This is a genomic window from Streptomyces sp. GL_148 (genome assembly GCF_057834205.1).
In genome coordinates this window covers 5,035,649-5,147,382 of sequence record NZ_CM174396.1, presented here as the reverse complement: position 1 = coordinate 5,147,382, position 111,734 = coordinate 5,035,649, and the positions used below count along the sequence as shown (strand labels likewise).

The following is a 111,734-nucleotide window of genomic DNA, read 5'->3' as shown; positions in this document are numbered from 1 at the left end:
CGGGATGCCCTCGCGCAGGTCGGTGCCGGGGGTCTTGCCGGACTCGTGCGAGTCGGAGGCGATGTCGAGGACGTCGTCGGCGAGCTGGAAGGCGGTGCCGAGCCGCTCGCCGTACTGGGTCAGGATGTCGACGACCGACTCGTCGGCGCCGGCCATCATCGCGCCGAAGCGGCCGGAGACCGCGATCAGCGAGCCGGTCTTGCCGGCGATGACGTCGAGGTAGTGCTCGACCGGGTCGCGGCCGTCGCGCGGGCCGGCCGTTTCCAGGATCTGACCCGTCACCAGCCGCTCGAACGCCTCGGCCTGGACCCGTACGGCCTCGGGGCCGAGGTCCGCCAGGATGTGCGAGGCGCGGGCGAACAGGAAGTCACCCGTCAGGACGGCCACGGAGTTGCCCCAGCGGGCGTTGGAGCTCTCCACACCGCGGCGCACGTCCGCCTCGTCCATGACGTCGTCGTGGTAGAGCGTCGCCAGGTGGGTGAGCTCCACGACCACGGCGGAGGGGACGATCCCGGGCGCGTAGGGATCGCCGAACCGGGAGGCGAGCATCACCAGCAGCGGCCGGAAGCGCTTGCCGCCGGCGCGGACCAGGTGCTGTGCGGCCTCGGTGATGAAGGGGACTTCGCTCTTGGTGGCTTCCAGCAGACCCGCCTCGACGGCGGCCAGTCCGGCCTGGACATCGGTCTCAAGAGCCTGGTCCCGCACGCTCAGTCCGAACGGCCCGACGACGGTCACGAGGGGTACTCCTGTCTGCTGACGATCACCTTGACGATCACACGGATTGTCGATGTGTCGCTGCCATCACTCAAGCCAGCGTATCCGGTCTGTTTTCGATCACCCAGGGCGCCTGTCCGGCCACGCGCCGCGTACTGGCCGGGCGGCGCCCCATGCGCCCCGGTATGTTCTAGACCAGCCGAAACAACCGGAGAATGCGTTTTGTCCAGAACCGCTACCGATATAGGCGATTCCTCCGGCCCGGAGGCCGACCAGCCGCCGCCCGGCGACGACCACGCCTTCCTCGGGCACCCCAGGGGCCTGGCCACGCTCTCCGGACTGGAGGTCTGGGAGCGCTTCTCGTTCCTGGGCATGCAGGCCATCCTCGTCCTCTACTTCGCGGACACGGTGGCCAACGGCGGCCTGGGGATGGACCCGGGCACCGCGGCCTCCGTCTCGGCGGCCTACGGGACCATGGTCTACCTCGTCTCCGTCGCCGGCGGGTGGCTCGCCGACCGGATCCTCGGTTCATACCGCGCCGTGCTCTGGGGCGGCATCCTGATCGCCTGCGGCCATTACGCCATGGCCGTGCCGACCGGCGCCATGACCTGGGTGGGCCTCGGCCTGATCAGCGCCGGCACCGGCCTGCTGAAGCCGAACGTGGCCAGCATGGTGGGCAAGCTGTACACGACGGACGACGACCGGCGCGACGCCGGCTTCGCCCTCTACTACATGGGCATCAACATCGGCGCCTTCGCCGGTCCCCTGATCACCGCCTGGCTCGGCGAGCACAAGGGCTGGCACTGGGGCTTCTCGGCCGCCGCCATCGGGATGACCGCGGGCCTGATCCAGTACGTCGCCGGGCGCCGCCACCTGGCTGGACGCAAGCATTCCGCCGAGTTCGCGCTGGCGCCGGACGCGATGCGCTCGGCTGTGATGAAGATCATCGGCGGAATCCTGCTCTTCGCCGCGCTCGCCACCCTTCTGGCCCTGCTGGGCTGGCTGACGATGGACCGTTTCGTCGACCTGCTCACCCTCGTCTCGGTGATCGCACCGATCGTGTACTTCGCGATCATGTTCCGCAGCGACCGGGTGACGCGCGCCGAACGGGGCCGCCTGCGCCCGTACGTGGTCCTCTTCCTGGCCTCGGTGGCCTTCAACTTCATCCTCTTCCAGGCGTACTCGACGATGATGCTGCTCGCCTCGACGAACGCCCGCACCGAGATCCTCGGCTTCACCTTCCCGGCCGGCTGGTACGCCTCCGCGCTCGGCGCGTTCGAGGTGCTCCTGGCCCCGGTCGTCGCCGCCCTGTGGGTCCGGATGGGCCACAACCAGCCGCACGCCTCCAACAAGATCGCCATCGGCGTGATCCTGGGCGGCCTGTCCTTCCTCCTGATGGTCATCCCGACCTCGGGGCACAGCGGCGACACGTACAAGATGGCCGCCTGGTGGATCATCGGCTCCTACCTGCTGCTCGGACTCGGCGACGTCCTGCTGGAGACCTCCGGCATGTCGGCCACCACGAAGCTCGCCCCGAAGGCGTTCGCCAGCCAGACGATGGCCCTGTGGTTCCTCTCCCTGGCCCTGGCCAACGGCATCCAGGCCCAGGTCGTCAAGCTCTACGGCCAGGTCTCCAACCCCGCCTACTTCGGCGTCAACGGCGCCCTCGCCGTCGCGGTGGGACTGGCCGTGATCGCGCTCGCACCGTGGCTCAAGCGCACGATGCACCCGGTCCACTGACCCGTTCGACGATGACCCTCCCGAGGAGATGGGCGAGAGAACTCCGATGATCATCCGTACCGATTTCCCCTACGGGACCACCCACGAGGACGTCCGGATCCCGATGCGGGACGGCACCCACCTCTACGCCCGCATCTGGCGGCCGGTCACCGACGAGCCCGTCCCGGCGCTGCTGGAGTACCTCCCGTACCGCCTCACCGACTGGACCGCCCCGCGCGACTGGCAGCGCCACCCCTGGTACGCGGGCCACGGCTACGCCTCCGTACGGGTCGACGTGCGCGGCCACGGCAACAGCGGCGGCGACCCGGGCGACGAGTACGACGCGCAGGAGCTGGCCGACGGGGTCGCGGTGGTGGAGTGGCTGGCGGCCCAGCCCTGGTGCACGGGGTCCGTGGGCATGTTCGGGATCTCCTGGGGCGGCTTCAACAGCCTCCAGATCGCGGCGCTCGCCCCGGAACCCCTCAAGGCCGTCGTCACCGTCTGCTCCACGGACGACCGCTTCGACAACGACGTCCACTACATGGGCGGTTCCCTCCTCGCCGTGGACATGCACGCGTGGGCGGCGACCATGCTCGCCTTCGCCTCCCGCCCCCCGGACCCCCTCTACGCGGGCGAGGGCTGGCGCGACCAGTGGCTGTCACGCCTCGGCGCGGTCGAACCCCTCCTCCACACCTGGCTCTCCCACCAGACCCGCGACGCGTACTGGCGCCACGGCAGCGTCTGCGAGGACTACGGCGCGATCGGCGCGGCCGTCCTGGCGGTCGGCGGCTGGCACGACCCGTACCGCGACACGGTGCTCCGCCTGGTCTCGGCCCTGCCCGCCGACCGGGTCCGTGGCCTGATCGGCCCGTGGTCGCACCAGTACCCCGACCGGGGACTGCCCCCGGGCCCCGCGATCGGCTTCCTCCAGGAGACCCTGCGCTGGTGGGACCACTGGCTCAAGGGCAAGGACACCGGCGTCATGTCCGAACCCCTCCTCCGCTCCTGGATCTCCGAGTCGCACCCGCCGGCGACCACCTACCCGACCCTGCCGGGCCGCTGGGTCGGCGACCCGTCCTGGCCCTCGCCGCACGTGGACCCCGTCACCTACGCCTTCCAGGGCGCGCCGGTCGCTGTCCGCTCCCCCCAGCACACGGGCCTGGACGCGGGCCGCTTCTTCCCCTTCGGCAACGACGCCGACCTGCCGCCGGACCAGCGCGAGGAGGACGCGAAGTCGGCCTGCTTCGAGTTCCCGGTGGGTGACGGCTCCGGCCCGGTGGAGATCCTGGGCCGCCCGGTGGTCCGGCTCCGCCTGCGCATGGACGTCCCCTACGGGCAGGTCGTGGCCCGCCTCTGCGACGTCGCCCCGGACGGCTCCTCGACCCTGGTCACCCGGGGCGCGCTCAACCTCTCCGAGCGGCAGGGCCGGGACAAGGCGGTGCCGTGGCCGGTGGGCTCGTACGAGGACGTGGTCTTCGAGCTCAACGGCATCGGCCACTCCTTCCCACCGGGACACCGCATCCGCGTCGCCCTCTCCTCCGCCTACTGGCCGTGGATCTGGCCGCGGGCCGGCTCGGAGGCGGGCTGGACCCTGGACCCGGCGGGCAGCGCGGTGGAACTCCCGATCCGCGACCCGTCCTCCGACGAGGAGCCGATCCTCTTCGAAGCTCCCGAGCAGTCGGAGGGGCTGGGCGTCTCCTACCCGGCGACCCTGGACGCCCCTCGCCCGGAACGGCTGGTCGTACGGGACGTCGCGCGCGGGGTGTGGCGCCTGGAGGTCGACCCGCGCTACGGCGGAACCCGGGTGTACCCGGACGGCCTCGAATTCAGCGAGGACGCGCTGGAGGTCTACGAGATCCAGGAGGCGGACCCCCTATCCGCCCGCACCCACTCCACCTGGACGGTGCGCCTGCACCGCCCGGAACTGGGCTGGGACGTGTCGGTGGTGACCCGCTCGGAGATCACGTGCGACGAGGGCGGCTTCCTCACGTCGAACGAGGTGGTGTGCCGAGAGGGTGACGAGGTCCTGTTCCACCGCACGTGGGAGCGAAGGCTGCCGCGGGCGGCGGTATAGCCGGGCTCCGGGCCCCGGGCGGCTACCCGGGGCCCGGCGGAGGGTCAGACGGCCTTGAGGCCGTCGACGAAGGCCGCGAACGCGGTGGCGGAGACGTCCAGCACCGGGCTCGCCGAGAGCTTGGAGTCGCGGACCGGCACGACGCCGCGCGACGCAACGAGGTTGGTGGCCACCTCGACGCACTGACCGCCGTTTTCGCTGTACGAGGACGTGAACCAGCAGGGAGATTCGGTCGTCACGAGGTGCCCTTTCGTAGCTGATCGATCATGGCCACAGAGACCGCCTGCGAGTGCGCTCCGGCCTGAAGCTGATGGTAGGCCGTCAGCATCGGCACCACCGAGTTGTTCTCCCGCTCCAGATGGCCCCGTTGGGCTGATTCCGAGTAGGACATGATCGAGCGATCAGGCAGCGTCAGCACGGTGACTGGCAGGCTGAGCGGACGACGCTCCCCCATCTCGAAGGGGGCGACCTGGAGCACGGTGTTCGGCAGCTCAGCGAATTCGAGTAGCCGCGCGAACTGATCCCTCATGAGGTCTGGTCCACCAATGGGACGAAGCAAACAGCTCTCGTCCAGCACCACGAAGACCAGCGGCGGAGGAGTACGCAGCAATGCGGCCTGCCTCTCCACAACGATGCCGATCCGCTCGCTCGCGTGCTCCGCAGTGATGGCACCTCGCTTGACGGTGCTCTCAGTGACCACCGTCGCGTAGTCCGGGGTCTGGAGCAGACCCGGTATGACGCCCACCTCGTAGAGCCGGATCTCCACCGCGCGGCTCTCGTAGCCGAGGAACTCGGGGAAGCCCTCCAGCAGGACCCCGTGCCGGATCTCGCGCCACTGGCGTTCGAACGTGTCCTCGGTTCCCGCGATACCGAACACCACATCCGCACTACGCGCGAAACGCAGAGTCGAAATCTTGCGCCCGGTTTCCACCGCCGAGATGTGCGTGGCGGAGAAGCCCATCCGTTCCCCGAGACCTTCCTGCGTCCAGCCGCGTTCCTCCCGCGAGCTGCGCAGACGCGCCCCGAACGCCGCTTCGGGACCTTCCTCGGGGTTCAACTCCTTGCGATTCACAGCCGCGTGACCAACTTTCCGTTCCGAACTGGCAAGTTGAACTGTCCCCACGGCCGCGCCACGCTGAACTCACCGAGTAGTGAATCCACTACGGAGAGGAACGGCCATGTGTGGAATGCCCATTCCCCCTACCCCCGCCCCCGGAACCCTCGTGGTGGACACCAGCCGCGACGACTTGGTCGGGGAGTTCCGGGGGCTCGCCGGCCCGTACTGGGCCCTGCGGCCCGTGCGCGGCGGGCCCGAGTGGGAGGCGGAGCCTCGCTGCGTCCGGCCCGCCGACCCGATGGAGCGGCTCCGCGCGGAGACCGCCCGGCGCAACGCGCGGAGCGCGGAGGGGCTGCTGTGAGCGAGAGCCCGCTCGCGGAGCTGCGACGGATCGAGTCGGACCCCGCCTACCGGGCCCGGTTCCGCGAGCTGCTGGACGCAGCGCTGGTACGGCGGGCCGTCGCAGACGCCGTACGGGCCCTGCGGGGGCTGCTGGAGGCCCGTACATCGGAGGAGGCCGCAGCCGTAGCCGTAACGCTCGGGGCGGTCGCCTGGACCGGCTGCCTGGCCTTCGCCGCGGCCCTGGGCGGGATCACGTGACCCGCGTGTGCGGCGCCTCCGGCGCACTGTCCGCCGTACACCTGGACGCGCTCGCGCGGCTGCCGGCACTCCGCCAGGTACTCGACGCCGGACCGGAGCTGCGGTGCTCCCTGGGGCAGCACATCGGTCCCCACATGGACGTCCTCCACGAGGGCCCGGCCCGGGGAAGCGCGATATGGGCCCGCTGGCCCGAGGACGCGGTCCTCCCCCTCCCCGACTGCCCGGCGACCGGCGCAGGCGAGGGCTGCGGGCAGTACCTGTCCCATCCCGGCGGCCACACCTGGCAGGCCTGGGACGCCGCCCGCTGAGCTCTTGCCCCGAGGCCCTCGGTCAGTGCGCGACGTCGCTGCGTACGTAGGTGAGCCGTGGGCCGGAGGTCAGGTTGCCCTCATGGGCGACCGTGAAGTCGAAGCTGCACGTTTGCGCCCGCTCAGCGCCCTGGAGTTCCACGAACACCATCCGAGGATCATCGGCGTCACCGAAGGTCCACGTCGCCTTCGCCGCCTGACCCTCGGGCCACATCAGCAGACCGCACTCCCTGATCTGCGCCTCCTTCGAAACCTCCACCGACCCGTCCGCGCGTATGAGAAGGCGGGCTCCGGTGCCGTCCTCGGAGGTCCACGCCCCTTCCACGTCGGCCACGCGAAGGGGGGTCTTGTCCCCACCGCCGACGATCCCGTAGACGGAGCTCGCGAGCACCGCGACGACGGCCACCCCCACGAGGCCCGCCACCAACAGCGGCGTGCGCGTTCTGTCGTCCATGAGGGGGTCCCTCGTACGTCGGGAGGCCGGTCGATCGGCGCGAGGTGATCATCCGGATGGGGAGACATCGTGACCCCGCCGTTCGGAACGTGTCCAGCGCCGGGCGCCGAATCAGCCAGCCACGCTGGGCGGAACCCCAACCGGTGAATCAGGCAAGGGGCCTTGTCAGTGGAGTGCGCTTTCCTGTCCGTCATGGACCTCACGCAACCGATGCTCAGCGACCTCCTGGACCGGATCGGCGCCCCGGGTGGATCTCTGCACCTGTCGCTGGACATCGACCCGCACCTGCTCGTGGACAGGCTGGCCGACCGTTACGGGGCGCCACGGACCCTGGTCCTGGACGGGTTCACGGACCCGACCGTGGACGAGTCCCGTGGCGCGGCTCTCCTCGCCGTCCTCGAAGGCCGGGGCGAGACGATTCGGGCCTGGGCGTACGGAGGTCAGTGGATCGGCGCCGGGACCGCCCGGGACGCGCAGGGCGTCGTCCGGCCGGTGCTGGCGGCCGCGCCGCGGCGTGTGGTGGATGCAGAGGTTCCGGCTCCAGAGGGGGACAGCCGGGACGAGGAGGAAGACTGGGTCGAGCGGCTGGTGGCCATCACCGCCTGGACCTCGCCCCCGCAGCGGCCGGACGTCGACTGGGCGCGGATCGAGGCAGAGGTGGGCACGCGCCTTCCCGGCGACTACAAGCGCATGGTGGAGATATTCGGAGAAGGCGCCTTCGACGGATTCCTCGCTCTGAACCAGGAGCCGTGGACCCACCTCCGCGAGGAAGGCCTGCTCATCTGGGCCGGCACCGAGCACGAGAACCTGTACTGCTGGCAGACCGACGACGGCACCGACCCGGACCGCTGGTCCGTCGCCATCCGGACCTTCGACGACGACTTGGCCGTCTTCGACTGCTCGGCGGCGGAGTTCATCTGCCGCATCCTCCTCGACCCGCACCATCCGTTCACGATGGCCCACTACTTCGACACCCACTGGTTCATGAACTACCGCGGCACAGAGTGACCTGACGTGCCGCCGTCGGTGACGTGGGCCGGGTCGCCGTCGTCAGGCGAACAGCCGCTCCAGGACCACCGCGATGCCGTCCGCCTCGTTCGAGAGGGTGACCTCGTCCGCGACGGCCAAGAGCTCCCGGTGGGCGCCCGCCATCGCGACCCCGTGCGCCGCCCACGCGAACATCGGGATGTCGTTCGGCATGTCGCCGAAGGCGATCGTCGACGAGCCGGTGACGTCCAGGAGCTCCGCCGCCACCGCCAGACCGCTCGCCTTGTCGATGCCCGGGGGCTGGAGTTCGACCGTGTGCTCCCCCGCCATCGTGACGTTGACCAGGTCCCCGACCACGCCCCGGGCGATCTCCGTCAGCTCGTCGTCCGAGAGGCCGGGGTGCTGGAGGAGCACCTTGTTGATCGGGGAGCTCCAGAGGTCCGCGCGCCGGGCCACCGACACCGTCGGCAGGTGCGGGTGCCACATCCGGTAGCCCGGCCCCATCAGCATCTCCGCGTCGACGCCCTCCTGGTTGACCGCCGCGTAGACCTCCCCCACCTCCGCTTCGATCTTCCCGAGGGCGACTTCGGCCAGCTCCCGATCCATGGCCACGGAGTGCAGGAGCAGCCCGGCCGCCGCGTCGTAGACCTGCGCTCCCTGCCCGCACACCGCGAGTCCCGTGTAGCCGAGGCCGTCCAGGACGTGTCGGACCTGCGGGACGGGGCGGCCCGTCACGATGATGTGCAGGGCGCCGGCCGCGCGGGCGGCGGCGAGGGCCGTGTGGGAGCGGGCCGAGACGGTGTCTCCGGCGCGCAGCAGAGTCCCGTCCAGGTCGGTGGCCACAAGTGCATAGGGGAGGGCGGAAGTCACGCGTCCAGGATACGGACCTCCTCGGACAAGTCCTACAAATAGTGCCTGAATCCGGCCTCCCGCATGCCCCACCAGCCCCTTAACCTGTCAAGCAGCTCCCGGGACACCCCCGGGCCGCGTCGAAAGCGAGGCAGCACCCCATGCCCCAGCAGAGCCCCCTCGATGTGCCCGAGGGCGACCCGTTCGGGCCGCACAACCTCCCCTACGGCGTGTTCTCCACCGCCGGCGGCGGGGAGGAGCGGCGCCGCATCGGTGTCCGCATCGGCGGGTACGTGCTCGACGCCGGGGCGGCCGCGGCCGCGCTCGGGTCCCCGTACGCCGGACTGCTCGGGCAGCCCTCGCTCAATCCGCTGCTCGCCGCGGGCCGTACCACCTGGAAGGACGTGCGCCGCGCGCTGACCGCCTGGGTCACCGACCCCGGCCACCGGCCTTCCGTGGAGCCGCACCTGCTGCCGCTGGAGGAGGTCGTCCTACACCTCCCGTACGAGGTCGCCGACTACGTCGACTTCTACGCGAGCGAGCACCACGCGACGAACGTCGGCAAGATCTTCCGGCCGGACGGGGACGCACTGACCCCCAACTGGAAGCACCTGCCCATCGGTTACCACGGCCGCGCCGGGACGATCGTCGTGTCCGGGACAGACGTCGTACGGCCCTCCGGCCAGCGCAAGACCCCCGCCGACCCGGCGCCCGTCTTCGGGCCCTCCGTGAAGCTCGACATCGAGGCCGAGGTCGGCTTCGTCGTCGGCACCCCCTCGGAGCAGGGCCGCCCCGTGGCCCTCGGCGACTTCGAGGAGCACGTCTTCGGGCTGTTCCTGCTCAACGACTGGTCCGCGCGCGACATCCAGGCCTGGGAGTACGTGCCGCTCGGCCCCTTCCTCGGCAAGTCCTTCGCCACCTCCGTCTCCGCCTGGGTCACCCCGCTGGAAGCCCTGGACGCGGCCCGGGTCGCCCCGCCGGCCCGGGACTTCCCGCTCCTGCCCTACCTGGAGGACTCCGGCGCCGACCGCCCCGGCGGCTTCGACCTGCGCATCACCGTCTCCATCAACGGGCAGGAGGTGGCCCAGCCGCCGTTCGCCTCGATGTACTGGACCGCCGCCCAGCAGCTCGCGCACATGACCGTCAACGGCGCCTCGCTGCGCACCGGCGACGTGTACGGCTCGGGCACGGTCAGCGGCCCGGAGGCCGGTCAGCGCGGCTCGCTGCTGGAGCTCACCTGGAACGGCCGCGACGCCTTCGAGCTCACCGACGGCAAGCGCACCTTCCTGGAGGACGGCGACACCGTCACGCTCACCGCGTGGGCACCGGGCGCCGACGGCACCCGCGTGGGCCTCGGCGAGGTCACCGGCCGCATCGTGGGCACCCTCTAGTCCACATCTCGGGACGGCGGCTGACGGCGGGGTGGCGGATCTTTCCGCCGCCCCGCCGTTTGCGCAGGTCGTAGCCGTACGCCGACACCCGCGAGTGGCGCAACACTGCGGCAACACCACCGGCCCGGCCCCCTCGGTATGTTCCGTGCCATGCCAGCCGAACGCACCCGCGAACACACCGTCCCGGTCGCCGCCGCGCGCCGCCGGCGGCTGCGCGCGGACCAGGCGCGACAGCTCGCCGACCTGCTGCGCCACCAGATCCTGGCGGGCGGCTACCCCACCGGCGTCCTCCCCCTGGAGGACACCCTCGCCGCCGACTACGGCGCCGGCCGCAACACCGTGCGCCAGGCCCTGGACCTGCTGCGCGGCGAACAGCTCGTCGAGCGCCGCCCCGGCGTCGGCACCGTCATCGTCTGCGCGAAGTACCCGCACGGCCTCGACCGCCTCCAGGGCCTCGCCGAAACCCTCCACGAACACGGCCGGGTCACCAACGAGGTCCGCACCGTCGGCCCCGTCCGCGCCCCGGCCCCCGTCGCCGGCCGGCTGCGCCTGCCCGAACACTCCGACGTGCTCTACATCGAGCGGCTGCGCCGCCTGAACGGGCTGCCGCTCTCGCTCGACCTCACGTACGTCCCCCTGGACATCGGCGCCGACCTGATCGGCTGCGACCTGGAGAACACCGATGTCTTCCGGCTGCTGGAGTCCCTGACCGGGCAGCCGCTCGGCCACGCCGAGATCACCCTCGAAGCCGTCAACGCCGACGCGCACTCCGCCGCCGTCCTGCAGGCCCCGCGGGGAGCCGCCGTCCTGATGCTGGAGCGCCTCACCCACCTCGGCGACGGCCGTCCCGTGGACCTGGAGTTCATCCGCTTCCGCGGCGACCGGATCACCATGAGCGGCCTGCTGCACCGCACCGCCACCGCGTAACTCCCCTCCGCTCCCCTCCCCCCCCCTTTTTCTGGAGACAGCCATGCCTCTGGTCCCCCAGCGCGGCGACGTGCCCGTGACCATCGACGAGTCCCTGTGCATCGACGGCTGCACCCTCTGCGTCGACATGTGTCCGCTCGACTCGCTCGCGATCCGCGAGGACAACGGCAAGGCCTACATGCACGTGGACGAGTGCTGGTACTGCGGCCCGTGCGCCGCCCGCTGTCCCACCGGCGCGGTGACCGTCAACATGCCCTACCTGCTCCGGTGAAAGGCCCTCCCACGATGCGTACGCAGACGAAAGCCCTCGCTCCCGTCCTCCTGCTGAGCCTCCCGCTGGCCACCGCGTGCGGCGGCGGCGCCTCCGGTGCGGACGGCGGCTCCAAGACGGTCACCGTGACCGTCGGCTACCAGTCCAAGACCATCAACACCGTCACCGCCGGTACGCTCCTGCGCTCCCTCGGATACTTCGAACAGGAGCTCGCGGCGCGCGGCAAGAAGGACGGGGTCACCTACAAGGTCGACTGGCAGGACTACGCCACCGGCGCCCCGATCACCGCCCAGATGACCGCCGGGAAGATCGACATCGGCTCGATGGGCGACTTCCCCCTCCTCATCAACGCGGCGCGCGGCAAGGAGCTGAAGCAGCCCACCCATCTCGTCTCCGTCACCGGCTACAACCTGCGCGGCGGCCTCAACACCGTGGTCACCGCCCCCGGTTCGAAGCTGGAGTCGCTCGCCGACCTGCGGGGCAAGAAGGTGTCCACCTCGGTCGGTTCGGCCGCCGACGGGACCCTCGTACGGGCCCTGCAGCGCGCCGGAATCGACCCCGAGAAGGGCATCGAGAAGCTCAACCAGCAGCCCAGCGTGGGCGCTTCGGCCCTCCAGGCGGGCAGCGCCGACGCCCTGTCACAGTTCGTCGCCTGGCCGGGCCAACTGGCCTTCGAGGGACGGGCCAAGGCCCTGTACGACGGGGCCGAACTGAACCTGCCGACCTTCCACGGGGTCACGGTCCGCGAGAAGTTCGCGGCCGAACGCCCCGCCGTCCTGGAGGACTTCCTGCGCGCCCAGCGCAAGGCGACCGAGTACCTGCGCACCCAGCCGGTCACGGCGGCCGAGTCGGTGGCCAAGGAGACCGGACTGCCCGCAGAGGTCGTGTACCTCTACAACGGGGCCAACGGCATCGCGACCTTCGACCCCGCCCTGCGCCCCGAGCTGCTGGCGGCGCTGAAGGAGGACGTGCCCGTCCTCAAGGCGGCGAAGCTCGTGGACTCCGTCGACGTGGACGCCTTCGTCGACCCGGAGCCGCTGCGGCGCGCCACGGCGGGCACCCAGGACTACCCGGCGGCCGCGCCGGCCCGCCCGGAGCTGTGGCTGAAGGACGGCAACCGCACCCAGACCTTCGAGACCCCGGCGGCCCTGCTGAAGGCGCTCGCGGCGGCGGGCCCGGGCGGAGTCCGGGCGGCCTACGTCCCGGACGCGGTGACGGGCACGCTCTGGTTCGCCGACAAGGCGGTCTGGGTGGCGGAGGGCTCCGAACTGCGGGCGTTCGTCACCCCGTCGGGTGCGAAGGCGTACGCGGAGCAGCGCGGGGGGTCCGGGGCGCGGATCGTTTCCTTCGCCGAAGCCTCCGCCTTCGCCTCCGCGGGGGCCTCCGCCTCCGCCGGGGCCGGGGCCCTCGCGTCATGACGGCCCGTCGCCGGCTGCTGCGGCTGGCTTCGCTCGCCGCGGCCCTGGCCGCCTGGCAGCTCCTGACCTCCCTCGACGTCAACCTGTGGCTCCGCTTCGAGCAGTTCCCGACCGTGGGCGAGGTGGCCTCGACGTTCGCGGACCGGGCGACGACCGGCCCCTACTGGCAGGACCTCGGCTTCAGCCTGCGGCGCATCGTGACGGGCTTCGCGCTGGCGGCCCTCCTGGGGGTGGCGGCGGGCACGGCGATCGCCCGGTCCCGGATCGCGGCGGACCTGCTGGGGCCGGTCCTCGAAGTCCTGCGCCCGATCCCGGCGATCGCGCTGGTCCCGGTGGCCATCCTGCTCTTCCCGACCAACGAGCAGGGGATCGTCTTCATCACCTGCGCGGCGGCCTTCTTCCCTGTCCTCGTCTCCACCCGGCACGCGGTGTCCGCGCTGTCCCCGGTCTGGGAGGAGGCCGTCCTGACGATGGGCGGCAGCCGCGCCCGGATCCTCTTCTCGGTGGTCCTCCCGGGAGCCCTCCCGGGCATCTTCGGCGGGCTCTCGGTCGGGATCGGGGTGTCCTGGATCTGCGTGATCTCCGCCGAGATGATCTCGGGTGAGTACGGGGTCGGCTACCGCACCTGGCAGGACTACACCGTCGTGGACTACCCCGGGGTCTTCGTCGGCATGGCCACGATCGGCGCCCTGGGCTGGCTCACCTCGACGGCGGTCGAACGCACGGGCCGCCACCTGACCGGCTGGCTCCCGTCCCGCGCCGTGTCGGCCCCGGCGCGTCGGCGCCCCCGCGCGGGTCCCCTGCCGGGGACCGGCCGCCTGGCCCCTGCGCCTCACACGCCGGCGAGGCTGGATGTTCCCGGCGCGCCGGGCACGTGATGGTGCGGCGCCGTTGCCGGGGACCAGTCCCCGGGCCCCTGCGCCTCAAACGCCGGCGGGGCTGGGTTGTGGCCGGCGTGGCTGTGGCTGCGTGGGTGGGCCGGTGCCGGGAGCGGGGTGGGGTGTCGGCCTGGACTGCATGATTTAGGCGCCCTCTGCTCTGCTCCGACAGGGCGCGGCGTGCACCTGCGCCACAAATCACGCTTTACGTCCAGGCCAACACCCCACCCCGCCCCCGTCCCCGGCCCGGGCCCCCTCTCCTGCCCCGCCGACGGGTGGGCTTCTCAGCTCCGCCGACGGGTGGGCCTTCAGCTCCGTCGACGGGTGGGCCTTCAGCTCCGCCGGGGTTTGGTCTTTCAGCCGTCCGGCGTTTGAGGACCGGGGTCTGGGGCGGAGCCCCAGGGGTCCGGGCGCAGCCCGGGGCCTTGTTTTCAGCCCGTCCGGCGCTTGAGGACCGGGTCCGGGCGCAGCCCGGTGGTATCCCCAGCCCCGCCGGCGTTTGAGGCGCGGGTCCGGGCAGCGCCCGGGGAACGGGCGAAGGGCGGGTCGGGGACTTCGCCCCGCAGGGCCCAGCAGCCGCACCGCACCCACCACCCCCCACCCGGGGACCAATGGAAGGAAAGGAAGGACTCCGTGTCCACAGACATCCTCACCCCCGCCCCACCCCCCACCGGCGCCACCCTCCACCTCAAGGCCGCCCGCCTGGGCCACCCCGCCACCGCCGCCCCGGTCCTCGACAGCGTCGACCTGACCGTCGGCGGAGGCGAGGTTCTCGCCGTCGTCGGCCCCTCCGGCTGCGGCAAGTCCACCCTGCTCCGCACCCTCGCCGGGCTCCTGCCCCCACTCGCCGGCACCGTCACCCAGGACGGCACCCCGGTCACGGGCCCGCACGCCGACCGGGCCCTGGTCTTCCAGGACGACGCCCTCCTCCCCTGGCGCACCGTCCGCGCCAACGTCGAACTCCCCCTGGCCATCCGCGGAGCCACCCGCGCCGAGCGACGGCGCACCGCCACCGACTGGCTGACCCGGGTAGGCCTCGCCGACCACGCCCACAAGCACCCGCACCAGCTCAGCGGCGGCCAGCGCCAGCGCGTCCAGCTGGCCCGCGCCCTCGCGGCCGCGCCCCGCGCCGTCCTCATGGACGAACCCTTCGGCGCGCTCGACGCCCAGACCCGCGCCGAGATGCAGGACCTCCTCGTCACCGTCCTCGCCGGCAGCGGCGCCACCGTCGTCTTCGTCACCCACGACGTGGACGAGGCCCTCCACCTCGGCGACCGCGTCGCGCTCCTCGCCACCGGCGAGCTGATCGACGTACCGCACCCCCGCTCGCGAACGGCGGACCGTTCCGCACTGCGCCGCCGGATCCTCGACTCCCTCTGAAAGGCCTCCCATGGACCTCCCCGCGATCGCCGACGCCGAGGAACTGACCTGCGACGTCCTCGTCATCGGCGGCGGCACCGCCGGCACGATGGCGGCGCTGACCGCCGCCGAGGCCGGTGCGCGGGTGCTGCTCCTGGAGAAGGCGCACGTACGGCATTCCGGCGCCCTCGCCATGGGCATGGACGGGGTCAACAACGCCGTCATCCCGGGCCGCGCCGAGCCCGACGACTACGTCGCCGAGATCACCCGCGCCAACGACGGCATCGTCGACCAGTCCACGGTCCGCCAGACGGCGACCCGCGGGTTCGGCATGGTGCGGCGCCTGGAGTCGTACGGCGTGAAGTTCGAGAAGGACGAGCACGGCGAGTACGCCGTCCGCCAGGTCCACCGCTCCGGCTCGTACGTGCTGCCCATGCCGGAGGGCAAGGACGTCAAGAAGGTGCTGTACCGGCAGTTGCGCCGCCGTGAGATGCGCGAGCTGATCCGGATCGAGAACCGGGTCATGCCCGTCCGCGTGCTGACCGACCCCGAGGACGGCCGGGCGATCGGCGCGGCCGCCTTCAACACGCGTACCGGTGCCTTCGTGACCGTGCGGGCCGGGGCCGTCATCCTCGCGACGGGACCGTGCGGGCGCCTCGGGCTGCCCGCCTCCGGGTATCTGTACGGGACGTACGAGAACCCCACCAACGCCGGGGACGGCTATGCGATGGCCTACCACGCGGGCGCCGCGCTCACCGGCATCGAGTGCTTCCAGATCAACCCGCTGATCAAGGACTACAACGGCCCGGCCTGTGCGTACGTCGCGAACCCCTTCGGCGGCTACCAGGTCAACCGGCACGGCGAGCGGTTCGTCGACTCCGACTACTGGTCGGGGCAGATGATGTCGGAGTTCGCCGCCGAACTCGCCTCCGACCGGGGCCCGGTGTACCTGAAGCTCAGCCACCTCCCCGAGGAGACCGTCGCCGCCGTCGAATCGATTCTGCACACCACCGAACGGCCGACGCGCGGCACCTTCCACGCCAACCGCGGCCACGACTACCGCACGCACGACATCGAGATGCACATCTCGGAGATCGGCCTGTGCGGCGGCCACTCGGCCTCCGGCGTACGCGTCGACGACCACGCCCGCACCACCGTGCCCCGGCTGTACGCGGCCGGGGACCTGGCCTCCGTACCGCACAACTACATGATCGGCGCCTTCGTCTTCGGCGACCTGGCGGGGGCCGATGCCGCCCAGTACCGGCCTTACGAAGGGGAGTTGCCCACCGAGCAGCTCGCCGCCGCCCACGAGCTGATCTACCGGCCGCTGCGCCACCCGGACGGGCCACCGCAGCCGCAGGTGGAGTACAAGCTGCGCCGGTTCGTGAACGACTACGTGGCCCCGCCCAAGACGGGCGCGAAGCTGTCGCTCGCCGTGGAGGCCTTCACCCGGATGGAGAGGGAGATCGGCGAGATGGGTGCCACGACCCCGCACGAGCTGATGCGCTGCGCGGAGGTCTCCTTCATCCGGGACTGCGCGGAGATGGCGGCGCGGGCCTCGCTCGCCCGTACGGAGTCCCGCTGGGGGCTGTACCACGAGCGCCTCGACCACCCCGAGCGCGATGACGCGAGCTGGCTGCACCACCTGGACCTGCGCAAGTCACCTTCGGGGGCGATGGAGTTCACGGCGCGCCCGGTCGACCCCTACTTGGTGCCGGTCGCGGAGTTCACCCCGACGGGCGGGCCCTCCCGGCACCTGGGCGAGGTCGAACTGGTCGGCGTGGCCCCGGCGGGCGGCGACGGCCCGGCGGCGGCCCCCGCGCCGGCCGGCCGGGACACCGGATCCGGGCCGGGCTCACCCCGGATCCTGGAGCTCCTCTCCCTGGCGGAGGAGGCCCCGGGCCTGCACGCCCTCCTCCCCTACCTCGACGACCCCGACCCGGCGGTCCGCGCCACGGCGGTGGCGGTGCTCGGCGAAACCGTCCCGGCGGGCGCCGGTCCCGCCCTCGGGGCACGGCTGGCCGACCCCGACCCGGCGGTCCGCGCGGCCGCGGCGGCCGCACTGCGCGAACTGCTGGAGGTGCTCGAGCCCGAGCCCGCCCTGGGCGCGGCCCTGCGGGCGGGCCTCGCGGTGGCGGATCCGGCGGTCCGCTCGGCGGCACTCGAAGCCCTACGCGTCCTGCGGCTCGGGGAGCCCGGCCTGTACGAGCGGTCCCTGCGGGACGCGGACGTGGACGTACGGATCCAGGCGGTGCGGGCACTGGTCTCGGTGGACGCGGTGGCTCTGGTGGCTTCGGCCGTCGGCGACCCCTCGCGGGAGGTCCGCGTGACGGTCGCCAAGGCCCTGGGCACCCTGCGGGCGGGCGCCGCGCTGGCCCCGCTCCTCGCGGACCCCGACGTGCTGGTCAGGGCCGCGGCCCTGACCGCCGTCGCCGCCACGGGCGGCCACGCGGCCGCGGCGGTGCCGGCCCTCACCGACCCGGCGTGGCAGGTCCGCGCGGGAGCCGCCGCCGGGCTGTCCTCCGCCCCGGCGGGGCTGGCGGTGCCGGAGCTGGCCCGCGCGCTGTCCGACCCGAACGCGGACGTCCGCAAGGCGGCGGTGCTGTCCCTGCGCGCGCACCGGCCCGCCGCGGCGGCCGTCGCCGCCCTCGCCACGGCCGTCCACGACCCCGACGCAGACGTGCGCGCATACGCCGCCCGCCCGTAGGACGGAGGGGTCAGCCGATGCTGAAGGTGATCTCGGGAAGCGGTATGTCGGAAAGGTTCAGCTGGATCCCGGTCAGCGTCAGGGAGGTCTGCGCGTCGGACACGGTGGAGGTGGTGGACGGCGCCTGGCTCTTCCCGCGCGTGCTCACCAGCAGGTACCAGCCCCCGCGCTTGTAGCTGCGGGGGGCGTCGGGGCGGTCTCCGTTCGGGTTCCGGTTCAACGTCCAGCCCTGGCGCTCCAGGTCGGCGCAGATCGCCTTCATCTCCGACTCCGCGGCGGCCTTCTCGCGGACGACCGCCCAGCCCGTCCTGTTCGCGTCGACGCCGGCCGCGACGGCCGGGCGGCCCTGCTCCGGGTCGAGACCCGCCGCGCTGACCGCGGTCCCGATCGCCTCGTCCACGGCGTCCCGTGTGAGGGGTGGTGACGTGGACTCCGGTGCGGGCTCCGCCGTGGACGGGTACGGCGTGGGCACGGGCGCGCCCAGGTGGACGTGCCCGTCGTCGTCTATCTGGAGGTGGTCCGGCAGGACCACGGCGGCCAGACTCACGATCAAGGCCGTGGCCAGCCCGATCCACACCCTCTTCAACAGCTCGTTCAACGCGGAACTCCCCCCGAGTGATCATTCAGAGGGAGTCTCACACACACGGTTCGAAGTCCAGCGGCCTTTACCGCCCCGCCGCTGTCCCAGGCGCACGGGTCCGGGGGCTGCGCCCCGACGCGGGTGCCGCAGGTGGGGGACGCGCGGCCGGCCGCCGGACCACCCGTCCGGCCTGAACCGTCCGCTCCGAACCCCCCGTTCGGAGGCGCGCCGCGTGCAGGCCCGCCGCCACGCCGGGATGGTGGGTGGACCAAAGCCCCCGAACGGCAGGAGCACCGATGTCACTCCGCCCCCGCAAGGCCGTCCTGACCTGCGTGGCCGCCATATCCCTCGGCCTGGCCGCGGTCGCTCCCGCCCACGGTGTGGACGGGCCGGCCCCCGATCCGACGAACGCGCGGGCGATGCGGGACATGGCCACGGCCATCCGGGTGACGGCCAAGTACGTGGACGAGCGGCAGGCCCTCAAGGACGGATACGTACCGCACGGCACGGAGTGCATGACCAACCCGTTCGGGGTCGGCACCATGGGCTACCACTACGTCAAGCAGGCCAACTGGGGTTCGACGGACCCGAGCAAGCCGGCCGCCCTGCTCTACAGCAGCGAGAAGGACGCGAACGGCCGCCGCAAACTCCAGACGGTGGAGTGGATGTCCACCGACCGGGACCAGGACCTGAAGACCACCGACGACCGGCCGAGCATGTTCGGCCTGCCCTTCGACGGGCCGATGCCGGGCCACTGGACGGGCATGCCCAAGCACTACGACCTGCACATGTGGGCGTACGAGGACAACCCGGCGGGCCGCTTCCACAACTGGAACCCCGCCCTGACCTGCCCGAAGACCAGCCCGCCCGCACCCCATCCCCACTGACCCCGGTACCGGGTACGCCGAAGGGCCCGGCTCCCCCGAAAGAGGAAGCCGGGCCCTCGGCCGTACTCCGTACGGTCAGCGCACGAACGTGCTCGCGCTCCCCGCCAGGTCCAGGAAGTACTGCGGGGCCACGCCCAGCACCACCGTGACCGCGACGCCCACCGCGATCGTCGTCATCGTCAGCGGGGACGGGACGGCGACGGTGGGGCCGTCCGCCTTCGGCTCGCTGAAGAACATCAGGACGATCACCCGGATGTAGAAGAACGCGGCGATCGCGGACGAGATGACACCGACCACGACCAGCGCTCCCGCGCCGCCCTCCGCCGCCGCCTTGAACACGGCGAACTTGCCGGAGAAACCGGAGGTCAGCGGGATGCCCGCGAAGGCGAGCAGGAAGACCGCGAAGACCGCCGCCGTCAGCGGCGAACGACGGCCCAGCCCGGCCCACTTGGACAGGTGCGTGGCCTCGCCGCCCGCGTCGCGCACCAGCGTGACCACCGCGAAGGCGCCGATCGTCACGAAGGAGTACGCGGCCAGGTAGAAGAGGACGGACTGGATGCCCTCCGCCGAGGTGGCGATCACACCGGCCAGGATGAAGCCCGCGTGCGCGATCGAGGAGTAGGCGAGGAGCCGCTTGACGTCGGTCTGGGTGACCGCGATGACCGCACCGGCCAGCATCGTGACGATCGCGACGCCCCACATGACCGGACGCCAGTCCCACCGCAGGCCCGGGAGGACGACGTACAGCAGGCGCAGGAGGGCGCCGAACGCCGCCACCTTCGTCGCCGCCGCCATGAAGCCGGTGACCGGGGTGGGGGCGCCCTGGTAGACGTCCGGGGTCCACATGTGGAAGGGGACCGCGCCGACCTTGAAGAGCAGGCCCGTCAGGATCAGTGCGCCGCCGATCAGCAGCAGCGCGTCGTTGCCCATGGTGTCGGCGAGCGCCGGGTCGATGTTCGCCACGGTGCCGTCGACGACCTCCGCGATCGCCGCGTAGGAGACCGAGCCCGCGTACCCGTAGACGAGTGCGATGCCGAAGAGGAGGAAGGCGGAGGAGAAGGCGCCGAGCAGGAAGTACTTGACGGCCGCCTCCTGCGACATCAGCCGCTGGCGGCGGGCGAGGGCGCAGAGCAGGTACAGCGGGAGGGAGAAGACCTCCAGGGCCACGAACAGCGTCAGCAGGTCGTTGGCCGCGGGGAAGATCAGCATGCCGGCGACCGCGAACAGCGCGAGCGGGAAGACCTCGGTGGTGGTGAAGCCCGCCTTGACGGCTTCCTTCTCGCTCTCGCTGCCCGGTACGGACGCCGCCTGTGCGGCGAAGGAGTCCACCCGGTTGCCGTGGGCGGCCGGGTCCAGGCGCCGCTCGGCGAAGGTGAAGATCGCCACGACCGAGGCCAGGATGATGGTGCCCTGCAGGAAGAGCGCCGGGCCGTCGACGGCGATGGCGCCCATGGCCGCGATGTGCGCCTTGGAGCTGCCGTACCCGCCGGCGGCGAGTCCGACGACCGCCGCGAAGGCCGAGGCCAGCGCGGCGACGGCGAGGAACACCTGCGTGTAGTAACGGGCCTTGCGCGGTACGAAGGCCTCGACGAGGACTCCGATGATCGCCGCGCCCAGCACGATGAGCGTGGGCGACAGCTGGGCGTACTCGATCTGCGGGGCCGGGATCTTGTCGATCGGCGCCGCGGCCGCCAGGGTCGGCAGCAGGTTCTGGGCAGCAGTCACGGTGCTCACTTCGACTCCTCCCCGTTCTTGGCTTCGACAGCCACCTCGGGCTTCGGGTCCGTCTGCTTGACGTCCGACATGGTGTGCTTCACCGCCGGGTTGACGATGTCGGTCAGGACCTTCGGGTAAACGCCCAGTCCGATCAGCAGCGCGATCAGCGGGGCGACCACCAGGACCTCCCGCAGGCGCAGGTCCGGCATGGTGCGGACCTCCTCCTTGACCGGGCCGGTCATGGTGCGCTGGTAGAGGACCAGCGTGTAGAGCGCCGCCAGCACGATGCCGAAGGTGGCGATGATGCCGACGACCGGGTACCGGGCGAACGTGCCGACCAGGACCAGGAACTCGCTGACGAACGGGGCGAGGCCGGGGAGCGAGAGGGTGGCCAGGCCGCCGATCAGGAAGGTGCCGGCCAGGACCGGGGCCACCTTCTGCACGCCGCCGTAGTCGGCGATGAGCCGGGAGCCGCGCCGCGAGATCAGGAAGCCGGCGACCAGCATGAGCGCCGCCGTCGAGAGCCCGTGGTTGACCATGTACAGCGTCGCGCCCGACTGGCCCTGGGAGGTCATCGCGAAGATGCCCAGGATGATGAAGCCGAAGTGCGAGATGGAGGCGTACGCCACCAGCCGCTTGATGTCCCGCTGGCCGACCGCGACCAGCGCGCCGTAGACGATGCTGATCAGGGCCAGGACCAGGATCACCGGCGTGGCCCACTTGCTGGCCTCGGGGAAGAGCCCGAGGCAGAAGCGCAGCATCGCGAAGGTGCCGACCTTGTCGACGACGGCGGTGATCAGGACGGCGACCGGGGCGGTGGCCTCGCCCATCGCGTTCGGCAGCCAGGTGTGCAGCGGCCAGAGCGGTGCCTTCACCGCGAAGGCGAAGAAGAAGCCGAGGAACAGCCACCGCTCGGTGTTGGTCGCCATGTCGAGCGTGCCCGCGGCGCGGGCGGCGGCGATCTCCTGGAGGGAGAAGTTCCCGGCGACGACGTACAGCCCGATGACGGCGGCCAGCATGATGAGGCCGCCGACCAGGTTGTAGAGGAGGAACTTGACCGCCGCGTACGAGCGCTGCGCGGCCGCGTTCTCGTCCGACCCGGAGTGTGCCCGGTCCCCGAAGCCGCCGATGAGGAAGTACATCGGGATGAGCATGGCTTCGAAGAAGATGTAGAAGAGGAAGACGTCGGTGGCCTCAAAGGAGATGATCACCATCGCCTCGACCAGCAGGATCAGGGCGAAGAAGCCCTGGGTCGGCCGCCAGCGCGAAGAGTGCGTCTCCAGGGGGTCGGCGTCGTGCCAGCCGGCCGCGATCACGAAGGGGATGAGTAGCGCGGTGAGTGCGATGAGCACCACCCCGATGCCGTCGACGCCCAGTTCGTAGCGGACGCCGAAGTCGGCGATCCAGGAGCGCGATTCGGTGAGCTGGTAGCGGTCGCCACCGGGCTCGAAGCGGACCGCGACGAGCACGGCCAGGGCCAGGGTGGCCAGCGAGAAGAACAGGGCGAGCCATTTGGCGGCGGTCCGGCGGGCGGCCGGGACGGCCGCCGTCAGGATCGCACCGACCGCGGGGACCGCGGCCGTCACCGTCAGAAGCGGGAAACTCATCTCACACCGCCCTCATCAGCAGGGTCGCGGCGATCAGGATCGCCGTGCCCCCGAACATCGAGACCGCGTAGCTGCGGGCGTAGCCGTTCTGCAGCTTGCGCAGCCGGCCCGACAACCCGCCGACTCCGGCGGCCGTCCCGTTGACCACGCCGTCGACCAGGCTGTGGTCGACGTAGACGAGGGAGCGGGTCAGGTGCTCCCCGCCGCGGACCAGGACCACGTGGTTGAAGTCGTCCTGGTAGAGGTCCCGCCGGGCCGCCCGGGTGAGGAGCGAGCCGCGCGGGGCGACGACCGGGACGGGCTTCCTGCCGTACATCGCCCAGGCGAGGGCGACACCGAGGACGAGGACCACCATGGTGGCCAGCGTCACCGTCAGCGCGCTGACCGGCGGGTGACCGTGCTCGTACCCGGTGACGGGCTCCAGCCAGTTCAGGAACCGCTCGCCGATCGCGAAGAACCCGCCCGCGAAGACCGAGCCGAAGGCCAGGACGATCATCGGGATGGTCATGGACTTCGGGGACTCGTGCGGGTGGGGGAGCTCGCCGGGGTGCGCATCGGCGCCCGGCTCGACACCGGGGGTCGTGGCCGGGTCCGGCGCCGGCTGCCAGCGCTTCTCGCCGAAGAAGGTGAGGATCATGACGCGGGTCATGTAGAACGCGGTGATCGCCGCGCCGAGCAGGGTCACCCCGCCGAGGATCCAGCCCTGGGTGCCGCCCTTCGCGAAGGCGGCCTCGATGATCAGGTCCTTGGAGAAGAAGCCCGACAGGCCCGGGAAGCCGATGATGGCGAGGTACCCGAGACCGAAGGTCACGAAGGTCACCGGCATGTACTTCCGCAGGCCGCCGTACTTGCGCATGTCGACCTCGTCGTTCATCCCGTGCATCACGGAACCGGCGCCGAGGAAGAGGCCCGCCTTGAAGAACCCGTGCGTGACCAGGTGCATGATCGCGAACACGTACCCGATGGGGCCGAGGCCGGCCGCCAGGATCATGTAGCCGATCTGCGACATCGTCGAGCCGGCGAGGGCCTTCTTGATGTCGTCCTTGGCGCAACCGACGATCGCACCGAAGAGGAGCGTGACGGCGCCGACCACGACCACCGCGGTCTGCGCGTCCGGCGCCCCGTTGAAGATGGCTCCCGAGCGGACGATCAGGTAGACGCCGGCGGTGACCATGGTCGCCGCGTGGATGAGGGCCGAGACCGGGGTCGGGCCCTCCATCGCGTCGCCGAGCCAGGACTGCAGCGGTACCTGGGCCGACTTGCCGCACGCGGCGAGCAGCAGCATCAGGGCGATCGCCGTCAGCTTGCCCTCGCCGGCCTCGGACACCGAGCCGAGGACCGGGCCGAAGGCGAAGGTGCCGAAGGTGGTGAACATCAGCATGATGGCGATCGAAAGGCCCATGTCGCCGACCCGGTTGACCAGGAAGGCCTTCTTCGCGGCGGTGGCCGCGCTGGGCTTGTGCTGCCAGAAGCCGATGAGGAGGTACGAGGCGAGGCCCACGCCCTCCCAGCCGACGTACAGCAGGAGGTAGTTGTCGGCGATGACCAGGAGCAGCATCGCGGCGACGAAGAGGTTGAGGTAGCCGAAGAAGCGGCGGCGGCGCTCGTCGTGCTCCATGTACCCGATGGAGTACACGTGGATGAGCGTGCCCACCCCGGAGATCAGCAGGACGAAGGTCATCGACAGCTGGTCGAGCTGGAAGCCGACGTCGGCCTGGAAGCCCTCCACCGGGATCCAGCTGAACAGCCGCTGGTGGAAGGTCCGGTCATCGACCGGCTGGGCGAGCATCCTGGCGAACAGGGTGAGGCCGATGCCGAAGGAGACGGCGGCGAGCAGGGTGCCGATCCAGTGGCCGGTCTTGTCGAGGCGGCGGCCGCCGCAGAGCAGCACCACCGCTCCGAGCAGGGGCGCTGCTACCAGCAGCGCGATCATGTTCTCCACAGCGACCCCTTACAGCTTCATCAGGCTGGCGTCGTCGACCGAGGCCGAGTGGCGGGTACGGAACAGCGACACGATGATCGCGAGGCCCACCACGACCTCGGCGGCGGCGACGACCATCGTGAAGAACGCGATGATCTGGCCGTCGAGGTTGCCGTGCATCCGGGAGAAGGTGACGAAGGCGAGGTTGCAGGCGTTGAGCATGAGCTCGACGCACATGAACAGCACGATCGCGTTCTTCCGGATCAGGACGCCCGCCGCACCGATGGTGAACAGCAGCGCGGACAGGTACAGGTAGTTGACCGGGTTCACTTCGAGGCCTCCTCACGGCCGAGCCGCTCGGACGACCGCTGCTCCAGGGCCTTCAGGTCGTCCAGGGCCTTGCCGGAGACGTCCCTGATCTGGCCGCGGGAGCGCAGCGTCTGGTTGACGGTGAGCTCGGAGGGGGTGCCGTCCGGCAGCAGGCCCGCGACGTCCACGGCGTTGTGCCGGGCGTAGACGCCGGGTGCGGGCAGCGGCGGGAGCTGGACGCCCTCGCGTACGCGGCGCTCGGCGAGCTCACGCTGGGTGGCGGCGCGCTCGGTGCGCTCGCGGTGGGTGAGCACCATCGCGCCGACGGCCGCCGTGATCAGCAGGGCGCCGGTGATCTCGAAGGCGAACACGTACTTGGTGAAGATCAGCGTGGCCAGGCCTTCGACGTGGCCGCCGGAGTTGATCCGGCCGAGTCCGTTGAAGTGGGTGAGCTTGGCGTTGCCGATGCCCGCGATGAGCAGGATGCCGAAGCCGAGTCCGCACAGGGCGGCCAGCCAGCGCTGCCCCTTGATGGTCTCGGTCAGCGAGTCCGCGGCGGTGACGCCGACGAGCATGACGATGAAGAGGAAGAGCATCATGATCGCGCCGGTGTAGACGACGACCTGGACGATGCCGAGGAAGTACGCCCCGTTGGCGAGGTAGAAGACCGCCAGGATGATCATCGTCCCGGCCAGGCTCAGTGCGCTGTGCATGGCCTTCTTCATCAGGATCGTGGCCAGCGCGCCGATGACGGCGACCGTGCCGAGGACCCAGAACTGCACCGCCTCACCGGAGGAGGTGAGCGTGGCGGCTGCGGCGAGGGCGCTCATGCCCCCACCCCCTCGGAGCTGTTGTCCGCGACCTCGCCCTTGGAGACGGCCACCTGGCGGACCGTGCCGGGAGCCGCCCCGGTCACCAGCCCGCGGTAGTAGTCCGAGTCGTCGGTGCCGGGGAAGATCGAGTGCGGAGCCTCGACCATGCCCTCGGTGAGCCCGGAGAGCAGCTGCTCCTTGGTGTAGATGAGCGCTTCGCGGCTGGAGTCGGCCAGTTCGAACTCGTTCGTCATGGTCAGTGCCCGGGTCGGGCACGCCTCGACGCACAGCCCGCACAGGATGCAGCGGGCGTAGTTGATCTGGTAGACGGCGCCGTACCGCTCACCCGGGGAGTAGCGCTCCTCCTCGGTGTTGTCCGCGCCCTCCACGTAGATCGCGTCGGCGGGACAGGCCCAGGCGCACAGCTCGCACCCGATGCACTTCTCCAGACCGTCCGGGTGGCGGTTGAGCTGGTGCCGCCCGTGGAAGCGGGGTGCGGTGGTCTTTTCCTGCTCCGGGTACTGCTCGGTGAGGCGCTTCTTGAACATGGCCTTGAAGGTCACGCCGAAGCCGGCCACCGGGTTCTGCCACTTCTCGCCCTGCTCGGCGTCAGACTTGTCAGACATTCTCAGCACCCTCCTCTCGGTCACTGTCAGTATTCGCCGCGCCACTGACAATGAGCTCCCGCTCACTGCGGGGCCGCCTGCGCGGTACGGGTGCCAGGTGCTGGCCGGGCTTGGGCGGCACGGGGAACCCGCCCGCCAGTGGGTCGAAGGGTGCGGCCGCCGCGGCCACTTCGGCGTCCGCGAGGGCCGTCTTCTCCTTCTTGTCGCGGAACAGGTCCGCGACGAAGGACAGCAGCAGGAGCGCGATGACCCCGCCGCCGACGTAGAGCACGATCTCCTGGAAGTCGTAGTTCTCGTTGCGCAGCGCCCGGACGGTGGCGACCAACATCAGCCACACCACGGAGACCGGGATCAGCACCTTCCAGCCGAGCTTCATCAGCTGGTCGTAGCGCACGCGCGGGAGCGTGCCGCGCAGCCAGATGAAGAAGAACAGCAGCAGCTGGACCTTGAGGACGAACCAGAGCATCGGCCACCAGCCGTGGTTCGCGCCCTCCCAGTACGTGGAGATCGGCGCCGGGGCCCGCCAGCCGCCCAGGAAGAGGGTGACGGAGACCGCGGAGACGGTGACCATGTTGACGTACTCGGCGAGCATGAACAGCGCGAACTTGATCGAGGAGTACTCGGTGTTGAAGCCGCCGACCAGGTCGCCCTCGGACTCCGGCATGTCGAAGGGGGCGCGGTTCGTCTCGCCGACCATCGTGATGACGTAGATGATGAAGGAGACCGGCAGCAGGATGATGTACCAGCGGTCCGCCTGGGCTTCGACGATCGCCGAGGTCGACATCGACCCGGAGTAGAGGAAGACCGAGGCGAAGGCCGCGCCCATCGCGATCTCGTAGGAGATCATCTGCGCGCAGGAGCGCAGGCCGCCGAGGAGCGGGTACGTGGAGCCCGACGACCAGCCCGCCAGGACGATGCCGTAGATGCCGACCGAGGCCACCGCGAGGATGTAGAGCATCGCGATGGGCAGGTCGGTCAGCTGCATCGTGGTGCGCTGGCCGAAGATGGAGACCTCGTTGCCCGCGGGGCCGAAGGGGATCACCGCGATGGCCATGAAGGCCGGGATCGCCGCGATGATCGGGGCGAGGACGTAGACGACCTTGTCGGCCCGCTTGACGATCAGGTCTTCCTTGAGCATGAGCTTCACGCCGTCGGCGAGCGACTGGAGCATGCCCCAGGGGCCGTGCCGGTTGGGGCCGATGCGCAGCTGCATCCAGGCGACGACCTTGCGCTCCCACACGATGGAGAAGAGCACGGTCACCATCAGGAAGGCGAAGCAGAACACCGCCTTGACGACGACGAGCCACCAGACGTCCCTGCCGAACAGGGAGAGGTCTTCGGCGGCGATCTGAACGGTGTTCACGCGCCCACCTCCGCAGGGGAGTCGCTGGTGTCGGCGGGGGTGGCCGGGCCGATGCGGACCAGGGCCCCCGGGCGGGATCCGGTGTCGGCGAGGACCCCGGAGCCGGTGGAGTTCATCGGGAGCCAGACCACCCGGTCGGGCATCTCGGTGACGCGCAGCGGCAGTTCCACGGAGCCGGCGGGGCCGGTCACCGCGAGGACGTCGCCGTTCTTGACGCCGGTCTCGGCGGCCGTGGCGGCCGACAGGCGGGCGCTGGCCTCGTGCCGGGTGCCGGCCAGGGCCTCGTCGCCGTCCTGCAGCAGCCCCTGGTCGAGGAGGAGCCGGTGACCGGCGAGGACGGCCTCGCCCGCGCCGGGACGGGGCAGCAGCTCCCTGTCTCCGGACTGTCCGGCGGCACGCTCCCCGGCCCACGGGCCGAGCCGGTCGATCTCCCGCCGTACGGCGTGTACGTCGGGCAGCGCGATCGGGCGATCGGCCGCGTCGGCCAGCATGTGCAGCACGCGGGAGTCGGCGGGGGCGAGGCGCCGGGTCATCTGCTCGGGCTTGAGCGCGGCCTCGAACGGCCGGACCCTGCCCTCCCAGTTGATGAACGCGCCCGCCTTCTCGGCGACGGCCGCGACGGGGAACACCACGTCCGCGTGGTCGGTGACCTCGCCGGGCCGCAGTTCCAGGGAGACCACGAAGGCCTCCTGGAGCGCGATCCTGGCGCGGGCCGGGTCCGGCAGGTCGGCGAGCTCGACGCCCGCGACCAGCAGGGCGGACAGTTCGCGTCCGGCGGCGGCCTCGACGATCTGGCCGGTGTCGCGGCCGTAGCGGTGCGGCAGCTCGTCCAGGCCCCAGGCGGTGGCGACCTCGTCGCGGGCCCGCGGGTCGGTGGCGGGACGGGCGCCCGGCAGCAGGGACGGCAGCGCGCCCGCCTCGACGGCGGCCCGCTCTCCGGCCCGGCGCGGGATCCACACCAGGGTGGCGCCGGTGGCGCCCGCGACCCGTACGGCCGCGGTCAGCGCGCCGGGCACGCCCGCGAGGCGCTCCCCCACGACGATGACCGCGCCGGGCAGGCGCAGCGCGTCGGAGGCGGCCTGGCCGCCGTCCTCCAAGCCGGTGTCGGAGGCCAGTGCGTTCAGCCACTCGGGCTCGGTGCCGGGGGCGGCGGCCAGCAGGGTGCCGCCCGCCTTCTGCAGGCCGCGCGTGGCGAACGGGGCGAGGGCGAAGGTCCGCTGCTTGTGCTTGCGGTGGGCCTTGCGCAGCCGCAGGAAGACCCCGGGGGCCTCCTCCTCGGCCTCGATGCCGACGAGGAGCACGGCCGGGGCCGCCTCCAGCGAGGTGTTGGTGACGCCGTGCCCGTCGAGGTCCTTGCCGATGCCCGCGACGGAGGCGGCCAGGAACTCGGTCTCCTCCGCGCTGTGCACGCGGGCCCGGAAGTCGATGTCGTTGGTGTCGAGCACGACGCGGGCGAACTTGGCGTACGCGTAGGCGTCCTCGACGGTGAGCCGGCCGCCGGTCAGCACTCCGGCCCGGCCGCGCGCGGCGGCGAGCCCGTTGGCCGCGGCCTCCAGGGCCTCGGGCCAGCTGGCCGGGGCCAGGATCCCGTCGGCGCCGCGCACCAGCGGGGTGGTGAGCCGGTCGGGGCGCTGCGCGTAGCGGAACCCGAAGCGGCCCTTGTCGCAGATCCACTCCTCGTTGACCTCGGGGTCCTCCGCGGCCATCCGGCGCAGCACCTTGCCGCGGCGGTGGTCGGTGCGCGTCGCGCAGCCGCCCGCGCAGTGCTCGCACACGCTCGGGGAGGAGACCAGGTCGAAGGGGCGGGAGCGGAAGCGGTAGGCGGCCGAGGTGAGGGCGCCGACCGGGCAGATCTGGATGGTGTTGCCGGAGAAGTACGACTCGAAGGGGTCGCCCTCGCCGATGCCGACCTGCTGGAGCGCGCCGCGTTCCAGCAGCTCGATCATCGGGTCGCCGGCGATCTCGTTGGAGAAGCGGGTGCAGCGCGCGCACAGCACGCACCGCTCGCGGTCCAGCAGCACCTGCGTGGAGATCGGTACCGGCTTCTCGTAGGTGCGCTTCTTGCCTTCGAAACGCGATTCGGCGTTGCCGTGGGACATCGCCTGGTTCTGCAGCGGGCACTCGCCGCCCTTGTCGCAGACCGGGCAGTCCAGCGGGTGGTTGATGAGCAGCAGCTCCATCACCCCGCGCTGGGCCTTGTCGGCGACCGGGGAGGTCAGCTGGGTCTTGACGACCATGCCGTCGGTGCAGGTGATGGTGCAGGAGGCCATCGGCTTGCGCTGGCCCTCGACCTCGACGATGCACTGGCGGCAGGCGCCGACCGGGGAGAGGAGGGGGTGGTCGCAGAACCGGGGGATCTCGATGCCGAGCTGTTCGGCGGCCCGGATGACCAGGGTCCCCTTGGGCACCGACAGTTCGATGCCGTCGATGGTCAGGGAGATCTGGTCCACGGGCGGGACCGCCGCTTCCCCGCCGCCGGAGGTGCTGTGGCCCGCGGCGGAGCCGCTAGACGGTTGCAGTACGGTCATGCGGTCACCTCCGTGTCGGCCCAGAGGGTCGACTTCTTGGGGTCGAAGGGGCAGCCCTTGCCCGTGATGTGCTGCTCGTACTCCGCGCGGAAGTACTTGAGCGAGGAGAAGATGGGGCTGGCGGCGCCGTCGCCGAGGGCGCAGAACGACTTGCCGTTGATGTTGTCGGCGATGTCGTTCAGCTTGTCGAGGTCCGACATGACCCCGTTGCCCGCTTCGATGTCGCGGAGCAACTGGACCAGCCAGTACGTGCCTTCGCGGCAGGGCGTGCACTTGCCGCAGGACTCGTGGGCGTAGAACTCGGTCCAGCGGGTCACCGCCCGCACCACGCAGGTCGTCTCGTCGAAGCACTGGAGGGCCTTGGTGCCGAGCATGGAGCCGGCCGCGCCGACGCCCTCGTAGTCGAGGGGGACGTCGAGGTGCTCCTCGGTGAACATCGGCGTGGAGGAGCCGCCCGGGGTCCAGAACTTCAGCCGGTGCCCGGGGCGCATGCCGCCGCTCATGTCGAGGAGCTGGCGCAGGGTGATCCCGAGCGGGGCCTCGTACTGGCCGGGGCCGACGACGTGCCCGGAGAGCGAGTAGAGGGTGAAGCCGGGGGACTTCTCGGTCCCCATCGACTTGAACCAGTCCTTGCCCTTGTTCAGGATCGCGGGAACCGAGGCGATGGACTCCACGTTGTTCACGACAGTGGGGCAGGCGTAGAGCCCCTCGACCGCGGGGAAGGGGGGACGCAGCCGGGGCTGGCCGCGGCGGCCTTCGAGGGAGTCCAGAAGGGCCGTTTCCTCGCCGCAGATGTAGGCGCCCGCCCCCGCGTGCACGGTGATGTCGAGCTTCAGCCCGCTCCCGAGGATGTTTTCACCGAGGTAGCCGGCCTCGTACGCCTCGCGCACCGCCTCGTGCAGGCGCCGCAGGACCGGCACGGTCTCACCGCGCAGGTAGATGAAGGCGTGCTCCGAGCGGATCGCGTAGCAGGCGATGATCATTCCCTCGATGAGGGAGTGCGGGTTCGCGAAGAGGAGGGGGATGTCCTTGCAGGTTCCCGGCTCCGACTCGTCCGCGTTCACGACGAGGTAGTGCGGCTTGCCGTCGCCCTGCGGGATGAACTGCCACTTCATTCCGGTGGGGAAGCCGGCGCCGCCGCGTCCGCGCAGACCGGAGTCCTTGACGTAGGCGATGAGGTCGTCCGGGGTCATGGCGAGCGCCTTGCGCAGGCCCTCGTAGCCCTCGTGGCGCCGGTAGGTCTCCAGCGTCCACGACTGCGGCTCGTCCCAGAACGCCGACAGGACGGGCGCGAGGAGCTTCTCCGGACTCGTTCCGTTCTTACTCAGTTCGGTGGACACGGTCATCACTCCCCTCCCTCGATGGTGGCCTCGCCGCGCGGGTGCACGATCGGGGTGTGCGGGGCTTCGCCGCGCGCGATGCGCAGGCCGATCAGGGACGCGTGACCCGCGCCGCCGCTGGCCTCGACCGCGCCCTCGCGCTCGTCGGGGAAGCCCGCCAGGATCCGCGCGGTCTCCTTGTACGTGCACAGCGGCGCGCCCCGGGTCGGCTCCACGGTGCGGCCGGCCAGCAGGTCGTCCACCATGGCCTTGGCGGACTCGGGGGTCTGGTTGTCGAAGAACTCCCAGTTGACCATCACCACGGGGGCGTAGTCGCAGGCCGCGTTGCACTCGATGTGTTCGAGGGTGACCTTGCCGTCGGGGGTGGTCTCGTTGTTGCCGACCCCGAGGTGCTCCTTGAGCTCCTCGAAGATGGCGTCGCCGCCCATGACCGCGCACAGGGTGTTCGTGCACACCCCGACCTGGTAGTCCCCGGAGGGCTTGCGCCGGTACATCGTGTAGAAGGTCGCCACGGCCGTGACCTCGGCGGTCGTCAGGCCCAGCACCTCGGCGCAGAACCGGATGCCGGTGCGCGAGACGTAGCCCTCCTCGGACTGGATGAGGTGGAGCAGCGGCAGCAGGGCGGAGCGGCTGTCGGGGTAGCGGGCGATGACCTCCTTCGCGTCCGCTTCCAGCCGGGCGCGCACGTCGGCCGGGAAGTCGGGTGCCGGAAGCTGGGGCATGCCCAGGCTCACCCCTGATACGGGCTGATTGGCTGTCATCGGTCGACGCCTCCCATCACGGGGTCGATGGAGGCGACGGCCACGATGACGTCGGCGACCTGGCCGCCCTCGCACATCGCCGCCATGGCCTGCAGGTTGGTGAAGGACGGGTCGCGGAAGTGGACCCGGTAGGGGCGGGTTCCGCCGTCGGAGACGACGTGCACGCCGAGCTCGCCCTTGGGCGACTCCACGGCCGCGTAGGCCTGGCCGGCCGGTACCCGGAAGCCCTCGGTCACCAGCTTGAAGTGGTGGATGAGGGACTCCATGGAGGTGCCCATGATCTGCTTGATGTGGTCGAGCGAGTTGCCGAGGCCGTCGGGGCCCATCGCGAGCTGCGCGGGCCAGGCGATCTTCTTGTCGGCGACCATGACCGGGCCCGGCTCCAGCCGGTCCAGGCACTGCTCGACGATCCGCAGGGACTGGCGCATCTCCTCCAGGCGGATCAGGAACCGCCCGTAGGAGTCGCAGGACTCGGTGGTCGGCACGTCGAACTCGTAGTTCTCGTAGCCGCAGTACGGGTCCGTCTTGCGCAGGTCGTGCGGGAGGCCGGCGGAGCGCAGGATCGGGCCGGTGGCGCCGAGCGCCATGCAGCCGGTGAGGTCGAGGTAGCCGACGTCCTGCATGCGGGCCTTGAAGATGGGGTTGCCGGTGGCGAGCTTGTCGTACTCCGGCAGGTTCTTCTTCATGGTCTTCACGAACTCGCGGAGCTGGTCCACGGCGCCCGGGGGCAGGTCCTGCGCGAGGCCGCCGGGGCGGATGAACGCGTGGTTCATGCGCAGGCCGGTGATCAGCTCGAACACGTCGAGGATCAGCTCGCGGTCGCGGAACCCGTAGATCATGATCGTGGTCGCGCCCAGCTCCATGCCGCCGGTGGCGATGCACACCAGGTGGGAGGAGAGCCGGTTGAGCTCCATCAGCAGGACGCGGATGGCGGTGGCGCGGTCCGGGATCTGATCGGTGATGCCGAGCAGCTTCTCGACGCCCAGGCAGTACGCCGTCTCGTTGAAGAACGGCGTCAGGTAGTCCATGCGCGTGACGAAGGTGGTGCCCTGCGTCCAGTTCCGGTACTCGAGGTTCTTCTCGATGCCGGTGTGGAGGTAGCCGATGCCGCAGCGGGCCTCGGTGACCGTCTCGCCGTCGATCTCCAGGATCAGGCGGAGCACTCCGTGGGTGGAGGGGTGCTGGGGGCCCATGTTGACGACGATCCGCTCGTCGTCGGCGCGGGCCGCCGACTGGACGATCTCGTCCCAGTCGCCGCCGGTGACGGTGTAGACGGTGCCCTCGGTCGTTTCCCTGGCGGAGGCGTGATTCGAAGTGGACATCAGCTGTACGACCTCCGCTGGTCGGGAGCCGGGATCTGGGCGCCCTTGTACTCGATGGCGATGCCGCCGAGGGGGTAGTCCTTGCGCTGCGGGAAGCCCTGCCAGTCGTCCGGCATCATGATCCGGGTGAGGGCCGGGTGCCCGTCGAAGATCAGGCCGAAGAAGTCGTACGTCTCGCGCTCGTGCCAGTCGTTCGTCGGGTAGACGGAGACGATCGAGGGGACGTGCCGGTCGGCGTCCGGAGCGGTGACCTCCAGCCGCACGATCCGGCCGTGGGTGAGCGAGCGCAGGTGGTAGACGGCGTGCAGCTCGCGGCCCTTGTCGTCGGGGAAGTGCACCCCGCTGACACCGGTGCAGAGCTCGAAGCGCAGTGCCGGGTCGTCGCGCAGGGTCTTCGCGACGAGGAGCAGGTGCTCGCGCGCGATGTGGAGGGTCAGCTCCGCCCGGTCGACGACGACCTTCTCGATCGCGTTCTCCGGGACGAGGTCCTGCTCCTCCAGCGCCCCTTCCAGCTCGTCGACGACCTCGTCGAAGTACGAGCCGTACGGGCGGGCGCTCGCGCCGGGCAGGGCCACGGTCCGCACGAGGCCGCCGTAGCCGCTGGTGTCGCCGCCGCCCGAGGCGCCGAACATGCCCTTGCGGACGCCGATCACCTCGGGGCCGGCCGCGCCCCGGGGCGCGGGCACGTTGTCGCCGTCGCCGGCATGGGGGCCGTTCTGCACGGCCGGGTCCTCGCTCACCGCAGGAGCCCCTTCATCTCAATGGTGGGGAGCGCCTTGAGGGCCGCCTCCTCCGCCTCGCGGGCCGCCTCTTCCCGGTTCACGCCGAGCTTCGATCCCTGGATCTTCTGGTGGAGCTTGAGGATCGCGTCCAGCAGCATCTCGGGGCGGGGCGGGCAGCCGGGCAGGTAGATGTCCACGGGGACGATGTGGTCGACGCCCTGGACGATCGCGTAGTTGTTGAACATTCCGCCCGAAGACGCACAAACACCCATAGAGATGACCCACTTGGGAGCGGGCATCTGGTCGTACACCTGCCGCAGCACCGGCGCCATCTTCTGGCTGACCCGGCCCGCCACGATCATCAGGTCGGCCTGGCGCGGGGATCCGCGGAAGACCTCCATGCCGAAGCGGGCCAGGTCGTACCGGCCCGCTCCGGTCGTCATCATCTCGATGGCGCAGCAGGCCAGGCCGAAGGTGGCCGGGAAGACGGACGCCTTGCGCACCCATCCCGCGGCCTGTTCGACGGTGGTCAGCAGAAAGCCGCTCGGCAGCTTCTCTTCCAGTCCCATGGAAAATTCAGCCCCTCAGTCCCATTCCAGGCCGCCGCGGCGCCATACGTAGGCGTAGGCGACGAAGACGGTGAGCACGAAGAGGAGCATCTCGACGAGCCCGAAGATCCCCAGCGAGTCGAAGGTGACCGCCCAGGGGTAGAGGAAGACAACCTCGATGTCGAAGACGATGAAGAGCATCGCCGTCAGGTAGTACTTGATGGGGAAGCGGCCGCCGCCGGCCGGCATGGGAGTGGGCTCGATGCCGCACTCATAAGCTTCAAGTTTTGCCCGGTTGTACCGTTTTGGGCCGATCAGCGTGGCCATGACCACGGAGAAGATCGCAAACCCTGCGCCGAGGGCGCCGAGCACGAGGATGGGCGCGTACGCATTCACGCTCCTCGCTCCTTCCAGTCGTCCTTGACCGTTGGACCGCTGTGCCGGCGCCGCGCGCCCCGCCTCCCACGTCTCGCATGTGAGGCAGTTCACAAGCCGGACTGGTGCGCATCTTATGCCCGCCCATCTGTGATCTGCGACACGGGTTACAACAACGAGTTTGTGATCTCCACCACCTGACGAACGATCATGAAGCCCAATGAGTAGTGATCTTCATACGTGAAGCATCCACATGATCACCAAAGGTGACATCCGCACCTGTCGTCGCAGGTGGAAGGCCTGCTGCACTATCAAATCGTGGCCACTGCATGCAAATTGGCAACGTGGTGCGCGTGATGATAAAGGGATCGGCGTCCCCCGGTCGGGGGACCCCGCGCGGACGGGAGTGGACGCGTGCATGCATTCACTAAGGCGGGGCAGAGGAGGACCCGGGGGTCATCCCGAGAGGGGCCGGAGGTGACCCCGGAGGTGACCCGAAGGTGGCCGCTGGAGGTGACCCGACGGCGACCCGGGACGGACCGGCGGCCGGGTCGCGGTCGATCGCGACCCGGATCCGAACCGGCTCCGAACCGGCTCCGAACCGGCGAGGGCCCGGCTCCAGCCCGGATCCGATCCGGCGGCGCGTTCACGGTTCGGTCACAGGAGGGCCACAGCGTCCGCATGGCGTGACGCTTCTGTGACCTGCGCCACTCGGAATTCGCGGTACCGAAAGGGGGCTTGGCCATCAGTGCGGGTCGATGGTAGGCCCGGGATCAATTCGGACTTATTGCGGAAACCCCATGATCACAGCCTTGTGACCGGCTGTCCGATTCGCCCGTTACGGCGTCAATAAGAGTTCCGACGCGCCCGGTTAGCCCGGTTCGCGCACAACTGTGGCGCAGACCACGTTTCTTGAAGGGAACCGGCGCGCCCTGATAGCGGTTGTACCCATGTCCCTCACCGCTCACATACCCAGCCACCGGAAGCCCCGCCGCAGCGCCTCGAAGCTCGCGGTCCGCGCCGGAGTTGCCGGTGGCGTCCTCAGCACCCTGGCCATGGCCGGCACGGCGAGCGCCACCCCCTCCGCCGAGCCCGCGCACGAGACCACGCTCGAAATGCCGGTCCTCGACCTGGACCTGAGCGCCGAGGTGTCCTCGTCCGTGGCCAAGGCCGCGGAGAACACCCGCGCCGCCGCCGTCGACGGCGAGCTCAACGCCCTGGAAGAGACGGCCCGCACGGGCGCCGCCGCCGAGGCCAAGAAGCTCAAGGCCGACGCCCAGCAGAAGGCCGACGCCGAGGCGAAGGCGAAGGCGAAGGCCGAGGCGGACCGCAAGGCCGAGGCCGAGCGCGCCAACCGCAGCGCGCCCCGCGCCCCGATCCAGAGCAACTCCGGGTCCTCCTCGTCGAACGGTTCCTCCTCCGGTTCCTCCGAGCAGGGCAAGGGCACCGTCACGGCCCCCGCGACCGGCTCCGCCGCCGCCATCGTCAACTTCGCCCGCGCGCAGGTCGGCAAGGCGTACGTCATGGGCGGCACCGGCCCGTCCTCCTTCGACTGCTCGGGTCTGGTCCAGGCCGCGTACCGGCAGGCCGGCATCACCCTGCCGCGCATGTCGCAGGCGCAGTCCAGCTTCGGCAAGTCGGTCTCCCTGAGCGCCCTCCAGGCGGGCGACATCCTGTACTGGGGCTCCAAGGGCAGCGCGTACCACGTCGCCGTCTACGTCGGCGGCGGCAAGTTCGTCGGCGCGCAGAACTCCAACACCGGCATCGTCGAGCGCTCCCTGAGCTACGACCGGCCGACGGGCGCCGTCCGCGTCCTCTGACATCTCCCCGCAGTCCCGGGCCGCTCCCGGTGACGCACGAAAGGCCGGTACTCCCCCGCTCGGGGGTGGAGTACCGGCCTTTCGGCGTCCTGGGGGCTCCTGGAGGCGCCCAAACGGGCCTGGGCCCTCTGAGGGGCGCCTGGGGCGCCGTCCCGGCGGCGCGGGGAGCCGCGGGGGCGGCCCGCGCCGCTGCGCCACGGCCCCGCGCCGCTGCGTCAGTCGAGGAACGTGGCCGAGGTGATCTTGTTCTTGAAGTTGACGCTGGCGTTGCCCGTGTAGCCCGGGGGGAGCGAGCCGATCAGACCGGTGAGGTTCACTTCGGTGGCCACCTTCCACGTGTAGGTGTCCCGGTTCCGGTAGGACGCGGTGTCGTCGTTCGTCACCCGGTTCCGGCCCGCGCAGCCCTCCGGTCCGACGAAGAGGTCGTTGAAGAAGTTCCAGTCCGACGACATCAGGTCGAAGACACAACCCCCTTGATAGGAGTTGTAGTAAAGGCCGAACTCACTGGTTTCCAGATAGCCGTTCCGCTCCGTGTTGGCGGCGGCCGGCCCGGCTGCCGCCAGGAGAACGGCGCTCACGGATACCGCCGCGGCGCAGCCGGCGGCGATTTTGTTGAGGGTCTTGTTCATTGGGCATTTCTCCATCTTCAGGGAATTGATTCCGGCCGGGATTAAACCTTCCGGGGCACCACAGGGCAAGGGGCTTCTCGGCTGTTCAGGCCACAACCCGCATGGCGGGTAACGGACTTGTCCGCATTACGGGCACCTGATTACGATCTCCCGCGGCCTGTGCCCCCTCCCCCGCACCAGCACGCCCTTCCACTCCGCCGACCGCAAGGGAAACACCTCGTGCGTGTACGCGAAATATCCTCGTCACTCCTTTTGTGCTGCCTCGCACTGACCGGATGCGGAGGCGGGGAAGGCTCGGGGAAGAACTCCGGAGCGGGAAATCCCGGACTTACGGCCCGGCCCACCGCCACACCCTCGATCGCGGCGGCGGACATGCCGTTCTACACGTGCATGCAGCAGCACGGAATGACCATCTCCTACGGGGACAACGGGGCTCCGCACTTCGTGGAGAAGGAGAGCCCGCAGTTCCTCCCGGCCCAGCAGGCCTGCCTGTCGCTGCTCCCCGCCCCCTCCCCCGTCCAGGCGAGCCCGCAGGAACTCGCCTCCGCGCGCAAGGCCTCCGAGTGCATGAGGGGACGGGGCATCTCCTGGTATCCCGACCCGGATCCGGTCACCGGCGAGGTGCAGCAGAAGGACGGCGGCACCTCCGAGCAGTGGCAGGCGCTCAAGCGGGACCACCTCGACGCGTACCGGGCCTGCCTGCCCCGGCCCTCCTGACCGGCGCGCGCCCGGCGGGGCGGGCCCGGGCCCGGCGGGGCGGGCCCGGGCCCGGCGGGGCGGGCCCGGGCCCGGCGGGGCGGGCCCGGGCCCGGCGGGGCGGGCCCGGGCCCGGCGGGGCGGGCCCGGGCCCGGCGGGGCGGGCCCGGGCCCGGCGGGGCGGGCCCGGGCCCGGCTCAGAGGAGCCCTGCCGCCAGCTTGTAGCGGGTCTCGCGCTGCTTCTTGTACAGCGCGAGGGTCTCGGCCTGCTCCTCCACCAGCCGCTCCTGGTAGGCCTTCTCCACCGCCGCCCAGATGCCCACGAGGTTCACCTCGCGCTTGCAGGCGACATCGGCCTTGGCCGCGGTGACGGCCTTGGGCCCGCCCGGATCCGCCTCCAGGCCGAGCTTCTGGACGACCTCGTAGGGATCCTTCAGCCCGGCGTACCCCGACTTCCCCATGCACGCGGACCAGTTCTTCAGCACCTCGGCCACCCGCGAATCACCCTTGGAGCGTTCGTGCGCCTCCGAGGCCAGCCCGAACGGGAACAGCAGGTCCACGCTGTCCTTCGTCGGCGCGTACAGCGTGCGGTACGCCTCCCGCAGGCATCCGCCGGCCGGCACCTTCTGCCCGCCGACGTCGATGCCGCTGTCCACCCGCGCGGCCTCCTCCTCGGTCCGGGCGTCCGGGGGCTGCGCGGCGCCGCCCTGCTCCCCGCCCGGCCGTTCGCCGTGCATGACCAGGGCGGCGCTCTCGCTCAGCGGGGTGGCCGGGGGCTTGACCGGCCGCCCCTTGCCCGCGGTCGCGTCGTAGCCGTGGGCCGCCGCGAACACCGGATCGGCCGCCCCGAAGAGCGTGCGGTGCCGGCCCTCGGGCCCCTGGGCGCCGGCGGGACCGGACGGCCTGACCTCCTCGTACGGGAACCCGTACCGGGCCATGCACCGGGAGATCAGCCGCTGCTGCACCTGCCCCATGCGGACCGTCTCGGCCTCGGTGTCCGTGTACGCGTCCAGGGGCAGCGAGAGCGAGGCGGTCGCCGGGGCGGCGGCGATCTCGCCGAGTTCCGGCTCGCCGTGCGCGCCGCCGCCGTCCGGATCCGAACAGCCGCCCAGGACGAGCGCCAGCAGGACGGCGGCCGGGAGGGCGGGGCGCAGGGCGGGGTAGCGGAGCGGACGGGAGTGCATCGCGGAAGACCTGTTCACCGGGTTTCTCCCAGGATGCCCCGGCCGTCAGGCCGGGGAGGAATGAGTCCTTGGAGCGGAGGCCCGGAGCACCGGAGTTCGGTTCGCATTTGTTCTGACCTGTCCTTTCGGCTGTTGTCAGTAGTCGGGGATAGGTTGTTGGGATGGCAGCGACACCGATCGCGGGGGATGCCGGGTACGCCCGGTGGACCTTCCGCCTGCGTGTGTCGTCCACCGCTCTCGGCCTGCTCCTTGCAGAGTGGGACCGGTGCCGGTGGATCTGGAACGAGTGCTGCGCGAAGTCAAAGCAGACGCACCTTTGGAACAAACGCCGGCCCGAGGGTGTGGACAAGCGGACGTGTGGTCCGGGGCAGCTCGACAAGATGCTGACCGACGCCCGCAAGACGAACACCTGGCTCCGTGAAGGCTCCAGCGTTCCGCAGCAGCAGTTGATCCGGGATTTCGGGAAGTCCCGCGCGAAGGCGCAGAAGGACATCAAGGACGGTCTGCCGATGCGGCAGCGGGCGGGGATGCCCAGGTGGAAGAAGAAGCGTGAAACGCGCCCGTCGATGAACTTCAACCGCAACGGCTTCCGCCTCAAGGGCGGGAAGTTGCACCTGGCGGGCGGAATCGCCCTGACGGTGGTGTGGTCGCGGGACCTTCCTGCCCACCCGTCCAGCGTGCGTGTCTGTCAGGACAGCACGGGAGCCTGGTACGCCTCCTTCGTCGTTCCCGCCGAGGTGCAGCCGCTCCCGGAGACGGGCGCGGTGATCGGGATCGACTGGGGCGTGAAGGAGACGGCGACCACCACATCCGACGACCACGATCTCCCGCACGCCGAGCACGGCAGGACGGCCGCCGTCAGGCTCGCCCGCTATCAGCGCATGATGGCCCGCCGTAAGCCGCCGAAGGGCAAGCCCGGGTCGAAGGGATACCAGCGGGCGAAGAAGCTGGCGGCGAAGCTGCACAAGAAAGTGGCCCGGCAGCGTCAGGACACCGGCCGCAAGTGGGCCAAGCGCGTGGTCCGCGACCACGACGCCCTGGCGGTGGAGGACTTCCGGCCGAAGTTCCTCGCCAAGTCCACCATGGCTCGGAAGGCTGCCGACGCGGCGATCTCCGCGACGAAGACGGCGCTGGTCGAGATGGGCCGCAAGCACGGACGGGCCGTGCACCTGGTCCACCCCGCGCACACCACGATGGACTGCGCGCAGTGCGGAGCGAGAACCAAGCACGCACTACCTCTCTCCGAACGAACGTATACCTGCACCGCCTGCGGAGCCCTGTCCCCCAGGGACAAGAACTCCGCCCGCGTGATGCTGGTCCGGGCTGGTCTCAACCCGGCTGGTGCTGAGGGCGTGAGACCACCCGGGGCGCTGCCCCAAGTGGCCGCCTGAGCCAGAAATCCCCGATCAGCCCTGGAGGGTGAGGAATCCCCTCCCTTCAGGGAGGGGAGGATTCAATCTCGGGAATTGAACAGTCCGGCCGGTGCCGGGGACAAGGCCTTCTCACCTGCTGGTCAGCCAAACTTCTTGCCTGGAACCGACTTTCCGGCCCGTCCCGCCTGGCGGGCACCTCGCGCCGAACGGGCGAGGTGCTGCCAAGATGGCCGGGGCGAGCACGTCCGAGTCGCCCCAGGAAGTGGTGATCCGTGACGCCCAGCCCGTCCGACGAAGGCGACGCAGCCGACGCAGCCCCCGGTACCGCCCCGGCCGCCGCCGGGCTCGGACTCCTGTCCCTCGGCGGCTGGCTGCTGACCACCACCCGCCCCTGGCACAGGCCCGGCTCCCCGCTCACGCTCACGCTGGAGTGGACGGCCTCGGGGACCCTGATGCTCTGCGGCCTGGTCCTGCTGGCCCGCTGCGTCCGCCAGGTCCACGGCACGGCCGACCCCGCGCAGGAGGACACGCACGGGGTCCCGTACGAGATCCCGTACGAGGCCCCGCGCGAGGCGCGCCCGGCCAGAGCCAGGGCCAGGGCCAGGCCTTGGGGGCGACCTTGATTCCACCGAGGTAACCATCGGACAAGAAATTTCCTACCGGCGGTGTTACGTTTTAGATATGAGCAGCCACGTAGCACCCCAGGCCGCCGGGGAGCGGGCCGGCAAGAGATCCGTGTCGCTCGCCCAGTCATTGATCAAGGAAGTTGAGGAACGCACCGGCAAGAGCGGGTTCTCCTCCGTCGTGGCCGAAGCCCTGGAGGAATGGCTCGCCGCGCAGAAGCTCCGCGAGGTCGTCACCGCTGACCGCAAGGCGTTCGGCCCCGTCTCTGCCGAAGCGCGCCGGCAGGCGGAACAGGAGTGGTAAGCAAGCGCCTCAAGATCAAGGCCAAGAGCGAGGGCACGCTCGTCCTGGACGCCCAAGGGCTTTCACTGCACGTCGACGGTGACGAGGGGATGCGTGCGCGCATCGAGGTCGCTCAGCAGAGCGGCCGACGCGTGGCGCTGTCCGCACTGACGCCCTTGGAGGTGCGCCGAACCGGCGAGGCTGCCAAGCGACTCCAGTTCCTGCTTTCCCGGTTCGATGTGAAACCGGTCAGCGACGCGGTGACAGACGCCGCAGCGAAGCTGCTGGACGCGTCGGGCCTTGACGGGCACGAATGCCTTGTGGACGCACTCGTGGTGGCCACGGCAGCACTGTGCACGCCCCCGGTACTGCTCGTCACCTCTGACAAGTCGCACATCCCAGCGCTGTGCAAGGCCGCCGGGGAGCTTCCCGGCTCACCGAAGGTGAAGATCGTCAATGTTTGACGGCCGACCACACGAGCCGGGCCGCGCGTCTACCCGACGAGCGGCCCGGCCTTGAATGATCAGGCTTTTGGAGCCACCTTCGAAAGGCCGTTGATGACGCGGTCCATCGCGTCGCCGCCCGTCGGGTCGGTCAGGTTGGCCAGCATCTTCAGCGTGAACTTCATCAGCACCGGGTGGCTCAGCCCGCGCTGGGCGGCGATCTTCATGATCTTCGGGTTGCCGATGAGCTTCACGAAGGCGCGGCCCAGCGTGTAGTAGCCGCCGTAGGTCTCCTTCAGGACCTTCGGGTAGCTGTGCAGGGTCAGTTCGCGCAGGGCCGGGGTGGCGCGGGAGTGGGCCTGGACGATGACGTCGGCGGCGATCTGGCCCGATTCCATCGCATAGGCGATGCCCTCGCCGTTGAACGGGTTGACGAGCCCGCCCGCGTCACCGACGAGCAGCAGCCCCTTGGTGTAGTGCGGCTGGCGGTTGAAGGCCATGGGCAGGGCCGCGCCGCGGATGGGCTGCGTCATGTTCTCGGGGGTGTAGCCCCAGTCCTCCGGCATCGAGGCGCACCAGGCCTTGAGGACCTCGCGCCAGTCCAGCTCCTTGAAGGCGGAGGAGGAGTTGAGGATGCCGAGGCCGACGTTGGAGGTGCCGTCGCCCATGCCGAAGATCCAGCCGTAGCCGGGCAGCAGCCGGTCCTGGGCCCCGCGCCGGTCCCAGAGCTCCAGCCAGGACTCCAGGTAGTCGTCGTCGTGGCGGGGCGAAGTGAAGTACGTACGCACGGCCACGCCCATCGGGCGGTCCTCGCGGCGGTGCAGGCCCATCGCCAGCGAGAGCCGCGAGGAGTTGCCGTCGGCCGCGACCACCAGCGGGGCCCTGAAGGTGACCTGGGTCTTCTCCTCGCCGAGCTTCGCCGTCACTCCGGTGATGTGGCCGGTACGGGGATCGCGTACGGGCTCGCCCACGTTGCAGCGCTCGTACAACCGGGCGCCGGCCTTCTGCGCCTGGCGGGCCAGGGTCTCGTCGAAGTCGTCGCGCTTGCGGACGAGTCCGTAGTCGGGGAAGGAGGCGAGCTCGGGCCAGTCCAGCTGGAGCCGCTGGCCGCCGCCGATGATCCGCAGGCCCTTGTTGCGCAGCCAGCCGGCCTCCTCGGAGATGTCGATGCCCATCGACACCAGCTGCTTCGTGGCGCGCGGCGTCAGGCCGTCGCCGCAGACCTTCTCGCGCGGGAACGCCGTCTTCTCCAGGAGCAGGACGTCAAGTCCGGCCTTGGCCAGGTAATAAGCGGTGGTCGAGCCGGCGGGCCCGGCCCCGACGACGATCACGTCCGCGGAGTGCTCGGAGAGGGGCTCGGTCACGGCGGGTCTCCCGAAGGCTCGATAACTCGATAAAGGTGCCCAACGGCACGAGAACACGTGCAGTCTATGCAGCGAGAGAGATCACGATCCGAAGGGCTGCCCTGTGACCACCTCGCCGACCCGGCCGCTCCCCGTCGTCCAGCTCCGTGTGCCCACGGACGAGGACGCGCACGCCTGGCACCAGGTCTTCCGCGACCCCGACGTCATGGAGTTCCTCGGCGGGCCCGCCGAACTCTCCTTCTACGAAGAAATCACCGCGCGGCAGCGGATGCACGACGCGCAGCTCGGCTTCTGCCTGTGGACGCTGCTGGACGAGGACGGGGAGGTCATCGGCTTCACCGGGGCGCAGCCGTGGCCGGCGGAGAAGGAGTGGGGGCCGGTGGGGGAGATCGAGATCGGGTGGAGGCTCGGTCGCTCCGCGTGGGGTCAGGGATATGCGTATGCCGCTGCGCTGGCCACGTTGGAGCGGGTGCGGGGGGCTGGGGTTCCGGATGTGGTGGCGATGATCGACGATGCGAACGTTCGCTCGATCGCGGTGGCGGAGCGGCTCGGCATGACCCTGGCGGATCGTTTCCCCCTGCCCGGTGGCCGCCGCCACGCCCGCCGCTACGCACTGACCCTCGCCCCGGCGTAACCCCGCTGCGCGGAGCCGTACCGCGTAGCCCCGGCTCCGAGCGTGCCGCTGCGCGGGGCGAGAGTCCCCGCAGCGCCCCTCGCCGCTGCGCGGAGCGAGAGTCCCCTACCCGCCCTTCCACCGTTCCCCGGGCGCTGCCCGGACCCGGAAAGACCCTGGGGCTCAGCCCCGGACCCGGCAACAGCGCCGCACGCGGCAACGGGTCCGGGCGGAGTCCGGGGAGCGGGCGAAGGGTGGGTAGGGGACCCAGCCCCGCAGGGCCCAACCAGCCGCACCCGCCCACCGGCCCCCGCACCAGACGGCAGTGGCGGCACCGCCGACCCGCCCCCGCCGGACGGAGTCCGGCGCAGCGGCGCGAAGCCGGGGAGGCCCGCCAGGGCCGCACCGCGCGAGCGGCGCGTCAAGAAGGTGCGGCCCGCCAGGGCCGAGCACCCCGACCGGCGCGTCAAATACTAGAAAACGCTCAGGCCCGTCAGGGTCGTGAAGCGGTCCAGGGCGGCCACCGCGGCGACCGAGTTGCCCTGGGAGTCGAGTCCGGGGCTCCACGCGGCCAGCGTGCACGCGCCGGGCACCACCGCGACGATGCCCCCGCCCACACCGCTCTTGCCGGGCAGGCCCACCCGGTAGGCGAACTCCCCCGCCGCGTCGTACGTCCCACACGTCAGCATCACCGCGTTGACCTGCTTCGCCTCGCTGCGCGTGAGCAGCCGCGAGCCGTCCGCGCGCAGCCCGTGCCGGGCCAGGAAGCGGCCGGCGCGGGCCAGGTCGGCGCAGCTCATCTCGATGGAGCACTGCCAGAAGTAGTGCTCCAGCAGCATCGGCACCGGGTTGTCTATGTTCCCGTAGGCGGCCATGAAGTGGGCCAGGGCCGCGTTGCGGTCCCCGTGCTCCTGTTCGGAGGCGGCGACCTCCGCGTCGAAGGCGACGTCCGGGTTCTGGCTCTCTTCCCGGAGGAAGCCCAGGAGTTCGCTGCTCGCGTCGCCCGTCAGGGTCTGGAGCCGGTCGGTGACGACGAGCGCGCCCGCGTTGATGAAGGGGTTGCGCGGGATGCCGTTCTCGTACTCCAGCTGCACGAGGGAGTTGAACGGGTTGCCGGAGGGTTCCCGGCCGACCCGCTCCCACAGGCTGTCGCCGCCCTCCGCGAGCGCGAGGGCCAGCGCGAAGACCTTGGTGATGGACTGCGTGGAGAACGGCGTCCGCCAGTCCCCCACCCCGAACACGTTGCCGTCGAGGTCGGCGATGGCCATCCCGAACTGCCGGGGGTCCACGGACGCCAGCGCCGGGATGTACTCGGCGGTGGTGCCGCTGCCGATCAGCGGAGCGATGTCGGTGGCGACCTGCTCCAGCAGTGCCTGGTAGTCCATCGGCGGGGTCCCGTCCGTACTTGGGTCGGTGCTCGTCAGTGCTTCGTGCCGCGGTGCAGGGCCACGATGCCGCCGCTCAGGTTGCGCCAGGCCACCTTGGACCAGCCGGCCTTCTGCAGCAGCGCGGCCAGCGCCGGCTGGTCGGGCCAGGCGCGGATGGAGTCGGCGAGGTAGACGTACGCGTCGGGGTTGGAGGAGACCGCGCGGGCGACCGGCGGCATCGCGCGCATCAGGTACTCGGTGTACACGGTCCGGAAGGGGGCCCAGGTGGGCTGCGAGAACTCGCAGATCACGACCTGGCCGCCGGGCTTCGTCACCCGGTACAGCTCGCGCAGGGCCGCGTCGGTGTCCTGGACGTTGCGCAGGCCGAAGGAGATGGTGACGGAGTCGAAGGAGTCGTCCTTGAACGGCAGCTTCGTCGCGTCGCCCGCCGTCAGCGGGAGCCAGGGGTTGCGCTTCTTGCCCTCGCGGAGCATGCCGAGGGAGAAGTCGCAGGGCACGACGTACGCGCCGGCCGCGGCGAAGGGCAGCGAGGACGTGGCCGTGCCGGCGGCCAGGTCGAGGACGAGCTGCCCGGGGCGCGCGCCGACCGCCTTGGCGACCTCCTTGCGCCACAGGCGGGCCTGCCCGAGGGAGAGGACGTCGTTGGTGAGGTCGTAGTTCGCCGCCACGCCGTCGAACATGGAGGCGACTTCGTGCGGCTGCTTGTCCAGGGAAGCGGTGGTCACTGGCGTGGGCCCCTCGGGTGCGGTGCGAATGGTTCGGCGAACGGTTCGGCAGGGTCCTGCGGACCGCCCCGCCATTCTCGCAGGCCCCCGGGCACCGCACCCGGCCGCCCGTACGGTGCCTGCGGCGTTCAGCGCCGGCGGTGGAGCAGCCTGCCGCCGATGACCGTGGCCACACAGCTCGTCGGGCCCTCCACCAGCAGCTCCACCGGACCGGCCACCGCGAACACGGCGAACCGCGCCGGGGCGCCCGGCTCCAGGACCCCGTGGAAGGCCTCCTCGGCCGCGGTCCGGCCGACGAGCGGGTTCAGGGAGGCCGGGCCCTCGTAGGGGGCGGGCGGGACGACGGTGAGGCCGGAGCGGACCACGGCCGTCCGGACGGCCGGGATGGTGAAGCGGCCGGCCACCGCGACCACCCCGCGGGCGAGCAGCTTCTGCGTAGCGCGCCGCGCGCTGTTGCCCCAGCGCTGCTCGGTCATCTTCAGGTCGGCCAACGCCTCGGCGCCGCTGATCGGTTCGGCCCCGAGCTCGGTGATCTCGTACGGGTCGTCCGGGTAGTACGTGCGCTGCAGCAGCTCGTCGCCGCCGCGCACCAGCAGCCCCGGGGTCAGCACCCCGGGCCAGTTGCGGGCGCGCGCGTGCGGATAGGCCGCGGCGAGCTCCTCGTACGGACCCACCCGGGCGATGCGGTCGCCCTCGACCAGGACCGCGCCGCCGGGCAGCGGCGCGGGTCCGGGTCCGGGTCCGGTGGTGGTGGTTCCCGTAACGAGGAGTTCGGCGGTGTGGATCGTCAGCACGGGCGCTCAGTTCGAGGAGATGAGCTTCAGCTCGGGGTGGGCCGTACCGCCCTCGATGGCGGTGGAGGAGATGTGCGAGACCACGCGGTCGTCGACCGGGTCGTTCGCCGGGTCCTCGTGCACGAGGAGATGCTCGTACGTCGTGGCGCGCTGCGCCGGGACGCGGCCCGCCTTGCGGATGAGGTCGATGATCTCCATGCGGTTGGAGCGGTGCTTGGCACCGGCCGAGGAGACCACGTTCTCCTCCAGCATGATCGAACCGAGGTCGTCGGCGCCGTAGTGCAGGGAGAGCTGGCCCGCCTCCTTGCCGACGGTGAGCCAGGAGCCCTGGATGTGGGCGATGTTGTCGAGGAAGAGCCGCGCGATGGCGATCATGCGCAGGTACTCGAAGACGGTCGCCTGGGTCCGGCCCTTGAGGTGGTTGTTCTCGGGCTGGTAGGTGTACGGGATGAAGGCGCGGAAGCCGCCCGTGCGGTCCTGCGTGTCCCGGATCATCGCGATGTGCTCGATGCGCTCGGCGTTGGTCTCGCCGGTGCCCATCAGCATCGTGGAGGTGGACTCCACGCCCAGCTTGTGGGCGATCTCCATGATCTCCAGCCAGCGCTCGCCGGACTCCTTGAGCGGGGCGATCGCCTTGCGCGGCCGCTCCGGGAGCAGTTCGGCGCCGGCGCCCGCGAAGGAGTCGAGGCCGGCGGCGTGGATGCGCTGGATGGCCTCCTCCGCCGACACCTTGGAGATCCGGGCCATGTGCTCGACCTCGGACGCGCCGAGGGAGTGGATGACCAGCTGCGGGTAGGCCTGCTTGATGGCGGAGAAGTGGTGCTCGTAGTACTCGACGCCGTAGTCCGGGTGGTGGCCGCCCTGGAACATGATCTGCGTGCCGCCCAGCTCGACGGTCTCCGCGCAGCGGCGCAGGATGTCCTCGAGGTCGCGGGACCAGCCCTTCTTCGCGTCCTTGGGGGCCGCGTAGAAGGCGCAGAACTTGCACGCCGTCACACACACGTTGGTGTAGTTGATGTTGCGCTCGATGATGTACGTCGCGATGTGCTCGGTACCGGCGTAGCGCAGCCGGCGGGCCGCGTCGGCGGCCTGGCCGAGGGCGTGCAGGGGCGCGTGGCGGTAGAGGTCGAGTGCCTCTTCCTTGGTGATCCGGCCTCCACCGGCGGCTCGGTCGAGGACTGACTGGAGAGCGGCCTGGTCGGTCACCGGTGCGTCACCTTTCGGCTGTGTCGTTCGGCTGTGTTGTGCAGCTGGGTCGTTCGGCTGTGTCGTTCGGGTGGCGCCCGGCTGCGGTCAAAATTCCGGACCGATCCAGCCTACGCCAGCCGCCCCATCCGCCGCCCTGACCCCCTGCCGGGCGGCGGGGTCCGTGTTCAGAGGGGCGCTCAGAGGCCCGCCGCGGCGCCGAGGCCGAGTCCCGCCCAGACCACGCCCACGAGGGCGCCGCCCGCCATGAACGGGCCGAAGGGGATCGGGCTGCTGCGGTCCGCCCGGCGCAGGGCGACCAGGGTGAGACCGTGCGCGGCGCCCCCGAGGAACGCGGCGAAGGTGCCGGCGAACAGCACCGGCCACCCGTACCAGCCGAGCACCTGCCCCACGACGAGCGCGAGTTTGACGTCGCCGAAGCCCATGCCGCGCGGGTTGATGAAGAAGAGGAGGAGGTAAACGCCGCCGAGGACGAGCCCGCCGAGCAGTGCGCGCGTCCAGGAGCCGGCGGCTCCCCCGGCCAGGGCGGCCACCCCGAGGGCCACGGCGGTCCCGGCGGCCAGCGGGAGGGTCAGTACGTCGGGCAGCCGGTGCACGGCCCGGTCCACGAGGCAGAGCAGCACGGTGAAGGGCGCCAGCAGCAGCCAGACGGCCAGCTCGGGCCGCGCGCCCACCCCGGCGCCGAGCGCGAGGCACACCAGCATGGTCACCAGCACGGCCCCACCGGCAGGCGCGAAGCCCCCGCGCCACCGGGACCGGGCGCCCGGCGCGGGCGGGGCGGGCGGCGCGGGCGGCGCGCACCGGGGGCAGACCGCGAGACCCAGCCAGCCGCGGGCCGGGCCGGTCAGCGGGTGGCCCGCCGGGCAGGCCGAGCGCCAGGGCAGGCCCGCTTCGACCGCGAGGCGGTAGACGGCGCGGGGCAGCAGGAGGCCTGCCAGCGTGCCCCAGAGCGTGACCCCGGCCACGAACCCCGCGATGCCCATGTCAGCTCTCGCCCCCGCCCCTGAACCGCCCCCGCCGCGTCTTGGCGATGGACGGTAGCAGGGGCGGTTGTCCCCTACCCGCCCTTCCACCGTTCCCCGGGCTCGGCCCGGACCCGGTCCTCAAACGCCGGACGGGCTGAAAAGATCGCCTCAAACGCCGGCGGGGCTGGATCTATCCAGCCCCGCGGGAACGGGCGAGGGTGGGTAGGGGACGGCCCCGCAGGGTGTGTTCCGGCTCAGGCCGCCGCAGGCGCCGGGGCGGCCGGTTCGAATCCGGCGAGCATCTGCTCCAGGGCCTGCTGGTCCGGGCCCACGAAGGGGGCGAGGCCCGGGGCGAGGCCCACCGTGTCGAGCATCCGGGTGATGAGCCCGATCCCGGCGGCCGGCGGCAGGTGGGTGGAGAGCACGAGCTCGGGGTCCATCTCCCTGAGCGGCTGGACCGTGGCGAGGAACTTCTCCCGGTCGGCGACGGACGCCCAGGGGCTGTCCACCGAAGCCCAGAAGAGCTGGCCGGCCCGCAGGTCCTCGGGCCCGACCGACCCGGCGTCGCCGCCGGCCGCGAGGTCCCCGTCCGGGAGGGGGGAGCCGAAGCAGTCGGAGCTGAAGCAGGCCCGGGACCGGTCGTCGTAGAAGCCCACGGTCGCGGGGTTGTCGTAGAGGGGCGGCCGGAAGGCGGTGAGGGAGCGGTCTCCCACGTCGAGCCGCTGGCCGGGGTTGAGGAAGTAGACCCGGTCCATCGGCAGCGGGCGCTCCGTGGTCATCTCGCCCGCGCCGAGGAAGGTGGTCACCACGCGGGCCTCGGGGGCGGCCTCAAGCAGGGCGAAGATCCCGCCGGTGTGGTCCCGGTCCGGGTGCGTCAGCCAGATCCACCGCACGTCGGCGGGGTTGATGGCCTCGGAGAGGGTCTTCAGGAAGTCCCGGTCGGGCAGGCCGAGGCCGGTGTCGACGACCACGGGTTCCCGGGCGTTCAGGAGGAAGGCATTGACCGGGATGAAACCGACGCCGGGTACTTCGAGGGCGTCCCCGAGGACCGTGATGTCCCGGCCGACTGTGCGTGTGGTCATGGCGGAGCTCCGATGGCCCCCTGGGTGAGCACGTTCGCGACCGCCCCGGGCTCCCCCTCGCCCCCTCCATCGTGTCCCCGGGCGTCCCCGCACGCACGCCCGCACGGGGACGGTGAAAGGAGAACGCATTCCCGGTGAACGGAAGCGGGTATTCACTTTTCGCGCATTCTGCTCTACGGAAAGGCGAATACCCGCATAAGCGGCACTAATGACCCGGCACGCCCACCGGCAGGAGCTCCACGTTCACATCGGGTGCATAGCCCGTCGTGAGTCCCGTCCGCCGCGCGAATTCACGTACGCCGGCCAGTTGGTCGGGGCCGAAGCGGAAGTCGAGCGTCGTGAAGTAGCGCTCCAGGAGTTCCGCGTCGAAGGCCTCCCAGCGGGCCGCCTGCTCGGCCACCTTGCCGACCTCCTCCAGGGAGACGTCCCGGGAAGCGAGGAAGGCCTCGTGAACCTTCCGCACGACCTCCGGCTCACGCTCCAGGTACTCCTTGCGGGCGGCCCAGACGGCGAAGACGAACGGCAGTCCGGTCCACTCCTTCCACATCGCCCCCAGGTCGTGGACGGTGAGCCCGAGCCGGGGCGCGTCGTGCAGCGAGGCCCGCAGCGCGGCGTCGCCGATCAGCACCGCCGCGTCCGCCTCCTGCATCATCAGGCCCAGGTCGGGCGGGCAGGTGTAGTAGTCGGGCCGTACGTCGTACTTCTCCGCGAGCAGCAGCTGGGCCAGGCGTACGGACGTTCTCGAGGTGGATCCCAGAGCGACGCGGGCGCCGTCCAGCTGGTCCAGGGGGACCTGCGAGACGATCACGCAGGACATGACGGGGCCGTCGCAGCCGACCGCGAGGTCGGGAAAGGCGACGAGCTCGTCCGCGTTGCGCAGGAACTCCACGAGGGTGATGGGACCGATGTCCAAGCCGCCCTGGACGAGGCTCGCGCTGAGCTTCTCCGGGGTGTCCTTGGTCAGCTCCAGGTCCAGCAGCGTGCCGGTTCTGGCCAGCCCCCAGTAGAGGGGCAGGCAGTTCAGGAACTGGATGTGGCCGACACGGGGCCGGCTGCGATAGGCGTCCACATCGCGAGACTAGCCCCCGCGTCTCCGTCAGCCGTCTGGCGGGTCTCAAACGTCCGGGTGACGTGATCTTTCCCTCTGGTCTCGGCCGGGAGGTGCGTGCTAGGCTCGACGCAAGTTGCAGTTTGGTTTCCCTTGCAGTACGAGGCCTGCGGAGAATGTGACCCGCAGGCTTTTGTAGTTTTCAGACTTCTTAGCAGGTTCTGGAGCAGGGCGACCCTTTGGCCCATAGGAGGGCTCATGGCTACCGGAACCGTCAAGTGGTTCAACGCTGAAAAGGGCTTCGGCTTCATCGCCCAGGACGGCGGCGGCCCGGATGTCTTCGTCCACTACTCCGCGATCAACGCCGCCGGCTTCCGCTCCCTTGAGGAGAACCAGCTGGTGAACTTCGACGTCACCCAGGGTCCGAAGGGCCCGCAGGCGGAGAACGTCACCCCGGCCTAGTCGCCTGGGCCAACCAATCGCGGTTGGATATGCAGTACCCAAGGAGCCCTGTCTTCTCTGCGCGAGCAGAGTCGACGGGGCTCCTGCCTTTTGCCGCGGGTACTCACCCGCGCTCGCGGCACCCTCGGTTCGCGCGGGGTGTGGGTGATGCTCTGGCGCTCCCGCCGACTCTCGACGCCGAAGACCCATGCGTGGATGCGCCTGCCGCCGTCACCGAGCGGGTTGTCGGGCGAGGAGCCGGGGCCCGCGATGAAGCCGTCCAGGGACATGCCCGGATTGGCGAAGGCCGTAGATCCCATTTCTTTCTTACTGCAACGGCTTAACCACCCACACGTCGTACCGTAGGGTAGTCATTGCATGACGGGGGGTGATGGTTATGCGGGCTGCGCAGACGCAGCGGAAGTTCGCTCAGCCCCGAGGAACAGGCGCTGCTGGAGCGCGGGGCGAAGAAGCGGCGCGGCCGTGCACGAGCGCTGGAGCGCTCCCGCCGGGCGACGAATACCGCGCAGTACGGGCTGTCGAAGAAGCAGATCCGCAGGGCGGAGCAGCGGGCGGCCAAGGGCCTGGCGCCCAAGGCCGTCAGCGTTCCGGGTGGTGCGCGTGCTGCCCGCGTCGACGGGGTGCCGGAGCAGGCGTTCCGGCGGGACCGGATCTCGTACGGCTACCGGGAACTGCGCGCCCGCCAGGCCGAAGCAGCCGCCGAGCACCGCCGCCACCGCGCCCGCCTCCTCGCCCGGCAGATCATCGCCGCCCACGGCCCCACGCTGGTGGTCGAGGACTGCGACATCCGCACCTGGTACCGCCTGTGGGGCAAGCGACTCTCCCAGACCACCCCCGGCCTGCTCATCACGGCCCTTGAGGGTGAGTGCCATGCTGCGGGCGGCCGCCTCGTGCGGGCCTCCACCTGGTCCACCGCCCTGTCACAGCACTGCCTGTGCGGCGAACGCATGAACAAGACGCTCCGCGACCGCGAGCACAAGTGCATCGCCTGCGAACTCACCGGGAAGCGAGACCTCGTATCCGCCGCCCTCGCGGCGTTCGTCCGCTTCACCGACGTGGACGACCCCAAAACCGCATACCTGGACACCACCGCGTCCCGGCACGCACAGATCGTTTTCGCACAAGGGCTGGAAGAAGCCCTGCGGGAGTCAACCGCACCGAGCCAGACCACCACGTCTCGTGGTGCCGGCCATGCGGCAGTTCCACGGCAACGCCGTGGGACCTCTGCTCCCCGAACCGCCGGACGGCGGTCCCGAGCGACCCCGGATGAGACACGCCCTGTGCGTGACCACGCCGGAAAGCCCGGACACCGCCCCGGCTGCAACCCGCAGCTCACCCTCTGGTGAATTACGGATCAAGTCTTAGCTCTCCCGAGTCGGCTGCTCGGTCGCCGGGGGCTCCGTCGCGGGGGGCTCGGTGACCGGGGGCTCGGTGACGGTGATCTCCAGGAAGAGGACCGCCTGGTCCGAGATCCGCACGCGGAGCGTGTACGTGCCTGCGGCGACACCGGTGGTGGACAGTTCCGGCAGGGCGGTCTTGCCGTCCGCCCCGGTCGCCGGGAGCGCCAGCTCCGTCAGCTTGTTGCCGTCCTTGTCCAGGAAGTACGGGGTCTCCCCCGCCTTCGCCGGGTCCGCGGGGACCCACGTGCCGTCCGCGCCCTTGGTGCCGAGCCCGGCCGTGGCCTTGGCCCCGGCGACCGGCTTGTCCTTCGCCGTCGCCAGGAACTGCACGCCCTTGATCCCGGCCCCGGCTTCCGCGGTGAGCGGCTTGCCGGCGTTCGCGTCGCTGCGGACCAGCTGGTCCGCCTCCGGGACGGGTACCGGCTTGGCCGGGGTGACCTTGCCGCCGATCTTCACGGAGACCTCGGACGCGGCGTAACCCGAGGCACGCAGGGTGAACTCGCCCGCCTTGCGGCCCGCCTTCAGCTTCGGAACCCTGACCAGGCCCTTGGCGTTGGTCTGCAGGACCGCGAAGTCCTTGCCGTCGGCCGCGAAGACGGTGTGGCCGGTGGTGTCGTCGTCGATCGCGAACACGATCACCTGGTTGACGGCGGGCATGCCGTCGGTCAGCACCGCCTTGATGAGCGGGGTGCGCCCGAACTCGGTCCCGGCCTCCGCCGCGAGCTCCCTCGTGCCGATCCGGACCAGCTTGTCCAGGGTCGGCTTCGGGGTCGGGGTCGGGGTCGGCGTGGGCGGCGGCGTCGGGGTGGGAGTCGGCGTCGGGGTCGGCACGGGTGCCGGCGGGGCCGGCGGCGTGGGCAGGTACGGCGGGTTCGGCGTCGGGTAGTTGCCGGACGGCGGGTTCGGCACCGGGGTCGCGCCCTGGCCCGCTTGGTACTGGCGCATGTAGCCGAGCACCGTGTTCACGTACGCGCGTGACCTGTTGTAGCTGAGGATCGCCTCGTCGAGGTCGCCCGCGACGGTGAGGTTGCGCTGGCCGGCGCAGAGGTAGAGGCCGGCACCCAGCGCAGCGTCGTAGATGTTGTTCGGGTCGCGCTTGCTGTCGGCGTTGCCGTCGGCGCCCCAGGTCTTCCAGGTGCCGGGGATGAACTGCATCGGGCCGACCGCGCGGTCGTACTCGGGGTCCGCGTCCCACTCGCCCTTGTCGGTGTCCCTGATCTCGGCGAAGCCGTTGCCGTCCAGGCGCGGCCCGCGGATCGGCTTCTCGGTGTACCCGTCCGCCTTGAGCCCGTAGCCGGAGGCGTGCACGGACTCCACCCGGCCTATGCCCGCGAGCAGTTGCCAGGGCAGGTGGCAGCCGGGGAGCGCGGCGGCCACCGAGATCTCGGCACGCTTGTAGGCGTCGAGGGCGGTCGCGGCTATGCCGGCGGTGGCCCCGCCCGGGCTGGCGGCGCCGGGGGGCGCGGGCGGCGGGTCGGCGACCAGGTCCGGGAGCTCCAGCCGGGCGTCACCACGATCGGTGGCCTGGGGGCTGTCGGGGGTCGGCTCGGATTCCCCCGCGCCCGCGATCGGCGTGTTGGTCACGACCGCGGCCGTGGTCAGGCTGGCCGCGAGGGCGGCCGTGCACATGACCTTGCGCGAGGTGTTGACGAGGTGACGGTGAAGTGGCTTCACAGTGCGGCGATCCCCCCAGAGCGGCGGCCGATCCGGGCCACCGTAAAACGTAAAAAGTCGTATTTCACTCCGCGCGCCCCGAACATCTTCGCGCGGCCGGCCGATCGGGCCGTGGAGGTTAACTGTCTATCAGGTCTTCGCACGCGACTCACCGCCGCCCCGGGAGATGTGTCCCACCATTCGCCTGCCCTTCACAGGATTTCCCCCAGGATGCCCTGGCCTTCAGGCCGGGGAGGAATGAGTCCTTGGGGCGGAGGCGCGGAGCGCCGGAGTTCGGTTCGCATCTGGTCTGCCGATGGCGGGGGATGCCGGGCATGCCCGGTGGACCTTCCGCGTCCGCGCGTCGTCCACCGGGCTCGCCGCCTTGATGGGCGAGTGGGACCGGTGCCGCTGGGTCTGGAACGAGTGCTGCGCGAAGTCGAAACAGACGCATTTGTGGAACAAGGACCGGCCCGAAGGCGAGGACAAGCGGACCTGCGGCCCGGCGCAGCTCGACAAGATGCCGACCGAAGCCCGGACCAGGATCACCTGGCTGCGGGATGGCTCCTCGGTTGCGCAGCAGCAGGTGATCCGGGATTTCGGGAAGTCCCGTGCCAAGGCGCAGAAGGACATCAAGGACCGGCTGCCGGTGCGGCAGCGGGCCTGGCCGCCTGTACCTGGCGGGCGGGATCGCCCTGACGGTGGTGTGGTCGCGGAATCTTCCGGCGGACCCGTCCAGCGTGCGCGTGTATCAGGACAGTCTCGGGCACTGGTACTGCTCGTTCGTCGTCCCCGCCGAGGTCGAGCCGCTTGCGAAGACCGGCGCGGCGATCGGTATCGACTGGGGCGTGAAGGAGACCGCGACCACCACCAGCGACGACCACGACCTCCGGCATGCCGAGCACGGCAAGAAGGCCGCCGCCGGCCTGGCCCGCTATCAGCGGATGATGGCCCGCCGGAAACCGGCGAAGGGCTATCAGGCGGCGAAGAAACACGTCGCGAAGCTGCACAAGAAGGTGGCGCGGCAACGCCAGGACACCGGCCGCAAGTGGGCCAAGCGCGTGGTCCGCGACCATGACGCCCTGGCGGTGGAGGACTTCCGCCCGAAGTTCCTCGCCAAGTCCACCATGGCCCACAAGGCTGCCGACCTTCCACAGGGCCTGGTCCGGAAACGGACAAAGGACTTAGGGCCCTGCCCGATTCGCACCAATGGCACCTACTTGAGCGCTCTACGATCTCTAGCCTTGGGGAATGGCAACCAGCAAGAAGGACCAGCGGCGCGAGGCCCGGACACGGATGCGCGAGGAGCGCGAGGCGCAGGCCCGGCGCGAGAAGCTGCGCGGGCGCGTGCTGATCGGCGGCGCGCTGGTCGCCGTACTGGCCCTCGCGGTCGGCGTCGGGACGTACGCGGCGAACTCCTCCGGTTCCGACGGCTCCGCCGACGAGGGGGCCGACAAGCCCTTCGTCCAGCCGGCCCACACCACCGGCAAGGACGGGATCGTGATCCCGTACGGCAAGGCCGAAGCCAAGAACGTCCTCTCCGCCTGGCTCGACCCGCGCTGCCCCTACTGCGCGGGCGTCGAGATCGGCCTCGGCACGACCATCAAGGAGCAGGCGGACGCGGGCACGTACCGCGTCGAGTACCACTTCGCCACCTTCCTGGACAAGGCGCTGGGCGGCGGCAAGGGCTCCAAGCGGGCGGTCAACGCGCTGGGCGCGGCGGTCAACGAGAGCCCGGAGAAGTTCATGGAGTACCTGCAGGTGCTCTACAAGAACCACCCGGAGAAGGAATCGGACGACAAGTTCGGCTCCACGGCCACTCTGCTGGAGCTCGCCGACCAGGTCCCGGGACTGCGGACGCCCGCCTTCAACCAGGCGGTCAAGGAACTCACCTACATGCCGTGGGTCGAAAAGGTCGGCCAGGCCTTCTACGACCAGGACATGCAGGGCACTCCGGACGTCTCCATCAACGGCAAGAAGCTCACGGTGAACTCGGGCCAGGGCATCGACTCGATCACCCCGGACGCCTTCAAGAAGCTGATCAGCGACAACCTGAAGTAGCCGGGCGGGCGGGTCAGGCAGGTCAGGCCGACTCCGCCGCCTCGGCCTCGGCCGCCGCCTTGGCCTTCTCGTCGAGCAGGTCCCCGTACCCGCCGGCCGTCCAGACGTGATGGCGGAACCGCTCCGGCGTCGCCACGCCCTGCCACGGACCGCCCGAGGGGAAGAACACCCCTTCACACGGGGAGCAGTACCGGGCACCCTCGGCGGCCTCGGCCGCCCGTGCGGCACCGTCCTCCACCCGCCGCTTGTCCCTGCCCTCGCTGCGGATGACGGCGATCGTCCCCACCATGACGAGCAGCGCGGCGACGATCCCGACCGGCACGAGCCACGGCCAGCCCCGGTCGTCGGCGTAGTACGCACCCGCACTGGCGGCCAGCCCGGCGATCACGGTGCCCTCGATGAAGTTCATGCATCCGTCGCCGGTCTTGTTCGGCGCCAGAGCGAGCCGGATCATGTCCTTGCCCCGTCGCACGTCGGCGACCGGGACGTTGTCCCCCGTGCCGCAGCCGGGGCACACCACCGGACCGCCGTTCGCTTCCCCGTCGTTCGTCATGGGCTCCATGATGACCGTCCCCCCGTCCGCCCACGTCAACGGCTACGGCTACGACTTGGACGAAAGGGCCGTGCGCGCTGCTGCGCGCAAGTACGTTCAGATGCGGCTCGTCCGGGGCAGCGTACGAGGGATCCGGGAACACGGGGGTGGCGGGATGCTGGCCGAATCATTGGCGGCGTTGGCCGCGGCGGGGGGCGCCGCAGTGGTGCAGGCCGCGACGACGGACGCGTGGACGGAGGTCCGCGACCGGGTCGCGCGGTGGTTCGGCCGGGGCGACGGCGAGCTGGAACGGGTCCAGCTGGAGCGCTTGGACCGGAGCGCGGCCGAACTCGTGGCCGGGGGAGGGTCGGAGCAGGAGCAGGCTCTCCAGGCGACGGTGTGGCGGACCCGCATCGAAGACCTCCTGGAAGGCTTGGCCGACGACGCGGAGCGGGAGCAGGCGGCCACCGACCTACGCACCCTGCTGGAGGACACCACGGATGCCCCCGGTGTCTCGGCCGGAACCGGCGGCGCGGCAGCCGGGCGGGACGTCAGCGTGAAGGCCGAGGGCGGATCGATCGCGGCGGCGGTCCTGCACGGGGGCGCGCACATCGGCCCCCCTCCGGTGCCGGATCCGTCCCAGGGCTGACCGGACCGGCGTTCCCAAGCCTCCCCGCCACCGCACCACCGGCCGGCGGCGTACTCGTCCAAGCCGGGCAGGGCAGCCTGGCGGCGCACCACATCGGCCAGGTCACCTACCAGGCCGCTCCCCGCCATGCCGTCTCCTGGCCGCACCAGGTCGGAGTGATCCCCCGCCGAGCCGGTTCCTTCCAGGACCGGGCCGAGGTGCACCGGCTGCGCTCCGCCGTGGAGGGCGGCGGCACTGCGGTGCTCTGCCAAGTCCTGGCCGGGATGGGCGGTGTGGGCAAAACCCAGCTCGCGGCCGACCACGCCCGCCACGCCTGGGCCGACGTCCAAGTCGACTTGCTGGTGTGGGTCACGGCCGCCACCCGCCAAGCCGTCATCGACGCCTACGCCCAGGCCGCATCCGACATCCTGCACACGGACCCCGCCGACCCGGAGCGGGCCGCGCAGGCCTTCCTGGCCTGGCTCGAACCCGCGCCCGGCCGGCCCCGCTGGCTGATCGTCCTGGACGACGTCGCCGACCCGGGCGACCTGCGCAACCTGTGGCCGCCCACCCACGACCGGGGACGCACGCTCGTCACCACCCGCCGCCGCGACGCCGCCCTGGCCACCCACGGCCGTCTGGTCCCGGTGGGCCTGTTCACCCCGGCCGAAGCCACGGCCCACCTCCAGCACGCCCTGGCCGCCCAGGGCCGCCGCGAACCCGAAGCGGACCTCGCCGCCCTGGCCCAAGACCTCGGTCACCTGCCGCTCGCCCTCTCCCAGGCCGCCGCCTACCTCACGGACACCCATCTGACGGCCGCCGACTACCGCACCCGCCTAGCCGACCGCGCGCGCCAGCTGGCAGACCTGCTCCCCGAGCCCGGCGACCTGCCCGACGACCAGTCGACCCCCGCGGCGGCCGCCTGGTCCCTGTCTGTGGACCGCGCGAACGAGCTCCGCCCGGCGGGACTGGCCCGTCCCATGCTCGAACTCGCCGCAATGCTCGACCCGAACGGGATCCCGGACCAGGTCCTGACCGGCGATCCGGTCCTCGGCTACCTCACGGCCCATCGAGTGTTCCAGCACCGTGACAGCCCCGCCCCGGAACCCCCTGCGGTCACCGAGGATGAGGCCAACGGCGCGCTGCGGGCCCTTCACCGGCTGAGCCTGATCGACCACTCCCCCGCCGAAGCCCACCAGGCCGTACGCGTCCACCAGATCGTCCAACGGGCCATCCGCGACCCCCTCAACCCCGACCACCGGGACGCGCTCGCGCGCATTGCGGCCGACGCCCTGACCGAAGCCTGGCCCGACACCGAACGCGACGCCGGCCTGGCCAGTGCCCTGCGCGCCAACACCACCGCCCTGAACGCGTGCGCCGAGGACGCCCTGTACCACCCTGACGCCCACCAGGTTTTGTACCGCCTCGGCGAAAGCCTCGGGCAGTCCGGGCAAGTGGCGGCCGCTATCCACCACTTCCAGCAGCTCACGAACTCCACCACCCACCACTTGGGCCCGGACGACCCCAACAGTCTCGCCAGCCGGTCCAACCTTGCCCACTGGCGTGGGCAGGCGGGGGACACCTTCGGGGCTGCGGAGGCAACCGCCCTTCTACTGGCCGACCTACTGAGAGTGCTGGGCCCCGACCACCCCAACACCCTCATCGCACGTTCCAACGCCGCCCACTTCCAGGAGAGGACGGGGGATGTGACTGGGGCCGCCACCGCGTTCGGTGACCTCCTGAAGGACTGCCTGCGGATACTGGGACCGGACCATGTCAACACCCTCACCACACGTGCCAAGCTCGCCCACTCCCTCGGCGGGGCAGGAGATGCACCGAGGGCTGCTGCCGCGCTCACCACCGTGCTGGAGGACTTCCTGCGGGTACTGGGACCGGACCACCCCCACACCCTCACCGTGCGGAACGACGTGGCGCGCTGGCGCGGGAGGGCAGGTGATCCGGCCGGGGCCGCCGCCGCGCTCGCCGCCCTGTTGGAGGACAACCTGCGGCTGCAGGGACCCGACCACCCCTACACCCTCACCACCCGTTCCAATCTCGCCTACTGGCGGGGCGAGGCAGGGGATCCGGCCGGAGCCGCAGACGAAACCGCCGCACTGGTGGAGGACCGCCTGCGGGTATTGGGACCGGACCACCCCGACACCCTCATCGCACGTTCCAACCTCGCCCGCTGGCACGGGGAGGCCGGGAATCCGATCGGGGCCGCCGCCGCACTCACCGTTCTGTTGGAGGACCGCCTGCGGGTACTGGGACCGGACCACCCCGACACCCTCACCACCCGATTCCATCTCGCCGCCTGGCAGGGGGAAGCCGGGGATCCGGGTGAGGCGGCGAAGGCGACCGCCGCACTCCTGGAGTACCACCTGCGAGTGCTGGGACCGGACCACCCCGACACCCACATCATCCGGGCCCGTCACGCCCACTGGCGCCGGGAAGCCGGGGAGCGATAACGGTCTCCCGCGCAAAAGCGGAGATCAGCCCGACCTTGCGCAGGCATCTGCCACAACCCCGCTCCCCACGCTCAAAGGCACGCCCAAACCGTCTTCCCCGGCCCGCCCTGCGCCCTAGGCACGACGCCCCACTCCCGCGCCAGGGCCCGTACGAGCACCAGCCCGCGCCCGCCCTCCGCCGACCAGGGGTCCACCGCCACCTCCCCCTCGGGCGGCACCCGGTCACCCCGGGCGTCGCTCACCTCGATCCGGACCCGCAACCCGTCGTAGCCGAGCCGCACTTCGAAGTCCCGGCCGGGCACCCGCCCGTGCAGCACGGCGTTCGCGGCCAACTCCCCCACCACCAGCTCCACGTCCTCCGCAAGATCGCAGCCGTGCGGGATCCCCCAGGCGGCAAGCTGCACCCCGGCCAGCCGCCGGGCCAGCCGCGCCCCGCGCGGGGTGGCGGAGAGGCGCTGCCGGAACTCCGCCGGTGCCATGTCACTCAATTCCATCGTCACGTCACCGAGCGTGGCCGGTCCGCCGTACGCTTTCCAGGAACGGCGGCGCTACGGGGAACCCCCGTAGGACCGACGGCGGTTGCCTGTACGGCTTGTACGGACGAGGGCGGTTCAACCGATGAACAACCTGTCGGAGCGTGAGGAAGAACCGGAACGACCAGTCGAGGTGGACGGCACCGCGTACCTCTTCAAGGCGCTTGGCAAAATCATCAAGGTGCTGCGGGAACGCGCGGGCTTGCAGCAGAAGGAGCTAGCGGCGCTCGTGCACGTGGGAGAGGACCTGGTGTCCTCCATCGAGCGCGGCGTACGAACACCCCAGCCGGACTTCCTGGAGAACGTCGACCGCGCGCTCGGCGCCGGGGGCGTCCTGACCGCAGCCATCCCGGACGTAAAGGACGCACTGAAGCGGGCCCGGACCCGGCACCCGGATTGGTTCCGCAAGTTCGCGGACGCGGAGGCGGGGTCCGTGGCTCTGCACTACTACGGCGTCCAGGCGATTCCTGGGCTGCTCCAGACCGAGGCCTACGCGCGTGCCCTGTTTCGGCACCGCCGACCGGTGCTGGACGAGGAGACCATCGAGAAACGCGTGGCGGACCGGCTTGCCCGCCAGGTGATCCTGGAGCGGTGGCCCGCACCCACCTTCAGCTTCGTCCTGGAGCAGTCAGTACTGCTGCGCCCGACGGGCGGCCAGGAGGTCCACCGTGCACAGTTGCGCCGCCTGCTGGAAGTGGGCAGCCTGCGCACGGTGCAGCTCCAGGTGATGCCACTGGACCGCGACGAGCACCCGGCTCTGGACAGCGCCTTCACCCTCCTCCGCCCCAAGGGACGCAACGAGGTTGCCTACACCGAGAGTTACGGTCACGCGAACCTCATCACCGATCCGGAACAGGTGAGGGTCTACAGCGAGCGCTATGGGATCATCCGGGCACAGGCACTCACGCCCCACGAGTCCCTTGCCCTGGTCGAAAAGATGCTGGGAGAACGGTAATGAACACGGACCTTGCCTGGTTTAAGAGCAGCTACAGCTCCGGCGAGGGCGGCGAGTGCCTCGAAGTCGCCTTCGACTGGCGGAAGTCCAGCTACAGCAGTGGTGAGGGCGGCAACTGCGTAGAGGTCGCCGGCTGCGCCGACTCCGTGCACATCCGGGACTCCAAGGTCCCGGCCGGACCCCAGCTGGCGGTCGCCTCCCGGGCCTGGGCCGCGTTCCTCGGCGGGGTCACGGAGGCATAGGAACAGGGGGGCCTGACTCTGGCCATCTGCCCCCTCCCGGCTCATCCTGTCCCCACGCGGACGAAGGAGGAGGCGGCGGGGGTGATCAGAGCACGGTGGTGGTCCCGGTGGTGTGTCCTGGTGGCCGGAATCGCCTTGATCGGGATATCGATGGCCTTGGTCCAGGCGACCCCGCCTCCCGAGCATCACCAGATCGACCTGACCGTCCTCAGCGAGAAGCCGGACGGCCGCTGCAAGGTGCGCTGGCGCGACCCGTACGCCGAGCGGGACCGCGAGGGCGCCTACCGGTGCGACGCCGACCGGAACGCCCTCCTCAAGGCCCCGGCCTACGACCCGCAGACCGGCTTCGGCTGGGACTCCGGCTGGGTGCTCGCCGAGGGCGACCGCAAGGGCGAGCTGTACTCGCTGGACGAGTACGAGGACACCGGTGCCAACATCGGCGCCTACGTGCTCGGGCTGGGGCTGGTCGTGACGTACCTGGGGCTGCGCGCCGCAGAGGTGCGACTGAGGCGTCGGCGGCGGCCAGGCGGCGGGGCGCCGGCCGAGGGGTGAAGTCACCCCCGGCCGACTCATGCCCTCGCCCTACCCCTCGTTCCGCTGCCAGTACCCACGCACGTGCTCCTCCAGGGTCTCCGTCCAGGCCTGCTGGTCGAGCTCGCTGTAGACGAACGTGACCGGCGGGAAGCCGCCCGGGTGGGCGTCGACGGAGTCCTCGCGGGCGATGAAGAGCGTCTCCAGCTCGCCCCGCCCCTGGTCCCAGGACTCCGGGAAGAAGAAGTCGATCTCCTGCCAGAAGTCCTCCGTCTGCCGGCTCTCCATCTCCGGCGCCTGCTCCGGGAGGAACCCGAGCTTGACCTCGGCCTCGCGCATCTGGAACCCCAGGTCCGTGTAGGCCCGGAGGATCGCGTCCTGCGCCGGCAGGGCGTGCACCTCGAACTCGTCGAAGTCCCCCTGGTCCGCCGCCTTGTCGACGACCAGCTCGGTACGGACGGCGGCGCGGCCACCCGGAACGGGGGCGCCCAGCGCGTGCGTGAGCGGCATCTCCCACGGGAGCACGAGCTCGCCGCGCACCGCCACCGTCTCCCCGGCAGGCAGCCGGAAGCCTTCGAGATCGACCGCCACCACCGCGTAGGGGTCCTTCCAGCCGGTCTTGCCGCCCTGCTCGAGGTCCTCGGCCCGTACGACCACCTCCAGCCGCACCCGCTCGATGTCCACGTCGGAGCCGCCGCCCACGGCGGTGACCACGCAGCGCACAGTCCCGCCCGGGCTGACCTGCGGGTTCTCGATCACCGTCTGCACGCTCGGCGCGTCGACGCCGAGGGCGCTCAGGAACTTGCGGAATGCCATGGCTCTCCCCTCCTGGACCGACTCCCCCGCCGGTCGATGGGGTCACTCTAAGCAGCGGACCCAGCAAGGGAGTTCGGGACCGATCGGGTCAGCCAACCCCAGACGGCGGTCAGCCGCCAAGCCGAGAAGGACTGCGTAGCGATCTGCCGCGCCCCCCGGAGGGGGCTGCGCATCTCAGACCAGGCCGCCCCTCCCCCAGTCCTCCCCCCGGCCATTCCCCGGGGGGATCCCGGAAGTCTTGTGGCGTTTCGGGGTGGGTCGGTCGGTCAAGGGTGGCCGAAGGCCATCGCGAAGCGACGCGACCGCAGGGAGCGCCCTTGACGGACCGGCCCGCACCGAAAGGACACTGGACTGCCGGGACGCCCCCCGGAACCGTCAACGCCGTACAGCCCCTCGATCCCCCTACCCGTACAACTCCTCGATCTCCCCCGCGTACAACTCCGCCACCGCCCTCCGGCGCAGTTTCAGCGTCGGCGTAAGGGTGCCCGCCTCTACGGTGAACTCCCCCGGCAGCACCCGGAAGGCGCGGACGCGGGCCGGGCGGGAGACCGTGGCGTTGGCCGCCTCGACCGCTTCCGCGACGAGGGCCCGTACGGCCGGGTGGTCGCCGGGGGCGGCGGGGTCCAGGGTCACCGACTCGCGTACGGCCCAGGCGGCGATCTCCTCCGCGTCCAGGGTGATCAGGGCCACCGGGTGCGGGCGGCGGTCGCCGATCATGACGGCGCGGGAAACGTAGCGCGAGCGCTGTACGGCGAACTCCAGCTCCGTCGGGGTGATGTTCTTGCCCGCCGAGGTGATGATCAGCTCCTTCTTGCGGCCGGTGATGTGCAGGAAGCCCTCGGCGTCGACCTCCCCCAGGTCGCCCGTGTGCAGCCAGCCCTCCCCGTCCAGCGCCTCGGCCGTCGCCGTGTCGTTGGCGTGGTACCCGGGGAAGATCATCGGGCCCCGGGCCAGCACCTCCCCGTCCTCGGCGATGCGGACCTCGCACCCGGCGATCGGGCGGCCCACCGATCCGTAGCGGACCCCGTCCGGGTGGTTGAGGCTGATGACCCCGCCGGACTCCGTCATGCCGTAGCCCTCGAAGAGGGCGATCCCGCACGCCCGCAGGAAGTCGAGGGTGGCCGGGGCGATCGGGGCGCCGCCCGTCAGCGCCCATTTCAGGCGGCCGCCGAAGGCGCCCCTGACCAGGGAGTACAGGGACTTCTCGGCGGCCTCGTAGGCAGCACGGTCCTCCGCCTCCAGACTCCCCTCCGCGGCCAGCAGCCCCAGCCGGACCGCCTCCGCGAAGCGGGCGCCGCCGCCCTCCTGGGACTCCGCGAGGGAGAGGACCACCGAGTGCAGCTTCTCGAACAACCGGGGCACGGACGGCAGATGGGTCGGCCGGGCCTCGGCGAGCTCGCCGATGACGTCCTCGATGCGGCCGCCGAAGTAGCAGAGCTCCCCGCCCTCCAGGAGGGTGGTGAACTGGATCAGCTGGGCCAGCAGGTGGGCGAGGGGGAGGTAGAGGTACGTGGAGTCCCCCGGGCCGCCCTTGACGAGGGGGAGCGTGGCGTCCTGGATCGCGCCGAGATTTCCGTGCGTGAGGCGACAGCCCTTGGGCAGGCCGGTGGTGCCCGAGGTGTAGACGATGGAGGCGTCGGCCGCGGGGTCCACCGCCGCGGCGCGGGCGAGGAGTGCGGCTTCCGGCACTGCGCCGGGCAGGGCGCGCAGCCCGTCCATCTCCACCACCGCGCGCAGGGCGGGGAGCTTCGGGCGCAGCGCCTCCACCCGGGCGGCCTGCGCGGCGTCGTCGCAGACGACCACCACGGCCGCGGAGTCCGACAGCACCCAGGCGAGCTCCTCCTCCCCGGCCGTCGGGTACACCGGCACGAGGACGGCCCCCGCGGCCAGGACCCCGAAGTGGGTGTACGTCCACTCCGCCCGGGTCTCCGCGAGCACCGCGACGCGCTCGCCGGGGGCGACCCCGAGGCCGAGCAGGGCGCGCCCGGACTCCCTGACACGGGCGCGCAGTTGGCCGTACGAGACGGTGACCCATCCCCCGCCCCCACCTCCACCCCCTCCCCCTCCCTCTCCCCCTCCCCCCTTGTGACGGAGGGCGGTCTCGGCCGCGTACCGCTCGCCCGTCCACTCCGTGAACACCGCCAGCGTGCGCGGCCGCACGGCTCCGTCCACCGTCTCACTCCCACTCATCGGGCTGATCGGGCTGATCGGGCTGCTCGGGCCCATCGAGTTCATCGGGCTCATCGGGTTCCCCTCCCCCTCGGGTCGTACCGACGACGCTAGGCACCGGGTAGCCGTCCGCGGCATGACCGGAAGCGTCACCCCCGCTGACCTCAGCGCTCATTGCGGCTACCGTCGGACCCATGGGGAGGCGGACGGTCACCGTGCACCACGTGCGTGCCGTGCTCGCAGGGGCGCGCGGCAGCGGGCTGGACACCGTGCCGCTGCTGCAGGAGGCGCAGATTCCGCAGCTGCTGCTGGGCGACGACCGGGCACGGGTCACGCCCGCGCAGTTCGCGCGGCTGTTCCGGGCGCTGTACCGGGCCACGCAGGACGAGTTCCTGGGCCTGTCCAGCGTCCCCAGCCGGCCCGGGACCTTCGCGATGATGTGCAGGGCCTCCCTGGGCTGCCGCGATCTCGGTGCGGCGGTGGAACGCTCCGCCACCTTCTACGGGCTGTTCCCGGGCGGTCCGGAGCTGGCGCTCGAAGTCGAGGGCGGGCAGGCGTGGTTCGCGGTGCGGAACGATTTCGCGCGGGACGAGGAGCGCTTCCTCACCGAGTGCGTGCTCGCCATCTGGCACCGGCTGAGCAGCTGGCTGATCGGCCGCCGCATCCCCCTGGCCTACGCCTCCTTCGCGTATCCGGCGCCGCCGCACGAGGCGGAGTACGAGCTGCTCTTCGACTGCCCGGTCCGCTTCGGCGAGGCGCGCACGGGCGCGGCCGTGGCCTTCGACGCGCACTGGCTGACGGCTCCGCTGGTACGGGACGAGGCCGCGCTCGACGCGATGCTGCGCCGGGCCCCCTTCGACCTGCTGTCCCGGCCGGCGTACGGGACCACGGTCGCGGAGCAGGTCCGCCGGACCCTGACCCAGGCCCTGCGGGGCTCGCCGCGCCTGCCGGAACTGGGCGAGGTGGCCGGGCGATTGGCGGTGTCCCCGGCGACGCTGCGGCGGCGGCTCCAGCAGGAGGGCACGTCCTTCCAGCAGCTGAAGGACCACGTACGGCGCGATGCGGCGATAGCCGGCCTGGCGGAGAGCCGCGAGCCCATCGCGGAACTGGCGGCCCGCCTGGGCTTCTCGGAGGACACGGCCTTCCACCGCGCCTTCCGCCGCTGGACGGGCACCACTCCGGGGGCGTACCGCATCGCGTCGGGGGGGCCGCAGCCCTGTGCGGGCGAACGGGCCTAGCCAGGAGGTGTCCTAGCCCTTGTCGATGATCTTGTTCTTTCTCGCTTCGAGCTGAGCGAACCAGCGCCTGCCCTTCGAGCCGCAGTGATCCCGAATGTGATCACGCAACCTGCCAGTCTGCCGATTGTAGACATCAAGGCTCTGCGCCCCTCGGTTCACCTCGGCGTTGAGGGACGAAATCGCTCCGCGCAGGCTGTCGATCACCGATTGCGCCGCCCGCACTTCCTGACCGAGTTTGCGGCGCCGCGACTGCGAAGAAGCTTGGGACCTCCGGTCCAGCCGGTTCTTGTTCGCGCACATTTTGTTCAGGCCGGCAGATATCTCCTTGCGGGTTTCAATGGCACTGCGTTTGTGCTTGTACCACCGGTCGGCAATGAGGCGACTCTCGCGGTGCGCTTGGCGGTAGGCTTCGAAATTGACCTCGTCCCGGACTTCGAACCGAAGGTTCTTGAGCGATTCCGCCTCACGTTCGAGCACGCGCCGTGACTCGATGAGCAACTCTTCGGACCGGCGCGCCCGAATCACCATGGCTTTGGTGTTGACAGGCGCTGCAACCGGACGGCTTGACCTGTACCAGGCATAGGCAATCACGCAGACCGCAACGACTCCGAGAATCACATACACAGGCTCATTCTCGAAGAGCCACCCCAGCCCTTTTATCGCATAAGCAATGGCGGCCAGCACGATAATCGCGATGACCAACCACTGAGCAGCCGATTCCACTCGCACCCACCCCTGTCCCCAACGGCCCGAACGCGTCAGCGTTCCAGTGCGCGCCACGCCGCGACTGCGGTATCCGCTTGACCGAGCGCCAGGGAATCACTCAATCGGATCAGGTCGTCACCCGCTCTGGCCCGGTCCTGAACGATCTGGCCCGACAGGACGGGAATGATCGTCATCGCCAGAGTGCGTTCCGCTTCGGAGACGCGCACATCGCAGGAATTACTGATCATTTGATGGTAGCCGGCCATAAGGCCCCGGCGGTCGACGGTCGTCTGCATCGACGCACGCCTCTCGGCGTCAAAGAGCTGGACGATGGCATGCTGCCGGGCCTTGATGATCTCCAAGGAGATATCCCGCTGCCCGGCGATATATCTGGCTTCCAGCCTGAACCTGTTGATCTCGACGATGCAGGCGCCGATTTGCGACACGATTGTCGCGGCAGCGGCCAGTGGGCTCAGTGCGGTGGCGATGTGCCCCACGGCGGGATGCATCGAGACGCGGCCTTGATCATAACGAATCAGCTCCGCTGCCATAAGCGATTCCCACCCTCACCAGTCGTCCACGCGACGTCACCTCAAGCACTCCAGCCGGACTCCTGAAATTCGCCCCGGTCGACGGCTTGAGAATGGGGAGTTTAACGGGTGCACGGCATTCGCGGGACGGTTTTACCGAGATCGTTCCGCGCACATGTGAGGCCCCGGGCCAGGAAAGCTGAGCTGTGCGGTCAGCGACGTTCCTACCGGTCGGTCACTACCTTCTCCTCACCTACCACCCCCACCCGGACCCTTGGGAGAGCCGCCCCATGCGCATCCGAAGCTCAGCACTCGCCGCAGTGGCCGCCCTGGCCCTCTCGGCCGCGATCCCCACCGCCACCGCCCAGGCCGAGGAGGCTGCCACCGCCCGCCCCGGCGACATCGTCAGCAGCGCGCCGTCCGCGTTCCACCCGCTGCCCGGCCAGCCGACCAACACCAAGGCCTGGAAGATCCACTACAACTCGACGACCGCCGACGGAGCCCCGAACGTCGTCTCCGGCACCGTGATCGTCCCGCAGGACGGCCGCACCGGCCCGCGCCCCCTGATCACCTACGCCGTCGGCACCGTCGGCATGGGCGACTCCTGCGCGCCGAGCAACAACCTCCCGTACGGCACCGCCATGGAGGCCAACCTCATCCAGCAGCTCACCCTGCGAGGCTGGGCCGTCGTCGTCACCGACTACGAGGGCCTCGGCACCCCTGGCGTGCACACCTACACCGTCGGCCCCTCCGCCGGCCACGCCGTGCTCGACGCCGCCCGCGCGGCCACCCGCCTCCCCGAGGCCGGGCTGCCGGCCAACACGCCCGTCGGCATCATGGGGTACTCCCAGGGCGGCCAGGCCAGCAGCTGGGCCGCCGAGCTGCAGGGCTCGTACGCCCCGGAGCTGCAGGTCAAGGGCACCGCGACGGGCGGCGTCCCGGCCGATCTGCTGAAGGTCGCCGACTTCAACAACGGCTCCTACGGCTCCGGCCTCATCTTCATGGCCGCCGCCGGCCAGGACGCGGCCTTCCCGGAACTGAAGCTCGACTCCTACCTCAACCCGGCCGGGAAGCTCCTCGTCGGCGCCATGAAGGACAACTGCGTGGCCATCGACGCCATCGCCGGCTCCTTCAAGCGGATCTCCGACCTGACCACCCGCAACCCGCTCGCACAGCCGGACTGGCAGGCCCGCCTGAACCAGAGCAAGCTCGGGCGCACCGCCCCGGCCGCGCCCGTGTTCCAGTACCACGCGCTCGGCGACGAGCTCATCCCGTACGCCGTCGGGAGCCGGCTGCGCTCCGACTGGTGCGCGCAGGGCGCGAACCTCGAATTCGACACCATCTGGATCGGCGAGCACGTCAGCGGCGTCATCACCCAGTCCCTCGCGGCGGGCAACTGGCTCGCGGACCGCTTCGCGGGCCGCACGCCGCGCCCCAACTGCTGACCCGCACCCCAACTGCTGACCGCGCCCCACCTGCTGACCCGCACACCAGTGGACGGCCCGGCCGCCGTAGCGGCCGGGCCGTCTCGTCAGCCGGTGACGTCGACGTAGTCCTCGCGGCTGCTGCTCGCGAAGTGAGTGGTGCCGTCGTCGTAGAACCGGGCCTGCCAGGTGCCGTCCTGCTGGGCTGTGAACCTCCGGCTGAAGGTGCCGTCGGCGGCGGTCGTGGTCGAACCCACGTAGGCGTAGGAGGTACCGGTCCCGGCGGGCTTGAAGAAGAAGCGCACGGTCTTGGCCGCGTACGGCCGCCAGGTCGTGGCGGACGCGGCCCGCTGCTTGAGCGTGCCGGTGAGCGTGAGGTACTGGCCCTTGCGGACCGGCTCGGGCTTCGCGTTGAAGTCCGCGACGGTGGTGACGGTCCTGGTCAGACGAATGGGCTCCGAGGTCGACCCGTGGAGCTCGGGCGTGCCCGCGTACCGCAGTCGCCAGTAGCCGTCGACCGGCGCGTTCTCCAGCGGGGGCAAGGTGAAGTACTGGCCGATGACGACGTCCACGATCTTACGGGTGGACCAACCGGTGCGGCCGTCGACCGAGTACTGGACTTCGACCTTGGCGGGGCCGCGCGCCGCCGAGGTGGCGTACTGGAAGAGGCCTCCGCGCACGGACACCTTGCGGTACTTGTCCACGCTCATGTCAACGGACTCGAAGGCGGTTCCCGCCGTCACCGTGGCACTGACGTCGACGAAGTGGTTGAGGACGAGCCACTGCTGGTTGTACGCGGTGCCGACCTTCCAGGTCGTGGACGACCGGACCTTCCCGGCCTTGGTGAACCGGCCCGTGGCATCGCTCGTGAACCCGGACGTCGTGTACCCGGCACCCGAGGGGTTGGGGATCACCAGCAGCATCGACGTGGCGATCGGCTTCTGCGTGCCGTCCTTGGCGGTTCGCGTGATGGTCCCGCCAAGGGTGGCGTAGGTGTCGTACGGGGCCGTCACCGAGCGGGAGCCTTCGTCCAGGGCTATCTTCACCTGCTGGCGCTCGACCCTGGGGTCGATGCCCGACGAGTCGCTGCCGTGGTCGGTGGAGACGTGGTCGAGGCCGACCCGGGCCGTTCTCTCCGTACCCGTGTAGCTCACGGGCGTGGAGAAATGTCCGGCGGCGTCGGTGGTGAGCGTCTTGGACGACTGGCCCACGAGGGAAACGGTCACCTTCCTGCCGGCGAGCGGGGTGCTCTTCCCGTCACGGGGGTCGCGAGCGATCAGGTCGGCGGAGACGGTGGTGTTCAGGCTGTCGAGGGACACCGTCTCGGTCGAGGCTCTGTTCTCGAACCTGGCGAGCGCACGGTAGTCGAGTTCCGCCACGGCCTTGCGGAGGATCTGCTCGCCCTGGGTGCCCTTGTACTCGACGTCCACGGTGTAGAGGCCGAGGTCGGCAAATCTCAACCCATCGGACTGGTACACCTCCAGGCAGCCGGCGCAGCCAGGGGCGGTGTGCCTGAATTCCTTGACGGTCTGGATCCGGGTCTCGCTGCCCTTCTTGCGGATGTGGGCGACGAAGGCGGGCATGGGCTTCGCGGTCATGACCGCGATGCCCTCGGGGCGTGCGTAGGCGCTGATGGTGCCGACGGGATCCGCGGCCTGCGCAGTTCCGGATGCGAGCAGGGTGCCGAGAACGGCGCCGGCGGCGACGAGCGCCGCCGAGGTGAATCTCTTCAAGACGTCTCCCAGGGATCAGTGGGTGATCTCCTGGTGTGACACCTCAGCCGACGTCCTGGTTGTACGCGCGGTCGCACGAACTCGCGGGCGGGCCATGCCACATGCCCCGCTCCTCACTCCTCGGCGGGGCAGGAGCGGGTCCCGGAGGGCAGCCGGCCGTCGATCAGGAAGTGGTCCACGTACCCCTGCACGCAGCGCGAGGCGACGTACGCGGTGTGCCCGTCGCCCTTGTAGTCCAGGACCACGGCGTTGCCGAGCCGCTTCGCCGTCTCCTCCGTCCACTCGTACGGGGTGGCCGGGTCTCCGCGCGTACCGACGAGCAGCATGCGCGGGATGCCCGCCGGGCGGTCGATCCCGCGGATGAAATCGGTGCCGGCGGGGCGCCCGTAGCAGGCCAGCACCGTCGTCAACTGGCGCGGCCCGAAGATCGGCGAGGCGGCGAGGAAGACCGGCCGGAGCTCCGCCAGCTCCCGCGCGACGGCCGCCGGGGAAGCCTTGGCGTCGCCGCGGTCCGGGTCGTCGGCGCAGTTCACGGCGACGAGTGCGGCGGAGGCGTTGTCGGCGGGGACGGCCGGGACGGCGGGGACGGCCGGGATGGCCGGGACGGCGGCGCCGTCGGCGGTCTCCTCCCGGGGCGGTGGCGGTTCGTCCGGACCCCCGAGCTGCATCAGCCCCACGGGGTCGCCGCTGCGCTCGGCCAGCTCGAGCGCGTCCGCGAGGTCGGGCCAGGACTTCTGCGAGTACAGGGCGGCCGCGATGGCCTCGGCCACGTCCTGCCCGGTGAAGCGCAGTCCGCCCTCGCCGGTCAGCGGCGCCGCGTCCAGGCGGGTGACGAGGGCCTGGACCTTCTCCTTGGCGGTACGGGTGTTCGTGCCGTAGACACAGCCCTGCCGGTGGGCGCACCAGACGAGGAAGTTGTCCAGCGCCCGCTGCTGGCCGACCGCCGACATCAGGGCCTGCTCGCCGAGCGGCTCGCTGAGGGTGTCGACCCCGTCGAGGACCATCCGGCCGGCGCGGCGCGGGAACAGCGCGGCGTAGACCGCGGCGAGGCGCGTGCCGTAGGAGAAGCCGAGGAAGTCGAGCTTCTCCTCCCCGAGGGCCTGGCGCAGCAGGTCCATGTCGCGGGCCACGCTCACGGTACCGACGTACGGGAGCACCGGGCCGGAGTCCAGCGCGCAGCGCTTGGCGACGGCGCGCAGGGCGGCGAGCCCGGCGACGGGCCCGTCGGGGACCTCGTCCCCCGGCGCGGCGCCTCCTCCGCAGGTGATGGGGGCACTGCGTCCGACGCCGCGGGGGTCGAAGACGACGAGGTCGTAGCGCTTGTTGAGCTCCGCGAAGGCGTTGGGGTCGGCGGCGAGCGTGGAGACGCCGGGGGCACCGGGACCGCCGAAGTTCAGCACGAGGGAGCCGATCCGCTTGGCGGCGGGGCCGGTGGCGGGAAGCTTGGCGACGGCGACCCGAACGGTCCCCTGACCCTTGCCCTGGCCCATGCCCTCGTAGTCGAGCGGCGCGGTGAAGGTGCCGCACCGCATACCGACGGGCACGGGCTTCTCGGGGCACGCGCCCCACTGGATCCCCGTGTGGATCCCCGTGCCGGCGGGTGCCGGCGCCCCGGGCACGGCGGCGAGCAGCGCCCCGGCCAGAGCGGTGCCGAGGACGCCGGCGCCTATCCTGGTACGAGCCCGCGCAGGGGAGCCCGAACGGGGGCGCGAACGGGAACGGGAACGGTGCACTGCACCCTCCTGGGGCGGCCCCCCGAACCAGTCAGCTCACGATAAGCGCGCCCCGCTCACCCCGCTCCGCGAGCCCATCACCCATCCGGCCCCTTGACGCGCCCGATCACGGGCGGGTACGGAGTACGGGGCGGAGGGGGCGCGCATGCGGGAACGGGACGTACTGGACGAGCGGTACGAGCTGGCCGGGTTATTGGGACGGGGCGGCTTCGGCGAGGTGTGGCGGGCCTTCGACACCCGGGTGCGCCGGACGGTCGCCGTCAAGATCGGATATCCGCGGTCCGCGGAGGACAGGCAGCGGTTCGCCTCCGAGGCACACCTCGCGGGCACCCTCGTCCACCCGTGCATCGCGGCCCTGTACGACTACGGCGAGGCGGAGTACGAGGGGCAGCCGCTCGTCTACCTCGTGATGGAACTCGTGGAGGGGGAGACCCTCGAGGCCGTAGTGCGCCGCGGGGTGCCGCCCACGGAGTCCGCCCTCGCCTGGGCCCGGGACATCTGCGAGGCACTCGGGGCCGCACACGAGCGGAACGTCGTACACCGGGACATCAAGGCCCTGAACGTGATGATCACCGGGCACGGCGGGCCGGGAACGGGCCGCGCGAAGGTGCTCGACTTCGGCATCGCCAAGTACCTGCACCAGCCTGGACTCACGGCCACGGGCTACGTCATCGGCTCGTTCGAGTACATGGCGCCGGAGCGCCTGCTCGGAGCCTCGTCCGTCGACGGACGGGCCGACCTCTACGCCCTGGGCTGCCTCCTGATGCAGCTGCTGACGGGGCGGCTGCCCTTCCCCGCGCAAGAGGTCGAGGCGCTGTCCTACGCGCACGCCCACACGGAGCCGCCTCTGCCCAGCTCGCTGCGGCCCGGGCTTCCTCCCGGGGCCGACCGACTGGTGCTGGACCTGCTCGCCAAGGATCCGGCGCGGCGACCGGCCGGAGCCGGCGAGGTCATCGACCGGCTGAACGCCCTGATCCGCGGGGACGAGGGACCGCCCGTCGCCCAAGACGCCGGCGGCCGGACCCCCACGGACCCGCGCAGGCCCCACGACGACACACGCCGGGCTTCGGCGGACGACACCGCGCGCCCGGTCTTCGCCGCGCGGCTCGACCGGATCCTGGCCTCGGGCCGCACGGGCACCGGCGGGGAGTTCCTGCGGCAGCTCGACCTCCTGATCGGCGACCTCGGCGAAACGCTCGGCGCCGACGACCCGCTGGCCGTCGAGGCCGGCTACCAGCACTCCATGTACCTCTGGCAGTCGGCAGGCGACCCGACCGGGCTGGAACGCGTCCTCCCCCGGCTGCTGGGCGTACTGGGCCACGAGGACCGCCGGACCATCGACGTGCAGGCGGTCCTGGCCGGCTCGGCCGCCGCCCGCGGGCAGGTCGACGGCCGGCGGTGGCTCTCCGTACTCACGGAGGTCATCGAACGCTCCACCCGTGTCCTGGGCGCCGACGACGAGATCACCCTGATCGCCCGGTTGGACCTGGTGGAGGCCCTGGACCGCGAATACGACGGGCAGGCACGGCCGTTGGCCGCACCGCGGGAGCGCACCCCAGAGCAGGCGGCCCGCCGCCGGGACCTGCTCGCGCCGCTGCTGCCCGACCTGGTCCGGGGCCTGGGCCCGGACGACCCGCGGGTCCGGGACGTCACGCTGCGCCTGGCCCTGGACACCTACGGCCTCGGGCAGCACCGCGCGGCCCTGCCGTACTACGAGCAGCTGCTGCCGAGCAGTCCCGCGGCCCTGGGAAGGACCCCCGTGGGCCTGCGGATCCAGCACGCCCACTGCGTCACCGAGTCCGGGGACCCGCATCGTGCGGTGACCCTGCTCGACGCCGTGCTCCGGCTGCTGTACAGCCGGGGAGACGCGCAGTCCGTCCAGTGGGAGAAGCGGGCGCGCGCCCTGCGGTCGGACGCGAAGAAGAAGCAGCGGCAGCAGGGACAGGGCGGCCTGCGGGGCTGGATCCACCGCTGACCCCGGGTGTAGCCACCCCGGGCGTAGCCACCCGGGCGTAGCCACCCCGGCCGCGCCCGCCCCGGCCTGTCAGGCCCGTCCGGCCCTCAGGAGGACCGGTACAGCGCCTCGATCTCCCGCGCGTAATCCCGCGCGATCACGCCCCGCTTCAGCTTCAGCGAAGGCGTCAAGTGCCCCCGCTCCTCCGTGAAGTCGCCCGCCAGCACCGCGAAGCGCCGGATCGACTCCGCCCGCGACACCAGCCGGTTCGCCTCATCCACCGCGCGTTGGAGGTCCGCCCGCAGTTCCTCGTCGCCCACCAGCTCCCTGATCGGCACGCCCGTCTTCTTGCGCATCTGCCGCCAGTGCTGGAGCCCCTCCGGTTCCAGGGTGATCAGCGCGGTGACGTAGGGCCGGTTGTCGCCGACCACGATGCACTGGCCCACCAGCGGGTGGGCCCGTAGCCAGTCCTCCAGGGGTGCGGGGGCCACGTTCTTGCCGCCGGAGGTGATGATCACGTCCTTCTTCCGCCCGGTGATCGTCAGGTACCCGTCCGCGTCGAGCTCCCCGATGTCCCCGGTGCACAGCCACTGTTCCCCGCCGACCGCGACGCCGCTGTTCCAGTACCCGGCGAACACGTGCGGCCCCCGCAACAGCACCTCCCCGTCGTCCGCGATCCGTACCGCCGTCCCCGGCAGCGGCCACCCCACCGTGCCCAACCGGGGCCGCAGCGGCGGGGTGACGGTCGCAGCCGCCGTCGTCTCCGTGAGCCCGTAGCCCTCGAAGACCTCGACGCCCGCGCCCGTGTAGAACGCGGCGAGGCGCCGGCCGAGCGGGGAGCCGCCGCTGAGGATGTACCGGACGCGCCCGCCCAGTGCGGCCCGGATCCGCCGGTATACGAGCGGTTCGTACAGGGCCCGGCCCAGCCGCAGGCCCAGCCCCGGCCGCTTGCCCTCCACGACCGCGACCTCGCCGAGGCTGCGCGCGATCCGCGCCGCCCGGTCGAAGGAGGAGGCCCGGCCCATCTTCTCGGCGGTCGCCCGCGCGGTGTTGTAGACCTTCTCCAGGACGTACGGGATCGCCAGCAGGAACGTCGGCCGGAAGCCGGCCAGGTCGGCCAGCAGGTCCTCGCTCCGAATGCTCGGCGCGTGACCCAGCTTCACCCGCGCCCGCATGCACCCGACGGCCACCATCCGCCCGAAGACGTGCGACAGCGGTAGGAAGAGCAGGGTCGAGGCCGGGTCCTTGCTGACCGACTTGAAGACGGGGTGCAGCAGCTCCACCGCATTGTCCACCTCGGCGAAGAAGTTGGCGTGCGTCAGCACGCACCCCTTGGGCTGTCCCGTCGTCCCGGAGGTGTAGATCAGCGTCGCGACGGACTCCGGCGCGCACCCGGCCCGCCGGGCCGCCACGACCTCGTCGGGCACGTGCTCCCCGGCCTTGACCAGCTGGGCCACGGCCCCCGTGTCGAACTCCCAGAGATGGCGCAGCCAGGGCAGGTTGGCCCGCTCCGCGCTGATGATCCGCGCCTGCGAGGTGTCCTCCACGGCGCAGGCCACGGCGCCCGAGTCCTGGATGATCCAGCGCGCCTGGATCGCGGAGGAGGTCGGGTAGACCGGTACGGTGACCAGCCCGGCCGCCCAGCCCGCGAAGTCCAGCAGGGTCCACTCGTAGGTGGTCCTCGCCATGATGGCCAGCCGGTCGCCCGGCCGCAGCCCCTCGGCGATCAGCCCCTTCGCGACGGCGAGCACTTCGCCGGCGAACTCGGCGGCCGTGACGTCCCGCCAGGTCCCGTCCCGCTCCTTGCGGGCGAGTACGGCCTCTCGCGGCGCCTCCCGCGCATTGTCGAAGGGGATGTCCCCGAGGGACCCGCGGACCGGCACCGGGGCCAGCGGCGGCACCCACACCTCACGGACCCGTCCTTCGATCACGGTCTTGACGGGCTCGACTGGCTTGGCGACCCTCACCAGGCTCGATTCGGCGGTCACGGCGTGCCTCCCTGGCCCGACTGAGTGTTACCGCCGGTAATTTACTTAGCGGTAACCACCCTGAACACCCCTGTGCCCGCCTTTTCACCGATGCTCCACGCCACGCCGCCCACACCCCCATGCCGTGCGCACAGGTGCGGCCCAAGCCCACCACGCCCGCCTGGAACAGGCGGCCCGGGAGGCCGGCCGGTCGTGACGCCTACTCGTCAAGCGCGAGCCGCATAGAAGGCTCGTCTTCTTCGGGCTGTTCTGGCTCTTCGGGCTGTTCCGGCTCTTCCGGCTCTTCCGGCTCCTCGGGCGGAAGAACCTGGAGGATCTGGCCGGACGATGTCATGACGTAGCGAATCCCGGTGTCGCCATCGGTTCCGGACGGCGGGGCGACTCGGGCACGGAACAGTTCCTGCCGCTCCGCCACCGACTTGTCGGAGTCGTACCAGCGGCCCTTGAGCTCGACCTGGGTGAGCCGTGCGGTCAGTTCGGTCTCGACCGCATCAGCGTTCTCCAACTGATGGACCTGCGACTCCATGAATCTCCGCAGTGCGGCGTAAGGATTGGTGGGATCCGCAAGCGCTACCGCCGCCGCGTCGGCAACCATCGCCTTGCGCCGCATCATGATCGCCGCTCGCGCCAGGTGGAGCTCCCGGACGAACTGGTCCGTCTCCTTCGTCTGTCCGCCAAGAGCCTCCTCCAGGCGGCGATAGTCGGCCTTGCCGTCCTCGTCCACCAGCTCGTCGATGACGCCGCGGTGCTTCTCCAAGAACTGCTGGGAGCGGTAGAACTCGTCGTCCGCACTCTTCAGAGCGAGTTCCATGCTCGGATTGCGGCCATCGAGCATCAGGCTGATCGCGCGGGACAGCTGGGCATCGGCCGACCGCTGGGCCGTGATCCGTTCCTCGTAGTGACGTTCCTCCTGGCGGCCCAGGATGGCTTCGACTCGGCGTTGGTGTGCCCGCTGCTCCCGTTGGGCGATCATGTCCATCGCCAGGACGGTTCCGGCGACGGCCAGCACCGGCCAGCCCGCCACGATGGCTCCTCCGGCAGCGACGGGCTTCAGAACGGCGTGCACCGTCTGGCCGTCGGTCCGGGAAAACCCTCGGAACCCGGACGTTCCGGCGGCCTTGACGAGCTCCGCACCCTTGGGCAGCACCACCCGGAACAACGTCGGGCTCTTCGGGTTGAGGGCCTCCACGATCCCGGTCATCACCTGCTGAGCCGTCGCGTTCAGGGGCACGGTACGGAGCTTCGCGACCTCCGATTCGCTGACCGGGTGGTACTCGACGGCGACCGGCACCGATGCGGCTTCGAGCGCATCCCAGATCTCGGCGGACGTCGAGCCGACGGACCGGAGAACGTCCTCGGAGACCAGAAGCCCTGCCGGAGGGAACTCGGGCCGGACTTCGGCCACTGCCAAGGCGCTTGGCGTCGCGTGCTCGCCGGAATCCGTGGTGCTGGGAGTGGCAGCGGTGGCGGTGCTTCGCGAGGATCTCCAGAGCAGCCACGCGGCGACAAGCACCGCGACAGCGACGACGTCGACGGCGACGGCGACCAGCTCAACAGGCATGGATATCAAGCCGATTCACGTCCTCGGAAAAGCTGCGGTGGTTGGTTCGAACGACAGCCGAGCATAACGAGGATCGCCGGACGTCAGGGGGCGGGAGGACAGTCGCGGCACCTGGTTCCCGGCCGCGCCGCCCTGAAGCCCCGGTCGCAGCCGTCGCAGTTCCGCATCGGGTCCGGCCGCACGACGGGCCGTACGGGCGCTGCCGCGGGGAGGTGGGGCGGGAGCCAGGCCTTGAGCCGGTACTCGATGAGTCCCGCCGGATGGCGCAGGTCGGCGGGCAGCTCCGCAGCCAGCATGAGCCGGATGGCCGCGGGTTCCGCCCCGCGCTCCAGCCACTGCGCGACCCGGGGCGCCAGCTTCCGCACATCACGGTCCGCGATCAGTAGCCGCGGATCGTCCCCCCGCAACCGCGCGAGCAACGCGAACGCCTCCGGCGGCTGTACGGGACCGGGCCCCGGCCAGGGCTCCGACACCGGGGCGGGCCTCAGTGCCGCCTCCGGCCCGGGATCGGGCGACGATTCCGGCGCGGGATCGGACACGGGCCCCGGCGCGGGCTCCGGCTCCGGCTCGGGCACGGGCTCCGGCACCGGCTCGAGCTCCGGCTCGAGCACGGGCTCCTGCACCGGCCCCGACACGGGCGCGGGCGCCGGCGCGGGCACAGCCGCGGGCGCGGGCGCGGGTCCCGGCCGGGGGGCCGAACCGTACTTCGCGGACGGGTGGTTGTAGGACACCGTCCGGGTGATCACCTGCCCGCTCGCCAACCGGACCTTGCTGCGCTCCAGATACCCGTACTCCTCCAGCTCCCGCAGGGCGCCGGAGATCCGGACCTCCCCCTCCTTGAAGCGCTCCTTCAGCCTCTGGATCCCGACACGGGCCCCAGCGGGCAGCGACTGGATGTAGGCGCCGAGGGCGATCGCGGTCAGCGACAGCTCGCGGTGCTGGATGAGGTGGTTGCCGATCACGGTGAAGTGGCCGTCGTGCCGGATGTTGACGTGGTCGACACCTGATCGGGGGGTCCCGGCGGGAACACGGGACGATGCGCGCGAGGGCGCGCTAAGCTGCCGAAGAGCCATGGGGAAGGTCGAAGCTTCCTGCTTTGGTCAGGCCCTCGATCGGGATTGCCGTCCCGGCGGGGGCCGTCTCATGTCTGAGGTTGTGTGGGGCGAGCATATGCCCGGCAACCCTCCCGAAATCCAGCCCAGTTGGCACAGTTCACCCGTGCGAGTGATGGCGCCGCGACGGGGAGCCGGAGGGGTGGGTTGGGTTGGTTTCACCCCGTCCTTTCAAGGGGTTGCGTCCGGCGCCACCGGATCCCGGCTCCCCGCGACCCGGTTGGACCCCGCCGCCGCCGCCGGCGCCGGCGACATGATCCACACGGGGACAAGCCCTAGCCGTACGGGTTGAGTGCCCAGAAGCGGACGGTGTCGCTGCGACGGTCGAACCACAGGTTGGTGGAGTAGCCGCTGCCGTCGCGGTCGAGCTCCTGCGACCGGATCCACTGCGGATCCTTCGGCCCCTCACCCACGAGCGGCCTCTCGAACCAGGAGGAGAAGTCATCCTCCGGCCCCTCGGAGACAAAGGCGTGGGCCGCCGTCAACTCGGCGAGCTTTCCCGGGCCCAGCCGGCAGAAGCCCGAGATCACCAGCTCCGGCGACGACAGAGCCCGGTCATTGTCCCGGCTGCTCACCCACTGGGCATCGGCGAGCGGGCCCAGCAGCGGGAACGCCTGCTCCAGCGGCGCGGCGTCCGTACGCCAGTCACCCTCGGCCCTGCCCTCGCCGTCATCCATGTCCTCCGCCTGCCACAGGACCCACCCGACAGGCAGGACCGCCAGCCCCAGCACCGCCCACATCAGCTTCCGTCGCTCCAACACGACTCCCCCATCCCCGACTTCGGCGCAGCCTATCCACCTCGAACACCCCACCCCCGGACCACTTGCGCAGGCCCTCGCGCCACACCCACCTCAGCCCAGACCACCTTGCACGGCGGCAGTCCGAGGTCCACGCCCCACCGGTCCGCGATCGCATCGACCAGCACCAGCCCCCGCCCGCCCTCCGCACCCCCACCCGCGTCCCGGAAGCCCGGGACCCGGTCCGCCCGCGTGTCCACCACCTCGATCCGCAACACCTCGCCTACGAGGGCCAGCCCAATCCGGAAGTCCCGACCGGGCACCCGGCCGTGGGTCACCGCGTTGGCGGCGAGCTCGGCCACGATCAGCGCGGGCCCTCGGTGGGCACGCCCCACCCGGCCAGCGTCTCGACGGCGAGCCGCCGGGCCTGGCGCGCGCCGAGGGGCGTGGCGGCGAGCTGAGCGGTGAACTGGAGCACGGAGTCACGGATGTGCGTATTCATGTCACCGAGCGTGGTGGTGCGTGCGTACCGTGAGCAGTGGAACCGCCCGAGCGTCCGGCTTCTGTCCGGTCGTTGTCCGGTGCTGTCGCGCCTGTCCCGTCCGGGCTTCGGGAACAGAGCGCTGAGGAATTCGGTGCGTTGAAGGTGGGTCACGCATGAGCGCGGACAGCGACGGTACGGAAGACGCCGGCTGGGACGTCGATCCCGAGGACGAACAGGGGGTGGCCGTACTGGCCGCCCTCGGCCGCCAGCTCAAGGCCTGGCGCGAGGAGGCGGGCATCCGCGCCGGCGACTTCGGCACGGAGATCGGCTACGGCGAGGACCTGGTCCGCAAGGTCGAGGCGGGCAAACGGATCCCCCGCCCCGAGTACCTGGACAGGGCGGACGAGGCGCTGCGGGCGGGCGGGAAGATCGCCGCGATGAAGGCGGACATGGAGCAGGTCCGCTACCCGAAGAAGGTCCGGGACCTGGCGAAGCTTGAGGGTCGGGCGGTCGAGATCGGCGTCTACAGCACGCACGTCGTACACGGGCTGCTGCAGACAGCGGACCACGCCCGGGCCCTCTTCGAGATGCGGCAGCCCTCGTACTCACAGGACGAGGTGGAGCGGTACACGGCCGCACGCATGGCCCGCCAGTCCGTCTTCAGCCGGACGCCTGCCCCGGCCATCAGCTTCGTCCACGAAGCCTCCGCCCTGCGGCGTCCCATCGGGGGCACACTGGTATGGCGCCAACAGCTCGAACGACTCCTGGAAGTAGGCCGGTTGCGGCACGTGACCCTCCAGGTCATGCCGAACAGCCGGGAGGCCCACGCTGGGATGGGCGGCGGAATCGAGATCCTGAAGTTCGAGGACGGTACGGCCGTCGGGCGCTCCGAAGGGGCGTTCAACGGCCGCCCGGTCTCCGACCCGAGGCAGCTCCGAGTCCTTGAGCTGCGCTATGGCATCATCCGGGCTGAGGCTCTCACGCCGCGGGAGTCGCAGGACTTCATCAAGGAACTGCTGGGAGAGACATGATCGACAATCCCGCGCTCGACTGGTTCAAGAGCAGCTACAGCAGCGGCAGTGAAGGCGACTCCTGCGTAGAGGTGGCCCACACCCCCGCCACGATCCACGTCCGCGACTCCAAGGACCTCCACCAGCCCCACCTCGCCTTCGCGCCCCGCGCCTGGGCCGGGTTCGTCGCGCGTGCGTCATCCCACGGCTGACCGAACCGTAGGCGACCCTTCCGCGGCTTCGTTCCTAGACTCCGCGCATGGACATAGTCACGTGCACCCAGTGCTCAGCCACCGGCCTCGAGAAGGGCCTCTTGGACGACATCACCAGCCCCAGCGGGTTCACCCGGTGGGTGGAGGGCGCGATGCCCACGGGCGCTTTCAGCCGCAAGGGCAAGAAGCGCTACCGCGTCGAGGCCGCCCGCTGCCCCCGGTGCGGGCACCTCGAACTCTTCGCTACGCAGCCCAGCGGCTGACCCGGGCCGTCAGAGCAGGTGCGGCGGCAGTTCCTCCCGTACCTCTCCGGTGACGTACTCGGCGTCCCGCAGCAGTTCCTCGGTCACCCGGACGCCCGTGAGCCGCTCGGCGAGCGCGAACACCGCCGCCTTCTCGTCGACACCGGGCTCCGGGTCGCCCGTCGGGTTCAGGCCGAGCTCGCTCATCACCGCGTTCAGCGCGTCGGGGGTGCTGCCGGTGCGGTCCGCCGGGTGTTCGAAGGTCGTCCTCAACTCGCCGTCCTCGTACCAGTGGAAGAAGTCCATGGGCTTCCCCCCGTTGCTCGTGTGCGAGACGGCGCGCGACCCGGCGGACAAGGCCTCCATGAACTGCGGCCGCGTCCCCACGTCTCCGCCGAACTCCAGCACGAGGGTCCAGTCCCCTCCCTCGCCCGGCACGGTGAAGGCGCCCGCGAGGAAGGAGTCGGGCGAGTACCCGTACGCGTCGAGGATCTCCGTGTGCTCGAAGACCAGGCCGTGGAACCCCTCGCACACGTCCCGCGGCTCGGCCTCCACCACCTCCAGCACCTCCACAGGCGAGCGGCCGCGTACCAGGGTCAGGGTGTACCCGCCCTCCAGCGCGTACGCGAACAGCGAGGGCGAGGCCCGTATCCAGCTGTAGTCGGCTGCGGTGGCTGGGGCGTGGGAAGCGGCTGCGGTCATACGGCACACTCTGCCCGCGCCCACTGACAATCAGGAGCGCGCCGGTCGGCGCCGGTTGACGCAGGCGGTGACGAGGGCATTCGCCGGGTCGGCATCGGCGGCCGCGCCGGGAAACGGTCTTGCCCGGGGCAGAGCCCTCACATGATCTCCGCATGGACGATTCTCCGAACCACCTCCCGGCCACCCTGCCCGCGTTGCGCGCCAAGGCGAGCGCCGCGGGCTTCACCCTGTCCTGCGAGGACCGTACGGGCAGTCTCCTGGCGGCGCTCGCCGCCGGGCGGCCAGCGGGCCGGATCCTGGAACTCGGCACCGGTGCGGGCGAGGGCGCCGCCTGGCTCCTCAGCGGCATGGACCGCGCCTCCCGGCTGACCACCGTCGAACTCGACGGCTCCGTCCAGGCCATCGCCCGCGAACAGCTGGGCGCCGACCCGCGGGTGACCTTCGTGGCCGGGGACGGCGGCCGGTGGCTGGAGGACTTCGACGGCGCTCCCTTCGACCTCGTCTTCGCGGACACCTGGCCGGGCAAGTTCACCCACCTCGACCGGGCCCTGGACCTCGTGGCTCCCGGCGGGACCTACCTGATCGACGACCTCCGCCCCCAGCCCGGCTGGCCCCAGGACCACCAGGCCTCCGTCGAACGCCTCCTGTCCGAGCTGGACGACCGCGAGGACTTCCGGTGCGTCCGCCTGGCATGGGCGAGCGGCCTGCTGATGGCAGTACGCGCGGCCTGACGCCCGGCCCCCACCGACAAGCCGCAGCCCCCGCCCGGACGGGGGCGGGGGCTGCGGTGGTTGGCACATCATCACCATCCGAGTTGCTCCTCACTCAGGACTTCGCCGCCGATGCGCGCGGCGAGCTTCTCGGCCCGAGGCAGGTCGCCCCACTTGCCCACGTGGACGAAGACGGTGTGATGTTCGGTCCATCGGCCCCACTGGGCGTCATCGCCGTGGAACACGACCTGGACCCCGTCGTACTTCGCGCTCCCGTACTGGTCCGCCTCTGGATCATCCGGCCACAGACCATGCCAGTCGATGGCGGCCGTGCCCTGGCCGAGAGCCGCTACGAAGCGTTTCTCCGCGCTCCCCCTCGCAACGTCCTCCAGCGTGTACAGCGGCAGGTGCGCTTCCAGTACGACGTCCTCCGTCATCGTCACATCGAGGTCGAACCATCCGGAGTGACCGTTCGAACCAGTACGGATGTCGACGTAGTTGAAGGTCGCCTCGGGCAAGACCGCGGCCATCTTCCGCAGATCCTCGACCGTCTCAAGCTCGGCCATGAGCCCGACCTCGTCCTCGCACTCCGCCAGCAGCGCGCACAGGCGCATGGCCTGCGTGTACGCCGTGGTCGCGTCGGTGGTCCGGAAGACGGGATATGCCCTGGAGTTGCCCATGGACCGAACCGTCACACGCTCTCGCAGGCCTCCGCCAGCCCATTTCGCTGGTCCCGTCGCAGCTCTGCGTACGTCCCCCCGGCCGGGCACACCGCAGCCCCCGCCCGGACGGGGGCGAGGCTGCGGCGAGCGGGTGACACTGCGTCGGGATCGTCAGGCGGTGACGAGCACCTTCGCCGGGTCGGCGTCCGTGGTCTCGGACTCGGCCGGGGACTCGGCCGGGGACTCGGCCGGGGCCGGCTCGTCCAGGAGGGAGGAGGAGGCGGACGCGTAGGCCACCTTGTCCAGGATTCCCTCGCGGGCCGCGACGATGACCGGGACCACCGCTTGACCTGCCACGTTCGTGGCGGTCCTGATCATGTCCAGGATCGGGTCGATCGCCATCAGCAAGCCCACGCCCTCCAGCGGGAGGCCCAGCGTGGAGAGGGTCAGGGTCAGCATGACCGTGGCGCCCGTCAGGCCGGCCGTCGCGGCGGAGCCGACGACCGAGACGAAGGCGATCAGCAGGTAGTCGGTGATGCCGAGCTGCACGTCGAAGATCTGCGCGATGAAGATCGCGGCGAGCGCCGGGTAGATCGCGGCGCAGCCGTCCATCTTCGTGGTCGCGCCGAACGGGACGGCGAAGGAGGCGTACTCCTTCGGGACGCCGAGGCGCTCGGTGACCTTCTGGGTGACCGGCATCGTGCCGACGGAGGAGCGGGAGACGAAGGCCAGCTGGATGGCCGGCCAGGCGCCCTTGAAGAACTGGAGCGGGTTGACCTTGGCGACGGTCCACAGGAGCAGCGGGTAGACGCCGAACATCACGAGCGCGGAGCCGACGTACACGTCCACCGTGAAGGTGGCGTACTTGCCGAGCAGGTCCCAGCCGTACGTGGCGATCGCGGTGCCGATCAGGCCGACGGTGCCGATCGGGGCGAGGCGGATGACCCACCACAGGGCCTTCTGGAGCAGCTCCAGCACGGATTCGGCGAGGTTCAGCACCGGCTGGGCCTTGGCGCCGAGCTGGAGGGCGGCGATGCCGGCGACGGCGGCGAGGAAGACGATCTGCAGGACGTTCAGCTCGGTGAACGGCGTGATGATGTCGGTCGGCACGATGCCGGTCAGGAAGTCCAGCCAGGACCCTTCGCGCTTCGGCAGCTTGCCGTCCTGCGGGGTGAGGCCGGTGCCGGAGCCCGGGTTGGTGAGCAGGCCGATGGCGAGGCCGATGGCCACCGCGATCAGCGACGTGATCATGAACCAGAGCAGGGTGCGGGAGGCGAGCCGCGCGGCGTTGTTCACCTTCCGGAGGTTGGTGATCGACACCAGGATGGCGAAGAAGACGAGCGGGGCGACGGCCAGCTTCAGGAGCTGGACGAATATGTCGCCTATCTGCTCCAGGGTCGTACCGAGCCAGCTGATCTCCTGGCTGCGGGAGACCCAGCCGAGCAGGACGCCGAGCACGAGGCCGGTGACGATCTGGGCCCAGAAGGGGAACGAGAAGGAGGACTTCTTCGCCGGGGCGGGGGCCTCTACGGGGGCCTCGGCGGCAGGGGTCTGCGGTGACGCGGACACGGACACTCTCCGGGTGGGTCTGCGGTTTCTGCGGTGGGGTGGTGGTGCGGTGCGGCAGCACCCGGAAAAGCCAAGAGCCGGGCGGGCGGGACCGCTGCTGTGCCAGGGCTGGTCGCGGGACTCAGCGACAACAGCAACAGGCCGCGGACGCGCGGCGGCAGAGGTCGACGTGCAGGCGCGCCACGAGCGGAACGCTCGGGGTCATCTGGTGCGCGGCTGTCGTCAACATGTTGAACACGCTAACACTTCACCTTTGGGAATCTCAAAGTCTCCCTTTGGGTCAACGGGCGCCGGAAGCGGGCCGCGGACCTCGGCGAAGTCCGGCCAACTCCCCTGAAAACGCCGAAAGCCCCGGCGTCACGGGTGACGAACCCGGAGCCGAGGCATTTCGGTGTGTGATGAAGCTAACTGGCGCGCGCGGCCTCGTCGACCGCGTCGTCCTCCTGGCTGCGGTTCGCGGCGAGCTTGTCCTTCGCGCCCGCGACGCGTCCGGAGATGGCGACGGACATCTCGTCGCGCTGCTTGCGCAGCAGCACGAAGGAGAGCGGCGCGGAGAGCACGAGGGCGAGCAGCACGACCCAGGCGGGGTTGGCGTCACCGAGACCGGAGGGCACCCAGCCCAGCCGGACCAGACCTGCGACGAGGACGAGGCATCCGACGAAGATCCCCAGGCGCATCGCGGTGTATCGGATCGTCGCGCTCGGCTTGAGGGACACGGTGACCCCTTCTCTCTCGTCGTCCTACGGCGGTTTGTGCCCGTCCAGTGAAGCACGCCCGCGCTACGGACAAGGGCGCCGGGGGGCTTCGACGGGCACAAGCCGCAGAGCGGACAGGGGGATCTTGAGGGCTGTCTGACCCCGGGTATCCCACAGAACGACGGTCCCACTCGCGTCCCCGAGCGAGAGGTACGGGCGTGCGGGGTCGAGCGTCCCGCCATCGACCGGCACCTGTTCCAGCGGCCTGACCGGGGAGGCGCAGACCCACTCGGGCTCGATTCCGAAGTAGTGCGTGGGTGTCCGTCCTGCGGCGGCCGCCGCGACTGCTTCCTGCCCGGCGGTCAGCGCCGGCTGGACCGCGAGGCCCAGTACGCCGATTGCCAGGGTGTAGACGCTGACGACGACCGTGGTCGCGTACCCCATCCCCCGGCTGGTGATCATGTGATGGGTATGCCGCATGTACCCGAGCAGCGCGGGCGCGATGAGCCAGATCAGAGTGGATGCCAGCAGCTTCAGAGCGGCGAGAACCTTCATCACCGCGGGAATCTCGACGTCCTCGCTGTGGATGCCGAAAGCATCCAAGTAGAGCGCGGGCAGGGACAGCCCGAGGCCGGGCAACAGGCCTGGTACGAAGCCCAGCAGCGCGGGCAGCAGCCACGGAAGGATCCTGGCCCAGCTCGACTGACGCGCCCAGAGCCAGACCCCTGTACCCACGAGGTAGCCGAACGCGATGCCGACCACGACCACGGCGAATCCGCCACCCTCGTCCGGTGCGGTCATGACGGTGACAGCGCCGAATCCCGCCGCTGCGCAAGCGACCGCGAGCCCGAACCCGATCGCCCTTGCGACCGGGAGCCGCGGGATGGACCACCGCACGATCAGCACTGCCGCACCCACCGCAGCGAGGAAGAAGAGCACTGCGGGCAGCACGAACCACCACGGTCCCGAGTCCCGGATCAGGGCGACCCACGCTCCGCAGACGAGCGCGACAAGCGCGGGGAAGCGCAGCATGGCCAGCCGCCACACGGGCGTGCGCCGCCGCGGTGGCAGATCGGGCTGCGCGACCGAGGTCACGTTCATGGAGTGCCGTACAGACACCTCTGCGGGCGCCGGCACCGCCCCGGGCAGCGGCCGGGTCGACTGGGCCAGGGCCTCGGCCTCGGTGGCGGCCCGTACCTGGCGGCCCGTGTCCCGCGTACCGAGCGTGACGGCGCACCAGGCGAGTACGCGGGCGCGCAGTCGCCCGGTCCACGGCGCCGCTGCAGCGGGATCACCGGGCGGTGGCGGGGGCTGATAGGCGAACCAAAGGGGCAGATCCACTGGGTCGCGGTCGATGCGCTGTACGACCTCGACGACCAGATCCAGCGTCAGGCGGTCGGATACGACCTCCAGGTATTCTCTGGCGGCGTTGGCCGCCCGGATCGCGGAACCGGGGAACCTGACCTCAAGGGTGTAGCGGCAGCTGCCCTCAGTCGACGGCGCGACTGCGGGTGACTCACCCCGGTCCAGCACCTTCCAGTCGCGCGCCTGAACCTCGCCCTCGAAAAGCTCGAAGTCGGTCGACGTCCCGGTCAGTTGCACCACCGCCACAGCACGTTGGTCCCAGCGCCGCGCTACTTCCGTCACTCCCACAGCCTTGCCCCTTGCCCCGGTCCGTTGCCACGCAGTGGCGAACCGTACCCATCAGCTCAGCGGCAGGAGCATCGTGATGTCGTCGCGGTCGCCGTCCAGGGCCACGCGGATGGCGCCTGGGACGCGGCCGACCTCCTTGTATCCGCAGGCGGCGTAGAAGTGCTCCAGGCCCAGCCCGCCCCGGCAGCCGAGGCGGATCGCCTCGATGCCCTCCATCGTGCGGGCGGCGTCCGCGAGGGCGTCCATCAGCGCCCGGCCGGCGCCGCGGCCCTGGAGGGCGGGGTCGACCATGACGGTGAAGGCCCAGACCCAGTGCTTCTGCAGCCGGTGCTGGTTGGGGGCGATGACGGCGGTGGCGCGCACCCGCCCGGTGGCGTCGCGCCCGACGAGCAGGCGGCTGCGGCCCTCGGCTGCCGCGGCGAGGTGTTTGTCCAGCTCGGGGCGGATGTCCTCGATGACGACGGGCGGTACGAAGCCCACTGCTCCGCCGGCGTTGGACACGTCGGTCCAGAGCGCGGCGAAGTCTTCGGCCAGGGCGGGGTCGACGACCGGATCGAAGGTAAAGGTAAGGGCCATGGGGCTAGATTAGCTATTACGAGGCGCGGTGCGCAAAGGGCCCCGGCCCCCTGAGAGGAGGACCGGGGCCCAAGGCGTCAAGGCATCAAGACACCAGGGAGCAACGGGCGTCAGACCCGCATCGCCTGCGGCGTCTCGCGGAGCTCCGCGTCCGGGCCGGGGTACTCGCGGATGATCTCGTAGCGCGTGTTGCGCTCGACCGGGCGGAAGCCCGCCTCGCGGATCAGTTCCAGCAGGTCCTCGCGGCCCAGCTTGTTCGGGGTGCCGTAGTTGTCCGCGTCGTGCGTGATCTTGTACTCGACGACCGAGCCGTCCATGTCGTCCGCGCCGTGCTGCAGGGCGAGCTGCGCCGTCTGCACGCCGTGCATCACCCAGAAGACCTTCACGTGCGGGACGTTGTCGAAGAGCAGGCGGGAGACCGCGAAGGTCTTCAGCGCCTCGGCGCCCGTCGCCATCGTCGTACGCGCCTGGAGCTTGTTGCGTACCTTGCCGTCCTTCATGTCCACGAAGTCGTGCTGGTAGCGCAGCGGGATGAAGACCTGGAAACCGCCGGTCTCGTCCTGCAGTTCGCGCAGCCGGAGCACGTGGTCCACGCGGTGGCGCGGCTCCTCGATGTGCCCGTAGAGCATCGTCGCCGGGGTCTTGAGGCCCTTGGAGTGCGCGAGGCGGTGGATGCGCGACCAGTCTTCCCAGTGGGTGCGGTGGTCGACGATGTGCTGGCGGACCTCCCAGTCGAAGATCTCCGCACCGCCGCCGGTGAGGGACTCCAGACCGGCCTCGATCAGCTCGTCCAGGATGTCGGAGGCCGACATGCCGGAGATCGTCTCGAAGTGGTGGATCTCGGTCGCCGTGAACGCCTTCAGCGAGACGTTCGGCAGCGCCTCCTTCAGCGCGGAGAGCGAGCGCGGGTAGTACCGCCACGGCAGGCTGGGGTGCAGGCCGTTGACGATGTGCAGCTCGGTGAGGTTCTCGTTCTCCATGGTCTTGGCCAGGCGGACGGCTTCCTCGATGCGCATCGTGTACGCGTCCTTCTCGCCCGGCTTGCGCTGGAACGAGCAGTACGCGCACGAGGCCGTGCACACGTTCGTCATGTTGAGGTGGCGGTTGACGTTGAAGTGGACGACGTCGCCGTTCTTGCGCATGCGCACCTCGTGGGCGAGGCCGCCGAGCCAGGCCAGGTCGTCCGACTCGTAGAGGGCGATGCCGTCCTCACGGGTCAGCCGCTCGCCGGAGCGAACCTTGTCCTCCAGCTCACGCTTGAGCCCAGCGTCCATGCCGGTCCTCTCCATCTGTCCTCGAATCCGCGCGGTACGTGTGCCCCACAACCGCGCCCCAACCGTACTCTCAGCGCGCTCAGGCCTCCTCGGGCAGGCCCCCGACCCGGTTCTCCCACTTGGTGGAGAGCACGATCGTCGTACGGGTGCGCGAGACCCCCTTGGTGCCGGAGAGCTTGCGGATGATCTTCTCCAGCCCGTCCACGTCGCCGACCCGGACCTTGAGCATGTACGAGTCGTCGCCGGCGATGAACCAGCAGTCCTCGATCTCCGTGAGGTCGCGCAGCCGGCGGGCCACGTCCTCGTGGTCCGCCGCGTCGGACAGCGAGATGCCGATCAGCGCCGTGACGCCGAGGCCGAGCGAGGCCGCGTCCACGGTCGCGCGGTAGCCGGTGATGACTCCGGCGCTCTCCAGCCGGTTGATCCGGTCGGTGACGCTGGGGCCGGAGAGGCCCACGAGCCGGCCCAGCTCGGCGTACGAGGCACGTCCGTTCTCACGAAGTGCCTGGATGAGCTGCCTGTCCACCGCGTCCATATACCTGAAGCCTTCCATTATTCGGCGATCCCTCAAGTTTACGTATAGAATCCAAGGCACACAGGGTCGACACCCTGTGAATCTTTCAACAGATCAAAGATGATCTGACAATCTTCAGGAGTGGTTCACCGTGTACACGATCGAGATGGCCTACGCGCACATGCGACAGCTCCAGGAGCTGGCCAACCGATCCCGCACCGACCAGCCCGCCGCCGCACACCGCGTCGACAAGACCCGTAAGCCGGGGCGCGCCAAGAAGCGCTAAGCGCCACCGCTTGCCTCCCGGGGACGGGAGCTTCCGAGCTCCCCTTCCCACCGGCGGTACAGCCCGTGCGGCACCCCTGCCGCGTCGAGCACCCGCCCCGCGACGAAGTCCACCAGATCCTGGATGTGCGTCGCACCCGCGTAGAACGCCGGAGAGGCGGGCAGCACCACTGCGCCCGCCTCGTCCAGGCTCACCAGATGCTTCAGCGTCTGCCCGCTCAGCGGGGTCTCCCGTACCGTCACCACCAGCCGGCGCCGCTCCTTGAGCGTCACGCTCGCGACCCGCTGGAGCAGGTCCTTCGACAGCCCGAGCGCCACCCCGGCCACGCAGGCCGTGGACGCGGGCACGATCAGCATCCCCTTCACCGGGTACGAGCCGCTGCTCGGGCCGGCCGCCAGGTCCCCGGCCGCCCAGTGACGTACGCCGTCCAGGTCCGGGCGCGCGAAGGTACCGGGCTTGCCGTCGGCCCCCCGCTCCAGCCACTCCCCCAGGTCGCCTTGCCAGTGCGCGTCGCGGAAGGCGATCCCGGTCTCGTCCAGCAGGGTCAGCCTGGACGCCCGGCTCACCACCAGGTCCACACTCTCGCCGCCCGCCAGCAGCCCACGGATCACCGCGGCCGCGTACGGCGTCCCGGACGCCCCGGAAACCCCGACCACCCACGGGGTGCGCTTGCCCTCAGTCATACCTCCGAGACTATCCGGCCACCGACGGGGGGCACTGACTAAGGTGTCCGCACGTTCAAGGGGTGGACACGGCGGAGGGATCGTCATGAGCGCAAGCGCAAGCGGAAGCAGTACACACCCGGGCGGTACGGGATCCTTCGCCTGGAGCCGGACCGGCCGGGCGGTGGCCGCCGCGAAGCTGATGCTGGGCTGGGTGGCGCTGCTGTGGCTGATCGAGGCCGTCGATTACGCCACCGGCCACGCACTCGACTCCTACGGGATCACTGCGCGGGAGGCCGACGGGCTGAGCGGGATCCCCCTGGCGCCCTTCCTGCACTTCGGCTTCGACCACGTGGCCTCCAACAGCGTCCCGCTGCTGGTCCTCGGCTTCGTCACCGCGCTGAGCGGGATAGCCCGCTTCCTGGCCGTCTCCGCCGCCATCATCGTCGCCGACGGCTTCGCCGTCTGGCTGATCTCCCCGCCCCACAGCATCACGGCGGGCGCCTCCGGCCTGATCTTCGGCCTCTTCGGCTACCTGCTGGTCCGCGGCTTCGTGGAACGCAGCCCCCTGGGCGTGGCGGTCGCCGTCGTCATCGCCGCCGTCTGGGGCACGACCTTCCTGGCCGGAGCCCTCCCGACGGACTCGGTGGTCAGCTGGCAGGCCCACCTCTTCGGCCTCCTGGCCGGCGCAGCGGTCGCACTGGCCGCGCGGCCGCGACCGGAGGTGGCGGCGCTCTAGGCTGCGGAGCCGGGGTCCACGGGGAGCTCGGCCGTCTCCACGGAGACCTTCCCGATCCCGGTCTCCACGGTGACCGTCCCCCCGTACGGGATCACGTCGCGGCCCAGGTAGCCGTCGGGCCCGGGGTTCCAAAGGGTCGTACACCGCGCCTTGTACGGGTCGAAGATCAGGTAGTGCGGGATGCCACGGCGGGCGTACGCCCGGTCCTTGACCTCGTAGTCGTTGCGCACACTGCTCGGGGAGACGACCTCGATGACGAGCTCGATCAGGTCGGGTGGATAGGCGATGAGGTTCCTGTCCGCCTCAGCCCGCGGAATGACGGCGAGGTCGGGGCAGAACTCGTTGTCACCGTCGAAGGGGACGGCCACGTCGCTGAGGAAGCCCCACTGGTCAGCCAGCTGCGCTGCGAGTGTGTTCCACAGTCTGTGGACCGTGGCATTGTCGGTCGGCCTCAGCGGCGTCAGCACGACGGCCCCCTCGACGATCTCCGTCCGGTGGCCGGGAAACATGTCCTCGAACCGGCTGAGCCGCGAGCGCGAGCGGTCGTTCTGCGGCCTGGTCATGGCCGGAGGCTAGCGCCTCCTACGCCTGTCGATCCGCCGGATCGGGCGTACGGCCACCCGTCCGGGTTACAGCGACAGCCCCCGCGTCACCAGGTCCAGCAGCGCGCACGCGAAGAGCGCCATGCCGATGAAACCGTTCACCGTGAAGAAGGCGCGGTTCAGGCGGGACAGGTCGTGGGGCGTGACGATGGTGTGCTCGTAGACGAAGGCGGCCACGACGATCAGCAGGCCGAGCCAGAACGGCCAGCCCGCGTCCGTCGCCACCGCGTAAAAGGCCAGCAGGCCGGTGGTGACCACGTGCGCGCCGCGCGCGCCCCACAGGGCGGCCGGGATGCCGAAGCGGGCCGGGACGGACTTGACGCCCTCCGCGCGGTCCGCGGCCACGTCCTGGCAGGCGAAGATCAGGTCGAAGCCGCCGATCCACACGCCCACGGCGAGGCCGAGGATCACCGCGTCCCAGGACCACTCGCCGGTGATCGCGATCCAGGCGCCGACCGGGCCCATCGCCTGGGCGAGGCCGAGGATGGCGTGCGGGAAGTTCGTGAACCGCTTCCCGTACGGGTACACCACCATCGGCACGACGGCGATCGGCGCCAGCATCAGGCAGAGCGGGTTCAGCAGCGCCGCCGACCCGAGGAACACCGCGAGGGCGATCCCGGCCCCGGTCCAGGCGGAGCGGACCGAGACGGCGCCCGTCACCAGCTCGCGCCCGGCGGTCCGCGGGTTCCGCGCGTCGATCTCCCGGTCGATGATCCGGTTGGCGGCCATCGCGAAGGTGCGCAGCCCCACCATGCAGACGGTGACGAGCAGCAGCTTGCCCCAGTGCATCCGCTCGTCGAGCGTGTACATGGCGGTCAGCGCGGCGATGTAGGCGAAGGGCAGCGCGAAGACCGAGTGCTCGATCATCACGAGCCGCAGGAACGCCTTGACCTTGCCGACCGGCTGCGGCGCCGGGCCGGACGAGCCGAGCAGTTCGTCGGCGGTCGTCATCATGCGAGGCTTCTCCGGAAGTCTTCGAGGTCGGCCAGCAGGTCCGCCGTGGGGAGCGTGCCGAGCTCCAGGGTCCACGGGCCCGCGTCGTGCCCCTCGGGCGGGGTGACGTGGGCGGTCAGCTGCCAGGTGGTGGGAGACGGGCGCGCCTCCAGGCGCAGGAAGTTCCCGGCCTCCGCGCTGAACGGCTCGCCCGCGACCAGGGCCCGCTGGAGCTGCTCCGCGAAGTCGTCCGCCTCGATGTCCCGCGCGCCGGGCAGCTCGAAGCCGTCGCCCTCGCCGTCCTCGTCGAGCATCAGCGCCCAGACGTTGCCGGGGCCCGCGAACTCCTCGGGCGAGACGCCCGCCTGCTCGGCGGCCTCGCGGACGCCGGGGTCGGCCGGGTCGAGTTCCGGGCGCACCAGGGCCACGTAGACCGTGTCGGTCCCGATGAAGAGGGCGGGGCCACCCGTCTCGATGTCGCTCACAGTCCGTATTCCTTCCAGCGGCTGTCCACCAGGGCGGCGGTCGCCGGGTCGGACTCGACCATGTCAGGCCAGCCGCCGTCCCGCGTGTAACCCTCCGTCGGCAGCTTCTTCGTGGCGTCGATGCCCGCCTTGCCTCCCCAGAACTGCTGGTAGGAGGCATGGTCCAGGTGGTCCACCGGGCCCTCCACGACGGTGAGGTCGCGGGCGTAGTCCGTATTGCCGAGCGCCCGCCAGGAGACCTCGTGGAGGTCGTGGACGTCGCAGTCCTTGTCCACCACGATGATCAGCTTGGTCAGCGACATCATGTGCGCGCCCCAGATGGCGTGCATGACCTTCTGCGCGTGCTTCGGGTACTTCTTGTCGATCGAGACGATCGCGCAGTTGTGGAAGCCGCCCGATTCGGGGAGGTGGTAGTCCACGATGTCCGGGACGATGATCTTGAGGAGCGGGAGGAAGAAACGCTCCGTCGCACGGCCCAGCGGGCCGTCCTCCGTCGGCGGCCGGCCGACGACGATCGACTGGATCAGCGGACGCTTGCGCATCGTCACGCAGTCGATCGTCAGCGCCGGGAACGGCTCCTGCGGGGTGTAGAAGCCGGTGTGGTCGCCGAAGGGGCCCTCCGGGAGCGTCTCCCCCGGCTCCAGCCAGCCCTCGATGACCACCTCGGCGTTGGCCGGGACCTGGAGCGGGACCGTCTTGCAGTCCACCATCTCGATCCGCTTGCCCGCCACGAACCCGGCGAAGAGGTACTCGTCGATGTCGCCCGGCAGCGGCGCGGTGGACGCGTACGTCACGGCCGGCGGGCAGCCGAAGGCGATCGCGACCGGCAGCCGCTCACCGCGCGCCGCGGCCACCGCGTAGTGGTTGCGGCTGTCCTTGTGGATCTGCCAGTGCATGCCGATGGTGCGCTTGTCGTGGCGCTGGAGGCGGTACAGGCCGAGGTTGCGCACGCCCGTCTCCGGGTGCTTCGTGTGCGTGAGCCCGAGGTTGAAGAAGGACCCGCCGTCCTTGGGCCAGGTGAAGAGGGCCGGCAGCTGGTCCAGGTCCACGTCGTCGCCGGTGAGGACGACCTCCTGGACGGGCGCGGAATCGCCCTTCACCTTCTTCGGCGGCACGTGCACCATCGAGCCGAGCTTGCCGAAGGCCTCGCGGACGCCGATGAAGCCCTGGGGCAGCTCCGGCTTGAGCAGGCCGCCGATCTTCTCGCTGATCTCGGCGTACGACTTCAGCCCGAGGGCCTTCAGCAGGCGCCGGTCGGTGCCGAAGACGTTCATGGCCAGCGGCATCGCCGAGCCCTTGACGTTCTCGAAGAGCAGCGCGGGTCCGCCCGCCTTGTTCACTCTGTCGACGATCTCCCCGACCTCTAGGTACGGGTCCACTTCGGCCTTGATGCGCTTGAGGTCGCCCTCCCGCTCGAGAGCCCGGAGCAGCGAGCGGAGATCGTCGTAAGCCATGCGGGCAATTGTGACATCCCCGCTCAGAGCCCGAAGCGCGGCGGGGCATCTACCCTGGAAGAGTCCACGGCGGGCCTGCCCGGTCCGCACCGTTCTTCTGGGGGTCGGTCCCACACCGTGCTGCGCTATCTGCCGTTCCTGCTGATCATCGCGCTGACCATCTACACCTTCATCGACTGCCTGAACACGCCGGAAGAAGAGGTCAAGCACCTACCGAAGGTCGTCTGGGTCCTGATCATCCTGCTCTTCTCGATCGTCGGTCCGGTGGTGTGGCTCTTCGCGGGCAAGAAGCGGGTGCCCGGCGGCGGCGGCCGGTCCCGCCCGGGCCGTCGCACGTGGGTGGCGCCCGACGACAACCCGGAGTTCCTGAAGTCCCTGCGCGAGGAGCAGGACGAGAGGGACAAGGACAAGGAGTAGGGCCGGGGCTGGGGCCTACGAGGCTCCGGTCCTACGGGGCTCCGGTCCCCGTCCGGGCCACCGCTCGCTGCGCCGCCTGCGCGAAGGCCCGTACGGCGCCGGTGTCCTCTCCCGCGCGCCAGACCAGCCCGTACCCGACCGGCTCGGCGTCGGCCACCGGAACGTGGGTGACGCCGGGGCGTGCGTGGTAGGCCGCCGCGTGCGCCGAGGTCAGCAGGGCGCCCCGGCCCGCCGCGACCAGCATCAGCGCCTCCTGCAGGTTCGTCACCTCCGGGCCGCGCCGGATCGGCCGCCCGCCCGGGGTGCGCGCCGGGGCCTGGTGTTCGCGCAGGTACGCGGGCAGGTCCCCGGCCACGGCCAGCAGCGCGACCCCCGCAAGCTCCTCCAGCGTCACGGAGTCCCGCGCGGCCAGCGGATGCCCGGCGGCCACCGCCAGCGCCCGCGCCTCGGTGAACAGCGTCGGCCCCTCCCCCAGATCGGGTTCGCGGACCGGGAACTCGGCGAAGGCCACGTCGAAGGCCCCGCCGCGCAGTTGCCCGTACGGGTCGGAGAGCGGCACCTCGCACACCTCGACGGTGATGCCGGGGTGCGTGGTGCGCAGGGCCTGCGCGGCGCGCAGGACGAGTTCGCCCGCGGGCGGGGTGGTGAAGCCGACGTGGAGCACGCCGTCGGCCGACCGGGCCGTCGCCGCGGCCCGGTCCAGGGCGGCGGCGATGCCGCGGTGGTGCGGTTCCAGGTCGGCGCGGAGCTGGGCGCCGAGCGAGGTGAGGGCGACGCTGCGGCTCGTGCGCAGGAAGAGCCGGGCGCCGACGCGCCGCTCGAGGCGCTGCACGAGCTGGCTGACGCGGGCCCGGGAGAGCAGCATGCGCTCGGCGGTGCGGCCGAAGTGCAGCTCCTCGGCCAGGATCAGGAAGCAGTCCAGCTCATCGCGATCGGTAAGCACAGCTGAACGAACGTTGAGATCTTCGCCGTTGTTCCCCTACGGGCGGCGGGCGAGGGTGGTTGAGCCGGCAACTTCCCGCTCTTCCCTTCCCTCGATCCTGCGAGGTCTCTCCGTGGTCTCCATCGATTCCGTCGATTCCGTCGATTCCATCCGCGGGCGCCGGCTCGGCGTCCTGCTCGTCCTGTGCGGCGCCATCTTCCTCGAAGGCATCGACGTCGCGATGCTGAACGTGGCCCTGCCGTCCATCCGCGCCGACCTCGGCCTCGAAACCGGCGCGCTCCAGTGGGTGATGAGCGCCTACGTGCTCGGCTACGGCGGCTTCATGCTGCTCGGCGGCCGCGCGGCCGACCTCTTCGGACGCCGCCGGATGTTCATCGGCTGGCTGGCGGTCTTCCTGGTCTTCTCCGGGCTCGGCGGGCTCGCCACCGAGGGCTGGCAGCTGATCGCCGCCCGCTTCGTGACCGGGGTCGCCGCCGCCTTCATGACCCCGGCGGGCCTCTCCATCATCACCACCGGCTTCGACGAGGGGCCCCAGCGGGAGAAGGCGCTGCTCGTGTACTCGGGCACGGCGGCGGCCGGGTTCTCGGTCGGGCTGGTCGCGGGCGGGCTGCTCGCCTCGGTCGGCTGGCGCTGGGTGTTCTTCGCTCCCGTGGCGCTGGCCGCGCTGATCCTGGCGGGCGCGCTGGCCTTCGTACCGCAGGCCCCGAAGGCACCCTCGGCCGGGCGCCGGGACCGGGGCCGGGACCGGGGCCGGATCGACGTGTGGGGCGGGGTGCTGGTGACCGCGGGCGTCGTCCTGCTCGTCCTCGGCGTCGAGGAGCTCGCGGCGCTGCCCGCGGTGGCGGGGCTGGCGCTGCTCGGAGCCTTCGCCCTCGTCGAGCGGCGCACGGCCGAGCCCCTGGTCCGGCTCGGGATCCTGCGCTCGCCCGGGCTGCTGCGGGCCAACGCGGCGGCGCTGCTGTTCTCGGCGGCGTTCTTCGGCTTCCAGTTCCTGGTGGTGCTCTACCTCCAGGAGGTGCGCGGCTGGTCCCTCCTGCAGACGAGCCTGGCGATGCTGGTGATCGGGATCGACGCGGTCCTCTCGCCGACCGTGGTGCCGAAGCTGGTGGCGCGGTACGGGAGCGGCCGGCTGATCTCCGGCGGCCTGCTGCTGGCGGCGCTGGCGTACGGGCTGTTCCTGCCGCTGGGAGCCGACTGGTCCTACCTGACGATGCTGCCGAGCCTGATCCTGCTCGGGACGGCCTTCGCCCTGGTCTACGGGCCGCTGACCATCGTCGCCACCGAGGGGGTCGCGGAGGAGGAGCAGGGCCTGGCGGGCGGGCTGCTGTACACGGCGTTCCAGTTCGGCGCGGCGCTCGGCCTGGCCGGTGTGACGGGGGTGGCGGCCGGCGCCGCCGAGCCCCTGGACGGGTACCGGGCGGCGCTGCTCGTCCCCTTCGCGGCCGTACTGGTGGCCGCGGCCGTCAGCCTGCCGGGGCTCCGGCGGGGCTCACACCGCCCAGGGCAGGGGGCGGCTGCCCTCGGTGCCGGGGACGGAGACGAGGCCGTCGGCGCGCATGGCGACGAACACCTCGGTGTCCGCCAGGGCGTGGACGTGGCGCAGGACGTCCGGGGGTAGCACCACGGCTTCGCCCGCGGCGACCTTCTCGGTGCGGCCGCCGCAGGTGACGTCCAGGGCGCCGACGGTGACCGTCCAGACCTGCTCGCGGCTGACGGAGTGCTCGGGGCCGGTGATTCCGGCGGGGATGGCGGCGTGCCAGGTGCTCAGCTCGGCGCTGCCCCGGCTGGGGGAGGCGAAGCCGGTCATGGTCGCGTTCGGGGTGGTGATGACGTGGTCGGGGGACGGGGTGATGACGCGCACGGCGGGTCCTTCGCTTCCGGAGCAGGTGAGTCAAGCTGCTTTACTCGGACGAGTAAAGCAGCTTGACTCACCTGTGTCACCATGTTTCCGTGACCATCCACCAGAGCGACGACGGCAGCGGCAGCGGCGACCACGACGACATCGAGCTGACCTTCCTGCTCGGCCTCGGCTTCCAGCTCCTGCTCGGCGAGTTCACCCGCCGCCTCGACGAGGCCGGGTACGCCGACGGCCTGCGCCCCCTGCACGGCATGGCCTTCCAGGCCCTGGGGGCCCGCGGCGCCACCGCGACCGAGCTCGCCGAGCGGCTCGGGGTCACCAAGCAGGCCGCCGGGCAGCTCGTCGACGACCTGGAGCGGCGCGGGTACGTACGGCGCGAGCCGCACCCCGAGGGCGGCCGGCGCAAGCTGGTGGTCCTGACGGAGGCCGCGACCGCCCACCTGGGGGCCGCCGGCCGGGTGCTGCACGAGCTGGAGGCCGAGCTCGGCCGCGGCAGCGTCGACCTCGGCGCCCTGCGCACCGAACTGGGCCGCCTGGTCCGCACCCTGAACGGGGACGGCCCCCTCCCCCCGCTGCGCCCCAACTGGTGACGGAAACGCCGGAGGGGCCGGGCGGCCTTTCGGCTGCCCGGCCCCTCCTGTGTTCCGTCCGACCCGAGGTCAGACGCCCGCGTACGAGTGCTTGCCGCTCAGCAGGATGTTCACGCCGTAGTAGTTCCAGATCCAGCAGGCGAACGCGAAGAGCGCGAGGTACGCGGCCTTGCGGCCCTTCCAGCCGGCCGTGGCACGGGCGTGCAGGTAGCAGGCGTACGCCACCCAGGTCACGAAGGACCAGACCTCCTTGGGGTCCCAGCCCCAGTAGCGGCCCCACGCGTCGCCGGCCCAGATCGCGCCTGCGATGATCGTGAAGGTCCACAGCGGGAAGACGGCCGCGTTGATGCGGTACGAGAACTTGTCGAGCGAGGCCGCCGACGGGAAGCGCTCCATGACCGAGGTGGCGAACTTGCCCGGCTTGCCGCCCCGCACGAGCTTCGCCTCGTAGGAGTCGCGGAACAGGTACAGGACCGCGCCGGCCGCGCCGATGTAGAAGACCGCGCCGCAGATGATCGCGGTGGAGACGTGGATCAGCAGCCAGTACGACTTCAGGGCGGGGACCAGCTGGTCGCTGTCGGTGTAGAGCACCGTGGTGGCGATGCCCAGGTCGAGCAGGACCGTGGTGACCAGGAACAGGCCGAGCCAGCGGACGTTCTTCTTCAGCACGAGGAGCAGCAGGTACGCGCCGACGGCCACCGTGGAGAAGGTGATCGAGAACTCGTACATGTTGCCCCAGGGGGCCCGCTCCACCGACATCGCGCGGGCGCCGACCCCGCCCGCCGCGAGGAGGAAGCCGAGGGTGGTCAGCGAGACCGCGATGCGCCCGTACAGGTCGCCCTGGACGGTGCCGCCGGCCGCGCCGGGGCCGTCCGGGACGTCACGGGTGCCGGCGGCGCTGCGCGTGACCACCTTGGGCTTGTCGAGGACGGCGGCGGCGGCCTTGCCCCGCACCTGGACGGCGGGGGCGGCCGCCTTGGCCGTCCCGGACGACGCCTGGGAGCTGGTGAGCGCGGCGGCCGTACGGGCCACCTTGCTGCGGCTGCCGAAGATCCACTCGGCGATGTGGGCGAAGAAGGCGAGGGTGTAGACCGCCATGGACGCGTAGATCAGGTTGTTGCTGAGGTGAGCCAGACTCTCGTTGGCTGCGGCCGCGAGCTGCATCACGCGCGCTCCCCTTCGACTTCTTCGGCTTCTTCGGCAGGTGCTGCGGGTGCTGCGGGTTCGGGTTCTGCATCGGCATCAACATCGGCATCGGCGACAGGTGGCGCGGGCGCCGCGCTCGGCGCCTGCTCGTGGAGCGCGCCGGCCAGGGCCGCCAGCTCCTCGGGGAGCCTGGCGGACTCGCTGCGGCCGAGGCCCGCCATCTCGACGACGGTCACGCCGTCCTCGCCGCGGACCGCACGCACCCAGATCCGTCGGCGCCGGATGAAGAGGGAACCCGCCAGTCCCGCGATGGCGGCGACGGCGCCCGCGAGGGCGAGGCCGCTGCCGGGCTGGTGGGTGATCGAGAAGGTCGCCCAGCGCTCGATGCCCTCGAACTTCACGGTGCCCTGGCCGCCGGGCAGTTCCATGGTCTCCCCGGGCAGCATCCGCTTCGCGAGCGGCTGGCCGTCCTCGGTCTTGAACTGCTGCATCTTGGACGTGTCCAGCTGGTACACGTTCTGCGGCAGGCCCGAGTCCACCCCGAGGCTGCCGTGCCACGCGTTCAGCGCGAGCGCCGGGAAGTCCAGCTCCGGGAACTGCGAGAACATCGTGCCCTGGCCGGCGCCCGCGAAGGTCGGCACGAACATCGCGGCGAAGCCGAGCTGCGTCGTCTTGCCGTCCTTGTCCTTGTAGCCGTCGGTGACCTTGATGGCGCCGGTGGAGGTGAGGTTGCCGTCCTGCGGCAGCATCGGCACGGCGTCCTTGTAGACGACCTTGCCGGTGGAGTCGGTCACCGAGATGACCGGCGCGTAGCCGTGGCCGAGCAGGTAGACCTTGGAGCCGTCCACCTCCATCGGCTTGTTGACCTGGATCTCGCGCTTCTCCGGCTTGCCGTGGGCCCCGTTGCTGAAGGTGACGTACGCCTTGAAGTCGCGCGGGGTGCCCTTCTGCGGGCCGGTGCGCTCGAAGGTCGCGTCGAACTTGTCCAGGGTGAAGGAGAAGGGCGGCAGGTCGTCGGAGTCGAAGAGGCCGCCGGCCTTGAAGTCGTCGTACTGGGTGAGCGTGTTGGAGAAGCCCTTGCCGCGCAGGACGAGCTTGCCGCCCTCGGACTTGAAGTACTGGCCCCAGGCGAAGGCGATCAGCATGACGATCAGCGATACGTGGAAGATCAGGTTCCCGGCCTCGCGCAGGTAGCCCTTCTCGGCCGAGATCGATCCCGACCCCGATCCCGACCCTGATCCCGTACCCGCCTCCGTACGGAAACGGAAGCGGCGGCGGCCGAGCAGGCCGCGCGCGCTGGAGAGCACCTCGTCCGGGGCGCTGTCCGTGCGCCACGTCGTGTACGCGGGCATCCGGTCGAGGCGCCTGGGCGCGACCGGCGGCCGGCCGGTGAGCTGGCCGACGAACCGCCAGGAGCGCGGCAGGATGCAGCCGATCAGTGAGATGAACAGCAGCAGGTAGATCGCGGAGAACCACACCGAGCTGTAGACGTCGAAGAGCTGGAGCTTCTCGGCGACGCCCACCCAGGAGGCGTGCTCCTTCTTCCAGGCGGCGACCTTCATCAGGTCGACCTGGTTCTGCGGGACCAGTGAGCCCGGGATGGACGCCAGGGACAGCATGAAGAGCAGGATCAGCGCCACCCGCATGGAGGTGAGCTGCGCCCAGAACCAGCGGGCCGAGGCGAGCACCCCGAAGCCCACGGGGCTGCCGGGGGCGTCCTCCAGAGGGGCGGTGGACAGCTGCGCGCCGGCGGCCGCTTCGGCCGAAGCCTCGGCGGCCTCGGCGGAGGCTTCGGCGGAAGCGGCGGCTTCGGCGGAAGCGGCGGCTTCGGCGGAAGCGGAATCCTCGGACTCCGGGGCATCGTGCGGCGCCTCGGTGGACGCCTTGTCGGTCGTACTCATGTCCGTGTAGTCCTCAGATCCCCACCGTGAAGCCGTTGGTCCAGCTCTGCATGTCGCTGACGATGCTGCTCCACAATCCTGTGACGAGCAGCAGACCGGTCAGGATCAGCATGCCGCCGCCGATCCGCATCACCCACGCGTAGTGCTTCTTCACCCAGCCGAACGCGCCGAGCGCCTTGCGGAAGGCGAGGGCGGTGGCGATGAACGGCAGGCCCAGCCCCAGACAGAACACCACGGTCAGCAGCGCGCCGCGGCCCGCGGTGGCCTGTTCGATGGAGAGGGTGCCGACGGCGGCGAGGGTCGGGCCCATGCAGGGGGTCCAGCCGAGGCCGAAGAGCACGCCGAGCAGGGGTGCGCCGAGCAGGCCGATGGTCGGCTTCTTGTGGAAGCGGAACTCGCGCATCGTCAGACCGGGGATCGCGCCCATGAAGAACAGGCCGAGCAGGATCACCAGGCCGCCCAGCACCCGGGAGATGACTTCCTTGTTCGCGTCGAGGGTCTGCCCGAAGTAGCCGAACAGTGCGCCGGTGGAGACGAACACGGACGTGAAACCGAGGACGAACAGGCTCGCGCCGCCCAGCATCCGGCCGCGCCGGGCCTCGGCGAGGTCGGCTCCGCCGACGCCGGTCACGTAGGAGAGGTAGCCGGGGACGAGCGGCAGCACGCAGGGCGAGAAGAAGGAGACCAGGCCGGCGAGCAGGGCGATCGGCAGGGCCAGCAGCAGGGCGCCGTTGAGGACGGTCGTGTTCACGCCGGTCGAGTCGGTGGCGGCGAGGACGACGTCGGAGACTCCGGAGAGTGCGGTGACCACGAGGTCACTTCTCCGCGAGGAGCGGGTCGATCATCGAACGCAGCTTCTTCTCGCTGACCGCCGCCAGGGTGCGGGAGGCGATCTTGCCGTCCTTGTCGAGGACGATCGTGGAGGGGATGGCGTTCGGGTTGAGCGTGCCCTTGGGGAAGCGGAGCATCAGCTTGCCGTCCGGGTCGAAGAGGCTCGGGTAGGTGATCCCGTAGGTCTCTTCGAAGGAGGCCGCGTTCTGCTTGGTGTTGTCGCGGGTGTTGATGCCGACGAAGGCGACGGGCTGCCCGGCCGCCTCCAGTTCCTTGGCGACCTTCGCGAAGGACGGGGCCTCGGCCCGGCACGGCGGGCACCACGAGCCCCAGACGTTGAGGACGACGATCTTGCCCTTGAGGGTGGTGGTGTCCAGCGTCGCGCCGTCCACCGTCTCCCCGTCGAGCTTGGGGGCCTCGGTGCGGTCGGCCTTGGCGACGGTGGCGATGCCGCTGGAGCCCGTCACGTAGTTGCCTCCGGCCGACCCGGAGGATTTGCTGCCGCCGTCCGCATCGCCGCACGCCGTGAGGGTGAGTGCGCCGGCGAGGGTCACCGCGGTCAGCAGGATGGCGCGGCCGCTGGTCGAGCGGCTGCGGCGGGGGGCGCGGCTAAGGCTCATGTGAAAAGTTTCGCATGTGTGGTTTGCGGATCTTCCGCGCCCCCCGGGGGGTCTGCTAAGCCGCTGGTCAGGTGCTGACCCGGCGCGGGTCAGGCCGCCGTGAGATACGTGCCCCAGCCACCGGTCGGCGCCTGGCCGGGGCCGAGCGTGCGCAGCTTGGCCAGCACCTTGGGGTCCTGGGCGTCGAGCCAGTCGGTGAACTGCCGGAAGGATACGAGGCGTACGTCCTTTTTGTCCGCCATGCCCTTGAGGGACTCCTCGACGGCGTCCATGTAGATGCCGCCGTTCCACTCCTCGAAGTGGTTGCCGATGAAGAGGGGCGCGCGGTTGGACTCGTAGGCCCGCTTGAAGCCGCCCAGGTAGGTGGCGGTCGCCTGGGTGCGCCAGGCCGGGTAGTTGGAGGGGACGCCCTTGGTGGTGTTCTTGGACTGGTTCGCGAGGATGTTGTAGTCCATCGACAGCACCTCGAAGGAGTGCCCGGGGAACGGGAGCGACTGCAGCGGCAGGTCCCACAGGCCCCCGCGCTTGACCGGCCACTGCTGGAGGCCGCCGGGCGAGCTGGAGTCGTAGCGCCAGCCCAGCTTCTGGGCGGTCGGCAGCAGGTTGTCCTGGCCGAGCAGGCAGGGGGTCCGGGCGCCGACCATTTCCTTGCGGTAGTCGAAGGGCAGTGGTTCCAGGTCGGTCCAGCCGGTGTTGGTGCGCCAGTTGGTGACGAAGGACACGGCCTGGTCGATCTCGCTCTGCCAGTCCTCGGGGGTCCACTTGCCGACCGAGCCGGAGCCGCCGCAGAAGTGCCCGTTGAAGTGGGTGCCTATCTCGTGGCCGTCGAGCCACGCCTCGCGCACGTACTTGAGGGTGTTTCGGACGTTCTCGTCCTTGAGGTAGCCGATGTCGGAGGCGCCGACGGGGTTCTTCGGCGGCTGGTAGAGGTTCTTCTTCGACTCGGGCAGGAGGTAGATCCCGGAGAGGAAGAAGGTCATGGCCGCGCCGTGGTCCTTGGCGAGCTTGAGGAACCGGGGGAAGAGGCCGTTGCCGATCTCGCCCGCACCGTCCCAGCTGAACACCACGAACTGGGGCGGGGTCTCGCCCGGCTGGAGGGGTACGGGGGCGGCCGGCTGGTGCGGCTGCGGCCCGGTGTCGGCGGTGGATCCGTCGCCGATGGGCTTGACCACCGGGCCGGCGGGCGGGGCGGCGCCCGTCGGGTTGGCCGGGCCGGGGTTGCCCGCACCGGACGGGCCACCGACGGTGCAGCCGGTGAGGCCGGCCGCTGCGGCGGCCCCAAGTCCGAGTCCGAGTACTCCCCTTCGGCTGAAGCCGCGCATATCGCTCATGCAAGTCATACAAACGGACATTTTGGCGATGTCTAGAGGCGACACGACTATGTCGGTCAACTTGTATGAAATTAGGCCCAGTCTTGACCGAGCGAGCACGGACCGAGGGGTTTCGGCCCGGGGGTTGCGGCACGAGGGTTGCGGCCCGGGGGTTGCGGCCCGGGGGTTGCGGCCCGGGGGTTGCGGCCCGGGGGGCCGGCTCGGCGGCCCCGGCCCGGGGGGCCGGCCGGGCCCAGGGCTCCGGGCCCGGCCCCAGGGGGCCGCGCCCGGTCATCCGTACCGCCCGGCCAGGGCCTACGCGCCGAACGCCTTTGACTTGCCCTTCACCGGCTTCGCCCCCGCGAGGAGGTGCGCCGGGACCAGGTCCCGGGCCGGCTCGCTGTAGCCCACCGACACCAGCCGGTCGCCCTGGTACGTGAACGAGGTCAGCGAGGCCAGCGTGCACTGGCGGCGGCGCGGGTCGTGCCACAGCCGCCGCTTCTCCGCGAAGCTCCGCACGATCCAGATCGGGAGCTGATGGCTGACCGCCACCGCCTCGTGGCCGCGGGCCGCGTCACGGGCGGACTCGATCGCGCTCATCATCCGCACGACCTGCTCGACGTACGGCTCGCCCCAGGACGGCTTGAACGGGTTCGTCAGGTGCTTCCAGTTCGCGGGCCGGCGCAGCGCGCCGTCGCCGACCCCGAAGGTCTTGCCCTCGAAGACGTTGCCCGCCTCCAGGAGGCGGCCGTCGGTCGCCAGGTCCAGCCCGTGCGACTTCGCGATCGGCGCGGCCGTCTCCTGCGCCCGCTCCAGCGGGGAGGACACGACGTAGGTGACGTCCCGGTTCTCCAGGTGCTCGGCGACCCGGTCCGCCATCTTGCGGCCCAGCTCGGAGAGGTGGTAGCCGGCGCGGCGGCCGTACAGCACCCCGTCCGGGTTGTGCACCTCGCCGTGGCGCACCACGTGGACGACGGTGATCTCGTTGCCCTCGGCGGGGACACTGCCTCCGGCGCTCGCTCCGGCGCTCATGCGGTGGCCTCCGCGGCGGCCCGGGCGGCGGCCGGCAGGGCGGCCGCGATGCGCTCGATCGCCTTGTCGTCGTGGGAGGTGGACACGAACCACGACTCGAACGCCGACGGCGGCAGGTAGACGCCCTGCGCCAGCATCGAGTGGAAGAAGCCGTTGAAGCGGAAGGCTTCCTGCTTCTTCGCGTCGTCGTAGTTGCGGACTTCGTCCTCGGTGAAGAACACGGAGAACATGTTGGAGGCGGTCTGCAGCCGGTGCGCGACGCCCTCCTTGGTGAGCGCCTCGGTGACCAGCCCCTGGATCTGGCGCGACACCGCGTCGACCTTCTCGTACGCCGCCTCGTCCAGCAGCCGCAGCTGCGCGAGACCGGCGGCCGTCGCGATCGGGTTACCGGACAGCGTGCCCGCCTGGTAGACGGGACCCGCGGGAGCCAGGTGGCCCATGACGTCCGCACGCCCGCCGAACGCCGCGGCCGGGAAGCCGCCGCCCATGACCTTGCCGAAGGTCATCAGGTCGGGCTTCACCCCGTCCACGCCGTACCAGCCGGCGCGCGAGGTACGGAAACCGGTCATGACCTCGTCGGAGATGTACAGGGCGCCGTTCGCCCGGCACAGGTCGGCGAGCCCCTGATTGAAGCCCTCCCCCGGGGTCACGACGCCCATGTTGCCGGGCGCGGCCTCGGTGATCACACAGGCGATCTCGCCCGGGTGCGCGGTGAAGGCCGCCCGGACCGATTCCAGATCGTTGTACGGGAGCACGATCGTGTCCCCGGCCTGCGCGCCCGTCACCCCGGGGGTGTCCGGCAGCGCGAAGGTCGCGAGCCCGGAGCCGGCCGCGGCCAGCAGCGAGTCCACGTGCCCGTGGTAGCAGCCGGCGAACTTGACGATCTTGGCGCGGCCGGTGAACCCGCGGGCGAGGCGGATCGCGGACATGGTCGCCTCGGTGCCCGAGGACACCAGGCGCACCTGCTCCACGGGCTCGATCCGCGCGACGATCTCCTCGGCGAGCGCGACCTCCCCCTCACCGGGAGTACCGAAGGAGGTGCCGCGGACGACGGCGGCCTGGATGGCCTCCACCACGGCCGGGTGGGCGTGGCCGAGGATCATCGGCCCCCACGAGCAGACGAGGTCGACGTACTCGCGCCCGTCGGCATCGGTCAGGTACGGACCGGTACCGGACACCATGAACCTGGGCGTTCCGCCCACGGCGCGGAAGGCGCGCACCGGAGAGTTCACGCCGCCAGGCGTCACGAGGGACGCGCGGTCAAAGAGAGTCTGCGAGACTTTGGCTTCATACGGGTACGGGTAGCTCACACCAGCCATGGTCTCATCAGGCCGCGACTGACTTGCGGACGGGCGTTTCACCGCGCCGCCCCGGGGGAGGTCACTGCCATGATGATCAGGCTGCGTGGCGGGGGTCACGGGGCCGGGGCAGGCAAGACACGTCGGGTGGAGATATGCAACGCGGTGGTGGACCGGGCGAGGGCACGGACGGCCTGGACCCGCAGCGCGCCCGGGAACGTCGCCGCGGCAAGCACCGCCGCCGTGCCACGGACGCGGCAGAACACGTACCGGGCAGCGCGGTGGACCCCGACGGCCTCCCCAGAGGCCGCGGCATGGGCGTGACGTACAAGTACTTCGGCGCCCCCGACGGAGCCACGGCCGCGCGCGTCCCGGTGACGATGCGGCCGGAGGAGCTCGGCGGCGACGAGCTCGGCATGGGCGGCATGTTCAGCAAGATCAAGCCGGAAACCGTCGCCGCGATGGTCCTGACCGGCATCGAGGGCATACCCCTGCACAAGGTGCCCCCGCTGGAACTGGTCGTCCTCCACCCCGACTACGCCGTCGTGAAGCTCCCGATGACCGTCGTCGACCCGCTGCGCGGCATCGGCGAGGAATCGGTCGGCGCCGCCGCCTTCATCTGGTCCACGGTCCCCGACCGCGGCGGCCCCCGCGACGCCTTCAACGTCTACCAGCTGCTCCACGAGTGGCAGGACTTCTCCCACCGCCTCCACGAGGCGGGCCACCAGCCGTACTGCCTCGTCTGGCCCTGACCCGGTCTTTCCCCCACCGGGGGCGGCCCTCTGCGAGGGCTTTCCGGCCCCGGCGAAAGTAAGGGATCCGGCTGTACAACCCGGCGGGGTCTTCGCGTGTCTCCCTTGCGAGTAACACGCTTTCGCACCCTGGGGGATCCGTGCACCAGCCTGCTTCCGTCCGTCCCGCGCGCGGCCCGCGCCGCCGCGGCCTGTCCGCACTGGTCGTCGCCGCCGTCGTGGCCGGCACCGCCCCGGCGCTGATCGGCACCGCCCATGCGGTGGAACTGCCCGCGTGGACCGCGGGAACCAGCGTCACCCAGCAGATGATCTTCAGCGACAGCCAGGCACTGGTACGGACCGACGACGGCACCGACGTCGTCCTCTTCAGCCAGGAGCTGGGCAACGCCGACCAGGCGATGTACGCGGCGGTCCGCCCGGCCGGCACCGAGGTCTGGGGAGCGCCGGTCCTGCTGTCCGTGACCGCGCAGCACCCGGGCCAGGGGCGGCTCGTGACCGTCGGGAACAAGGTGGTCGCCGCCTGGACCGACTACCCGGCGAGCCGCATCGGCGACGGGGGCAAGACCCCGGGCCGGGTCGTCACCGCCACCCTCGACCAGGGCACGTGGTCGGCGCCCACCGTCCTGCTCGGCACGGACCAGAACCGCCGCCCGTCCGAGCCCGACCTGGCCGCCGGCGCGGACGGCACGCTCGCCGTCACCTGGCAGCAGCGCAGGCCGGACGGCACCGAGTCCTCGGTCTGGGCCGCCACCCGCTCCGCCGCCGGCGCCTGGTCCGCCCCGGCCCAGGTCAGCAACGCGGCCGGGGACGGCGACGCCGGGGCCGACCGCCCCCAGGCCGCCGTGGACGCCAAGGGCACCCCCGTGGTCGCCTTCCACCAGCAGACCGAGGACGGCGGCTCCAGCATCCGTACGTCCACGCTGCCGGCTGGCGCCTCCGCCTGGCCCCGCCCCACCGCGGTCGCCGAGTCCGCCTCCGCCGAACTGGGCGAGCCCGCCCTGACCAGCTCCGCCGCCGGCACCGTGGCCCTGACCTGGTCCGAGCCGCGCCCCGCGCAGGGCGACCGGCTGCTGCGCACCGCCACCGCCGCCGACGCGTCCGCCGCCTGGAGCGCGGCGGAGCCGCTCGCCGTCGCGGCGGCCCTGCAAGAGACCCCCGAGCCGCTGATCGAGCCCGACGGCGACGTGACCCTGGTCTGGAACGGCGGCCCGGACCGCGGCACGGGCCGCATCCGCTCCGCCACCCTCGGCCACACCGACGGCCACTGGTCGGCCGTCGCCACGGTCTCCACCAAGGACCACTCGATCAACGCCGCAGACCACTCCGTGTCCCTGGGCAAGGACGGCACCGTCTGGGCGACCTGGGCACAGAGCGCCGACCGCCAGGAGATGCGCCAGGCGCGCCTCAAGGACGGCGTGTGGAGCGGCAGCGCCAGGCTGTGGAACTCCAGCGCCGACCAGGTCAAGGGCCTGATCGCCGCAGGCCCGGACGGCAGCGCCACCGCCGTCTGGGACCGGAACGGCGAAGGTGACATCGGGCTGATGAGCGCGCACACCACGAACGCGCCGGTGACCGTCGCAAGCTCCTCCGTCCCGGCGGAGTACGACCACATGCGCGGCTACTGGGCCCCGCGGTGGCAGCTCAGCCGACCCGTCTCCTCCTGGACCCTGACCCTCACCGAGGCCACCGGGACCTTCCGGCGCACCATCAAGGGCGGCTCCGCGCTGAGCCCCTCGCTGATGTGGGACGGCTACGGGGACGACAAGACCACCGTCGCCGCCCCCAACGGCCCGGTGACGTGGACCCTCACGGCCACGCCGTCCGCCGGTGACACCAGCGTGCGGACCCTGGCCACGGGCACGGTCACCGTCGTCAACGGCACCGCCCCCCTCCGCGACCAGGGCAGCGCCGCCGGCCTGCCGGACGGCACCGGCGACGCGCTCGTCCTGACCAGCGGCGGTGGCATCCGCTCGATCTTCGGGGACCGCGCCACGGGCGCCTTCAAGGGAACCGCCACCGGCTACGGCTGGCCCGCCGGCACCCTGCCGATCCCGGTCAAGGACGCGGACAGCGACCGCTGCAACGACGTGCTGGTCCGCAACTCCGCGGGCGAGCTCCGCCGTTACACCCCCGGCTGCGGCAAGACCGTCACGCCGAGCACCGCCAACAAGCTCATCGGCGGCGGCTGGAACCAGTACGACGTGCTGACCTCCCCCGGCGACGTCGCCGGCGGCGGCCCGGCCGAACTCGTCGCCCGCAACGCCTCGACCGGCGCCCTGTACCGGTACGCCCGCGCCCAGTACAGCAGCGGCTTCGCGCCGCGCGTGCAGATCCCCGGCTCGTACAAGGGCTACAAGAGGATCCTCGGCGCCGGAGACCTCAACGGCGACCGGTTCGGCGACCTGGTCCTCCAGGACACGGCCAACCGGCTGTGGCGCATGAACGGCACCGCCACGGGCGCCTTCACGGCGCCGGTGAAGATCTCCGACAGCTGGGGCTCGACCTACAACTCCGTAGTCGCCGCAGGTGACCTGAACGGCGACGGCAAGGCGGACCTGCTGGCCCGGGACACCTCCGGCGTCATCTGGCGGATCCCCGGCACCGGCAAGGGCACCTTCACCAGCCGCGTGAAGGTCGCCACCGGCTGGCAGATCTACAAGGGCCTGTACTGATACCGACGCACCCGCACGTGTGACTCACGGCCCCGGCGCTGCTCACGGCAGCGCCGGGGCCGTGCCCTGACCCGTTCACGACGGGGAGTATGCCGTTGGCTACGGGCAGCTCAGGCGGGTGTCGCCCGTGTCGGTCGTACACGTGTCGGTGCCGTAGCCGCCGTTGGCGGTGTCGTTGCCGGAGACGCCGTCGACCGTGTTGAGCAGGTCGTTGCCGTAGTAGCCGGTCAGCGTGTCGTTTCCGGTACCACCGTTCAGCGTGTCGACGCCGAAGCCGCCGTCCACGTTGTCGTTGCCGGGGCCGGCGTGGACGGTGTCGTTGCCGTAGCCAGCCCGGACGATGTCGTTGCCGCTGAGGGCGCAGATCAC

General features: G+C 71.0%; 109 protein-coding genes and 3 pseudogenes (2 of these 112 running past the window's edge). 44 read left to right on the top strand and 68 right to left on the bottom strand.

The window, feature by feature from the left end:
* Positions 1 to 735 carry the 5' portion of a polyprenyl synthetase family protein gene (locus AC3IYI_RS23800; protein WP_489405676.1) on the bottom strand. The gene continues 276 nt to the left of window position 1, outside the view, so only the first 735 of its 1,011 coding nucleotides appear in the window; its start codon is at positions 733 to 735; its stop codon lies beyond the left edge, outside the window.
* A gap of 201 nt (positions 736 to 936) precedes the next feature.
* Between AC3IYI_RS23800 and AC3IYI_RS23795 the strand changes: the two genes are divergently transcribed.
* A complete protein-coding gene (locus AC3IYI_RS23795) occupies positions 937 to 2,454 on the top strand; it encodes a peptide MFS transporter (protein WP_489405675.1) in 1,518 nt (505 codons plus the stop codon).
* Positions 2,455 to 2,500: 46 nt separating this feature from the next.
* Complete coding sequence (locus tag AC3IYI_RS23790) at positions 2,501 to 4,507, top strand: CocE/NonD family hydrolase (protein ID WP_489411637.1); 2,007 nt, start codon at positions 2,501 to 2,503, stop codon at positions 4,505 to 4,507.
* Positions 4,508 to 4,551: 44 nt separating this feature from the next.
* On the opposite strand, the gene AC3IYI_RS23785 is transcribed toward AC3IYI_RS23790, so the two are convergent.
* Both AC3IYI_RS23785 and AC3IYI_RS23780 read right to left on the bottom strand, forming a co-directional pair.
* On the bottom strand, positions 4,552 to 4,746 hold the full coding sequence (locus tag AC3IYI_RS23785; RefSeq protein ID WP_489405674.1) for a DUF397 domain-containing protein: 195 nt from the start codon (positions 4,744 to 4,746) through the stop codon (positions 4,552 to 4,554).
* Positions 4,743 to 5,579: a helix-turn-helix domain-containing protein gene (locus tag AC3IYI_RS23780; RefSeq protein WP_489405673.1), complete on the bottom strand. Its 837-nt coding sequence runs from the start codon at positions 5,577 to 5,579 to the stop codon at positions 4,743 to 4,745. Before AC3IYI_RS23780 ends, AC3IYI_RS23785 begins: the two co-directional genes overlap by 4 nt.
* 115 nt (positions 5,580 to 5,694) lie before the next feature.
* Between AC3IYI_RS23780 and AC3IYI_RS23775 the strand changes: the two genes are divergently transcribed.
* The 3 genes from AC3IYI_RS23775 to AC3IYI_RS23765 are packed head-to-tail and all read left to right on the top strand — an operon-like array spanning position 5,695 to position 6,472.
* Complete coding sequence (locus AC3IYI_RS23775; RefSeq protein WP_489405672.1) at positions 5,695 to 5,925, top strand: hypothetical protein; 231 nt, start codon at positions 5,695 to 5,697, stop codon at positions 5,923 to 5,925.
* Positions 5,922 to 6,164: a hypothetical protein gene (locus tag AC3IYI_RS23770; protein WP_489405671.1), complete on the top strand. Its 243-nt coding sequence runs from the start codon at positions 5,922 to 5,924 to the stop codon at positions 6,162 to 6,164. The genes AC3IYI_RS23775 and AC3IYI_RS23770 overlap by 4 nt, the downstream gene beginning before the upstream one ends.
* A complete protein-coding gene (locus tag AC3IYI_RS23765; RefSeq protein WP_489405670.1) occupies positions 6,161 to 6,472 on the top strand; it encodes a hypothetical protein in 312 nt (103 codons plus the stop codon). The genes AC3IYI_RS23770 and AC3IYI_RS23765 overlap by 4 nt, the downstream gene beginning before the upstream one ends.
* Before the next feature lie 22 nt (positions 6,473 to 6,494).
* Here AC3IYI_RS23765 and AC3IYI_RS23760 read toward each other — a convergent pair whose 3' ends face one another.
* Positions 6,495 to 6,926, bottom strand: a complete 432-nt coding sequence (locus AC3IYI_RS23760) for a hypothetical protein (protein WP_489405669.1) — start codon at positions 6,924 to 6,926, stop codon at positions 6,495 to 6,497.
* Between the two features lie 192 nt (positions 6,927 to 7,118).
* Between AC3IYI_RS23760 and AC3IYI_RS23755 the strand changes: the two genes are divergently transcribed.
* Positions 7,119 to 7,934, top strand: a complete 816-nt coding sequence (locus tag AC3IYI_RS23755; protein WP_489405668.1) for an SMI1/KNR4 family protein — start codon at positions 7,119 to 7,121, stop codon at positions 7,932 to 7,934.
* Positions 7,935 to 7,976: 42 nt separating this feature from the next.
* Here AC3IYI_RS23755 and AC3IYI_RS23750 read toward each other — a convergent pair whose 3' ends face one another.
* A complete protein-coding gene (locus AC3IYI_RS23750; protein WP_489405667.1) occupies positions 7,977 to 8,783 on the bottom strand; it encodes an HAD family hydrolase in 807 nt (268 codons plus the stop codon).
* A 140-nt stretch (positions 8,784 to 8,923) separates the two neighbouring features.
* On the opposite strand from AC3IYI_RS23750, the gene fahA reads away from it, so the two are divergent.
* From fahA to AC3IYI_RS23715, 7 genes are all read left to right on the top strand, one after another.
* Positions 8,924 to 10,153 carry a fumarylacetoacetase gene (gene fahA, locus AC3IYI_RS23745; RefSeq protein WP_489405666.1) on the top strand — a complete coding sequence of 410 codons (1,230 nt, stop codon included), beginning with the start codon at positions 8,924 to 8,926 and terminating at the stop codon, positions 10,151 to 10,153.
* Positions 10,154 to 10,303: 150 nt separating this feature from the next.
* On the top strand, positions 10,304 to 11,080 hold the full coding sequence (locus AC3IYI_RS23740; RefSeq protein WP_489405665.1) for a GntR family transcriptional regulator: 777 nt from the start codon (positions 10,304 to 10,306) through the stop codon (positions 11,078 to 11,080).
* Positions 11,081 to 11,123: 43 nt separating this feature from the next.
* On the top strand, positions 11,124 to 11,351 hold the full coding sequence (locus tag AC3IYI_RS23735) for a 4Fe-4S dicluster domain-containing protein (RefSeq protein ID WP_030710222.1): 228 nt from the start codon (positions 11,124 to 11,126) through the stop codon (positions 11,349 to 11,351).
* Positions 11,352 to 11,365: 14 nt separating this feature from the next.
* A complete protein-coding gene (locus AC3IYI_RS23730) occupies positions 11,366 to 12,769 on the top strand; it encodes an ABC transporter substrate-binding protein (RefSeq protein WP_489405664.1) in 1,404 nt (467 codons plus the stop codon).
* Positions 12,766 to 13,647: an ABC transporter permease gene (locus tag AC3IYI_RS23725; protein WP_489405663.1), complete on the top strand. Its 882-nt coding sequence runs from the start codon at positions 12,766 to 12,768 to the stop codon at positions 13,645 to 13,647. Before AC3IYI_RS23730 ends, AC3IYI_RS23725 begins: the two co-directional genes overlap by 4 nt.
* Before the next feature lie 633 nt (positions 13,648 to 14,280).
* Positions 14,281 to 15,027, top strand: coding sequence for an ABC transporter ATP-binding protein (locus tag AC3IYI_RS23720; RefSeq protein ID WP_489405662.1), 747 nt, complete (start codon positions 14,281 to 14,283; stop codon positions 15,025 to 15,027).
* A 10-nt stretch (positions 15,028 to 15,037) separates the two neighbouring features.
* Positions 15,038 to 17,713, top strand: coding sequence for a fumarate reductase/succinate dehydrogenase flavoprotein subunit (locus tag AC3IYI_RS23715; RefSeq protein WP_489405661.1), 2,676 nt, complete (start codon positions 15,038 to 15,040; stop codon positions 17,711 to 17,713).
* A 10-nt stretch (positions 17,714 to 17,723) separates the two neighbouring features.
* Here AC3IYI_RS23715 and AC3IYI_RS23710 read toward each other — a convergent pair whose 3' ends face one another.
* Positions 17,724 to 18,311, bottom strand: coding sequence for a hypothetical protein (locus AC3IYI_RS23710; protein ID WP_489405660.1), 588 nt, complete (start codon positions 18,309 to 18,311; stop codon positions 17,724 to 17,726).
* A 278-nt stretch (positions 18,312 to 18,589) separates the two neighbouring features.
* Between AC3IYI_RS23710 and AC3IYI_RS23705 the strand changes: the two genes are divergently transcribed.
* Entirely contained in the window at positions 18,590 to 19,180 is a 591-nt protein-coding gene (locus AC3IYI_RS23705; RefSeq protein WP_489405659.1) for a hypothetical protein, read from the top strand.
* 75 nt (positions 19,181 to 19,255) lie between these two features.
* Here AC3IYI_RS23705 and nuoN read toward each other — a convergent pair whose 3' ends face one another.
* The 14 genes from nuoN to AC3IYI_RS23635 are packed head-to-tail and all read right to left on the bottom strand — an operon-like array spanning position 19,256 to position 35,151.
* Entirely contained in the window at positions 19,256 to 20,875 is a 1,620-nt protein-coding gene (gene nuoN, locus AC3IYI_RS23700; protein WP_489411636.1) for an NADH-quinone oxidoreductase subunit NuoN, read from the bottom strand.
* A 35-nt stretch (positions 20,876 to 20,910) separates the two neighbouring features.
* Positions 20,911 to 22,503: an NADH-quinone oxidoreductase subunit M gene (locus tag AC3IYI_RS23695; protein ID WP_489405658.1), complete on the bottom strand. Its 1,593-nt coding sequence runs from the start codon at positions 22,501 to 22,503 to the stop codon at positions 20,911 to 20,913.
* 1 nt (position 22,504) lies between these two features.
* Positions 22,505 to 24,445, bottom strand: coding sequence for an NADH-quinone oxidoreductase subunit L (nuoL, locus tag AC3IYI_RS23690; RefSeq protein WP_489405657.1), 1,941 nt, complete (start codon positions 24,443 to 24,445; stop codon positions 22,505 to 22,507).
* A 9-nt stretch (positions 24,446 to 24,454) separates the two neighbouring features.
* On the bottom strand, positions 24,455 to 24,754 hold the full coding sequence (gene nuoK, locus AC3IYI_RS23685; protein ID WP_112449176.1) for an NADH-quinone oxidoreductase subunit NuoK: 300 nt from the start codon (positions 24,752 to 24,754) through the stop codon (positions 24,455 to 24,457).
* Entirely contained in the window at positions 24,751 to 25,563 is an 813-nt protein-coding gene (locus AC3IYI_RS23680) for an NADH-quinone oxidoreductase subunit J (RefSeq protein ID WP_489405656.1), read from the bottom strand. The genes nuoK and AC3IYI_RS23680 overlap by 4 nt, the downstream gene beginning before the upstream one ends.
* On the bottom strand, positions 25,560 to 26,171 hold the full coding sequence (gene nuoI, locus AC3IYI_RS23675; protein WP_489405655.1) for an NADH-quinone oxidoreductase subunit NuoI: 612 nt from the start codon (positions 26,169 to 26,171) through the stop codon (positions 25,560 to 25,562). The genes AC3IYI_RS23680 and nuoI overlap by 4 nt, the downstream gene beginning before the upstream one ends.
* Positions 26,164 to 27,534 (bottom strand): NADH-quinone oxidoreductase subunit NuoH, encoded by a 1,371-nt coding sequence (nuoH, locus tag AC3IYI_RS23670; protein WP_489405654.1) that lies wholly within the window; start codon positions 27,532 to 27,534, stop codon positions 26,164 to 26,166. The genes nuoI and nuoH overlap by 8 nt, the downstream gene beginning before the upstream one ends.
* Positions 27,531 to 30,062, bottom strand: a complete 2,532-nt coding sequence (locus AC3IYI_RS23665) for an NADH-quinone oxidoreductase subunit G (protein WP_489405653.1) — start codon at positions 30,060 to 30,062, stop codon at positions 27,531 to 27,533. Before AC3IYI_RS23665 ends, nuoH begins: the two co-directional genes overlap by 4 nt.
* The gene (gene nuoF, locus AC3IYI_RS23660; protein ID WP_489405652.1) at positions 30,059 to 31,408 is read right to left on the bottom strand and encodes an NADH-quinone oxidoreductase subunit NuoF; all 1,350 of its coding nucleotides are present in this window, start codon (positions 31,406 to 31,408) and stop codon (positions 30,059 to 30,061) included. The genes AC3IYI_RS23665 and nuoF overlap by 4 nt, the downstream gene beginning before the upstream one ends.
* Complete coding sequence (gene nuoE / locus AC3IYI_RS23655) at positions 31,408 to 32,163, bottom strand: NADH-quinone oxidoreductase subunit NuoE (protein ID WP_489405651.1); 756 nt, start codon at positions 32,161 to 32,163, stop codon at positions 31,408 to 31,410. Before nuoE ends, nuoF begins: the two co-directional genes overlap by 1 nt.
* Complete coding sequence (locus tag AC3IYI_RS23650; protein ID WP_489405650.1) at positions 32,160 to 33,485, bottom strand: NADH-quinone oxidoreductase subunit D; 1,326 nt, start codon at positions 33,483 to 33,485, stop codon at positions 32,160 to 32,162. Before AC3IYI_RS23650 ends, nuoE begins: the two co-directional genes overlap by 4 nt.
* Positions 33,485 to 34,225: an NADH-quinone oxidoreductase subunit C gene (locus AC3IYI_RS23645; protein ID WP_489405649.1), complete on the bottom strand. Its 741-nt coding sequence runs from the start codon at positions 34,223 to 34,225 to the stop codon at positions 33,485 to 33,487. Before AC3IYI_RS23645 ends, AC3IYI_RS23650 begins: the two co-directional genes overlap by 1 nt.
* A complete protein-coding gene (locus AC3IYI_RS23640; RefSeq protein ID WP_328300246.1) occupies positions 34,222 to 34,776 on the bottom strand; it encodes a NuoB/complex I 20 kDa subunit family protein in 555 nt (184 codons plus the stop codon). Before AC3IYI_RS23640 ends, AC3IYI_RS23645 begins: the two co-directional genes overlap by 4 nt.
* A 15-nt stretch (positions 34,777 to 34,791) precedes the next feature.
* Positions 34,792 to 35,151 (bottom strand): NADH-quinone oxidoreductase subunit A, encoded by a 360-nt coding sequence (locus tag AC3IYI_RS23635; RefSeq protein ID WP_030010013.1) that lies wholly within the window; start codon positions 35,149 to 35,151, stop codon positions 34,792 to 34,794.
* Between the two features lie 929 nt (positions 35,152 to 36,080).
* On the opposite strand from AC3IYI_RS23635, the gene AC3IYI_RS23630 reads away from it, so the two are divergent.
* Positions 36,081 to 36,950: a C40 family peptidase gene (locus AC3IYI_RS23630; protein ID WP_489405648.1), complete on the top strand. Its 870-nt coding sequence runs from the start codon at positions 36,081 to 36,083 to the stop codon at positions 36,948 to 36,950.
* A 215-nt stretch (positions 36,951 to 37,165) separates the two neighbouring features.
* Here AC3IYI_RS23630 and AC3IYI_RS23625 read toward each other — a convergent pair whose 3' ends face one another.
* Positions 37,166 to 37,579 (bottom strand): hypothetical protein, encoded by a 414-nt coding sequence (locus tag AC3IYI_RS23625; RefSeq protein ID WP_489405647.1) that lies wholly within the window; start codon positions 37,577 to 37,579, stop codon positions 37,166 to 37,168.
* A gap of 390 nt (positions 37,580 to 37,969) precedes the next feature.
* On the opposite strand from AC3IYI_RS23625, the gene AC3IYI_RS23620 reads away from it, so the two are divergent.
* Positions 37,970 to 38,296, top strand: coding sequence for a hypothetical protein (locus AC3IYI_RS23620; RefSeq protein WP_489405646.1), 327 nt, complete (start codon positions 37,970 to 37,972; stop codon positions 38,294 to 38,296).
* A 176-nt stretch (positions 38,297 to 38,472) separates the two neighbouring features.
* On the opposite strand, the gene AC3IYI_RS23615 is transcribed toward AC3IYI_RS23620, so the two are convergent.
* Positions 38,473 to 39,477 carry a hypothetical protein gene (locus AC3IYI_RS23615; protein WP_489405645.1) on the bottom strand — a complete coding sequence of 335 codons (1,005 nt, stop codon included), beginning with the start codon at positions 39,475 to 39,477 and terminating at the stop codon, positions 38,473 to 38,475.
* Between the two features lie 143 nt (positions 39,478 to 39,620).
* Here AC3IYI_RS23615 and AC3IYI_RS23610 point away from each other — a divergent pair, with 143 nt between their 5' ends.
* From AC3IYI_RS23610 to AC3IYI_RS23595, 4 genes are all read left to right on the top strand, one after another.
* Positions 39,621 to 40,850: an RNA-guided endonuclease InsQ/TnpB family protein gene (locus tag AC3IYI_RS23610; RefSeq protein ID WP_489405644.1), complete on the top strand. Its 1,230-nt coding sequence runs from the start codon at positions 39,621 to 39,623 to the stop codon at positions 40,848 to 40,850.
* A gap of 254 nt (positions 40,851 to 41,104) precedes the next feature.
* Positions 41,105 to 41,455 carry a hypothetical protein gene (locus AC3IYI_RS23605; protein WP_489405643.1) on the top strand — a complete coding sequence of 117 codons (351 nt, stop codon included), beginning with the start codon at positions 41,105 to 41,107 and terminating at the stop codon, positions 41,453 to 41,455.
* A 58-nt stretch (positions 41,456 to 41,513) separates the two neighbouring features.
* Complete coding sequence (locus tag AC3IYI_RS23600) at positions 41,514 to 41,759, top strand: hypothetical protein (protein ID WP_489405642.1); 246 nt, start codon at positions 41,514 to 41,516, stop codon at positions 41,757 to 41,759.
* Positions 41,753 to 42,202: a PIN domain-containing protein gene (locus AC3IYI_RS23595; RefSeq protein ID WP_489405641.1), complete on the top strand. Its 450-nt coding sequence runs from the start codon at positions 41,753 to 41,755 to the stop codon at positions 42,200 to 42,202. The genes AC3IYI_RS23600 and AC3IYI_RS23595 overlap by 7 nt, the downstream gene beginning before the upstream one ends.
* Positions 42,203 to 42,261: 59 nt before the next feature.
* Here AC3IYI_RS23595 and AC3IYI_RS23590 read toward each other — a convergent pair whose 3' ends face one another.
* A complete protein-coding gene (locus AC3IYI_RS23590; protein ID WP_489405640.1) occupies positions 42,262 to 43,545 on the bottom strand; it encodes a geranylgeranyl reductase family protein in 1,284 nt (427 codons plus the stop codon).
* 103 nt (positions 43,546 to 43,648) lie between these two features.
* Between AC3IYI_RS23590 and AC3IYI_RS23585 the strand changes: the two genes are divergently transcribed.
* Positions 43,649 to 44,179 carry a GNAT family N-acetyltransferase gene (locus AC3IYI_RS23585; RefSeq protein WP_489405639.1) on the top strand — a complete coding sequence of 177 codons (531 nt, stop codon included), beginning with the start codon at positions 43,649 to 43,651 and terminating at the stop codon, positions 44,177 to 44,179.
* Between the two features lie 452 nt (positions 44,180 to 44,631).
* Here AC3IYI_RS23585 and AC3IYI_RS23580 read toward each other — a convergent pair whose 3' ends face one another.
* From AC3IYI_RS23580 to AC3IYI_RS23550, 7 genes are all read right to left on the bottom strand, one after another.
* Complete coding sequence (locus tag AC3IYI_RS23580; RefSeq protein ID WP_489405638.1) at positions 44,632 to 45,543, bottom strand: glutaminase; 912 nt, start codon at positions 45,541 to 45,543, stop codon at positions 44,632 to 44,634.
* Positions 45,544 to 45,578: 35 nt separating this feature from the next.
* On the bottom strand, positions 45,579 to 46,271 hold the full coding sequence (locus AC3IYI_RS23575) for a demethylmenaquinone methyltransferase (RefSeq protein ID WP_489405637.1): 693 nt from the start codon (positions 46,269 to 46,271) through the stop codon (positions 45,579 to 45,581).
* 128 nt (positions 46,272 to 46,399) lie between these two features.
* Complete coding sequence (locus tag AC3IYI_RS23570; protein ID WP_489405636.1) at positions 46,400 to 47,065, bottom strand: imidazolonepropionase-like domain-containing protein; 666 nt, start codon at positions 47,063 to 47,065, stop codon at positions 46,400 to 46,402.
* 6 nt (positions 47,066 to 47,071) lie between these two features.
* Complete coding sequence (gene mqnC / locus AC3IYI_RS23565) at positions 47,072 to 48,271, bottom strand: cyclic dehypoxanthinyl futalosine synthase (protein ID WP_489405635.1); 1,200 nt, start codon at positions 48,269 to 48,271, stop codon at positions 47,072 to 47,074.
* Positions 48,272 to 48,450: 179 nt separating this feature from the next.
* Positions 48,451 to 49,254, bottom strand: a complete 804-nt coding sequence (locus AC3IYI_RS23560; protein WP_489405634.1) for a prepilin peptidase — start codon at positions 49,252 to 49,254, stop codon at positions 48,451 to 48,453.
* Between the two features lie 236 nt (positions 49,255 to 49,490).
* Positions 49,491 to 50,318, bottom strand: a complete 828-nt coding sequence (locus tag AC3IYI_RS23555; RefSeq protein WP_489405633.1) for an MBL fold metallo-hydrolase — start codon at positions 50,316 to 50,318, stop codon at positions 49,491 to 49,493.
* A 205-nt stretch (positions 50,319 to 50,523) separates the two neighbouring features.
* Positions 50,524 to 51,387: a menaquinone biosynthetic enzyme MqnA/MqnD family protein gene (locus tag AC3IYI_RS23550; protein ID WP_243339969.1), complete on the bottom strand. Its 864-nt coding sequence runs from the start codon at positions 51,385 to 51,387 to the stop codon at positions 50,524 to 50,526.
* 237 nt (positions 51,388 to 51,624) lie between these two features.
* Here AC3IYI_RS23550 and AC3IYI_RS23545 point away from each other — a divergent pair, with 237 nt between their 5' ends.
* Entirely contained in the window at positions 51,625 to 51,828 is a 204-nt protein-coding gene (locus AC3IYI_RS23545; protein WP_112451444.1) for a cold-shock protein, read from the top strand.
* Positions 51,829 to 52,448: 620 nt separating this feature from the next.
* Positions 52,449 to 53,174 (top strand): hypothetical protein, encoded by a 726-nt coding sequence (locus tag AC3IYI_RS23540; protein ID WP_489405632.1) that lies wholly within the window; start codon positions 52,449 to 52,451, stop codon positions 53,172 to 53,174.
* 15 nt (positions 53,175 to 53,189) lie between these two features.
* Here the strand turns inward: AC3IYI_RS23540 and AC3IYI_RS23535 are convergent, their stop codons facing one another.
* Positions 53,190 to 54,902, bottom strand: coding sequence for a lytic transglycosylase domain-containing protein (locus AC3IYI_RS23535; RefSeq protein WP_489405631.1), 1,713 nt, complete (start codon positions 54,900 to 54,902; stop codon positions 53,190 to 53,192).
* Positions 54,903 to 55,197: 295 nt separating this feature from the next.
* Here AC3IYI_RS23535 and AC3IYI_RS23530 point away from each other — a divergent pair.
* Both AC3IYI_RS23530 and AC3IYI_RS23525 read left to right on the top strand, forming a co-directional pair.
* A pseudogene (locus AC3IYI_RS23530) lies at positions 55,198 to 56,071 on the top strand (RNA-guided endonuclease InsQ/TnpB family protein); the annotation flags it as partial.
* 61 nt (positions 56,072 to 56,132) lie between these two features.
* Positions 56,133 to 56,942 carry a thioredoxin domain-containing protein gene (locus AC3IYI_RS23525; RefSeq protein ID WP_489405630.1) on the top strand — a complete coding sequence of 270 codons (810 nt, stop codon included), beginning with the start codon at positions 56,133 to 56,135 and terminating at the stop codon, positions 56,940 to 56,942.
* A 22-nt stretch (positions 56,943 to 56,964) separates the two neighbouring features.
* On the opposite strand, the gene AC3IYI_RS23520 is transcribed toward AC3IYI_RS23525, so the two are convergent.
* Positions 56,965 to 57,495 carry a hypothetical protein gene (locus tag AC3IYI_RS23520; protein WP_489405629.1) on the bottom strand — a complete coding sequence of 177 codons (531 nt, stop codon included), beginning with the start codon at positions 57,493 to 57,495 and terminating at the stop codon, positions 56,965 to 56,967.
* Positions 57,496 to 57,502: 7 nt separating this feature from the next.
* On the opposite strand from AC3IYI_RS23520, the gene AC3IYI_RS23515 reads away from it, so the two are divergent.
* Together AC3IYI_RS23515 and AC3IYI_RS23510 are read left to right on the top strand one after the other, a co-directional pair.
* Positions 57,503 to 58,123 carry a hypothetical protein gene (locus AC3IYI_RS23515; protein ID WP_489405628.1) on the top strand — a complete coding sequence of 207 codons (621 nt, stop codon included), beginning with the start codon at positions 57,503 to 57,505 and terminating at the stop codon, positions 58,121 to 58,123.
* A 155-nt stretch (positions 58,124 to 58,278) separates the two neighbouring features.
* Complete coding sequence (locus AC3IYI_RS23510) at positions 58,279 to 60,570, top strand: tetratricopeptide repeat protein (RefSeq protein WP_489405627.1); 2,292 nt, start codon at positions 58,279 to 58,281, stop codon at positions 60,568 to 60,570.
* 71 nt (positions 60,571 to 60,641) lie between these two features.
* On the opposite strand, the gene AC3IYI_RS23505 is transcribed toward AC3IYI_RS23510, so the two are convergent.
* Positions 60,642 to 61,064 carry an ATP-binding protein gene (locus tag AC3IYI_RS23505; protein ID WP_489411635.1) on the bottom strand — a complete coding sequence of 141 codons (423 nt, stop codon included), beginning with the start codon at positions 61,062 to 61,064 and terminating at the stop codon, positions 60,642 to 60,644.
* A gap of 124 nt (positions 61,065 to 61,188) precedes the next feature.
* On the opposite strand from AC3IYI_RS23505, the gene AC3IYI_RS23500 reads away from it, so the two are divergent.
* The 3 genes from AC3IYI_RS23500 to AC3IYI_RS23490 all read left to right on the top strand — a co-directional run bounded on the left by AC3IYI_RS23500 (position 61,189) and on the right by AC3IYI_RS23490 (position 62,852).
* Positions 61,189 to 62,058 (top strand): helix-turn-helix domain-containing protein, encoded by an 870-nt coding sequence (locus AC3IYI_RS23500; protein WP_489405626.1) that lies wholly within the window; start codon positions 61,189 to 61,191, stop codon positions 62,056 to 62,058.
* Positions 62,058 to 62,300, top strand: coding sequence for a DUF397 domain-containing protein (locus AC3IYI_RS23495; protein ID WP_489405625.1), 243 nt, complete (start codon positions 62,058 to 62,060; stop codon positions 62,298 to 62,300). The genes AC3IYI_RS23500 and AC3IYI_RS23495 overlap by 1 nt, the downstream gene beginning before the upstream one ends.
* Before the next feature lie 81 nt (positions 62,301 to 62,381).
* A complete protein-coding gene (locus tag AC3IYI_RS23490; RefSeq protein ID WP_489405624.1) occupies positions 62,382 to 62,852 on the top strand; it encodes a hypothetical protein in 471 nt (156 codons plus the stop codon).
* Between the two features lie 30 nt (positions 62,853 to 62,882).
* Here the strand turns inward: AC3IYI_RS23490 and AC3IYI_RS23485 are convergent, their stop codons facing one another.
* The gene (locus tag AC3IYI_RS23485) at positions 62,883 to 63,647 is read right to left on the bottom strand and encodes a sporulation protein (protein ID WP_489405623.1); all 765 of its coding nucleotides are present in this window, start codon (positions 63,645 to 63,647) and stop codon (positions 62,883 to 62,885) included.
* Positions 63,648 to 64,049: 402 nt separating this feature from the next.
* Positions 64,050 to 65,891 carry an AMP-dependent synthetase/ligase gene (locus tag AC3IYI_RS23480; RefSeq protein WP_489405622.1) on the bottom strand — a complete coding sequence of 614 codons (1,842 nt, stop codon included), beginning with the start codon at positions 65,889 to 65,891 and terminating at the stop codon, positions 64,050 to 64,052.
* Positions 65,892 to 66,010: 119 nt separating this feature from the next.
* Between AC3IYI_RS23480 and AC3IYI_RS23475 the strand changes: the two genes are divergently transcribed.
* Entirely contained in the window at positions 66,011 to 67,054 is a 1,044-nt protein-coding gene (locus tag AC3IYI_RS23475; protein ID WP_489405621.1) for an AraC family transcriptional regulator, read from the top strand.
* Between the two features lie 12 nt (positions 67,055 to 67,066).
* Here AC3IYI_RS23475 and AC3IYI_RS23470 read toward each other — a convergent pair whose 3' ends face one another.
* On the bottom strand, positions 67,067 to 67,777 hold the full coding sequence (locus tag AC3IYI_RS23470; RefSeq protein WP_489405620.1) for a hypothetical protein: 711 nt from the start codon (positions 67,775 to 67,777) through the stop codon (positions 67,067 to 67,069).
* A 35-nt stretch (positions 67,778 to 67,812) separates the two neighbouring features.
* Positions 67,813 to 68,310: a hypothetical protein gene (locus AC3IYI_RS23465; protein WP_489405619.1), complete on the bottom strand. Its 498-nt coding sequence runs from the start codon at positions 68,308 to 68,310 to the stop codon at positions 67,813 to 67,815.
* A 269-nt stretch (positions 68,311 to 68,579) separates the two neighbouring features.
* On the opposite strand from AC3IYI_RS23465, the gene AC3IYI_RS23460 reads away from it, so the two are divergent.
* Entirely contained in the window at positions 68,580 to 69,734 is a 1,155-nt protein-coding gene (locus AC3IYI_RS23460) for a lipase family protein (RefSeq protein ID WP_489405618.1), read from the top strand.
* 86 nt (positions 69,735 to 69,820) lie between these two features.
* Here AC3IYI_RS23460 and AC3IYI_RS23455 read toward each other — a convergent pair whose 3' ends face one another.
* Complete coding sequence (locus tag AC3IYI_RS23455; RefSeq protein WP_489405617.1) at positions 69,821 to 71,446, bottom strand: hypothetical protein; 1,626 nt, start codon at positions 71,444 to 71,446, stop codon at positions 69,821 to 69,823.
* A gap of 113 nt (positions 71,447 to 71,559) precedes the next feature.
* Positions 71,560 to 73,179 carry an alpha/beta hydrolase gene (locus tag AC3IYI_RS23450; RefSeq protein ID WP_489405616.1) on the bottom strand — a complete coding sequence of 540 codons (1,620 nt, stop codon included), beginning with the start codon at positions 73,177 to 73,179 and terminating at the stop codon, positions 71,560 to 71,562.
* 145 nt (positions 73,180 to 73,324) lie between these two features.
* Here AC3IYI_RS23450 and AC3IYI_RS23445 point away from each other — a divergent pair, with 145 nt between their 5' ends.
* Positions 73,325 to 75,154: a serine/threonine-protein kinase gene (locus tag AC3IYI_RS23445; RefSeq protein ID WP_489405615.1), complete on the top strand. Its 1,830-nt coding sequence runs from the start codon at positions 73,325 to 73,327 to the stop codon at positions 75,152 to 75,154.
* Between the two features lie 86 nt (positions 75,155 to 75,240).
* On the opposite strand, the gene AC3IYI_RS23440 is transcribed toward AC3IYI_RS23445, so the two are convergent.
* From AC3IYI_RS23440 to AC3IYI_RS23420, 5 genes and pseudogenes are all read right to left on the bottom strand, one after another.
* Positions 75,241 to 77,100, bottom strand: coding sequence for an AMP-dependent synthetase/ligase (locus AC3IYI_RS23440; protein ID WP_489411634.1), 1,860 nt, complete (start codon positions 77,098 to 77,100; stop codon positions 75,241 to 75,243).
* Between the two features lie 220 nt (positions 77,101 to 77,320).
* Positions 77,321 to 78,682 carry a hypothetical protein gene (locus tag AC3IYI_RS23435; protein WP_489405614.1) on the bottom strand — a complete coding sequence of 454 codons (1,362 nt, stop codon included), beginning with the start codon at positions 78,680 to 78,682 and terminating at the stop codon, positions 77,321 to 77,323.
* An 83-nt stretch (positions 78,683 to 78,765) separates the two neighbouring features.
* A complete protein-coding gene (locus tag AC3IYI_RS23430) occupies positions 78,766 to 79,755 on the bottom strand; it encodes a helix-turn-helix domain-containing protein (RefSeq protein WP_489405613.1) in 990 nt (329 codons plus the stop codon).
* 314 nt (positions 79,756 to 80,069) lie between these two features.
* Complete coding sequence (locus tag AC3IYI_RS23425) at positions 80,070 to 80,555, bottom strand: hypothetical protein (RefSeq protein WP_489405612.1); 486 nt, start codon at positions 80,553 to 80,555, stop codon at positions 80,070 to 80,072.
* Positions 80,556 to 80,584: 29 nt separating this feature from the next.
* Positions 80,585 to 81,033 (bottom strand): annotated as a pseudogene (locus tag AC3IYI_RS23420) (ATP-binding protein).
* A gap of 155 nt (positions 81,034 to 81,188) precedes the next feature.
* Between AC3IYI_RS23420 and AC3IYI_RS23415 the strand changes: the two are divergent.
* From AC3IYI_RS23415 to AC3IYI_RS23405, 3 genes are read left to right on the top strand one after another with little or no spacing between them, the layout of a single operon-like run.
* Positions 81,189 to 82,046 (top strand): helix-turn-helix domain-containing protein, encoded by an 858-nt coding sequence (locus AC3IYI_RS23415; RefSeq protein ID WP_489405611.1) that lies wholly within the window; start codon positions 81,189 to 81,191, stop codon positions 82,044 to 82,046.
* The gene (locus AC3IYI_RS23410) at positions 82,043 to 82,237 is read left to right on the top strand and encodes a DUF397 domain-containing protein (RefSeq protein WP_489405610.1); all 195 of its coding nucleotides are present in this window, start codon (positions 82,043 to 82,045) and stop codon (positions 82,235 to 82,237) included. The genes AC3IYI_RS23415 and AC3IYI_RS23410 overlap by 4 nt, the downstream gene beginning before the upstream one ends.
* Positions 82,238 to 82,284: 47 nt before the next feature.
* A complete protein-coding gene (locus tag AC3IYI_RS23405) occupies positions 82,285 to 82,500 on the top strand; it encodes a hypothetical protein (protein ID WP_327254384.1) in 216 nt (71 codons plus the stop codon).
* Positions 82,501 to 82,509: 9 nt separating this feature from the next.
* On the opposite strand, the gene AC3IYI_RS23400 is transcribed toward AC3IYI_RS23405, so the two are convergent.
* A complete protein-coding gene (locus AC3IYI_RS23400; protein WP_489405609.1) occupies positions 82,510 to 83,181 on the bottom strand; it encodes a DUF6461 domain-containing protein in 672 nt (223 codons plus the stop codon).
* A 152-nt stretch (positions 83,182 to 83,333) separates the two neighbouring features.
* Between AC3IYI_RS23400 and AC3IYI_RS23395 the strand changes: the two genes are divergently transcribed.
* Entirely contained in the window at positions 83,334 to 83,912 is a 579-nt protein-coding gene (locus AC3IYI_RS23395; protein ID WP_489405608.1) for an O-methyltransferase, read from the top strand.
* A gap of 71 nt (positions 83,913 to 83,983) precedes the next feature.
* On the opposite strand, the gene AC3IYI_RS23390 is transcribed toward AC3IYI_RS23395, so the two are convergent.
* The 8 genes from AC3IYI_RS23390 to AC3IYI_RS23355 form a co-directional block, all read right to left on the bottom strand.
* Complete coding sequence (locus tag AC3IYI_RS23390) at positions 83,984 to 84,571, bottom strand: hypothetical protein (protein WP_489405607.1); 588 nt, start codon at positions 84,569 to 84,571, stop codon at positions 83,984 to 83,986.
* Between the two features lie 153 nt (positions 84,572 to 84,724).
* Complete coding sequence (locus AC3IYI_RS23385; protein ID WP_489405606.1) at positions 84,725 to 86,122, bottom strand: dicarboxylate/amino acid:cation symporter; 1,398 nt, start codon at positions 86,120 to 86,122, stop codon at positions 84,725 to 84,727.
* Positions 86,123 to 86,243: 121 nt separating this feature from the next.
* Positions 86,244 to 86,351, bottom strand: coding sequence for a putative leader peptide (locus AC3IYI_RS23380; protein WP_323182336.1), 108 nt, complete (start codon positions 86,349 to 86,351; stop codon positions 86,244 to 86,246).
* Positions 86,352 to 86,526: 175 nt separating this feature from the next.
* Positions 86,527 to 86,799, bottom strand: a complete 273-nt coding sequence (locus AC3IYI_RS23375; RefSeq protein WP_489411633.1) for a DUF4229 domain-containing protein — start codon at positions 86,797 to 86,799, stop codon at positions 86,527 to 86,529.
* A gap of 102 nt (positions 86,800 to 86,901) precedes the next feature.
* The gene (locus AC3IYI_RS23370) at positions 86,902 to 88,464 is read right to left on the bottom strand and encodes a hypothetical protein (RefSeq protein ID WP_489405605.1); all 1,563 of its coding nucleotides are present in this window, start codon (positions 88,462 to 88,464) and stop codon (positions 86,902 to 86,904) included.
* Between the two features lie 57 nt (positions 88,465 to 88,521).
* Entirely contained in the window at positions 88,522 to 89,046 is a 525-nt protein-coding gene (locus tag AC3IYI_RS23365; RefSeq protein WP_489405604.1) for a GNAT family N-acetyltransferase, read from the bottom strand.
* 110 nt (positions 89,047 to 89,156) lie between these two features.
* Positions 89,157 to 90,320, bottom strand: a complete 1,164-nt coding sequence (gene mqnE / locus AC3IYI_RS23360; protein ID WP_489405603.1) for an aminofutalosine synthase MqnE — start codon at positions 90,318 to 90,320, stop codon at positions 89,157 to 89,159.
* Between the two features lie 79 nt (positions 90,321 to 90,399).
* On the bottom strand, positions 90,400 to 90,855 hold the full coding sequence (locus AC3IYI_RS23355; protein ID WP_489405602.1) for an Lrp/AsnC family transcriptional regulator: 456 nt from the start codon (positions 90,853 to 90,855) through the stop codon (positions 90,400 to 90,402).
* A 130-nt stretch (positions 90,856 to 90,985) separates the two neighbouring features.
* On the opposite strand from AC3IYI_RS23355, the gene AC3IYI_RS23350 reads away from it, so the two are divergent.
* Positions 90,986 to 91,120 (top strand): hypothetical protein, encoded by a 135-nt coding sequence (locus AC3IYI_RS23350; RefSeq protein ID WP_275431884.1) that lies wholly within the window; start codon positions 90,986 to 90,988, stop codon positions 91,118 to 91,120.
* Here AC3IYI_RS23350 and AC3IYI_RS23345 read toward each other — a convergent pair.
* Entirely contained in the window at positions 91,117 to 91,803 is a 687-nt protein-coding gene (locus AC3IYI_RS23345; protein ID WP_489405601.1) for a UbiX family flavin prenyltransferase, read from the bottom strand. The two genes, AC3IYI_RS23350 and AC3IYI_RS23345, sit on opposite strands and share 4 nt — an antisense overlap.
* Before the next feature lie 85 nt (positions 91,804 to 91,888).
* Here AC3IYI_RS23345 and AC3IYI_RS23340 point away from each other — a divergent pair, with 85 nt between their 5' ends.
* Positions 91,889 to 92,521, top strand: a complete 633-nt coding sequence (locus AC3IYI_RS23340; RefSeq protein ID WP_489405600.1) for a rhomboid family intramembrane serine protease — start codon at positions 91,889 to 91,891, stop codon at positions 92,519 to 92,521.
* Here AC3IYI_RS23340 and AC3IYI_RS23335 read toward each other — a convergent pair.
* The 4 genes from AC3IYI_RS23335 to AC3IYI_RS23320 all read right to left on the bottom strand — a co-directional run bounded on the left by AC3IYI_RS23335 (position 92,518) and on the right by AC3IYI_RS23320 (position 95,995).
* Entirely contained in the window at positions 92,518 to 93,084 is a 567-nt protein-coding gene (locus AC3IYI_RS23335) for a Uma2 family endonuclease (RefSeq protein ID WP_489405599.1), read from the bottom strand. The genes AC3IYI_RS23340 and AC3IYI_RS23335 overlap by 4 nt on opposite strands.
* A gap of 66 nt (positions 93,085 to 93,150) precedes the next feature.
* Entirely contained in the window at positions 93,151 to 94,077 is a 927-nt protein-coding gene (mqnP, locus tag AC3IYI_RS23330) for a menaquinone biosynthesis prenyltransferase MqnP (RefSeq protein WP_489405598.1), read from the bottom strand.
* A complete protein-coding gene (locus tag AC3IYI_RS23325; RefSeq protein WP_489405597.1) occupies positions 94,074 to 94,541 on the bottom strand; it encodes a hypothetical protein in 468 nt (155 codons plus the stop codon). The genes mqnP and AC3IYI_RS23325 overlap by 4 nt, the downstream gene beginning before the upstream one ends.
* Entirely contained in the window at positions 94,538 to 95,995 is a 1,458-nt protein-coding gene (locus AC3IYI_RS23320) for a menaquinone biosynthesis decarboxylase (protein ID WP_243340066.1), read from the bottom strand. Before AC3IYI_RS23320 ends, AC3IYI_RS23325 begins: the two co-directional genes overlap by 4 nt.
* A gap of 117 nt (positions 95,996 to 96,112) precedes the next feature.
* Between AC3IYI_RS23320 and AC3IYI_RS23315 the strand changes: the two genes are divergently transcribed.
* The gene (locus AC3IYI_RS23315) at positions 96,113 to 96,412 is read left to right on the top strand and encodes a PLD nuclease N-terminal domain-containing protein (RefSeq protein ID WP_489405596.1); all 300 of its coding nucleotides are present in this window, start codon (positions 96,113 to 96,115) and stop codon (positions 96,410 to 96,412) included.
* 31 nt (positions 96,413 to 96,443) lie between these two features.
* Here the strand turns inward: AC3IYI_RS23315 and AC3IYI_RS23310 are convergent, their stop codons facing one another.
* Positions 96,444 to 97,355: a LysR family transcriptional regulator gene (locus tag AC3IYI_RS23310; protein WP_489405595.1), complete on the bottom strand. Its 912-nt coding sequence runs from the start codon at positions 97,353 to 97,355 to the stop codon at positions 96,444 to 96,446.
* 148 nt (positions 97,356 to 97,503) lie between these two features.
* On the opposite strand from AC3IYI_RS23310, the gene AC3IYI_RS23305 reads away from it, so the two are divergent.
* The gene (locus AC3IYI_RS23305) at positions 97,504 to 98,973 is read left to right on the top strand and encodes an MFS transporter (RefSeq protein ID WP_489411632.1); all 1,470 of its coding nucleotides are present in this window, start codon (positions 97,504 to 97,506) and stop codon (positions 98,971 to 98,973) included.
* A gap of 12 nt (positions 98,974 to 98,985) precedes the next feature.
* Here AC3IYI_RS23305 and AC3IYI_RS23300 read toward each other — a convergent pair.
* Positions 98,986 to 99,162: pseudogene (locus tag AC3IYI_RS23300) on the bottom strand (cupin domain-containing protein); the annotation flags it as partial.
* Between the two features lie 143 nt (positions 99,163 to 99,305).
* Here AC3IYI_RS23300 and AC3IYI_RS23295 point away from each other — a divergent pair.
* The gene (locus tag AC3IYI_RS23295) at positions 99,306 to 99,803 is read left to right on the top strand and encodes a MarR family winged helix-turn-helix transcriptional regulator (RefSeq protein ID WP_489405594.1); all 498 of its coding nucleotides are present in this window, start codon (positions 99,306 to 99,308) and stop codon (positions 99,801 to 99,803) included.
* Positions 99,804 to 99,872: 69 nt separating this feature from the next.
* Here AC3IYI_RS23295 and ccsB read toward each other — a convergent pair whose 3' ends face one another.
* The 7 genes from ccsB to hemL all read right to left on the bottom strand — a co-directional run bounded on the left by ccsB (position 99,873) and on the right by hemL (position 107,962).
* Positions 99,873 to 100,967 (bottom strand): c-type cytochrome biogenesis protein CcsB, encoded by a 1,095-nt coding sequence (gene ccsB, locus AC3IYI_RS23290; protein WP_489411631.1) that lies wholly within the window; start codon positions 100,965 to 100,967, stop codon positions 99,873 to 99,875.
* Complete coding sequence (resB, locus tag AC3IYI_RS23285) at positions 100,967 to 102,850, bottom strand: cytochrome c biogenesis protein ResB (protein ID WP_489405593.1); 1,884 nt, start codon at positions 102,848 to 102,850, stop codon at positions 100,967 to 100,969. The genes ccsB and resB overlap by 1 nt, the downstream gene beginning before the upstream one ends.
* 13 nt (positions 102,851 to 102,863) lie before the next feature.
* Complete coding sequence (locus tag AC3IYI_RS23280; protein ID WP_489405592.1) at positions 102,864 to 103,661, bottom strand: cytochrome c biogenesis CcdA family protein; 798 nt, start codon at positions 103,659 to 103,661, stop codon at positions 102,864 to 102,866.
* A gap of 4 nt (positions 103,662 to 103,665) precedes the next feature.
* A complete protein-coding gene (locus tag AC3IYI_RS23275) occupies positions 103,666 to 104,301 on the bottom strand; it encodes a TlpA family protein disulfide reductase (protein ID WP_489405591.1) in 636 nt (211 codons plus the stop codon).
* 89 nt (positions 104,302 to 104,390) lie between these two features.
* The gene (locus tag AC3IYI_RS23270; RefSeq protein ID WP_489411630.1) at positions 104,391 to 105,623 is read right to left on the bottom strand and encodes a polysaccharide deacetylase family protein; all 1,233 of its coding nucleotides are present in this window, start codon (positions 105,621 to 105,623) and stop codon (positions 104,391 to 104,393) included.
* Positions 105,624 to 105,926: 303 nt separating this feature from the next.
* Positions 105,927 to 106,643, bottom strand: a complete 717-nt coding sequence (locus tag AC3IYI_RS23265; RefSeq protein WP_489405590.1) for a histidine phosphatase family protein — start codon at positions 106,641 to 106,643, stop codon at positions 105,927 to 105,929.
* The gene (hemL, locus tag AC3IYI_RS23260; protein WP_489405589.1) at positions 106,640 to 107,962 is read right to left on the bottom strand and encodes a glutamate-1-semialdehyde 2,1-aminomutase; all 1,323 of its coding nucleotides are present in this window, start codon (positions 107,960 to 107,962) and stop codon (positions 106,640 to 106,642) included. The genes AC3IYI_RS23265 and hemL overlap by 4 nt, the downstream gene beginning before the upstream one ends.
* Positions 107,963 to 108,255: 293 nt before the next feature.
* Between hemL and AC3IYI_RS23255 the strand changes: the two genes are divergently transcribed.
* Positions 108,256 to 108,693, top strand: a complete 438-nt coding sequence (locus AC3IYI_RS23255; protein WP_243340142.1) for a hypothetical protein — start codon at positions 108,256 to 108,258, stop codon at positions 108,691 to 108,693.
* Between the two features lie 140 nt (positions 108,694 to 108,833).
* A complete protein-coding gene (locus tag AC3IYI_RS23250; protein WP_489405588.1) occupies positions 108,834 to 111,365 on the top strand; it encodes an FG-GAP repeat domain-containing protein in 2,532 nt (843 codons plus the stop codon).
* A 99-nt stretch (positions 111,366 to 111,464) separates the two neighbouring features.
* Here the strand turns inward: AC3IYI_RS23250 and AC3IYI_RS23245 are convergent, their stop codons facing one another.
* Positions 111,465 to 111,734, bottom strand: the 3' portion of a protein-coding gene (locus tag AC3IYI_RS23245; RefSeq protein WP_489411629.1) for a calcium-binding protein. 111 nt of this gene lie beyond the right edge of the window; the window shows 270 of its 381 coding nt (coding positions 112-381); its start codon lies off the right edge, out of view; it ends in the stop codon at positions 111,465 to 111,467.

Bases quoted from the DNA above. Each gene is read 5' to 3' on its own strand.
- AC3IYI_RS23600 (WP_489405642.1), top strand. From the start codon at position 41,514: ATGAGCAGCCACGTAGCACCCCAGGCCGCCGGGGAGCGGGCCGGCAAG.
- AC3IYI_RS23640 (WP_328300246.1), bottom strand. From the start codon at position 34,776: ATGGGACTGGAAGAGAAGCTGCCGAGCGGCTTTCTGCTGACCACCGTC.
- AC3IYI_RS23775 (WP_489405672.1), top strand. From the start codon at position 5,695: ATGCCCATTCCCCCTACCCCCGCCCCCGGAACCCTCGTGGTGGACACC.
- AC3IYI_RS23275 (WP_489405591.1), bottom strand. From the start codon at position 104,301: ATGAGCCTTAGCCGCGCCCCCCGCCGCAGCCGCTCGACCAGCGGCCGC.
- AC3IYI_RS23445 (WP_489405615.1), top strand. From the start codon at position 73,325: ATGCGGGAACGGGACGTACTGGACGAGCGGTACGAGCTGGCCGGGTTA.
- AC3IYI_RS23705 (WP_489405659.1), top strand. From the start codon at position 18,590: ATGTCACTCCGCCCCCGCAAGGCCGTCCTGACCTGCGTGGCCGCCATA.
- AC3IYI_RS23390 (WP_489405607.1), bottom strand. From the start codon at position 84,571: ATGGGCAACTCCAGGGCATATCCCGTCTTCCGGACCACCGACGCGACC.
- AC3IYI_RS23620 (WP_489405646.1), top strand. From the start codon at position 37,970: ATGCAGCAGCACGGAATGACCATCTCCTACGGGGACAACGGGGCTCCG.
- AC3IYI_RS23430 (WP_489405613.1), bottom strand. From the start codon at position 79,755: ATGGCTCTTCGGCAGCTTAGCGCGCCCTCGCGCGCATCGTCCCGTGTT.
- AC3IYI_RS23460 (WP_489405618.1), top strand. From the start codon at position 68,580: ATGCGCATCCGAAGCTCAGCACTCGCCGCAGTGGCCGCCCTGGCCCTC.
- AC3IYI_RS23735 (WP_030710222.1), top strand. From the start codon at position 11,124: ATGCCTCTGGTCCCCCAGCGCGGCGACGTGCCCGTGACCATCGACGAG.
- AC3IYI_RS23320 (WP_243340066.1), bottom strand. From the start codon at position 95,995: ATGGCTTACGACGATCTCCGCTCGCTGCTCCGGGCTCTCGAGCGGGAG.
- AC3IYI_RS23495 (WP_489405625.1), top strand. From the start codon at position 62,058: ATGAACACGGACCTTGCCTGGTTTAAGAGCAGCTACAGCTCCGGCGAG.
- AC3IYI_RS23525 (WP_489405630.1), top strand. From the start codon at position 56,133: ATGGCAACCAGCAAGAAGGACCAGCGGCGCGAGGCCCGGACACGGATG.
- AC3IYI_RS23435 (WP_489405614.1), bottom strand. From the start codon at position 78,682: ATGCCTGTTGAGCTGGTCGCCGTCGCCGTCGACGTCGTCGCTGTCGCG.
- AC3IYI_RS23560 (WP_489405634.1), bottom strand. From the start codon at position 49,254: ATGGGCATCGCGGGGTTCGTGGCCGGGGTCACGCTCTGGGGCACGCTG.
- AC3IYI_RS23625 (WP_489405647.1), bottom strand. From the start codon at position 37,579: ATGAACAAGACCCTCAACAAAATCGCCGCCGGCTGCGCCGCGGCGGTA.
- resB (WP_489405593.1), bottom strand. From the start codon at position 102,850: ATGAGTACGACCGACAAGGCGTCCACCGAGGCGCCGCACGATGCCCCG.
- AC3IYI_RS23355 (WP_489405602.1), bottom strand. From the start codon at position 90,855: ATGGACGCGGTGGACAGGCAGCTCATCCAGGCACTTCGTGAGAACGGA.
- AC3IYI_RS23400 (WP_489405609.1), bottom strand. From the start codon at position 83,181: ATGACCGCAGCCGCTTCCCACGCCCCAGCCACCGCAGCCGACTACAGC.
- mqnE (WP_489405603.1), bottom strand. From the start codon at position 90,320: ATGGACGCTGGGCTCAAGCGTGAGCTGGAGGACAAGGTTCGCTCCGGC.
- hemL (WP_489405589.1), bottom strand. From the start codon at position 107,962: ATGGCTGGTGTGAGCTACCCGTACCCGTATGAAGCCAAAGTCTCGCAG.
- AC3IYI_RS23515 (WP_489405628.1), top strand. From the start codon at position 57,503: ATGATGACCGTCCCCCCGTCCGCCCACGTCAACGGCTACGGCTACGAC.
- AC3IYI_RS23415 (WP_489405611.1), top strand. From the start codon at position 81,189: ATGAGCGCGGACAGCGACGGTACGGAAGACGCCGGCTGGGACGTCGAT.
- AC3IYI_RS23335 (WP_489405599.1), bottom strand. From the start codon at position 93,084: ATGACCAGGCCGCAGAACGACCGCTCGCGCTCGCGGCTCAGCCGGTTC.
- AC3IYI_RS23730 (WP_489405664.1), top strand. From the start codon at position 11,366: ATGCGTACGCAGACGAAAGCCCTCGCTCCCGTCCTCCTGCTGAGCCTC.
- mqnP (WP_489405598.1), bottom strand. From the start codon at position 94,077: ATGATGACGACCGCCGACGAACTGCTCGGCTCGTCCGGCCCGGCGCCG.
- nuoF (WP_489405652.1), bottom strand. From the start codon at position 31,408: ATGACCGTGTCCACCGAACTGAGTAAGAACGGAACGAGTCCGGAGAAG.
- AC3IYI_RS23265 (WP_489405590.1), bottom strand. From the start codon at position 106,643: ATGAGCGCCGGAGCGAGCGCCGGAGGCAGTGTCCCCGCCGAGGGCAAC.
- AC3IYI_RS23405 (WP_327254384.1), top strand. From the start codon at position 82,285: ATGGACATAGTCACGTGCACCCAGTGCTCAGCCACCGGCCTCGAGAAG.
- AC3IYI_RS23715 (WP_489405661.1), top strand. From the start codon at position 15,038: ATGGACCTCCCCGCGATCGCCGACGCCGAGGAACTGACCTGCGACGTC.
- AC3IYI_RS23580 (WP_489405638.1), bottom strand. From the start codon at position 45,543: ATGGACTACCAGGCACTGCTGGAGCAGGTCGCCACCGACATCGCTCCG.
- AC3IYI_RS23270 (WP_489411630.1), bottom strand. From the start codon at position 105,623: ATGCGCGGCTTCAGCCGAAGGGGAGTACTCGGACTCGGACTTGGGGCC.
- AC3IYI_RS23610 (WP_489405644.1), top strand. From the start codon at position 39,621: ATGGCAGCGACACCGATCGCGGGGGATGCCGGGTACGCCCGGTGGACC.
- AC3IYI_RS23465 (WP_489405619.1), bottom strand. From the start codon at position 68,310: ATGGCAGCGGAGCTGATTCGTTATGATCAAGGCCGCGTCTCGATGCAT.
- fahA (WP_489405666.1), top strand. From the start codon at position 8,924: ATGCCCCAGCAGAGCCCCCTCGATGTGCCCGAGGGCGACCCGTTCGGG.
- AC3IYI_RS23365 (WP_489405604.1), bottom strand. From the start codon at position 89,046: ATGGCCCTTACCTTTACCTTCGATCCGGTCGTCGACCCCGCCCTGGCC.
- AC3IYI_RS23665 (WP_489405653.1), bottom strand. From the start codon at position 30,062: ATGACCGTACTGCAACCGTCTAGCGGCTCCGCCGCGGGCCACAGCACC.
- AC3IYI_RS23725 (WP_489405663.1), top strand. From the start codon at position 12,766: ATGACGGCCCGTCGCCGGCTGCTGCGGCTGGCTTCGCTCGCCGCGGCC.
- AC3IYI_RS23630 (WP_489405648.1), top strand. From the start codon at position 36,081: ATGTCCCTCACCGCTCACATACCCAGCCACCGGAAGCCCCGCCGCAGC.
- AC3IYI_RS23760 (WP_489405669.1), bottom strand. From the start codon at position 6,926: ATGGACGACAGAACGCGCACGCCGCTGTTGGTGGCGGGCCTCGTGGGG.
- AC3IYI_RS23410 (WP_489405610.1), top strand. From the start codon at position 82,043: ATGATCGACAATCCCGCGCTCGACTGGTTCAAGAGCAGCTACAGCAGC.
- AC3IYI_RS23375 (WP_489411633.1), bottom strand. From the start codon at position 86,799: ATGCGCCTGGGGATCTTCGTCGGATGCCTCGTCCTCGTCGCAGGTCTG.
- AC3IYI_RS23505 (WP_489411635.1), bottom strand. From the start codon at position 61,064: ATGGAATTGAGTGACATGGCACCGGCGGAGTTCCGGCAGCGCCTCTCC.
- AC3IYI_RS23695 (WP_489405658.1), bottom strand. From the start codon at position 22,503: ATGAGTTTCCCGCTTCTGACGGTGACGGCCGCGGTCCCCGCGGTCGGT.
- nuoE (WP_489405651.1), bottom strand. From the start codon at position 32,163: ATGACAGCCAATCAGCCCGTATCAGGGGTGAGCCTGGGCATGCCCCAG.
- AC3IYI_RS23755 (WP_489405668.1), top strand. From the start codon at position 7,119: ATGGACCTCACGCAACCGATGCTCAGCGACCTCCTGGACCGGATCGGC.
- nuoI (WP_489405655.1), bottom strand. From the start codon at position 26,171: ATGTCTGACAAGTCTGACGCCGAGCAGGGCGAGAAGTGGCAGAACCCG.
- AC3IYI_RS23380 (WP_323182336.1), bottom strand. From the start codon at position 86,351: ATGTTGACGACAGCCGCGCACCAGATGACCCCGAGCGTTCCGCTCGTG.
- AC3IYI_RS23680 (WP_489405656.1), bottom strand. From the start codon at position 25,563: ATGAGCGCCCTCGCCGCAGCCGCCACGCTCACCTCCTCCGGTGAGGCG.
- ccsB (WP_489411631.1), bottom strand. From the start codon at position 100,967: ATGCAGCTCGCGGCCGCAGCCAACGAGAGTCTGGCTCACCTCAGCAAC.
- AC3IYI_RS23545 (WP_112451444.1), top strand. From the start codon at position 51,625: ATGGCTACCGGAACCGTCAAGTGGTTCAACGCTGAAAAGGGCTTCGGC.
- AC3IYI_RS23740 (WP_489405665.1), top strand. From the start codon at position 10,304: ATGCCAGCCGAACGCACCCGCGAACACACCGTCCCGGTCGCCGCCGCG.
- AC3IYI_RS23485 (WP_489405623.1), bottom strand. From the start codon at position 63,647: ATGGCATTCCGCAAGTTCCTGAGCGCCCTCGGCGTCGACGCGCCGAGC.
- AC3IYI_RS23345 (WP_489405601.1), bottom strand. From the start codon at position 91,803: ATGACTGAGGGCAAGCGCACCCCGTGGGTGGTCGGGGTTTCCGGGGCG.
- AC3IYI_RS23475 (WP_489405621.1), top strand. From the start codon at position 66,011: ATGGGGAGGCGGACGGTCACCGTGCACCACGTGCGTGCCGTGCTCGCA.
- AC3IYI_RS23340 (WP_489405600.1), top strand. From the start codon at position 91,889: ATGAGCGCAAGCGCAAGCGGAAGCAGTACACACCCGGGCGGTACGGGA.
- AC3IYI_RS23555 (WP_489405633.1), bottom strand. From the start codon at position 50,318: ATGACCACACGCACAGTCGGCCGGGACATCACGGTCCTCGGGGACGCC.
- AC3IYI_RS23790 (WP_489411637.1), top strand. From the start codon at position 2,501: ATGATCATCCGTACCGATTTCCCCTACGGGACCACCCACGAGGACGTC.
- AC3IYI_RS23255 (WP_243340142.1), top strand. From the start codon at position 108,256: ATGGGCGTGACGTACAAGTACTTCGGCGCCCCCGACGGAGCCACGGCC.
- AC3IYI_RS23500 (WP_489405626.1), top strand. From the start codon at position 61,189: ATGAACAACCTGTCGGAGCGTGAGGAAGAACCGGAACGACCAGTCGAG.
- AC3IYI_RS23650 (WP_489405650.1), bottom strand. From the start codon at position 33,485: ATGTCCACTTCGAATCACGCCTCCGCCAGGGAAACGACCGAGGGCACC.
- AC3IYI_RS23520 (WP_489405629.1), bottom strand. From the start codon at position 57,495: ATGACGAACGACGGGGAAGCGAACGGCGGTCCGGTGGTGTGCCCCGGC.
- AC3IYI_RS23480 (WP_489405622.1), bottom strand. From the start codon at position 65,891: ATGAGCCCGATGAACTCGATGGGCCCGAGCAGCCCGATCAGCCCGATC.
- AC3IYI_RS23395 (WP_489405608.1), top strand. From the start codon at position 83,334: ATGGACGATTCTCCGAACCACCTCCCGGCCACCCTGCCCGCGTTGCGC.